Below are 115,343 nucleotides of genomic sequence, written 5' to 3'. Positions count from 1 at the left end.
TACAACCGGTAGCCACGGGTGTCCGGTGATTCCGGACAGTCCCCTTCGAGGGAGGGCCCTTAGAAGATGGCTTTCCCATGCGGTGTGTCGTGTTCGTGACGATTTTCGCTACGTGCATGCTATCAGTACCAACGAACAATCCGATAGAGAGTGCTTGAGACCGATACAACGGTAATCAGTCCAATCCAAGCAGTGTTCGAAACGAACGCCCGGTCAGCCACCGTCGATCCGTATCCGACAGTGTCTCCACATGGTCGAGCCACGTCAGCGTCCGTTCGTACGTCGTTTCGTCGCTGACGTTTGGATAATCCGACCCCCAGACCACCCGTTCACGACCAAACGCATCGAGCAGCCAGCCGACGTGGGGATGCATATCACTGTATGGATAGGAATCTGCGGACTGATGTACTACCTCAGAGATTTTCACACCCACCGAATCGAACGCGGCCAGCTCTCCAAACTGCTGGAATGGACCATCGGTGAGCGATGTCTCGGGATCAGCGTAACCAAAGTGATCGAACAGATACGTGAGTTCTGGATGGCGTTCGACGAGTTCGAGCGCCTGATCGAGCTGGTCGACATGAACCAGCAGCTGAACGAGGGCGTCGGTGTCCGCGACAGCCTCCCAGAACGCAGTCTCGGCGATCGCGGCTCTCAGCCACTCGACACCAGTGTCGAAGGTCTCCCACATGCGGTCATACGGACAGAGCCCACCGAGTCGAACGCCAAGCACGCCGTCAGTTTCCATTGCGGCCCTGAGCTGTTCGGCTGCGCTTTCGGCAAACGGGTCGATCAGTACCACGCCGTAAAGGCGATCATGGGTACGCGCCGCCGATATCGTATACCAGTTGTCACGCCAGTCACAGATCGGATAGCCCACGATGACTGCCTCATCAACGCCGATGGCGTCCATCGCCGCAAGCAAGGCATCGTTTTCGAAAATCGGGCCGACGCTGTACTCGCCAACATCGCGGACGATCGACTCGTTCACCCAGGGATGCGATGGGCTGGGTGGCCCCCACGTGTGTGTATGTGAATCAATGATCACGTTCCAGCGTGTGGCTTGTGTCCTCGTAAATGTTTCTCGTCGTCTGGCATTTGAATCGCGTTACTACGCTCGGTCAGGGCAGTCAACGTTGATCGATCGGTAATTGTTATGATCCCCAGGGTACAATCGATTGGTATGCACGAGCTAGGAGTCCGCGACTCGCGAGATGATCGGCCAGAACTGCATATTGGATACGTCGGTGGGGGGAGCCAGGGCTGGGCACACACGCTCATCAACGATCTCGCACAAACGACCGATCTCAGTGGAACCGTGGCGCTTTACGACGTTGATAGTGAGGCAGCACAGCAGAATGCATCGCTTGCAAACGGCGTGATGGACCGCGAGGATGTCGATGGTGACTGGACGTTCACGGCTCACGAGCAGATGGACGCGGCGCTCGCGGATGCGGATTTCGTCATCTGCTCGATTCAGGACCCACCGGCAGAAACGTTCAAACACGATCTAGATGTACCACAGGAGTATGGCATCTACCAGACCGTCGGTGACACCGTCGGCCCGGGTGGGACGATGCGTGCGTTGCGTGCGATTCCGCAGTATCGAGCCATTGCTGACACCGTCCGCTCGGTCTGTCCCAACGCGTGGGTGATCAACTACACGAATCCGATGACAGTCTGTACGCGAGCGTTGTACGCGGAGTATCCGTCGATAAACGCCATTGGTCTCTGTCACGAGGTGTTCCCATTCCAGGAGCTGTTCGCAGACATTGCACAGCGCTACGTTGGGGTAGATGGGTATATCAGCCGCTCAGAAATAGACATAACCGTCAAAGGAATAAATCACTGTACGTGGATCGACGAGGCCAGCTGGCACGGCCACGATCTCTTCGGATATCTCGATGCCGAACTCGCCGAACGTGCACCGCTTCCGGCTAACGAACCGGGCTCGCTTGAGGGCGAGTCCTACTGGGTTAATGACTTTCAGATTGCGTTCGATTTGTATGACCGTTTTGGCGTGCTCGGAGCGGCCGGTGATCGGCATCTCGCGGAGTTCGTCCCGTGGTATCTGGACATCGACGAGCCGTCTGCGATCGAACGTTGGGGGATTCGACTGACGCCAAGTTCTGCGCGCGTGGGTGACGATGATGGCCCGGACAAACTGGACACGTTTCTCGCCGACCCAACGGCTTTCGAGCTCACTGATTCGGGAGAAGAGGTTGTCGACATCATGCGGGCACTGTGCGGACTTGAACCAATCAAGACACATCTCAACCATCCCAACGTCGGACAGATCAGCAACCTGCCCGACGATGTCGTGGTGGAGACGAACGCTTTGATAACGGGGAGCGGCGTTACTCCATTGTGTGCTGGATCACTTCCGTCTACTGTTCGTTCTATTGTCTCAACACACGTAACAAACCAGGAAACGCTCATTGAGGCCGGCTTCGATGGCGACCTCGATCTCGCATTTCAGGCGTTTCTCAACGATCCGCTCGTGACGATTCGACGGGAACGCGCACAAGAACTGTTTACGAGGCTCGTCGATATAGAAACAGAGTATCTCTCGGCGTACGATCACTCGAGTGCAACAGTTCTAGGAGAATAAACAACTTGGCCCAGTGTCTGTGGCAGTGGATAATGCGTCACTGCCACGGTACGCCGGCCTGTCAGCACAACCTGTGGGTGCTGATCGTCCCTGTACAGTACAGCGTCTGGGACGTCGAGTACCACAGATTCATCTATTGGTTGTATTCGCACAAGGGCAGTATAGGTTTTTATGCCATTTGATCCAAGTTATTTAGAAAATTCCCGACTCGGTGATGTTGCAGATTTAGATTCAACGTGGGCAACATCTAGTAACGGAACAGTGTCTCAGTATCGGATATCTCCTACAGCAACCAGACCGATCACGGGGCTTTGATGTATCTGAACCCCACGTTAGTCAGGCGAGCGAGCTCTCCAGATCCGGACATGCTACGTGGGAGGCTGGTTCTTGGCGTGGTCGAGAGGTTACTGCTGCCATCGTTCAAACGACGACCGATGGGATACACCTATCCGACTCACCGACGAAGGCTTCCAGTAAATGCCTTGTATTGGAGGAGCATCCACTGTGATCGCCGATCGAATGGAGTTGATATAACGTGGACGGACCACACCAGGGACAGACACTGGCCACCGCGGGGAGCCCGCTCTCAGCGGCTACGGGTGCGTGCGTGTTCGTCCATGGACGTGGCGCGACGGCGCAGGGCATCCTCGGGATGCGCTCGGAGTTTACAGTCAGCGATATCGCGTTTCTTGCGCCACAGGCGGCCAACAACACGTGGTATCCGAACGCGTTTACAGCGCCGGTCGAGATGAACGAACCCGGTCGCTCCTCCGGGCTCGAAGCCATCGATACTGTCATCGATGAGATCACCGCGAATGACATCCCCCGAAAGCGTGTGCTGGTGCTCGGATTCTCACAGGGTGCGTGTCTGGCGAGCGAATATGTCGCTCGCAATCCAACTCGGTATGGCGGACTGGCCGTCCTGAGTGGCGGACTCATCGGCGAGCGTGTGTCTCCTGACGAGTATCCGGGGTCGCTCGAACGGACGCCAGTGTTTCTGGGCTGCAGCGACGCCGATCCGCATATCCCACGCCAGCGCGTGGAACAATCGGCGATGATCTTCGAACACCTTGACGCTGACGTGACCAAACGCCTCTATCAGGGGATGGGCCACGGAATCAATCGGGACGAACTCGAGTTCGTCTCCGAAATGATCGACAGTCTCGCTTCAACCTGATTTTCCAGTGATAGCCTCCGGAACGAACAACTGTGATCGCACACAACCCACGTAAAAGGTGACAGACGCAACCATTCCGGAAGATGGTGGGTCCACAATCGAACAGGACGTAACGCCACTTGAGCTCTTTTTCGACCTCGTATTCGTGTTCGCATTCACGCAGGTCACGGGGTTTCTTATTACTCATCTGACGTGGGTGGGGATGCTCCGCGGCGTCGAGGGATTTCATGTTACTGTTTCACACTTTGTTGAGCGCCATCGACTGGTCGTCATCATCGCGCTTGGCGAATCGCTCGTCGCCATCGGGGTTGGGGCCAGTGGCATTTCACTCACGCCCACCATCGTACTTGGAGCACTTCTCGGGATCATTCTCGTCAGTGCGTTATGGTGGCTCTACTTCGAGTACGTTGTGCTCGCAGCCGAACAACGACTGGCCAGCGCTCGCGGTCGTGAACGGTCGGCGCTCGCACGCGATTCGTACAGCTACATTCATCTGCTGATTGTTGGCAGTATTATCTACATTGTACTCGGCATCGAGCAGACGCTCGCCCACATCGGCACGCCTCTGCCGGCGGTCGCCGCCGTTGCCCTCTACAGTGGTGGTGCACTCTATCTCATCGGACACAACGCGTTTCGATATCTGGATCACGGGACCGTCGACCGACGCCGACTTTTCGTTACAGCCCTCACCATTGTGCTGCTTCCGGTAGCACTCCACATTCCATCTATCGTGGCACTCACTATGCTGACGGTATTATTTATCGGACTTGTGGTCGCCGAGACGGTTCACTCACCGGTGCGTCCCAAACACCGTTCACAGTAACCCCTGCTTGCTATCACCGATGGCTGTGTTATGAGCAACTGGATGGCACACGTGGCAGCTCCAGTATCGCTCGCATCTTTATCAGTCAGGCCAACGAATTGGACACCAATGTCCTTCGAGCAGGTAGCCGATCTCGAATTTCGGGTCGACGATACTGAGCTAACCCAACGCAAACGAGCCACTTCGAGTGGCTTTCCTCGAACAACGACCGTCGTTTCGTTGCACGGCGACGACGAAATCGGTAAGGGTGAGGATGTCACCTACGAAACGGTCGATCACGAGCATTTTCTCGCCGCTGGCCCGCCAGAATCGTTGACTGGAGAGTGGACGATCGAAACGTTCTCAGAGCACGTCTCGTCGATCGAGCTGTTCGAGGAATCGACGCCATCGCAGTCGGTCTTCCGAAACTATCGCCAGTGGGCGTTCGAGAGTGCAGCGCTCGATCTCGCGCTGAAACAGGCCGGGACGGATCTTGGGACCCAGCTCGGGCGTTCGTACGAACCGGTCCGCTTTGTGGTGAGCACACGGCTTCAGGACCCGCCAACTGGAGACCGGGTTACCGAGTGGCTCGATCGAGATCCCACGCTCGAGTTCAAACTCGATCCCACCTCTGCGTGGACCGACACGGTGGTTGAACGACTGCGTGCAACCGGCGCGGTTCGAACGGTCGATCTCAAGGGCCAATACCACGGCACTGAGGTGGATCAACCGGCCGACCCCGAGCTGTACGAACGCGTCATCGAGGGGTTTCCGTCGGCGGTCATCGAGGACCCGGCGCTGACTGAGTCGACGCGAGCGCTGTTCGACGGCCACGAATCGCGGGTCAGCTGGGACTATCCGATTCGAGGTATCGAAACGATCGAAGCCCTGCCGTGGGAGCCGGCCGTGCTGAACATCAAACCCTCCAGATTCGGCTCGGTGCGATCGCTGCTCGAGACGCTAGCCTACTGTGAGGAACGCTCGATACAGCTGTACGGCGGTGGGCAATTCGAACTCGACGTTGGCCGCGAGCAGCTCCACGCCATTGCCTCGCTGTTCTATCCGGATTCACCCAACGACGTGGCCCCAAAAGGATACAACCTTCCCGAACCCAGCGGTGAGCTTCCCTCGAGTCCGCTCGATCCACCGTCGCGCCCCCGCGGATTCGAGTGGCGTGACAGTGCATAGACGAACTGCGGTCGCTACTCGATAACGCTCACGTCGTATTTCCCGCGCCAGCGGTATCGTCGCCCACCCCAGACGAACGTCCGTTGTGTGAGCCCGTAGAGCAGGATGGGAACGAACACGAACAGGGACGGATACGCAAGGATCGCTGTCCACTGTCGGACACCGAGATACTCGTTGACAAGCAGATGAGAACCCGTCATAAACAGAGCCACGGGGAGCGGAAACAGCACCCCCGCAACGAGCACGAACACGGCGAGCACCGCCGTGGCGACGATCGCTCCTGGAAAATGCCATCGGAGAATCTGTGTCCAGCGGATCGGCCGATTGAGTGCGTCTCGGATGGACCCACCGATCGGAACCATCCGCGTTCGATCCATTGAAGTCACCGACAGATACTCCATGAGCAGGCCGTCGTCGCTGACAGTTTTGCCGAGTTCGTCGAGAAAGGCAGCCATCTCGATGTCGTCGCGCTCGAACACCACTGCCCCACCCCAGATCTGGTTGCCAAGATGCAGCGGAAGGGAGGCAGCCGACGCGTACAACGGCTCTAGCAGCTTCGACAGCGGATCCCGTCCGAGGAAGTACGGCACCTCAGACACCGGTCCGTGTGTGTCGTAATCTGTTACCATGGTTTCCAGCCAGTCCGGCGGATGATGGTAATCATCATCGGTCCAGACGAGGCGATCGTGGCGTGCCGTTTTGATCCCGACGCGAATGGCGTTTGCCTTCCCAGAACAGCCACTGGGCTCACCGGCTTCGAGCCGCTGGACTCCCGGCGTCTGGATTTCGGTGTCGGTGATGGGATCTGCAGGCGTGTCGTGGATGAGCAACAGTTCGTCGCGCGCTCCGAGCTGGGCTGCCAGCTCCGCACATGAATCCGTCCACTGTCTCGTCGGCAGGAGCACACTCACCGGCGGTCGATCGGTCATATGAATCTCACTCCGGGTTCGAGTGTTGTGAGTCAACTGCCGGCGATCACCGACTCCATACAATGCGGTTAGAACTGGCCCCACCTCGACAGTCAAAATAATTTCAGGAAACGGATTTACTACTGGCAGTAGTACCCGATTTGTATGGCCCAACAGACGCTCTTTCATCTTCATTTCAACACTCCAGCCCTCGAGACAGCGACCGCACGACTCAATGAATACGGTGTTCCATTGCAACAGCGATTCGGAACCGTTCGTGGGGAGCGTGTTTCAGTTGGTCCTGAAACGCAACCACCTGACGAATTCCGATTGAAGCTACAGGTCCACCGAATCGGTGCGGTGAACATCTCGCTTGCGCCGGGCCAACAGCCACATTTTGACCATCTTGGGGTGTTCGTTGCGGACATCGACGACGTCCTCACTCGTGCCCGGTCTCGGGAGTGGTCGGTCCGCTCGAACGAACGGCGCACCTTCGTGATGACACCCTGGGGATTCCGGGTTGAGCTCCACCCCAAATCGGGAGCGCGTGGTGTCGAATTCGGACGATCGAGCACTCCGCGACTCGAGGACGTCATTCTCCACGCTTCGAATCCACAGGTCGTTCGGGAACCACTGCAGACGGTGTTCGGAACGATTCCCAATCTTCACCTCGAAGCTGGGGAGAAACCGTGGGTTAGCTCGTTCACTGTCGCCGGCGAACGTACTACCGAGACGATACCTGTGACGACACTCCTGACCGAGTAGCGTTCGGGGTGGGACCACCGTGAGCGAACGGTACTGAGACCGCGGATCGACTTGCTCGCTCAAGCTATCGAGTGCCACACCACGATGGCGGATCTCAGTACCGATTCCGATACGTTTCTCGCTTCCATGTATCGGCGTGTGCGAGAAATGCGTCCCACTCGCTTCGTTTGATCTCCAGATACGACTGCAGAAGGGGTTCGCCGAGAGCCCCCCTGAGCACGGCGTCGGTTTCGAGTTCGCGGATGGCTGTACCGAGTGATCGTGGGAGTTGCTCAATCTCCCGATCACGGCGCGTCGCCAGATCGAGATTCCCTGGATCCTGCTCGAGTGACGGCCCACAGTCCAGTTGGCGCTCAATACCGTCGATTCCGGCCGCTAGAACGCCACACACAGCGAGATACGGATTCGCCGCGTTATCAGCTGGTCTGAACTCGATCCGCGTTCGAGAGTTATGGTTCGATGGCCGCACCTCGGGAATGCGAATCGCGGCCTCCCGGTTTCCGACACCCCAGCAGTTGAACGCACAGACGCTTTTTGCGGGCTGGAGCCGTGCGTAGGAGTTGACCGTCGGTGCTGTGAGTGCGAGCAGTGCCGGCATGTGATCGATGAGCCCGCCGACAAACCATCGGCCTCGTTGGCTCAACGCGTCGTCCGACGACGATGGAGCGAACACGTTCTCGTCGCCATCCCAGAGCGAGCAGTGAATGTGACACCCGTTTGTCGCGCCGTCGAAGGGATACGGTGAAAACGTCGCGTTTGCCCCCGCATTCTCGGCGACACCGGCCACCGTCTCACGACAGAAAATGGCGTTGTCGATTGGAGTGAGTCCCCGTCCGTGGCCGACGACGATCTCGTTTTTCCCCGCTGTGTACTCTGGATGGTGCTTTTGTACGTCGATTCCCTGCTTGATGAGTGCATCGACGATGTCGAGGATTATTCCACTGCTCGCGCGCATGCTGGCCGAGGCGTACGCACCCCGAGGGTCAAGTGGGGTAGGAGTGCCATCAGCAGATTCAGCATAGAGGTGAAACTCCTGCTCGATCGCGAGCGCCGGTGTCAGGCCCTCTATGTCGCAACTGGTGAGCTGTCGTTGTACAGCAGCGCGTGGGTCCCCAGCCCACGGCGTCTTCGTATCGTGGGTGAGGAGATCACAGAGCACTGTCGCGGTTCGCTCCTCGTGCGGTAGCACGCGGAACGTGGACGGATCTGGCTGCAGCCGAACCTCACCAACCGCATCGAAGGTAGCATCTTTCACCCGGTGTCCGATCGCGTTGAACGACTGTGTCATCTTCGCAAACGGGATGCCCTCCGCGAGTGCCTCCTCTAGGTGGTCCGTGTGAACTGCCTGCCCACGGATCAGCCCGTCGCTGGTGACACAGAGACACCGGACGAACTCAACGTTTGCTGAGTCACACTGCTCGCGTATAGCGGTGCTCATCGCTCGAAGTCACCATCGTGGGCCATCGGTGTTGACCAGTCGTTACACATTGGTCGATCCATTCGTCCCTGTCGCGGTCGACCCAGAGCGCAGTGCCGATTCGAACGACTCCTGGTCACAGACCATCAACAGGGCGTCCTTGTCGGCTTCCTCGAAGTAGAACTCCGTACGGGCCTCAAAGCCACACTGTTCTAGAACGTGGATGACGACATCGTTTTCGACATCGGGTTCGACCACGGCGCGCTTGGTATCTGGATTGGAAAAGATCATCCGACCCATTGCCCGAAGCAAGGCACGAGAGTAGCCCTTGTGGACGTACTCCGGTGGCCCAACGAGAAGATGTGCTGCCCGATCCGTCGGTCTGGCGTCGTAGTAGGCCGAAAGTTCGAACTCGCTTGGCCAGTACACCTCCCAGTAACTCATCGGCACGTGATCGATATACCCGATATACGGCGTCAGATGAGCAGCAGAAAGCTTATCCGCAAGATGGTCATAGACCGCCGGCAACGACCGATCGAGATCCCAGAACGCCACAACGTGCTCGTAGTTGAGCCACGTGTGAACTCGCCCTAGATCGCGATCGATCGATGCAGGCCGAAACGAGATCGTTCGGTCGAATGATTCGTCGTGGCGCTGGAAGACATAGTTCGATCTGACAGTAGCGTCGGGATCGAGCGTTCGGCTGTCAGTTCTCGCGTCGTGGAAACTGTCAGAATCTGTCATGCGTTGTGTGTTACGGTGACTGGGCTGAACGTAGGCTGTGTGTTCTCAGAGGTCTCTGACGTGTCACTATCAGGATTAATTCGTTGGGGCCTTCCGTTGCTTCCGACGCGGCTCTCATTCGAATACCACGTTCGTGCTATCATTATGATTTAGGTGAGCCTAAATCATCATAAACACATCGATCGTTCGCGAGGCTGAACGGAATGTAGCCCCACAGGCAGTACATGGATGTTGGTGGTGGCTACATGCGAACGATAGAGCTACACGACTCGCTGAATGAGAACTGTCAATGGAGTCTTCCGTTCAGTCTGCCACAGAAATCGCGACGCAGGTTCGTCGTGGGACGCTCAATCCCACCGACTTCATCGATACGGTGCTTGATCGAATAACCAGACGAAACGATCGAACCAATGCGTTCGTGGAGATTACGGCAGACGACGCCCGATCGCGTGCTATGTCCATCGAGCACGAGCTTTCTGCGGGCCGGTCCGTTGGTCCACTGGCGGGCGTTCCTGTTGCCCTGAAGGAATCGGCTAGCGCAAAGAGTGGCGTGAAACGCACCATGGGTTCGGTTCCATTCCGTGGATCAGTTTCAGAGACCGATTCGACGTTCGTCACCCGATTGGAATCAGCGGGTGCGGTGGTCGTCGGCACGACCAATACCCCAGAGATGGACCACAAGGGAACGACCGACAACCCACTCGTTGGCCCGACACTGAATCCGTTCGATCTATCTCGAAACGCTGGGGGCTCTTCTGGAGGCAGTGCAGCCGCTGTTGCCGGTGGGCTCGTTCCGATTGCCCACGGAAAAGATGCTGGTGGATCGCTTCGCATTCCTGCGGCCTGGTCGGGCGTCTACGCGTTCAAACCCACGTTTCGGCGGGTGCCGAACGTCACCCGTCCGGATGGGTTTGCTGATGAACTCGGCATTCGATCCAGTCACGGCCCAATCACCCGTTCTGTCGAAGACGCGGCGCTCGTTCTCGACGTGATCGGCGGCCACCACCCTCGCGACCCGGCGAGTCTGCCAGTTGAGTCAGAATCGTTCCGTGAGGCGGTTGATCAGCCGATCGATGGGTACTCGATCGCGTACACGCCGGATTTCGGGACGTTTCCGGTTGAGCCGGCCGTCCGAACCACCGTCGACAATGCGCTCGAAACATTCTCACGAGCGGGAGCCACGGTTGAGCGCGTTACAATGGAGATTGGCTACACTCATTCGGAGCTGACCGAAACGTGGCTAGCGCTGGTGGGCGCGAATCTCGGGGCGTTCGCGGAATGGCTCGCCGAACACGACGGAATCGACCTCCTTGGTGAGCATCGAAATGATTGTTCCGACGGGCTCGTTTCGCTCATCGAGTCCGGGATGGAAATGACGGCGACGGAGTATCTCCACCATCATGTCGTTCGAACCGCCGTTCACGACGCATTCGAAGACGTGTTCGAAACATACGATCTCCTGGTTTCACCAACGGTCTGTTGTTCGCCCATCGAGAATGCAACGGACGAATCCACGAGCGGTCCGACAGCGGTTGATGGCGTTGCAGTTGATCCCAGAATTGGGTGGTGCCAGACGTTCCTGTGTAATTTCACGGGTCATCCGGCCGCATCGATTCCGGCGGGGACGGATCCTGATGGTCTCCCGGTCGGACTGCAGCTCATCGGCCAACGATTTGACGACGCTGGGGTTTTTTCGGCCAGTGGAGCCATCGAACGCCGGATTCCGTGGCCGACACCGTGAGTGGGCTCTGCAACGCCGGTGACGGTGATGGGAACGTGGGGATCGAACCGTCCTCTGGATTTCAAAGTTCGTGTTCGAGTCGTTTTCCCTTCGAGTAGATGGATTTGCGCTCGAAGTAGAGCAGTTCGACGATGATTACTGCAAGAGCGAGCGTGAACACGAGGATGAAGGTTTCAAATTCACTCGTAAAGAGGTGGTACAATAGTGCTACAGCCGCTGCTAGCGCGCCGACAACGCCGATGGCTGGAACGATCGTGTTCACGACCGAGTCGCGTTGTGTGACTGCTAGCGCACTGATCGATCCAAAGATAACGATGAACGAGAGTGATGCAAACGAGCTAATGGCGTTTAAACTCCCCAGGACTGCTAGAGCAGCCGTCAGCACACCGATGACGATGAGTGCTCGCACCGGCTCAGTTCGAGTTTCCGAGCTGAGTTCGTCCGGTAGATACTCCTCACGAACCATTGTCTCTGTGAGGCGTGCGCCACTGAAGAGCGTCGCATTGAGTGCGCTTCCCGTCGAAAACAGCGCTGCAACCGAGATCAGCACGAATCCCGCGGGCCCGAGAAATGGCTGTGCAGCGATTGCAAGCGCCGTATCCGGCTGTTGCTGAATTGTCATCGGGGAGACGAGATTCGTCGTTACCACGGCAACGAGCACGTACAGGAGCGTCGCGCCGACGATAGCGACGTAAATCGCTTTTTTGACCGTTTCATGTGGATTTTCGATGCTTCCCTGATCGAACAGCAGCAGTTCCCACCCCTCGAATGCAACGAACGCCACGCCGGCAGCGATCACCGGGCCACCGCCAACGTTCGAAAGACCACTCGTGAGCTGCCCGGTTTGGAATCCGAAATAGATCCCACCAACGCCGAACACGAGTAGAATAGCAATTTTGAGCCCGACGAGCACGTCCTCCGAACTACCCGACGCGTGTGCGCCCGCGGTGTTTAATCCAACAAACACGAGCACCGCGATCGCCGTTATCACCGGACGAAGAGGAACGCCCCCAACCGACTGAACGCCAATAAGATCCGTGAAATAGCCGCCAAACGCATAGGAGTACAGTGCCATCGTTCCGATATAGCCGATAATGAACGTCCAGCCGAGCATCCCCGCGAGCGTCGTGTTTCCGGTGAACCGATCGACGTAGGTGATCGGTCCGGCGTGGCCATCGATGCAGTCGTTGAGCCGAATGAACGAGTATCCAGCACAGAGGGCGATCACTCCAGCAACGATGAACGCGAGCCAGGCGAGCGTGCGTGCCGTTACGGCAACGATACCGAGCGCGGCGAATATTCCACCACCAACCATCCCACCGATTGCCATCGAAATCGATTCCCAGAGGCCTATTTTTTCATTTCCCATACTCATGGAATCGAAGGCGGCGATGGTAAACCTGTGGGGCTAATCGCTGTGCTGGATGTATTTGAGTGATTAATTCGTACGCACACCAATTGAGCGTCGATGCTTGGTCTCACTGCTGTGTCGGTGTGGGTACGATGAAATTATCAGTTTGATACTTCATTGATGGGATACGGATGAGTACAGAGCACTGGTATCAGCGCCAAATCTCTCGGCTACTTGAGACCACGGCGCGCGAGTATGGCTATGCAGGACAGACAGGCGATGCGTTCGCAGACTGGCAGTCAACGATGCGAGCACAGTTGGCCGAACGGCTCGGGTTTCCAGAGATTCGAGCGGATGATTCATCGTCGCTAGAGCCGACACAGCTCGAACGCGTTCAGATGGATGGCTACGAGCGTCAGTTGTGGCACATTCAGACGGAGGCAGATTTTTTCGTCCCGTTCTATCTTCTTCTTCCGACCGATGGATCGCCGCCATTTTCAACTGTTCTCACGGTTCATGGACACAGTACTGCTGGAAAGGAACTGACAGTCGGTGCGATTAACGACCGACGGGCGGAGATTGCGGACGAACGGCGTGATATCGCCCGACAGGCAGTCAAACGAGGATACGCCGCAGTTGCGCCAGACATGCGGGCGTTCGGTGCACTCACAGGACCAGCTCGCGATACCGATGCGGGGCGGGCGTGTACTGGGCTGCAAAAGACGACCCAGCTGTTCGGCCGGACACTCGCTGGTGACCGGTGTTGGGATCTGCTTCGTCTGGTCGACTGGATCGACGACCAGTCGGTTCTCGATTCCGATGCGATCGCGATTACTGGACACTCCGGTGGCGCTGCAGTGGCGATGTTTGGAGCCGCGCTCGACGACCGGTTGTCACCCGTTGTGCTCAACGCATATTTCTGTACGTTCGAAGATTCGATTGTTGCCATCGATCATTGTCCCTGTAACTACGTTCCGGGCGTGCTCCGACTGGGAGAGATGTGGGACATTGCCGGGGCGATTGCCCCGCGTCCACTCACCATCGTTACGGGTGATGAAGATCGGATTTTCCCCGTTAGTGGAACCAGGCGGGCGTTCGAGAGGATACAGACCCTGTATCAGAACGTGGGTGCTGAACAGGCATGTGTGCTCCGTGTTGGCTCAGGTGGTCACCGATTCTACCCGAAGAAGGTCTGGCCCGAGATAGCATTATTTCTATGATCTATCTACTGTAGCATATAGATAGGTTATTTATGAATTTGAATTTTCCATCAGAAATGATTGGTTCCCCCGTAGCCTTCCCAGACAGTTCGAACAGAGGGATACGGATATACATCTAGCTCCAGTATAGGTGTGGGAAGTGTTGTATGTTGTTCTTTTTAGAACATACTGAAGCAAGTACTACCAACTAATTTTGAGATACTATCCATGTAGATATGTTTCTATTTTTCTACCATTCCGTATAAATAACATACTAATGATATTTCATATAATTACCATTACAACGCTCCCGTGTTTCCGGATACACCGGACGAGCACGGGGGCACTACCGAGTGGGTCCGTTTGACGGCCATGACGGCTGTACGCCTGTAATGCCATCACGCAGGCAGACGATGGCTGAGCCGGTATTTCCGGATACGCCAGATAGGAGTCGTTTATTCAATGGACTGGTGATCGGCGATTCAACCGTTCAACTCCTCCGACAATACCGGACAAACACATCACTGACGCGGTTCGTCACCCCCACGCTGGTTCGTAGCTACGGCGAACGGGATCAATGCATTCGCATCCGATATTGTCGGACGACATTCGGCCCCTCCGTTGGAGGGAACTTGAACGGTGACGTGGATCGGAAATGGTCACAACCTGTGATCGTGGTGGTACGGTATTCGGGCTCCACGTGGCTGGGATCTAGTCGTCTAGAGCGTCGGTTGAGGTCCACAACCATCACAACCGTCTCACACCTGGCAGTATTTATATAACTCTTCGGGACCGACTGCCTGTCGTGACAGTTCACCACCAACAGGGTCCACGCGCTGGGACCATCTGGCAAACCGAGTCCAACAGTTTTACCGATCCGAACACTGGGGCCCCCGTCCGACAGCTCACCACACATCCAGCTGTCGTTGACCGACATCTCTACTTCACGACCGATGGCTGGTACGACGACGGAAACCGGCTGCTGTGTCGATCAGACCGTACCGGCGAGCACGAACTGTTCTCGATCGATCTCCGTACAGACCAGCTCACACAGCTCACGGATCTTCCGGTCCCCGTGTACAATCTGACGCGGGTCAACGAAACCACAAACGAGGTGTATTTCACACAGGAGAATACGGTGGTTGCCCTTGAGTTGTCGACTCTGTCTGTGCGAACCGTCGCAACTCGACCGGAACGTTGTCCTGACACCTACCACCTCGTTGTCGATGACGTACTAGCAGACGACGAACGACTGCTACTCAAAGCCAGCGAACCCATGGACGTAACAGGGTTCGATGCGCGACGCGCGTTCGAGCCCCACACCGAACTGTTCACCGTACCGATCGATGGCGACGAGGAACCGACGCTGGTTCACGAGGAAAATTGCTGGATCAGTCATGTGAACGCCTCGCCCACACAGCCGTCGGTGTTCACCTTCTGTCACGAGGGGCCGTGGGATCACGTGGACAACCGGATCCACGTCCGCAATCTCGCGGCAGACACCACCTATCGATTGCGCGAGACGGCCGATGACGAGGCAGTCGGTCACGAATTCTGGCTTCGTGACGGCGAGCACGTCGGCTATCATGGCTGGCGAGGGAGTCGAACCGATGGCGAACGGTTCTTCGGAACGGTCCGGTACGACGACACTGACCGACGAGAGACTCCCATCCCAGTGAGAGAAACACACTGTCACGCTATCACCAGAGATCGGTTCGTCTGCGATGGGAGCACGGAAATTCAGGGGTTGCTGGTGTACGAATACGACGAGAAAAATGACCGCTATCGTGGCCCACGGCGACTGGCGACACATTCCTGGGATCCGTCCGGTCCGCATCCACACGCACGAATGAGTCCTGACGGCTCGGCCGTGGCGTTCGACGGTGATCCCACATCCGGCTGTGACATCTATCTGGTTGAATGTCCATCGTTCGACTCTCTCGCTCCGCTAGAAGGTTCTGTCGGCGAGTAGTGCACCCGTGAGCGCCGATCGCCAGTCGCTTCTCACCAGTAATTTGATATCAAATGCAAACATACCCGGTACTGATGACCGTTAACTTGGCATTCATCGGTGCCGGTGGCATCGCCTCGACACATCTCGAGCACCTCCGTTCACACGAGGGTGCGGCTGTCGTCGCCGTCTGTGATATCAACGAGACCGTTGCACAGACCGCAGCTCAACCGCACGATGCGGCGGTGTTCACCGACCACCGAGCGATGTACGAACAGTGTTCGTTCGACGCGGTCGTGATTGCGGTCCCGCCGTTCGCACACACGGACCAGGAACGACTCGCTGGAGAAGCTGGCGTGGACTGTTTTGTCGAAAAGCCCCTTGGCCTTGACGCGACAACAGTGCGCGAGCGGGCTCGAACGCTCGCGGAGGTGAACGTGATCACCCAGGTCGGTCACATGACGCGGTATGCTGATTCCCTAGAGCGGGCAAGAGCACTGATCGGCGAACGAACGGTGTCGCTGGTTGATGCACACTGGTGGTGTGGCGTGCCAGGCGACGAGGACCACTGGTGGCGATCGAAAGACCACTCGGGTGGGCAGGTGATCGAGCAAGCCACGCACACGTACGATGTAGTCAGACAGTTCGCTGGCGACGTCACGTCGGTGTCAGCCGTTGGTGGGAATGCGGTCAACACAGAAGCGTTGGATTTCGAAGACAGCACTGCTGCAGTGTTAGAACACGAGACTGGAACGATCAGCCAGGTGTCTGCCACCTCTACCGCGTCTGAGTTTAGCCATACCGTTCGACTGGCCGGCGATGGATTCGCACTCACGCTCGATCTGGGTGACGATAGGCTCACCGGAACGATCGGTGGCGAATCGATCGCGTTTCAGGGCAACGGAGAGATGTACGCAAAGGAGCTGGATGCGTTCGTTGAAGCCGTCGAAACCCGCGATCAGTCGCTCTGTCGGTCACCGTACGATGACGCGCTGGCAACGTTCGAGACCACGATTGCCGTCGATCAAGCGCTTCGGACGGGCGAACCACAGGAGGTCGCCAAGTGAGTTTCACGCTCAGTGCGAATGCGAATCTGCTGTTCGGACTCGACGATCCCGTGGCAGCCGTTACCCGTGCGGCAAATCTCGAACTGGAGGCAATTGAGTACTGGGGACTCGATGTGGGGGATCCAGCCGAACTCAGGGCAGCCTGTGAATCGACCGGCGTTTCCGTCTCGGCTTCGACCTGCGTCGGCGTCGCAGCGAACACCCAGGACAGCGGCCCGGGACTCACGGATCCTGCCTGTTATGCGTCTGCACGCGACGATATCGAACGCTCGGTCGCGCTCGCCACCGAGCGCAACATCGATACGCTCGTCGTCACGGTTGGTCCCGACCTGCCGGACACATCCCCCGGGACCGAACACCGAGCGATCGTTGACGCTTTGCGGGCGGGGGCACCGATCGCAGAGGATCACGACATCAATCTCGTGATTGAACCGCTGAATCGTCGTGTCGACCACCAGGGCTACTATCTGAATCGCTCGTACGAAGCATACGAGATCGTTGATGCCGTGAATAGCCCGGCCGTCTCCGTGCTCTTCGACGTGTATCACCAGCAGATCACGGAGGGCAACGTGATTCAGAATCTCACGAATCATCTGGAGTATGTGGGCTACGTCCACATCGCGGACGTTCCTGGGAGACACCAGCCTGGCACCGGCGAGCTTGCCTACGACCGCATTCTTGATGCACTGGCTACAGCGGGTTACGATGGCTACGTCGGTCTCGAGTACGCGCCAACAACAGATCCGGCATCGTCGATCGAGGCCGTCCGCGAGTTGCTCGGATAGGTCCATGACCCAGTGTTGCCGCCGGCCACTGTTGTGATGGCCGCCTGGTTTTATTATGATAGTCGAATTACTGGCGTTCGTGTACGACGATCGGATTCAGTTTCACAACGTTGCACAACTGCACGACGACGGCGACGACGGTCGACTGCTCCAGCGCGTTCCCGAGCACGTCCGAACGGAGCTAAACACGGGCGCACAGCGACGAATGCGCCACCCCGCCGGCACAGAGCTTAGATTCGTTCCCAAAGAGCCGGTCGAGGTGACGCTGTCGGTCGACCCACAGGAACCCGCACGAACGAGTCTGGTGCGGGTGTTCTGGGGCCCGATTCAGGGGTATACGACGGTCGAAATCGGTCCGGAGCCAACCACGATTGCGGTCTCACCGCCACAGAAGATTCAGCAACTCGACGACGATGCGATCCAGGCCCTCGATTACCATCCACGTGTCTGTCGGCTGTTGTTGCCGGGCGAACACAGAGGGGGGCACGTTCGGTATCACGGCAGCCGCGGCGACCGTCGACCACCGACCGACAACGAACTTCCCGAGATTCGGTATCTCGCGTACGGAACCTCGATCACCGAGGGCGAGGCGCCGGCCGCAGAAATGCTCACGTACGTGAACCAGACCGCTCGCCGGATCGGTGCGGATCCGATCAACCTCGGCTCCTGTGGCACCGCTTACTGCGATCGAGCCATGGCCGAGCACATCGCCGCCAGGGATGACTGGGATGTGGCAACGCTCTCACTGTCGATAAACATGGTTGGAACGTTTACTGTTGATGAGTTTCGTGAGCGGGCCGCTGCCATGATCGAGACGATTGGGAGTGCGAATCCAGACTGTCAGATCGCGCCGATCACCATTTTCCCAAACGCCAGGGACGTCTGTGTCGACCACGAAGAAGCCGAGCTCTGTGAACAGTTTCGTGAAGCCTTGCGGTCGGTCGTCGATGCGAGTAACCACGAAAACGTCACGCTCATCGAAGGTCCTGATCTCCTCGATGATATTGGAGGGCTTACCACCGATCTCGTCCACCCCGGCGATGACGCCATGATTCGGATTGGCGAATCGCTCGCTGACGAACTCGACACACTGCTCTGAAACACACTGCAATCTGTAGGGCGGAACCATTTGTTGTTCAATAATTGTATTTGTACACAACACTTTTGTACTAAGTGATACCTACACCAGGTCGAATGACACGTGATAACAGAGTGATCAGTCGTCGACAGCTGCTGGGCGCTGGCGGCACGGCAGTACTGGCGGGGATCGCGGGCTGTATGGGGGGAGGTCAGGACGGGACCCAAACTGGAGATGGTGACTCGACAGCACCGCTTACCATCATGGATGCCCGACAGCTGACGAAAATCCAGTTCAACCCATTTAAAGCCGCAGAGTTTGCGAATTCGTGGAACGTGATGATCCGAGATATCGTTGCTGCAGGCCACTCCGACGGTGTCACGCGACCGGATCTCGCAGAGGAACTCAGCGTGGAGGGAAAAACGATGACCATCACGTTCCCGGAGGATCGAACCTGGTGGAACGGCCGTGATCTGACCGCAGAGGACTTTTACACCGGAATCGAGATCACCCGGCTCCAGGATCCAGAGGCTTCGGCGTATGAAAGCCACGAGCTGCTCGACAGCTACACTGTCCAACGGACGTTCAAACAGCAACCGACCGACGAGTTGATGCGTGCGAGCGTCGCCGGATTCGTCGTCGAAACGCCACGCTGGATATTCGGCGAATATCTCGAACGGTATCAGGACGCCACCACACAATCCGAACGCGATGCAATTTCTGAAGAACTTACACAGGAGTCGATCGACACCCAGCAACTCGTCGATGAAGGTCTAGGAAACGCATTGTTCGAACTCACGGAATTCAACGCCTCCGAAGGCCTCCTCGAGCGGTTCGACGATCACCCATACGCTGATCGAACTGCTGTCGAACGGTGTCGCATCTTGCCATGGGACGCTGCAGATCCGGAATCGTTCATCATCAACAACGAAATCGACCTCACGTACAGCGATTACATCACCGAGTCCAAACGACAGCAGTATCCTGACAATCTGCAAAACCAGTACGAGCTCAAATGGTTCAGAACACAGAAATTCACATTCAACTATAAAAATGATCATCTCGCAAAGCGCAACGTCCGTCGTGCGATCGCGTGTGCGGCAGATCTGACCGCACTGGTGTCGTCGGCGAACGAGGCCGGGATCATTGGGCGGCCAACACAGGTCCAGACGGGGCTCCGGTCGTCGATTCATGACCGGTATCTTGGTGATGGCTGGACGGACAACCTGATCCAGTATCCGATTGAGACGGATCTCGATCGTGCCACCGAATATATGGAGGCGGCTGGTTACTCCCGTTCGGACGACGCCTGGGTTGATGAGGGTGGCTCACAGCTGAATTTCAAGATCATCACCGACGCAAAGCCCGCACAGACCAGCGTGACCAAGGTGTTTTCCGATCAGCTCAACGCCTTTGGTATCGGAACAGATGTCACGTCCATAGGCCAGGACTACTACACGAAGCTCCAGGAGTACGAGTTCGACATCGCCTGGATCTGGCACGTTGCCCGGGCGCTGTGGCATCCAACGGCGTACTACTCGAACGACTTCTACGGCGTCGAGGTTGGTCCGACGGACAGTGACAACGATACCGGTCCAACGGGAATTCCGTTCGAAACTACGATTCCAGAGACCGTCGGAGACGAAACCATCGCCGGTGCTGGCCGGACGATCCAGCCAGCGGCGCTGATGGAGGCACTGCCGGTGGCCAGTTCCACGGAGGAAGTAACGGAGCTCACGCGAACGCTGGTTCAGTGGTTCAACTTTGATCTACCGGGACTGGTCTACGTCCAGGAGAACAGCGGCTTCTGGTTGGACGCCGACCAGTATTCGTTTTCAATGCCCGACCCGGAGACGAAGATCGCCCGAACGAAACCGGGGCGCGTGGCCTGGCTCCACGGCTGGCTCAAATCCGCGTAACTCAGTCGACCGAGACAGTGTACGTCCCGGCACAGAGCTTGAACTCGACTCGGCCGTCGGTGTGTCGACTCTCAACGACACCATCGACCGTCGTGATGCTATCGTCCGCTTCGAACCGTTGATTATCGATCGTTAGCGGGGCATCGACAGCGGCTGGAATTGTCAGGGTGACAGTGGTGTTCCATGGGACCGTCACCGTGACGGTGACCCCTCCAGAGTGGCGTTCGTAGGCACAGGTGAGGGGACCACAGCCGGTTGGCACCCGACCGCTTGCTCGTTCGAGGCCACCAGCCGGCACCTCGATTGTCAGTGCCCTGGGAGCGGTGATTCGAATGCCGAGCAACTGCTGTTGAATCGCAGTGTAGACGGTTGCCCCCATGGCATGGGATTCGCTGCGATTGGTACGCTCGTTTGCGGGTAGCTCTTCGTTATAGCAGTGCCAGCTCTCCCAGGTGAACGTTCCGCCCTCCTCGATGATGGCCGCCCAGCCATCGTTCGATCGATCGGTGAGCAGATCGACGAGCGTATCGGGTCGATTTCCGAGCGCATCGAGCAGCCAGTGGACCATCATTGGCCCCATCCGAATGTCCTGTGTCTCGACGTAGTCGGCAACTACGTCGGTATCCTCTGCCGGAACGAGCCCAACTGCGAGCGCAAGCGCATTTGCGTGTTGTGAGCGGTGCGCACTGATTTGCTCGCCGTCACAACCATCGACGAACAGTTCGCCATCGAACAGTCGATCGACGATCGCCGTCTCGAGTTGTCGTCGCCGGGTACGAACTGACCGTCGTTCGTGGGCTGGCCGATCCAGCGCGGCTGCGATCGATTCGATCCGCCGGAGTGAATTCACACAGAGGATGTTCACCGTCGTCCGGACCGGCCAGTCGCGGTCGTAGCCATAGCGCATCTCTGGTGGCCAGTCGACGATGCCGTTCTCGTAGGGGCCACCCGCACCTCCGGACAGTTCCGTGATGAGTCCCGTTTCGGGATCGATGTGTCTGGCGATATAGCTGCCGATCGCTCGAACCACAGGATAGGCTAGCTTGAGTAGGTCCCTGTCGTCGCTCACGCGATAGAACGCCCAGAGCCACGCCGGAAATCCAACAGTGAACTCTGGAATGTCTCGCTTGCCGTCGCCGTTCGGATAGATCGCGTTCACGCGTCCCTCTGGCTCCCAGTATCGATAGTGTGAGCGGACGAACTCCTCGATTGCGCGGCGAGTCAGCTGGCGTTCGTTGAACGCACGCGTCGTCACCGAGGAGATGTTGGCCCCATCCTGGAGGAACTGGCCTTTCTCCCTGGTTGGAGTGTCGATGAATCCTTCCTGGCTCGCATACAGCGCCGAGTGTCTGGCTAATTCGACGATCTCGTTGATGGTCTCGTTTGACGTTTCGATCCGACCGGCTCGCTCATCAGGAATGTGGGTGTGTCGCGCACGGAGCCAGAGCTGCTCACGGACCAGGTGTTCTCCAGGCACGTCGATCTGAAGATAGCGAAATCCAAGGTAGTTGAACGGTTGGAATCGCTGGTCGCCGTCGCGCTGGATGTAGCCGTAGCCCATGTCGGTCCATTGCGTTCCCTCGGTGGTTGCGACCGAGCCGTCGGCTTCAAGGCGGTTGCCGGCATGCATCTCCACACGATGGCCGGCCGTTCCGTCTTCGAACAACACCACCGGAACGCCGGCGTAGAGTTTCCCGAAGTCGACGACGAGCGTTTCGTCATCGAGCCATCGCAATTCGGTCGGCTCTACGTTGTTGTGCTCGATTTCGGTCAGCTGTGGATGGAGGCTCGTCCACGGCGACTGCGGGTGGCGGCCGATCGGTTCTGCTCGAGGCCACGCTGTGGCGTCGAATCCCGGCTCGTTCCAGCCCACCGGTTCATCACGACCGTCGATCACTTCGACCGGCTCTGCGATCTCGCCGTTCCGGTCTGGTGTCCCGCGCCAGGGTGCCACAAGAGTTGCCCAATCGCTGTCGGTCACGACCTGGTGTTCGCTGTCGTCGACACACCGAACTTCGAGCTGACAGAGGACGCCCGGTTTGCCTTCCGGTCTACCCTGCCCGGCACCGTTCCAGGTGTGGCGGATGCCGATGACGTTTTCGCCGGGTGTGAGTGATTCCGTGATATCGACGGTTCGGTAGTACTGATGGTCGGGATAGGAATAGGCCGGCCCGCGATCGATTTCCGTTCCGTTGATCGATAGCTCGTACTGGTGGCAGGCGGTGATGTACGCACGTGCCCGTTCGACAGGCTCCTCAATGGTGATCGATCGACGAAAATACGAAAACTGTCCTTCGCTGTTTTCCTCCGCGAATGGTCGGTGAATCCAGGTGGCCTCCCAGTCAGCCGGCGACGACGGACCCGGCTCGAGAAACCCTGGCTCGCTCCATGCGCTTTCGGTTCCCGTTTCATCCCAGATGCGAACTGTCCAGTGATATCGCTCGCCCGGATCCAGCGTGGGGCCGTCGTAGGACACCGCCGGTCGATCGGTCGATAGTTTTCCAGTGTCCCAGAGGACTGTCTCGTCGTCGGTCAGCTTGCCGACCGACCGGCCGAGGCGCACGCGGGCAGCCACCTGTTTCGCACCGCGTCTGTCGGTGTCCATTCGCCACCGAAATGTGAGCTGTTGGGTGTCGACGCCGATCGGATTTCGGGAAAAATCTGTGGTGAGTCCAGTGGGTGCGGTCATCGATATCGTGGATTCGAGCGTAGTTCCTTAAATGTGACTCATACAGGAAGCCCTGAATCTGCTCGTAGAGTGGCCACATCCCAGAAACTGATCGGACACAAATACGACCGTTCGGCTGGATCAAAAGGGCACAAACGAAATATATTTCTCTGGGTACGATCAGACGGTGGTATGGCAGATTCTGACAGCCATACTGAGAACGAGCGTTCGGGCCTCACGCGTCGGACGGCACTGGAACTGTTCGCACTCGCTGGTGGCACACCACTGCTTGCGAGTCGAACGACAGCTGGTGAGAGCACGTCGCAGAAATCTGGAGGTGTGCGTCCGTGGAATCAGGATGTGGACGCACAGCATCACAGACTGGCGAATCTCGGCTCGATCGATGTCGAGCACGTTCATACGCCGGCTCGTGCAACCGATGTCGTGGTCTGGAAGGACGCAGATGGTGTCTTTCACGCCGATGGTCGAGACGAACACGTCACGAGCGGCTCGGACGTTCTTTCGGTCACGCAGGCCGCAGTCGACAGTCTCACGCCTGATCGGACGTGGATGGAGACCGTTTCGATCGTTTCACCAGGAAGGGTTCCGTACACGGATGGACCGTTCCGAAGCATTGAGCTGCCGAGTTACACTCGACTCGACGGTGCAGCACCGATCTCCTGTGAGTTCGAAGACGGCGACCATTCGAATGTGATCGTGGCAACTGCAACGGACGCCGAACACGTCGAGATCCCACGTCTCACCGTTACTGGTGGGCCGTGGATGGCACTCCGAATCCAGCGGTGTTCGAACGTTCGACTCGGTGAGCTGACCGTGCTGTACGATCCCGGAGCCGACACCAACGACGGGATTCGCATCGACAATGGTTACGATATTGGCACGCCACGGCGCTGTACTGACGTCCAGCTTTCGTCGGTGTATCTCGAACACGGTGGCCACCACGCTGTCGAGACGTATGGCGTCGATCGGCTCCAGATTGGAGACGTCCTCGCAAAAGAGATCGGTGGCTGTGCCGTCCTGTTGAACCAGACAACTGATGCGACCGTCAACAGCGTGATCGGGCGGAATCCTGGTGGACCAGCAGGTTATCCAACGTTCCGGCTGGCAAATTTTTGTAACAACGTCTCCGTTAGACAGATAGTGAGTCGTGGCGGCATGAAAGGGGTGATGTTGCTTACCGCGAGAAACACGTCGATCGGCGATGTCAACATTGTCGGTGCCGAAGACTCCGGAATATTCGTCTCGACATCGTTCAACGTCGTCATCAATGGTGGCGTGATCAAAAACTGCAACGGAGAGGCCATTAGGATACACGGCTATCCCACTGATCAGTTCGAATATACGCTCCCAACTGCCAACATCACTGTCGCCAACGTCCGTCTGCTTGACGACCGATCGGGGAGCGATCGAACACAGACGTACGCGATTCGGGAGACGGGCCCGACCGCGTTTTCGAACCAGTACGTGCACAACGACGTTCGCGCTGGTGGCACTGTCACACCGATCGCTGTTGGCTCGCCGAGCTCGGTTATCACTGACAACGTCGGTGATGGTGAGGCCCGTGGAACTGTAACGCTCACGCCGAACACCGACTTACCGGCACGGGTGCCCGGTGTCTCCCCACACAGGGGTGTCACGCTCAAGCTTCGTGAGGCGGTGACCGAGGGACCGAACGCGGCCTTCGCCTGGGATGCGTATTTCGAGTGGGACCCAACGGCCGAACGGTGGGATCTCGTCTTCGAGTGGCGAACAGATCCCGGTGAGCCACTCACAGTTGCGTACATCGTTGACCGACCACAGGCAACGCTGGACACTCGAGAATTCGAAGACAACTGGGACGAGTTCGCCAGAATGGAGGGCTGAAAGACGCGCTGTGGTCGAACGGTTGATGAGGATGGGATCGATACGTCGTACCATGACAGATGAAGGCTTTCTTGATGTGGTGTGCACCTACCGAACGCAGTTTCGGATACTGGCGATGGTTGCCGTGCTCTCGATTATACTGTTGGGCGTTTCGTTGCGTTACGTGTCGCCGACCAGTGGAACGTACGTCGTTGCCGTGGTCCAGCTCGTCACGTTCGGTGGCGTGTTCTGTGTGACAAGCTGGCTGATGGTCCGGTGTGCGCGACTTGAAAACCAGTAAACGATGACGACTCGCACCATTTCGAGACCGATACCATCATTCGTGATGAATAGTAGCTGGCTAGAACTGAACAATAGATATATATACAGTCAGTGATACCATATGCCATAGCGGTATGAACAACGACAGTACACTCTGGGATCGGCGTGCGTTCTTGGGTACGAGTGCCGGGTTAGTTGTCACTGGCTTTGCAGGATGTCTGAACAACCAGCAAAACCAGGGCACATCCTCCGGTGGAAGTGGTGACGGTGAAACCCAGCTGGATTTCGTCGGGGGACGGGCTCCTACGGAGATACAGTTCAATCGATGGAATCAGTCGAACTTCGGCCACACCTACAGTACGCTCTTCTGGACGGGGCTTGCGACGGCGTACTCGGATGGCACGATCAAATCGGATTTTCTCGAGGATATTTCGGTTGACGGCAACCAGCTCACGGTGACGTTCCCACAGGACTGGACCTACTGGAACGGCAAGGACCTCACGGCAAAGGACTACTATATCGGGGTGGAAATCGACCGCCTCCAGGACCCGGAGGCCTCGAACTACGAGAATCACGAGCTGGTCGACGAGTATACGGTCACACACACCTTCAAAGAGGCTGTTACTCCCACGCTGATGCGTGCGAGTCTCATCGATATGGGCGTCAACACGCCGCGGTGGATCTTTGAGGAGTATCTCACCCGGTATCAGGACGCCTCGGGGGAGGACGAACGCGAATCGATCACCGAAGAGCTGTTGAAGAAGACGATTTCGATGGAAACGTTCGTTGAGGAGGGACTCGGCAACGGACTCTACGAGGTCGAATCATTCAGCGCCTCCGAAACGATCGTTTCGAAGTTTGAGGACCATCCCTATGCCGATCGAACTGACGTGGACAAATGTCGAATCGTTCCTGTTGGCGACACCACCGATCAGCTCGCCACCAGCGACAAACTCGACATGACGCTGTTTGGCTACATTAAAGACTCTGCCCAGTATCCAGGCAACATCGAGAATCTGATGGAGCTACAGTGGTTTCGCACACAGAAGTTCATTCTCAACTGGACCAACGAGCATCTTGGAAAGCGGCCGGTTCGCCGCGCTCTGGTCAGCGCACTCGACCTCGAGGCAATCACGCAGTCTGCCGTGGACGCAGCCTACACCGCCGAACCGACACAGGTCCAGACCGGACTGCGATCGTCGATTCACGACAAATATCTCGGCGAGGAGTTCGTCGATTCGCTCATCTCCTATCCGGTGGCTGGCGATTCAAAAACTGCCACGGAGTACATGGAGCAGGCTGACTACGCCAAAGAGAACGGGACGTGGACGAGCCCCGACGGGACGACGATGAGTCTCACCATTCTCACACGGGACAACGCCGGACAGGCAGAGCCCTCGAAGGTGTTGCGTGATCAGCTCCAGCAGTTCGGCATCGAAACCGAGGTCAACGCCGTTGGCGACAACTACTACACGAAACTCCAGGAGTACGAGTTCGATCTGGGCTGGGTGTGGCACGTCGCCAAGGCGCTGTGGCATCCGACGGCGTACTTCTCGAACGACTTCTACGGTGTGCTGGCTGGGGACCCTGACAGTGGGAACGAAACTGGCCCAACCGGTGTGCCCTTCGAAACCACCATTCCGAACACGGTCGGCGACAAGCAAGTTTCTGGAGGCGGGACCACGATCAAGCCGGCCGAACTCATGAACCAGCTTCCGGTTTCGACTTCGAAAGAACAGGTGACAGAGCGGACGAAAACGCTCGTCCAGTGGTTCAACTACGATCTGCCCGCGATCGTCTACATGCAGGAAAACAGCGGCTACTGGGGCGACGTGGCGAACTTCAGCTTCCCGGACGGATCGGGCGAGAAGAAGATGGACGCCAACAACCCCGGTCAACACGCGTGGATGCGAGGATGGATCACACAGTAGCACGCGAGCGTTCGCCTCGGTGGCCGGTCTGTACCCGAACGGAGATCATTGCACACCCATGAACTGGAACTACTTCATCAAACGATTCGGCCAGGCCGTGCTAACCCTGGCGGCGACGATTACCCTCTCGTTCGTGCTCTATCATGCAATGCCGGGCAGCCCTGCAGAATCGCTCAAGAACGTGATTCTCTCACAGCAGGCAGCTTCCGGCAGTGGGACGGTCGATCTGGAGCGGTTGAATCGGATGGTGTCGATGTACACGAACATCCAGCCAGATGAACCGCTGCACGTCCAGTACTATCAGTATATTCATCAGATCGTCATTGAGGGAAGTCTGGGAACGTCGATATACGAGAACAAGCCGGTGACAGAGCTCATCTTCGAACGGGTGCCATGGTCGATGTTCATCAGCGTGTACGCACTCACGATCGGCTATTCGCTGAGCATTCTGATCGGATCGGTGATGGCGTATACGGAAAAATCACGGTTCGACTCTGTCAGTTCGAGTATCATTATCGGCCTGAACTCGGTGCCGTACTACATCGTTGGGCTGTTGTTGATCTACGTTCTCGCGATTCAAAACGAGTTTTTCCCATACGGTGGGCGGGTCGGTTCCAACGTTGCGGCGGGCTTTAACGTCACGTTCATGCAGAGCATCATCTGGCATGCGGTTTTACCCGTGGTCTCGATGAGCATGCTGGGTCTGGGCGGTGCGCTGACGATGCGTGGCAACGCGGTTCGCGTACTTGGCGAAGATTATCTCCGTGTGGCCACACTTCGCGGACTGCGACGCTCTCGAATTGCGACGCAGTACGTGGGTCGAAATGCCATCCTGCCGATGTACACGCAGTTCATGATTGGCATTGCGGGCGTGTTCAGCAGTGCGGTAATCGTCGAGCAGATCTTCACATATCCCGGTGTGGGACTGCTGATGTACAATGCGATACAGACACAGGATTATCCGCTGTTGATGGGCTCGCTCATCATCTTCACGACGGTCACCGTGATCGGCATCTTCATCGCCGATGTGACCTATGGATTCGTCGATCCACGAATCTCTGCTGGAGGTAGCGATGAGTAGCCGAGACGATGCGGTCGATCTTGAGGAACTGTTCGAATCGTCGGATGAGTACGACCCCGTTCCACGAGCTGAGCGGCTGCGTCGGTGGCTCGATCTCTCAGTACTTGCGCCAGCGCGCGTAGCGATCAACGACTGGCGAGCGCTTATCGGGACCATCATACTGGGTTGCTATCTCGTGGTTGGAACGGTGGGCGTCGTAGTCGTCGAACGACCGTACAGCGACGTTGCACCACGGAACGCGCCGCCGTTTCAGAACCTCGAATACATTCTGGGAACGGATACGGTCGGCCAGCCGATCGGCGCACTGCTCGTCCACGCGACGCCGGCCATGCTGAAGATGATCTTTGCTGGAGCGATGGTGAGCGTCGGACTTGCGGCGCTCGTAGGGTTGCTCTCGGGTTTCATGCGGGACACGCTAGTGGATACGGTGTTGATGTCGATCACCGATGTCATCATCACGATTCCGGGATTGCCGCTCGTGATCGTGTTGCTCGCGATCTTTGAGCCGGAAAACCCGTATATGGTTGGCGTGTTGCTCGGCCTCGACAACTGGCCGGGGCTTGCACGGACCGTCAGATCCCAGGTGCTGAGCATTCGTGAGGAAGCATACGTGGAGGCCTCGAAGATCATGGGGTTGTCCACGCTGACGATCCTTCGTCGCGATCTGCTCGGGCAGCTGATGCCATACATTACGATCAATTCGGCGCTCTCCTCGCGTCGAATCATCTTCGAGTCGGTGGGGTTGTATTTCATCGGTGTGCTCCCGTTTACGACGTTCAACTGGGGTGTGATGATGAATATGGCGTATCAAAACCACGCGCTCACGCGACCCGACCGGCTTCACTATCTTTTGTTTCCGATGGCGACGATCTTTTTGATGTCGTTCGGGCTCGTGTTATTCTCACAGGGAATGGACAGCGTGTTCAACGTCCGGTTGCAGGCACGTCACGCCAGCACAACTGATGGGGAGGTGACATCCGATGAGTGATCCAATCTTTGAAGTTCGAAACCTCGACGTATCGTTTGCAGGCAGCCGTGGCACGTCTCGTGTCGTTCGCGACGTCGATCTCGACGTGTACCGCGAGGAGACGCTGGGAATCGTCGGCGAGTCCGGCAGCGGGAAGTCGATGCTGGCATCCGCGCTGTTGAATGCAGTTGTCGAGCCGGGAACGACGACCGGGTCGGTCACGTATCGACCGCCGGACGGACCAGCCGTCTCCGTCCTCGAACTCTCCGAACAGGAGCTCCGCCGGTTTCGATGGGAAGAAATAGCGATGGTGTTTCAGGGAGCAATGAGCTCGTTCAATCCCGTGATGCGGATTCGACGACATTTCAGGGAGACGTTGCAGGACCATAATCGAAACATCGAGGCTGGCCTCGAACGCGCCGAATCCTTACTTGAGAGCGTCTATCTTGATCCCGACCGAGTGCTCGATGCGTATCCACACGAGCTTTCGGGCGGAATGAAACAGCGGGCGCTTATCGCTCTGAGTCTGTTGCTCGAACCACAGGTGATCGTAATGGACGAACCGACGGCCGCGCTGGATCTGTTGATGCAGCGATCGATCGTTTCGTTGCTCGAAGAACTCCAGGCTACACACGACCTGACGATCGTGTTCATCACGCACGATCTGCCACTGTTGACGAAGCTCGCCGATCGGCTCACGGTGATGTATGCGTTTCAGCTAATCGAAACGGCCACTGTCGATACAATTCTCTACGACGCAGCACATCCGTATACGCGCGCGTTGTTGAGCGCAACGCCTGATCTCGACGTGGCCGTCGATGAAATGCATGCGATCGATGGGACGAAACCCGACCCGGTCGAGGCAATTGCTGGCTGTTCGTATCACCCCCGGTGTCCGCTGGCGGACGAACAGTGTGTGCGTACCGAGCCGCCATCGACGAACCATTCGGAGCATCACACGGCCTCGTGTTTCCATCACGAACGGGCCCCAGCGGCGGTTCCGATCCGTGGTGACGATCTCGAGGAGGCAGACCGATGAACAACGAACCTGTCGTCTCGCTCGAGAACGCGACCGTCGAGTTCGAAACGGAGGGCAGTCTCCTGAATCCGTTCGGCGAGCCTGACGTGGTTCGGGCAGTCAATGACGTCTCGCTCGAAATTGGAGACCGAGAGATCGTCACTCTCATCGGCGAGAGCGGCTGTGGAAAGTCAACGCTTGGAAGAACGGCGATTGGCGTGCAAAAACCCACCGCGGGGAGCGTCTCCTACCGTGGTCAGGACATCTGGGAGGCAAGAACGGGTGGCGATACGGAGATTTCCTACTCCGAGATTCGGCCGGCGCTCCAGATGATCCATCAGGACCCTGGCAGTGCGTTAAATCCCAACCAGCGAATTGTGACCTCGCTTTCGCTCCCGTTGCGTCGATGGCAACCGGAGCTGGGCCGTCCTGAGCGGATGGAACGGATCCACGCCCTGTTCGAACGCGTCGGCATGCAACCCGCGGAGGATTTTTTGAACCGGTACCCACATCAGCTCTCAGGCGGCGAAAAACAACGCGCCGTGCTGGTTCGATCACTGTTGTTGAACCCGGATCTCATCCTGGCCGATGAGGCGATCAGCGCGCTTGATGTCTCCTTGCGCGTCGAGATGATGGATCTCATGCTCGAACTCCAGGAGCTGTTTGACACGTCGTATCTGTTCATCAGCCACGACCTCTCGAATGCCAGATATATTGCGGAGAAATCTGACGGTCGGATTGCGGTGATGTATCTCGGGCGGATCGTTGAGGTGGGAACGGTCGATGAGATCATTGACAACCCACAACATCCGTACACGAAGGCACTCCGATGGGCGACACCCAATCTCTACGGAGATGACGACGGACAACCACCGATCAGAACGATCGATGTACCGGATCCGACAGCACTCCCTGTGGGATGTAATTTCCACCCACGCTGTCCGAACGCACGCGAACTCTGCGAGGAGCGCTCCCCACCAGAGATCGCAGCCAGCGACGATGGCCATCCGTGTCGGTGTTTCAGGGCGGACGAGGAGCATGAGTACTGGGACAGCTCCCCGGTGAGCAAAGACAGCGATGACGCCGTCGCAGTAGGAGGCGACCAACAGTGACGTCGATTGCCCTGGTGCGTACGATCGGCGAACGGCTTCCGAACAGTCGGCTCTTCTGGGGCTGTCTGCTTCTTGGTGGGCTGCTGTGGGCACTCGGATGGGTCCTCTGGGTCGGCCCGCTTGCTGGAATTCTCGGCGTTCTGGGTATCTCTTGTGTAGTGACGGCCATCGTTGGCTACGGCGGGTACTGGCTCTGGTATACAGTCGAATCCTAATCACGTGACCGCCACCGGCTATCAAATACATTGGATTGAGGTAGCTACGGGGTCCCGTTTGGCAGACGCGAACGTCGTGATCGGGTTTTCTGTCATACGCGTTGTGCCGGTTGTCCGTCGAACCTATCACTGGTAACGAAACAGTTTCAATCATGGCCGCTAGAGAAGTATACGGATATGCTGAAAGACGCCTATCGGCCGCTAAAAGAACAGATAGCCGGTGGTATCATGCCGGCAACCGCAGTGCCGTGGACGCCAGAGCCCGAATATAACCTCATCGAATCGGATCTTGAGTCGCTCGTGGAGTTGCTCTCGAGCGTCGACGGTATTGCAGGGCTCGTCGCCAACGCCCACACCGGTGAGTGTAAAATGCTCTCTCGGGAGATAAAACAACGAATCATCCGCGTTCACAAACGGGCGGCTGGTGACACGCCGGTGTTCTCGGGCGTATACGGGGAAAGCTCTCACCAGGCGGTCGAAATGGCACAGGAGGCACAGGCGGCTGGTGCCGACGGAATCATGCTGTTACCGCTCGACATCTACGCCAACCAGGATCCAAGAGAGCCCGTCGAACATTTCCGGCGAGTGGGTGAGGCAGTCGACATCCCGCTGATCAACTTCCAGTTTCCGACCTGGGGCAGTGCCGGCCTTCCGATCAGTGCCCACGTCGAAATCTGCCAGCTCCCGGAAGTGATCGGGTTCAAGGAGGCATCGTTCGATCCGGTCCGGTATGAAGAGACCGTCCGCGCGCTGGATCACTGTCGCGACGATTTCACGATGCTGACGGGCAACGACACGTTTCTCATGCACGCCTACCAGCTGGGTGCCGAAACTGGGTTGATCGGCTATGCGAATCTGGTCCCCGAACTCCACGTTGAGAAGATTCGTGCGGTTCACGACGGCGACATGGAGCGGGCAAAGGAGATCCGTGAGCGCTTGCTCGCGTTGACCAACCACGTGTTCGGTGCGCCAGAAGGACGCTATCGCGCGCGAGTGAAAGCCGCGCTCAAGATGCAGGGCATCTTTGAGCACGACACGCTGCTCCCACCCCAACAGCAGATCGACATGGAAGAACGACAGGCGCTTCGAGAAATTCTGGACGAGCTCGACGAACTCTGAGGCTGCGTTCGGAACGACCGAACGACCTACTCGAACGCGGGAATGACCTGCTCGCCAAACAGCTCGATTTGCTCGGCAACGAGTTCGTCAGGCATGCCCGAATGATGGAACCTGAGCGTCAGCTGATCCAGCGGGAAGCGCGCTTTGATCGATTCGATCTGTTCGATGATCTGCTCGGGCGTACCGTAGATGAATCGGTCCGCAGCCAGCACGTCAAACTCCTCAACGGAGTCTGCGGTCATCAACGGATGTGAGAACTCACCGCCATACTCATCGAGATACGTTCTGTGGAGATACTCCCGGCGGGATTCGAGCTCGGCTTCGGTTTCTGCGATGACACACTCGCGCATCAGCGGATGATCGATCTCGTCGAACGACTGGTCGCTCTGCTGGATGTGCTCGCGCTGGAGTTCCTTGCGGTCTTCTACAATGGAAAGATCGGCGACCACACCCGGAACCCACGCGTCGCTGAATTTCACCGAGCGAGCGATCTGCTTATCGCCCCAGCCACCCACCCAGAGCGGTGGGCGTGGTTGTTGTACCGTGTCGGGGAGGGGCTCCCAGTCCTCAACGGAGAAGAAAGGACAGTCGAAGGTAATCGGTTCGTCGGCCGAGAGAAACAGATCGAGAAATCGGAGTCCCTCAATGAATCGGCCGGCCCGTTCGTCCATCGGCACGTCGAATGCCTCGAACTCCTTTTCGACGTAGCCCAGTCCGACGCCGAGCGTCAGTCGTCCATCGGAGATATTATCGAGCATCGCCGCCCGCTGTGCAACGTGCAACGGGTGATACAGCGGCAAAATGAGCACGCTCGTGACGAGCTCTAACGACTCTGTTCCCGTCGCGATGCTGGTCAGCCGTGTCAACGGCGATGGCCAGTAGTTGTCGCCTTCGGTTGCCTGGTGGTCGTTGACCCAGCAAGTCTCAAAGCCGACGTTCTCTGCCAACTGACACTGCTCGACGACGCCGCTCCAGCGGTCTCCTCCCTCGATGGGGAAAATTCCAAACTTCATGTAGTACGTCAGTAGGTTCGGACCATCGTATACTTAGCTGTTGTGCTCGCTGTCACCGAATGGCTCCCAGCGAGCAGCCGATGGCTGTTCCGTTCTGTGATTCACGCCCGGGAGATCGTTCCCAATTCGGGAACGCGGAGTGGCTGCGCCCGGTTCCAGCAGCGTCGGTCAGGAGTAGGTCATGTTCACCTCGATGACGTTCGCCGTGCTGAGTACACAGTCGGGGATCTCCTCGTTCAACCGATCACCCTGCATTCGGCTGGTGGGTCCGGAGACGCTGATCGCTCCCAGAACGTCACCGTTGCGCAGAAGTGGTGCGGCCACACAGCGCATTCCACGAACCCGTTCTTCGTGATCGATCGCATAGCCCTGCTCGCGAATCTGGGCCAACTCCGCAAAGAGCTCGTTTTCCCCAACGATCGTCGAATCGGTCACCTGAGGCATTCCGTGTCGGTCGATGATATCACGAACACGGGCTTTGGGAATGTGGGCCAGAATTGCCTTGCCAAGCGCGGTCGTCTGGAGCGGAACTCGGTAGCCGTTGTACGTATCCAGACGCACCGCGTTCGACCCCTCGGCCTTGTAGAGAAACACGCCACGACCGTGTTCTTCGATCATGAGATTCGAGTGTTCACCGGTCCGTTCGGCCAGAGATCTGATTTCAGGGCGGGCAACCGAGTAGATCTTCATCTGCTGGCGAGCGTGGCCACCGAACTCCAGAAATCGAGTCCCAATTCGGTACTGCCCGTTCTCGTTGATCACCAACTCGAGCGCTTCGAGCGTCTTGAGGTGGTCGTGGACCGTGCTTTTCGGAATATCGAGGTGATTGGAGAGCTCTGCGGCACCGGTTTCGCCGAGCTCTTGCAGGGCCGATACGACCGTAAAACTCATCTGAGTTGCGTTCACCGGAACGTCTACCGTCTCTGTCATTGTGCTATGCCAACAAGAATCGACTCCGAACACTTAAAAGTATCCGATATCGCCGGATTGATCACTCACAGCGACATCGCTGTCGTGGCTCACGGGGGCACCAAGCTGTTCATCTGCGGTGAGTACCCATCGGTGTGGGTTCTGGCTCAATGATCCAATCGCTGAAAATAGTTGCCACGGTTGGCGTTCGAACCGTTTGTGAGACTACTCGAACGGATGGTTGGGTGCGGTTGTGTCTGGGATCCAGGCATGTTGCATCTGACCGTCCGTCGATACCGGATTACAGACAGGGCTCAAGGACAAATCTCTGCGCTCCATTCGGCGTGGCTGGCGATGGAGCAGATTTTCGGAGATGAGTGGCCAAATCATTACAGGCGTACTATTGTAATAGAACTCGTGATAGCCTCGACTCAGATGGTCTACAGTGGGTGCTGTGGTAGAAGCAATCGACAATCTCTTCGAATTGATCCGGTGATATCGGACGATTCGATTTCGGTTTGAAAATCGTGCTAGTACGCAGGCGATTGGGAAACGGTACAGGCGAATTTTGACGACGTTTCGCCGTGTGGGACGACGAATCGGACGCTACCTTTAAGGTACGGTGACGGATACCATTGTGTAATGACACGCCAAGCTGTCAGTAGTGTCACTACAACGGTAGACGGTCCACACGACACCATCCATGTGAGGCCACTACACACGGACAGCTGGACGGCCAGCAACGAATTTGTAGTTGTGGTTGTGGCGTGAACGAAACCAGATGACGGAATACGACAAATCATGAAAGCAATTGTTCAGACGGGCCCCCAGGAGATAGCGATAGCCGAGCGCGAAACACCGTCGATTGGAGACCACGAAGTGCTCGTTGCGGTCGACACGGCGGGTATCTGTGGAAGCGACGCGCACGCGTATAAATACGACGGCGGATACGAATGGATTCAGCTTCCGAGAATCATGGGCCATGAATACTCTGGCGAAGTGGTGGCGGTTGGTGACGACGTTACCAGCATTGTCGAGGGTGATGCAGTCGTCGAAGAGCCGATTCACGACTGTGGAGACTGTTTTCAGTGTAAGAACGGACAGTCGAACGTGTGTCAGAACTTCTCGATCACCGGGATGCACCGCGACGGCGCGTATGCAGAGTACGTCGCCGTCGATCCTGCACATCTTCATGCCGTACCGGACGCGGTTTCGCTCGATCACGCCGCAATAACTGAACCGACGAGCATCGCCACGAGGGCGGTACTCGATCAATCGAACACCACGCCTGGTGATACGGTCCTGATCCAGGGCCCCGGTCCGATCGGCGTCCTGGTGGCGGCCGTGGCGGATTCACTTGGTGCAACTGTGGTCGTATCGGGGCTCGACCAGGACAAAAGCTATCGGCTCCCACTACTCGAAGCGATGGACATTACGACAGCTCGCGCACCCAATCTCGACGAAATAACAGCATCGGCTACTGATGGGCTGGGCTTCGACGTGGTCTTCGATACGACCGGCCACCACTCGGGTATTGAGAGTGCACTCCAGGCCGTCCGCAAGGGTGGACAGGTCGTCGTGGTTGGCATTCCAAACGAGAACAGCGAACTGGCGTTTACGGACACCGTCCGAGGTGAAGTCGAACTCAATACGTCGTATGGCTCGACGTGGACGAACTTTGAACAGGCACTCAGACTCATGGAGCGTGGTGAGATCGCCGTTGATACCATCCTGGATCGGTCGTACGACACATCGGATCCAGAGCAGGCGTTCGAAGCGTTTCTCGCCTCAGAAACCTGCAAACCGGTGTTCGAATTCGGTAACTAACGATCGCTCACAGATCGCATCCGTGAACTGCAGGCGGAGCTGGTGACCTAACAGTAACGCTTTTGGTCTCTGGATGAAACGTTTGGATACCGAACGATGGAAATTACCGACATCTCTGCGACAAATGTGAGTACGGAATCCTGGGGCGAATTCGTTGAGTTCCCGCTCGTAACGGTGATGAGTGGCTATGAAGAGTACAACAACGCCGAGGGGAACAACCCACAGGCGAGACGCAAATGGATGGGGCCGGTCGGCGATGTCGTCGTTGAAATCGAGACGGACGCCGGGATCACGGGTGTCGGTCACGGCAACTGGGCAACGGGTGCCATCAAAACGATCGTGGATGAGACGCTCTCGAAACTCATCGTTGGGTGCGATCCAACCAGGCGAGAACGGCTGTGGGATATTATGTACCGAGCGACGATCCCGTTTGGCCGCAAAGGGGCGGCGATCGAGGCAATCAGTGCCGTAGATCTCGCACTCTGGGACATAGCGGGGAAAGCAGCTGACAAGCCGGTGTACGAACTGCTTGGTGGACCGGTCACCGACGAAATCCCGTGTTATGCGAGCAATTTACATCCAGTTGATCTCGAGACACTCGAGCGAGAGGCAATCGAGTACGTCGAAGCGGGATTCGACGCCGTAAAGCTCAGGTTTCAGTACGGTCCAGAGGCCGGCCGCGAGGGAATGCGAAAGAACGAGGCGATCGTCGAGACAGTCAGGGATGCGGTCGGCCACGATATTGCGATCGCCGGCGACGCCTATATGGGCTGGTCGGTCCGGTATGCCAAAAAGATGTGCAAGAGGATTGAGAAATACGATCTCGCGTGGGTCGAAGAGCCGGTCATTCCCGACAACATTGATGGGTACGCCGAAATTCGGGATGCAACCGAGGTACCGATCTCCGGTGGTGAACACGAGTTCACCCGCTGGGGGCACGAGGAACTCCTCGAACGGGGCGCGGTGGACATTCTCCAGCCCGACGTGCACCGCTGTGGTGGACTCACGGAACTGCTCCGAATCGATGCGCTGGCTAGCGCACACGACGTGCCGGTGATCCCTCACTCGGGAACGAATCCACATCTCCATTTCATCGCCGCATCGACGAACGCGCCGATGGCAGAGTATTTCCCGATTCCGCAGTGGTATCAAGACCAGCAGTCCGAGAAAGACTCGACGTACGCCGATGCGATCTACGCTAGTCCTCCAGATGCCACTGACGGTGTGCTCGAACTTCCCGAAGGCGTTGGCCTGAGCTCACAGCTCAACCACAGTGCGCTCGAATCGTACGCCGTTGACGACCAATGAGCGATATCAGCTTTGAGTTCAACGTGCCGGTGTTCGCGGGAGCGCCCGAGACGGGAAGCAAGGAGCCGACACATCGGGATACGCCATCCTATGAGGTACTCGACTGGTCGACGACACGAGACACGATCGAAACCGCAGCAACGCTGGGATTCGATGCGGCATGGGCCCCGGACCACCTGATGCTCGGACGCGATCGCGCAGAGTTTGAATGCTGGACGCTGCTGTCGGCGATGGCTGGATTTACCGACGAGATCGACATCGGCTCGCTCGTGCTCTGCAACGATTACCGGAATCCGGCGCTGGTTGCGAAAATGGCAGCCACACTAGATGTGATCTCTGGGGGGCGGTTACAGCTCGGACTCGGTGCCGGTTGGCACGAACACGAGTACAACGCCTATGACTGGGAGTATCGAGACGGCTTCGACCGACTGATGCGACTCGATGAGTCGATTCGACTCATCAAACGGATGTGGGGGGCTGGCGATACGGGCGCGAGCTTTGGCGGTGAGTACTATCAGATCGAGGACGCACCGTGTGCGCCTCCACCGGTACAAGATCCACATCCACCGATTCTCGTCGGTGGACAGGGCGAGCAAGTGACGCTGAAGCTCGTCGCAAAACACGCGGACATCTGGAACACCGACGTGTTTAATGGCGACGTTCCAACGCTCGTACGGAAGATTGACGTCATTGAATCGCACTGTGAGACGGTTGGTCGCGATCCAGATACGATCGAGTACTCCTGGGATGGCCACGTCATCTGCACACGGGACGAAACGACGCTCGATCGTCTGCTCGAACTGATGACACCCATTCAGTTCGAGGAGAGCTACCAGGATCGGGCACCGATCGAAACCGAGGCGGACGCCCGTGAGTATTTCATCATGGGAACGCCCGAGGAGTGTGTCGAGGCGATCGAACGCCGCATCGACGTCGGGGTGACGAAGTTCCAGTGCTGGTTTCTGGACATTCCTGACACGAGCGGGATGGAACTGTTTGCAGACGAGGTAATGTGCGAGTTCACATAATGTGGCTCACACTGGCCCGAGAGATTTCGATCGCGGATCCGGCGTACGAATCGTTCAACAACGCGCCGTACGATCAGTCAAAAGTCCTCTCGGTTGGTGACCATCAGTATACCGTCTACTGGGACGACGGCGGACGGCTCACGCTTTGTCGGCGCAATCTAGGCGATGAGACACTCGATAAGCTCGCGTTTCCGGCCACACTCACCGCGGATGACTCCCACCGAAACGTCGTTCTCGGCGTGAGCAACCCAGACGGCCGGCTCCATCTCTTTTTCGACCATCACGATGACGACTGTCAGTGGTATCGGTCGGTGCCCGGATTCACGAGCGCGCCACCAACATCGCTGACAACTGCGCAGTTCTACTCGAGTACAAATCATCCCGATGCTGCGATTGACAATCCGTCAGTGACCTATCCTCGACTGTTCAACGACTGTTCTGGGACGCTCTACTGTGTGTATCGGAGTGGATCGTCGGGCAATGGAGATTCACTCCTGTTCGAATTCGATTCGGGTGCAGACCGCTGGCAGCGAATTGGTAGAACGCACACCAGTGAGGGCTACTATGACGACTGGGCGGATGGCTCGAGCAGGCGGAGCGCTTACTTTCACGACTGGACGTTCGATTCTCGTGATCGGCTTCACGTCACCTGGACCTGGCGCGAAACGTGGCAAACGTGGGCGAGCAATCACGACCTCTGCTATGCCTACAGCGACAATTACGGTCGTACATTCTATGACACCACCGGCAACCGGCTCGCAGATCTCACGGCTGACGATCCGATTTCGATCGATGACGATGGGCATGTCGTCGTCGAGATTCCGACGAACGCATGGCTCATCAATCAGGGGGCCCAGACGATCGATTCGAAGGATCGACCACACGTGTTCACCATCCGGTCTACGGTTCGAACTGAAGATCAAGACCACCGGTCGCTCCACTACGTGCACTACTGGCGCGAGGAGTCTGGGACGTTCCACGAATCCATCATTGATGTCCCCTCGATCCGACTTGAGAAGACCGAGATCGAACCGACCAAACGTGATTCATTCTCCCAGCCCATACTCAATCGAGATCACCTGGTCATTGGACCGAGCAATGACTGTCTTTGTTATATGGTTGTCGATGGTCGGCTCTACTGTGCACACGCTACGGCGGACGGACGATACGACGACTGGACGATCTACGCGCTCGACACCGATCCCATCATCGGATTCGACGGTCGAAAATGCGATGGTCCCCGGTGGCGATCGGACGGCGTGCTTTCGGTACCGCTCGAACGGCCCGGTGAGAACGGGAGCCGGAAATTCGTACTGCGTGAGTATGAATCCACAGAGTGTGGAGTCCCAGAGCGGCCTTCGCTTTTGGTCCGATCGATCTCCTCTGGGGCAATCGAACTCGAATGGACGGTGGCCAAACGTGCGACGGGATATACGCTCGTTCGTACGGTAGACGACGAGAGACGGTCAGTAACGCGCAATCTGGGGGTGCGAACATTTTCCACCCGGTATACTGACACCCCACCGCAGTCAGGCTGTTCGATCACGTATCGCCTTGCTGCGGTCAACGATGCCGGCAGTTCTGTCTCAGACCCTGTGCGGATCGATGTTCCCGGCTGAGGCGATCCGATACAGCCGGATGAATCAGATTACGTGCTCCCGGTCATAATTTCTACCGTGGTTACCACTGAGCAGTGATTACGTGACCGATTATCGGCAATTCCGCCATTGGATCGTCCCAGATCGCCTGATCTCGTCCGACACTATCGGATCGTCACTGTCGGTTATTCCACAGAACATACTCAGATCACCTCCGAATCAATCAAGATACCATCCAAATAACCCAAACATATATAGTATCTGGATCGAAAAGAGCGACCGCAACGAAAAATGTTGGAAGATAGCACTGCACACGAGTCGATCATTTCGTCGCCCCGGCGGAGGGTGCTCAGGGGGCTTGCATTCGGAACGGGGATGCTCATCACGGGGGGTGTTGGACAGATTAGTGCGTCACCGCCGGCCGAACGGCGTGAATCACACACACCAAAACGAATGGAGGCGCTCGATCGTGGGGTTGTGGCGATTCCGGTCGAAGACGGCGTGCTGGTTCGCTGGCGGCTGCTTGGAACCGAACCGGCTGCTCTCGGATTTCACGTGTATCGGGATGGGACAAAAGTAACCGACGCACCGATCACTGACAGCACGAACTATCTGGACACCGACGGCACAACCGAGTCGACATACTCGGTAATACCAATCGGAAACGGGTCAGGTCGACGGCCCGACAACGACAATCGTGGCCAATCGAACGGTGCGCGGTGGGGACAGTCGGAGCCAGTCGAGGTGTGGGATCAGCAGTATCTGGAGATCCCCCTCGAGAAACCCGATCCGGTGGAGGGTGAGGATGGCGAGACCGTCACCTATCACGCCAACGATGGGGCTGTTGCCGATCTCACAGGCGACGGCTCGCTCGATATCGTGTTGAAGTGGTCGCCATCGAACGCAAAAGACAACTCACAGACTGGACACACCAGTGACGTGCTGCTTGATGGCTACACGCTCGATGGCGAGCAGCTCTGGCGAATCAATCTGGGGCAGAACATCCGGGCTGGTGCACATTACACCCCGTTTCAGGCGTACGATTACGATGGCGACGGTGTGGCAGAAGTTGCGGTCCGAACGGCCGACGGGACAACCGATTCGGCAGGGAACGTGGTCGGCGATCCCAACGCCGATCACTCGAACGACGCTGGCTACGTCCTTGAGGGACCAGAATATCTCACCGTGTTCGACGGATCGACCGGCGAAGCACTCGCAACCGAGTCGTTTGAACCGGCTCGCGGTGATGTCTGCTCGTGGGGTGACTGTTATGGCAACCGCGTGGATCGGTTCCTTGCGGGAACGGCGTATCTGGACGGCGAGCATCCCAGCATCGTGATGACGCGTGGCTACTACGAAAAGACGGTGCTCGCCGCCTGGGACTTCCGTGACGGTTCGCTATCGGTTCGGTGGGTGTTCGACTCAACTGATGGCCACTCGGAATACGAGGGCAAGGGTGCGCACACGCTCGAGACGGCTGATGTTGACGGTGATGGCCACGACGAGATCGTTTTCGGTGGTGCAGTAATCGACCACGATGGGAGTCCGCTCCACACCACATCAATGGTGAATCCCGACGCACTCCACTGTGGTAACTTCATCCCGGATCGAGAAGGACTGGAGATCTTCGTTCCGTCGGAGTATCCACCGGCCGGCGCACCGAGTGCTTCGATGCGAGACGCCCACAGTGGGGAGTACATCTGGGCTGCTGATGGTGATGACGTTGGGCGTGCGATGGTGGCCGACATCGATCCAACCCATCGCGGTGCTGAGGCGTGGGCAACCGGTGGCGTTGGGACCTGGAGTGCGATGGGTACAAAGCTCTCTGACGAACCGATCGACTCGGTGAACTCCGCGCTCTGGTGGAGTGGCAATCTACACCGGGAGTTGCTGGATCACGATTGGCACGGTGATGGTGGCTACGGCGTTGGACGACTCAGAAAGTACGACCCGGAAACAGAATCGCTAGAGCTGTTGCGCTCGTTCGAAGGCACGCGATCGAACAACTGGACGAAGGGCAATCCGTGTATTTCCGGCGATATTCTCGGTGACTGGCGCGAAGAAGTGATCTGGCGGCGCGCCGACAGCGAGGCATTGCGGATTTATGCGACGCCCCACGAGACGGACCATCGGCTTCGGACGCTGTTACACGATCCACACTACCGGACGGGGCTTGCACGACAGAACGCCGGGTACAATCAGCCACCCTGGCCGAGCTTTTTCCTCGGCCACGGGATGACAACTCCAGAACCCCCCTTGATCGAACTCGTTCCAAATGATAGCGGGTGAATCACTCATAGACCACACTGTCACTGCCATCGGAAATCAGGCGTCCTAACGGTAGCTGAGGGCTATTACAGTCATTTTTGCTCTCAAATTCCAACGTTCACGCTAAAGTACCGGCTCCGTGCTACCGTGATCGATGGCCTACCCCATTGATGACTTCGTGCCCGTGAGAGTAGGTCCATAACTACGAATAAATAATGGAAATTTTATATAAAATATAGGTAATTAATACAAAGTAGAAACCAATTGAATATTTTCCAAGATTGAAATCATCATAATTCTTTTTAAATAAATTTACTAGTTCTGTTACGGCCAATCTCGACCGATACTGCGTGAACGCAACTTGAGAATCCTGTCTGAGCACTCGATTACGTGGTCAGCATCCACTTTGATCACTGCTCACCATAAACTGACACGACCAATTTATATTGCTTATCTTGTATTATAATTTCTGGCATGGCTATACACGCAGTTTTATCACACTACTGACTGCGTTTTCGCCTGCTGCTCGAGACACTGTACGTCCGCACGATCCGGTCGGCCAACAGCGGTGATCATACTGTTCTATGGTGCGCCACAGAGAATAGATCTCTGACACTAACGGCCCCCCACGATAACGGGATCTAGAACCGGGTTACAGTCGCTGAGGCGATCTCAATGGTTACCAGCGATTCGGGTGGGTCATCGCTGAGCGCCTGCTGTATATACTCGGGCCAGGTGTCCTCGTCCGGACCCAGATATTTCGGGAAGATTTCGCGTGCTGCTTCGTTGATACGCGAAGGGTCATCACCGAATACCGATGCGGTCCCCAGCAAAGAGATCATCCACTCTGCGTTACCATCCGTGTGTTGTTCGATCGAGACCGCAACTCTCGGATTCTTTCGGATATTCTCGAGTTTCTTTCCAGTGGTAAGAATAGAAAGAACGCCATCGTCGTAGCCATACCAAACGGGAGCAACGTGTGGCCGACTGTCCACAGCAGTTGCAATGTGAGCCATGAGCTTTGCATCCGTGATGAGTTGTTCAACGTCAGGTGGAACGTCCATATGCAGTTGTTAATCGACAGTTGCTATAATTCGATGGGTGATAAATGAAAGCACCGGCTATGTGCATCACTCTGGTTCGGACCCAACATAGACACCCACTCGAACTGATTTTATCTGATGAGGCGTACCGCACACTGTTTGTAGTTCGGCTCGTTCGAGTCAGGATCAGTCGCTGCGATTGTGAGGTGGTTCGTTACCGGGTGATGGATCGGTAGCCAGACCATGGCTTTGGGTATCGCTTCATCCGGTTCTACCCGGGCGGTGATCGACGCTCGACGGGATTCTATGGTTATAAGCGGACGCTCGTTCTCGGTCGGAGCCTTCCGTCCGTTAGCAGTGAACGTTGCCGGGTTGATTCGGGCCACCGGATGGGTTGTCCGGTCAGCATTGACGCGTGTTCGGACGCCAGTGTTGTAGCGATCGTGACGGCGTGCGGTGGTAAGCGTCAACGGATACGACTCGTCAGTTGGTTCGGGGACGCCATCGTGGCAACCGGTCGAAAAACTGGCTCGCCCGGTTGATGTTGGAAAACACCAGGTATCACTGTCAGCATCGCGGTTGTAATATCGATAGCCACCTGCTGTTTGCTCGTCCGGTGCGGGCCAGCGAACCGCGAGCTCGCGCTCTAGGCGCTCGTATGTAATACCGGAGCAGTCGGCAGTGGTGTCTGCCGTCAGGCCAGCAAACTCATCGAATATGCGTCTGGGATCGGACACATCGAACAGTCCGGGAACGATCCGGTTTCCCAGCGTGGTGATTATCTCGAGGTCGCTCCGATGGCCAGCAGGAGGCACAGACGCTGGACGGACTCGTGAGACGGTCCGGTCCATGTTCATGGCCGTTCCGCTGGATTCTCCCCAGGTTGCTGTGGGAAAAACGACATCAGCTAGCTCTGCTGTCTCGCTACGAAATGCGTCCTGGACCACGAGAAACGTGGCATCGAGCCGCTCACGAACCGCTGTTGTGTCCGGGAGTCCAGCGACTGGATTCGTTCCAACGGTCCAGAGGGCCTCGATCGGCCCGGCAGCGATCGACTCAACGATCCCGACCGGCCCCGGTCCCGGATCATCGGGCAGTCGTTCGACCGGAATTGCCCACGTGTCGGCAACAGTGCGCCGTTCGTCTGCGTCCGTAAACTCCCGGTAACCTGGCCAGGAGCCCTTTGAGGAACAGACCCGCGCGCCCATCGAGTTTGCCTGCCCGGTCAGCGAAAACGGACCGCTGGCTGGCCCGACGTTTCCGGTCGCCAAACAGCAGTCGATGAGCGCCCTGGCCGTTGCGGTGCCCTGTGTGCTCTGGTTGACGCCCATCCCCCAGTATACGAGCGTGGGATCGGCGAATGCGTCTACGAGGTCATCGACTTCAGCGATCGAGACACCGGCTGTGGCCGCCACACGGTTCGGCGGCGAAAGACTGTCGCGAGCAGCGCCAAATCCAATGGTAGCAGACGCAATAAATTCTCGATCGATCACGTTTCGTTCGATGGCTCTCGCGAGAACGGCCCGCGCGAGAGCGAGGTCACAGCCTGGATCCGGCCGGCAATGAACGGCGGCCTGCTCGGCTGTCTTCGTGACCACTGGATCGACGACGACGAGTTTGCTGTCTGATTGCTGTACACTCTGATGAATCCAGCGAAACAATACCGGATGTGCGACGGCTGGGTTGGCTCCCCACACGAGATGAGTCTGTGCGGCGGGGATGTCGTCGTAGGTACAGGGCGGACCATCGCTCCCGAACGCACCGTCGTAGGCGGCGACCGCACTTGACATACACAGTGTCGTGTTTGCGTCGTAGTATCGCGTACCCAATCCTCCGCGAGCGAGTTTTCCGAGCGCGTAGGCAGCCTCGTTGGTCTGTTGGCCACTGGCGAGCACTGCGATCCCGTCTCGATTGTGCTCTTGGATTGCTTCGAATGTTCTGATGACGTGGTCGAGAGCCTCCGCCCACGTGGTAGGACACAACGTTCCATCCCGTCTGACAAGCGGTTGTGTTAGCTCTGGCCGCTCGGGCGGGCGACTCTCACGGAGCCCCCTTGAACACGCCAGCCCCTCGCTGACGGGATGGTCCGTGTCTCCGCGGACCGAAAGTGTGTCGTGGCCGTCTTCGGCGGGGCGTTGAACGTGTCCGCATCCAACCGCACAGCGCATACACGTGGTCCGAACGAACTCATTCATCGGTCAGTTCACCGCCCACAACCGTTGGGTCGCATTCGTTGATCGGCTAGGTCACTCATATGGATGTCTCGTCAGTTTCACCGAAAGGAAATCGAGAGTCTACCGGCAGTGCATGACGTGAGTATAGTAATCAGCATGTTTCGAGATTAAAATTCTTTTGATTCCATATGATGAATGCAATCTGAATATGTGAATAGTATTACCACTACATGAGTAGATATTATTAGCAACAAAGTAGAACATTTCCCTGGTTTGAAATCCTGGTCGGAACCGATAGCAGCCGTTTTCTGAGCCAGCTCCCTATGTGGATGTTAGAACCACCGAACCGGGGCCGTCCCCCGAACTGCAGTCTCGGAGCAGAACTCGAATTGCCTCCGCACAGTTGCTCGTGTCCGTCCACAGCGGATGGGAATTTCCCACGATTCAATCTTGAGTGTAATCTGAATGGCTAAAAACCCATTACACTGGTACGCGAGTAACGGACAGAGACTACGCGCAAGGCATCCACCGTCGGCCAGCGAGAGACATACAGCAAACGGCCCGTGCTTTCTTTTGGGAATGAATGTACCGCTCGCGTTCATCCGGAAATACCGGACTGGCAGAATGTGAAAATCTGCCGACACCGGTGTGCATATATAGTTTGTCACGCACGGGTGTGCATGGACATCGGCGTCTGTTACTTTCCCGAACACTGGCCGCGCGAACGCTGGGCGACCGACATCGAGCAGATGGCGGCCGCTGGCATCGAGTACGTTCGAATTGGCGAGTTTGCCTGGAGTCAGATCGAACCAGAACCGGGGACACGCAATTTCAGCTGGATCGAGGCCGTGCTGGAACTGCTCGATGAATACGATCTCCAGGCCGTGCTCTGTACGCCGACCGCCGCTCCACCGAAGTGGCTCGTCGATCGACATCCTGAGATTCACCAGCAAGAGCCAGATGGTACTGTCAACGGGTTTGGGAGCCGGCGGCACTACTGCTACAACAGTCCGGTCTACCGTGAGCACACCGAACGGATTGTTAGCGCGCTCGCCAACCGATTTGTAGATGCTAACCCCGTTATCGGCTGGCAGATCGACAACGAGTATGGCTGTCACGGGACGTTGTTCTGTTACTGTTCGGACTGTGGGAGGGCGTTTCGTGACTGGCTCCGGGAACGATACGAAACGATTGCTGAGCTGAACACGGCGTGGGGAACCGCGTTCTGGAGCCAGCGATACCGGTCGTTCGACGAGATCGACCCACCCCGATCGACGCCGGCCGACCACCATCCGAGTCGTTTGCTTGACTACCACAGATTCACCAACGAAGGAGTTGTGGCGTACAATCGACTGCAGGCACGCATTCTGCGAGCAGCTAATGACGACTGGTTCGTGACCCACAACTTCATGTGTTCACACACGGATCTGGACCCGTTCGCGTTCCGCGATGATCTCGATTTTGCCTCCTGGGACGTCTATCCGACCGGGGCACCACAGACGGTGCCCGGTGTGAAGCCAAGCCGCCAGGAACTTCGAATCGGAAACCCGGATCAGTTGGGTCTGAACCACGACTGGTATCGTGGTGTCGCTTCCGATCGGGTCTGGGTGCTTGAACAACAGCCTGGCACGATCAACTGGCCACCATATTCGCCGACACCCGCAGACGGCGCAATGGCGTTCTGGGCACACCACGCTGTAGCCCACGGAGCAGACGTTGTTGCGTACTTCCGTTGGCGGCGATGTCGCTCGGGACAGGAACAGTACCACGCCGGCCTGCGACGACAGGATGGCACGCCCGATCGTGGGTATCACGACGCTACCCGTGTCGCATCCGAACTGGATCAACTAGAGGACGGCGAGATCAATGGCTCCGTCGCGCTCGTTGTCGATCCACCAAGTCTCTGGGCGCTATCCACCCAGTCGATGGCTCCGTCGTTCGATCCGTGGGAACACATCAAAACGTACTACACCGCGCTTCGGGGGCGGGGCGTCACCGTGGCTGTGGTCTCGCCGACTGATCCCCTTGAATCGTACTCGCTCGTCATCGCACCGGCACTGTATCTGCTGGAAGATGTACGCGCAGAAAATCTCACTGCGTACGTCGAATCGGGTGGCACACTGCTCACGACACTTCGGACCGGTGAAAAAACACGAGCGAATCGTCTCGTTGAGGGACTGGCACCCGGACCACTCACGGACACCGTTGGCGCAACCGTAGCACAACACGAGTCGGTCGACGACCGGTTCGAAACGCGCGTAACGATCGATGGGTCAACGTTCGATTATCACACCTGGGCCGAAGCGCTCGCTCTCGAGACTGCAACGTGTATCGGGACACATGCTACTGGCGTCCATCAGAACCGTCCAGCAATCACGCGTAACGACGTCGGTGAGGGCTCGTGCTACTATGTCGGCGTCTGGCCGACGCCTGCACTTGCCGATACGATCATCAGTAGGGTGCTGTCGGAGGCTGGCGTCGATCGGCTGGACGAACGACTTCCAGATACCGTTCGTATCGCAGAGCGTGGTCCCTACGCCTGGGTGTTCAACTTTGGCACTGATTCCGTCTCGATCGATGGCGAGATCACAATTGGATCCTCCACGCTTGGAGCGTATGACTGTGCTGTGACCACCGAATCGATCGAATCGATCGAAATCCACTGACGATGGTGGCGGCCTGATGCTCCAGCGAATTTCCGGAGCAGTTTTTCGAAGACTGAAGCGTTCGCCCTCACCGTAACACCAAAGCGTGCGGAGTCATCTTCAACTAGATACGATCCATGCCAACACCACTCGAGACGTTTGAATCGTCGCTCCAGGACGTCGAATCGTCGGTAAAGCATACTACACCACAATCGCTAGAAGCCACACTGAAAACGGTAATCGAACGGCCAGCCGTCGGCGTGCAGTTGCCGTTTGAAGAGTGTTCGCTGGCCGATCTGGATGTGGCTCTCGATCCAACACCGCGGGCACTCCAGACGGCGGTGTGTGGAATTACCACTGCAGTGCTCGGTATTGCCACGTACGGCACGCTGGTGCTTGAGGCCACGCCGACCGGCTCGGAGCTGTCAAGTCTCTTTCCCGATCATCATATCGCTGTCCTTCGGGCGACGGACATTGTTCCAGACATGGAGACCGCCTTCGATCGTCTCTCGGAGCTCGTGGCTGCCGGTCGAGGCGATCATGTCCTCGCGACAGGGCCGAGTGCAACGGCGGATATGGGATCGCTAGTGTACGGTGCCCACGGCCCACGCACAGTGACCGTCGTTCTTGTGGAGGAATAATGGACGGATCCAGGGCCGAAACGGCAGCACAGATCGAACGGCTGCTCGAAACCGAGGGCGAAACGGTTTCTGAAAATCTCACTGACCTTAACCAGGGCAGATACGAATCTGTTGACCGACTCGATGAGTACGATGCGTACAAAACTCGGGCCCGATCGATCAAAGCGGACGCGATCGAACGGCTCCCCGAACTGATCGAGACCGTCAGTACGGCGGTCGAGGCCAACGGGGGCTCCGTGTATCTCGCAGACGACGCCGACGATGCGAACCGATACATTCGCGAGGTTGTCCAGGAGGAAAACGCAGAAACCGTCGTCAAGAGCAAGTCAATGACGACGGAGGAAATCGAATGCAACGAAGCGTTGTCTGCGGATGGGGTCTCCGTCTGGGAGACGGATCTGGGTGAGTTCGTCCTTCAGGTTGCAGATGAATCTCCATCACATATTGTTGTGCCTGCCATCCACAAATCCCGGGCGGCAATCGCCGAGTTGTTTAACGAGACCTTCGAACTTGACGAACCACTCGAAACGCCAGCAGAGCTCACCAACTTTGCGCGAGAACATCTCGGGGCCAAAATTCGTGCGGCAGACGTTGGAATCACGGGTGCGAACTTCATTGCGGCAGACACCGGAACGATCGCGCTCGTCACGAGCGAAGGCAACGCAAGAAAGACTGTGGCAGTTCCAGACACACAGATCACTGTTGCGGGCGTCGAAAAGCTGCTCCCGACGCTTTCAGATCTCCAGCCGTTCGTCGAGCTCATCGGCCGGTCGGGAACTGGCCAGGACATCACGTCTTACGTGTCGCTGTTCACGCCACCAGTGGAGACGCCCCCGGTCCCGTTCGACGACCCCGACACGCCGATCGCAGACGGCAATCGAGATCGCACGTTCCATCTCGTCCTCATCGACAATGGACGACTTGCGGTTCGCGACGATCCACAACTGCGCGAAACGCTCTATTGCATCCGGTGTTCGGCATGTCTCAACTCGTGTGCAAACTTCCAGCACGTCGGTGGCCATGCATTTGGCGGAGAAACGTACTCCGGGGGGATCGCCACCGGCTGGGAGGCGACCGTCGAGGGAATTGATAGCGCCGCAACGTTCAACGATCTCTGTACCGGCTGCACACGGTGTGTGAACCAGTGTCCGGTGAACATCGATATTCCGTGGATCAACACGGTCGTCCGCGACCGGATCAATCGCTCTGGTGATGCCGATGCGTTCTCGTTTCTCGTCGATCCGCTCGTCCCCGACACACAGCCCGACGGCCTTGATCCACAAAAACGGTTTTTTGGGTCGTTCGAGCGGGTAGCGACGCTGGCGAGCAAAACCGCGCCCGTCTCGAACTGGCTCCCCAAACTGCCGGGGGTCAGGAGCGTTCTCGAACGAACGCTGGGGATCGATCATCGCCGTGAGCTTCCACAGTTCAAACGAGAAACCCTGCGATCGTGGTTTCACTCTCGTGATGGTCCAGCCCTCGATACTGTCCGTCGGATGGCGGTGCTCTATCCGGATTGTTACACCAATACAGTCCACGTCGAACGTGGCAAGGCGGCGGTGCGTGTACTCGAAGCACTCGGCGTTGCCGTCGAAATGCCGGCGATTCGGTCGTCTGGTCGCGCACCACTCTCACAGGGAATGATCGACACTGCCCGTAGTCATGCGAGTGCAGTGGCTGCAGATCTCATCCCCTTGATTGACGATGGGCGTGACGTGGTCGTCATCGAACCCGGCGAACTGGCCATGTTTCGCTCGGAGTATGAGAAATTACTCGACGGAGAGCGTGCTGAACCGATCGCTACGGCCAGTTACGATCTGTTCGAGTATATCTATGGACTGCTCGAGAACGGTGGTGATCTGACGACACTCGAGGGGGCTGCTGAGCCAGTGGCGTATCACGCTCACTGTCAACAGCGAACGCTTGGGCTCGAATCGTACACGACTGCCGTTCTCGAACGGCTCGGCTTCGACGTAATTGAGAGCGATGTCGAGTGCTGTGGCATGGCCGGCTCGTTCGGCTATAAGAGTGAGTATTATGATCTCAGCGTCGATGTTGGTACGGCGCTTACCGAGCAGTTCCAAACCCCAGCGACGAGCGATCGAACGGTCGTCGCCAGTGGTACTTCCTGTTCCGACCAACTCGACGATCTGCTCGAACGAACCCCCCGTCATCCGATCGAACTGCTCGATTCACACACCCAAAACAGCTAAGCGGATTCGTTCGCACCCTTATCAGTATGGAGCGAATTGCATTCCAGTTACGGATAGAGGAGGGAAAGCGAGACGACTATCGAACCGCGCACGAAGAGGTTCCGGAATGGTTAGAAACCGCGTATCTCGATTCGGATGCAGGAATCGAACGTTACAGCGTGTTTGAGGCCGATGGTACTGTGTTCGGCGTGCTTGAACTCGAGAATCCGGAGGCATTCAGGGAAGTTATGGCCGAGAGTGAGGCTCAATCACGCTGGGATGAGCATATGTCGCCGATACTGACCGGAGATGAACCAGTCTGGCTCGATGAGGTGTATCGCCTCTGTTAAGATTTCTACAAGAGGCGCTCTCAGTGCGCGCTGTCTGAAATCACCTGTCTGGTGCGTTCCTGTACGGTGGGAACCACCAGAATATTCTATTGATTTAGATTTCTACATGAAGGTCAAAGTGTGTCTATATAAATATGTGTCATACTAATTAACAATAGTATGGAACTAAACTGTTTTTAAATGTCATTAAAGTAATAACCGTCTAAGACCGATCAATCGCCTATTCATAGTGGTATTAGATGATTGAATAACAGCCAATCCGTTCTAGCTACAGTAAATACTTCACCTCTTATGCAAATCATACCAATTATAGTTTATTACATTCGAACCGTACACCGGATCAGATCTCTCATATGAAGCTGAATTCGTCCGTAATAAATCTGTGGTTGCTTTGTGCGAGAAAGCCCCGAATTTGATTTATTTATGTGGTGCTTTTTGTGACGTGATGGCAAAAGAAACGACAGAAGGATTGTCTCCAACGGAAGCGATAGAGACGCTGACGGAGATCGAAGGGTACGACAAAACTTTGACAGTTCGGACGTTTGGGCTGACACTAATGGTGTTCGCGCTCGCGATTGGAGCAATTCCAATATCATATGCCTCAGCGGAGTCATGGCTCAGCGGCCACGCGTATGCTGGTGTGATCGAATCCCTGCTCTGGGCTCCATGGATCGGCGGAGCAGTGACAATTACCTCTGTGCTCTGGAAGACACACTCGATTTCTCTCGGTGAATCGGACGCGCCAGTGTACAACTGGCTCGGTGTTGCGTTTACGATTGTGTTCTTTCTCATGGCGTTTGGCGTACAGATCATTGTCGGCTCCACTATGAACGTCTACATCACCTGGGGAATTACTGCTGGACTTTTTACAGTTCTTCTTGGCGGCTGGTACTACTATCTGTACCGAAAACGCTGGGCTCTCATCCCGCTCATCGTAGCCGGTGTGGTGATTCTGCTCGGGAATCTGCTGTTGAGCACGGTTGAACTGCATGCCGTTCAAGCGGGCTTTGCCACTGGCTTTTTGCAGGGTTGTGTGTACTTTCTCACAGGGCTTGCAATCTCCATGCGAGGGTAAGGGATGGATCTCGACTCAGAACTCGAACTCATTCACCAACCCACCCGGCTTCGAATAATGCGCATCCTGTATCGCCACCGGGACGTGTCGTATTCGCGGCTCCGTGACGTGTTGGATCTCACCGATGGGAATCTCGCTGCACACACCGAAACGCTCGAAACAGCCGACTGTCTTGAATCACGCAAAGCATGGGCACAGAATGGCTTCGAAACCCGCTATCGAATCACCAAGCACGGGGTCTCAACGTTCAAAGCGTATCTTGCCGAACTGCGACAGCTACTGGAAGAAGTGCCTGATGAGAAATAAAGCGTGCAAAATCATCCCTCCGATCGAGAGCGGATCTACCACCACGCAACACTCGGACCCCTACCCGGACGGAACCCAAACGGACGCCATATCACGGCAACCCAGATAACTGTCATACGGGACAGGCCCAAATTGACAGTAGTTACTACTGATGGTTCGAAAGCGTGGTACATTTTATTGTGGAATGGTAGTTTTGCTGTAGCGTGAGCTATTTTCGACTTCCGAGTGCGATATTCTATCAGTAGTAATTGGAACTGAATCCGGTGATGATATTCCCTGTGTCATACAGCACCATCCCCTAAATTGCCTGAACAATACATTTGGGCCTCTTTTGGTTCTCCTATCCTTGAAAATTGTGGACGATTGCTGCTACTAGTTGTTGTGTCTTTAATTATATCCATTACTCTGTTCGCAGAACAATCCTCCCGACTATGGCATATGGATAGTACAAATCACAGCCATATCCGTGAACAAGAGCAGATCTGGCGAACGCTTATTGGGTTGTGGAACGTTAGTAGTGATCATAATGGGTCTATTTAAAAAGCTCGGACGGCAGGCCGAACAGTTCAAACAGGATATGCAGTCTGCTGCCAAAGAAACGACTGATCAGGACGGAAAAACCTACTATTGCAAACGGTGTGAAGAAACCTTTGCAGGCCCCTCCGAGCAATGCCCAGAATGTAACAGTACGGATATCGAGATTGTAACGTGACACAGTTAATCAGCCACAGATCTGTTGCTCCTCTCCCGTAATTCGTGTCATACACAAACAACTTTGATCCCACCCGAAGGAGTTGTTCTAATTTCCGTTCCAGTTATGCTAACCCACCAAAGCATATAGGGTCCTATAGTCGGAAAGAAGGTCGTATAGATGCAAAAATCCGACGAGATCGATGACCACGGACGAAACACACCGGGCTGGCTCCGTGCAGAGCGGAGCTACGAGGACGAAGTGATTGGCGAGGACACGCTGGGCGAGATGTTCGTCGCGAGTGCCCGACGAAACAGTGACCGTGATGCCCAGAGGTATAAAGGCGGCATCTATGATCGCACACTGGCTGGCGTTGCCTACCCCAAAGCGCCGAACAACGAGTTCGCATCGCTAACGTACGACGATATGCTGACGGTCGTCCAGAGGTTGGGTGCTGGATTCATCGATCTCGGTGTCGAACGCGGTGATCGCGTCGGACTGTTCGCGAACACGCGAATGGAGTGGGCCCAGTGTGACTTTGCGCTCCTCTCGGTGGGGGCTATCGTTACGACCGTCTATACCGAGTCGAACGCGCGTCAGGTGCAATACTTGCTGGACGACTCGGGCGCGTCAGGGGTTATCTGCGAGAACGAGGAACTTCTTGACCGTGTCCTCTCGATTGAAGACGAACTGGATATATCGTTCGCCGTCGTGATGGACTCATTCGAGACTACAGACGCCACGATTGATGTCTACTCGCTGGCGGATATCTATGAACGCGGGAAATCGGCCTTCGAGGAGGATGTATCTACGGAACGTCTCGAAGGGTGTGATCCAAGTGATCTCGCATCGCTCGTTTACACCTCCGGAACGACAGGTGATCCAAAGGGTGTAATGCTGACCCACAGGAATTTCCGTGCGAACGTCAATCAGGTCCGGAAACGGTTCGGTCCTCGACCGGATAAGGACGCCGACGTGCCCGTCATCGACGAGAATTCTCAAACCCTGTCGTTCCTGCCGCTGGCACACGTCTTCGAGCGCCTGGCCGGACACTTTTCGATGTTCGCTACGGGTGGGACTGTCGCTTACGCCGAGTCTCCGGACACCGTGAGCGAGGATCTGGAGATCGTCAAGCCCTCTGGTGCAACGAGCGTTCCTCGAGTGTACGAACGCATCTTCGAACAAATGCGCTCACAGGCGTCTGGATCGGACGTATCCGAACGGATCTTCCACTGGTCGCTCGACGTGGCTCGGGAGTACAGCACTATCAAGCGAGATCCAGACGAGAAACCGAATCTAGTCTTGCAGATCAAACACGCTATCGCAGACAAACTCGTCTACAGCAGTGTCCGTGAAGGCGTCGGTGGCAACATCGACTCGTTCATATCTGGTGGGGGGTCGTTGTCGAAAGAACTCGCCCAGCTGTTCGACGGGATGGGGATTCCAATCAACGAAGGATACGGGCTGACTGAAACGGCACCCGTTGTCTCCACCAATCCACCCGAGGCACCAAAGCACGGCACGCTGGGGCCACCGGTCGTGGACTGTGACGTGATGGTTGATGAGTCCGTTGTGAGCAAGAAGCGACGCGAGAACGCCGACGGAACGATCGGAGAACTACTCGTCCGTGGGCCAAATGTCACTCGGGGCTACTGGAATGACCCCATAGCGACCGAGGACGCGTTCACTGAGGCTTCGGACGGTGGCGATTCGTGGTTCCGCACGGGTGATATCGTCACCATTGACGAGGATGGCTATCTCATCTACACGGATCGGCTGAAGACCCTGATTGTGCTTGACACCGGGAAAAATGTCGCCCCCCAGCCCATCGAAGATGCCTTTTCCACCTCCGAGCGCATCGAGCAGATCCAGGTCGTCGGCGACGACGAGAAGTTCATCGGTGCGCTTATCGTACCAAATTTCGATCAAGTTCGGCACTGGGCCGAAAAGCAGGAGATCGACCTTCCTGATTCTCTCGAAGCCATCTGTGCTGACGACCGCGTTGAGGAGTACATCGCCGAAGAGGTCGACCGTGTTAGCGCTGATTTCCCGAAACACGAACGGATCAAACAGTTCGAACTCGTTCCGGTTGAGTGGACTGCCGAGAACGACTATCTTACGCCCTCGATGAAGAAAAAGCGCCGCTCCATTCACGACGGCTTCGAAGCGTATATCGACCGGATCTACGAGGACTGAGTGACGCCCGGTTCGTCGTGAACAGTGCCCATTCTACCTTTCGTTGGATGAAGCGCAATCGAAGGGGTAATTCACTATCTTCGGACGATTTCTTCGAATATTTTCCGTTCAATTCGCTGGAGTTGTTCGCCAATCGTCCCAGCCGTGCGGTTGCGTTGCTGAGCGATCGCAGCATGGGTTGATCGTCGCGGTACATCGTAGTACCCCTGTTCCATGGCGATTTTGAGCGTTTCTTGTTGGTTTTCTGTTAACATCGAAAACGGGGTCTCACGTTTTGGCTCGTACTCGCCGGTTCGTTCTACGGCCATCCTGATTGAATCAGGGAGTGCCGCCACTGCTGTTTGAACCGTTCGCTTCTCGCCGAAAATTGTGAGGCGGAGTCCGCCATTGGGTGTGAAATCAAGTGGTGTATCAATTATAATTTCGTGTGATTCTAGCACTGTGAGCATCTCTACAGTGAGCTTCCCTGGTCGATAGTGAAGATAGATGAGAAACCCACATTCAGTCTTCGAGATCTGATAGGAAAGCGTCGCGGAACTGTGCTCGAGTGTTTGTTCGATTGTTCTACTATCACCTCCAACTTCACAGAGCAGTACAGCAGTTTCATCGTCCAGCAGCTGTATTTGATTGAGCGTCTGTCGATGAATTTTCGGATCATCACTTGCCAACCGATCGGTCGGACCGAAACAACCGTCCACCGGTGTGAGTCTGACGACCGTATATCGCATTATCCAGCAGAGAATATCTGCAGAGAGAAAACAATTCTGCGGATACAGCTGTACCACTCGTTACGGGGGCGTCCCGTATTCGAGCAGCGTCGACTCTTAAACCCTCCTGGGATACACGGAGGTAGCGTTAGGATGTACTCTCACTAACAACTGGGCGTCTCATGACACAGGTAGAAGACACGAGCCGCGACATGCGCATTACTCCCGACTCGTTTGCTGGTGGCTACTTCCGAAATGCCGTCTACCGCCACTGGGATCCGTATGAAGACGTCCCACAGGAGCTACTCGAATCCGACCGACAGAAATTGATTGAGAGTGAAATGACTGAAGCGGAGTTCGACGGCCTTCGGGGCACTATTGCGCTGTTTGGTGCTGGAGAAGAGGCAGTGACCGAGGATCTTGCCCCGCTAGCAATCGTTCTTGATGACATTGACGATCAGATGTTCATCACATCTCAGCTCTATGAAGAGGCCAAACACACCCAGTTCTTCGATCGTTACTGGCGAGCAGTCATTGATCCAGTCGCACGATCGCGCGACTTCGAGTTGACCCAACCAACCGACCAGCGATACTTTAACGAGGAGTACATTGCCCTGTTCGAGAAAAACGAAGCTGCGATGAAGCGATTGTTGACCGAGGACAGTGCAGAAACCCGCGCAAAGGCGTACTGCCACTACCATCTCACTGTCGAGAGCGTGCTTGCCCAGACTGGATACTACGGCCTCCAATCTGCTTTCAGCCCAGATGGACCAGAAATGTTCGAAGGAGACGAAACCATCCATCTCGAAGGGCTTATTGAGGGCATTACGTACGTCCGAAGCGACGAGGGTCGTCATGTCGGCTTCGGGATGCAAAAAGTCCGCGAACTGATCCAAGAGGACGAGGTCTCATCGAATGTCGTCCAGCAAACGCTTCAGGAGTTGATGGGTCACGTTGCGGGCGCTGTCCAGGGTGACAACATGACGATCGATACGGCCCCGCTTGTGGAGTACGCACAGGAAAAAATCACCCGACGTATCGAAATTCTCACCGAGGAAGAAGCCGAACTCCCTCCGGTTGAGGAGCTCGTAAAAATTGAGGACGCAACAGCCGGCTGAGTCGGTGGTTACGGCTGTCTCACTGACACGAGCCACAGCGATTCCAAAAAATCAGCCAATCTATCGCCATATCAAACCACCAGTGATATGGCAACTGGATCCAGTTATCGAAGAAGTTCCCTTCGTTAACATCTTCAAAACGGAATAACCTCGGGGATCCTCGTCACGGTAACCGTGCTTGTAAACCGTCAAACCGCTCCAACAGGGTACATCCCACAGCAACTTCACTGCCAGCCTCAAAGGCGTGGTTAACTGATTGAGCAATACCTGATCATATTGTGGAAAACAACGTGTCAAAAGCCAACTTTCACCCGTACACACACTATTGCTAACAATGATTATGAATTATAGAATATATCTTAAATACCCATACATGTCCTGAGATATGAATAAGTTATTGTGGCAGTATCGTCTTCTGTGCTTCGCGATAGCCCAAATACGGAATCGGAAGAAACGCCACGACGAACGGTCAATCGTCGAACCGTCCTCCAGGGGATGGCTGGTGGGGCAGCTATCATGTCTGGACTGCCTCTCATGAGCGAACGTGCGACTGCGACAGTCGCCGAGGCGCAGTGTCTCACCGCCATGTCCGCTCCCAGTGACTATCCAGTCGTCGAGAAACAAGAGGACCTCCTCGGGGGTTCAGAGTTCGTAGAGCACGGAACCTTCCCGCAGGGTGCCGATGAAGTGCTCATCTACGTGCATGGTTGGCTCGAGCTGTTTACTGGTGGAGCAGGTGATCAGGGGTATACACTCCAGACAGCCCTTGAGCAGAACGGCTACACCCATCCGACGATCACTTTCAAATACCCATCGAACAACCCGAACTGGTGGGGAGTGCAAGACGCCGCCGAAGAAGATGGGCGTGCCTTTGCGTCGTGGTTAGAAGACTACCGAGAGCAAAACCCGAACACCACCGTTCGAATGATCGGACACTCTCTCGGTGCACGGACGGGTCTTGGTTGTCTCGACGAACTGGTAAACGAGAACGGTCACGCACCCGTGCGCTCGTTCGGCATGATCGGGGGTGCAATTAACCAGAGTGCAGTCACGACTGACGGCGAGTTTGGTGCGACCATCGCCAGCGGCGCCGAGGAGGTCAACAACTATTACAGCAAACACGACAACATTCTCAACGAAATCTTCCAGCTCGGCCAGTTCGGTCCGGAAGCAGTCGGTGCTTACGGTGCACCGTTGTTTGGAGACACCCCCTCGAACTACTACGACCACGACGTCGCAGAGAGCGTTAAGGGTCACTGTCTCTATTACAAACCTGATAAGGGCTGTGTTCCACGGATTGTTGCGAACTTTCCTCCAGGAAACCAGGAAGGCGATGATGACTGGTGGCCATTCTAATCGGTTGAACTGACCGGCATTTCTGTCTTTACCAACGACCGGAAAATAATATGGGATACCATCCGACCAGTTCTGATAACATTCGATGTGTTTACAAATGTATCATTTTTGAATAGATATAGTGGCCCAAAACTACTATCTGTAGAGACATATCTATGGCTTATTATTCATTTAGAATTTATATCTGACATACGTAATACCGCGTAGTTAGGAGATAAATAGTAGAGATACTCCATATATACTGTGATTTCATAATTCTAATAATTAGATACCAAATAAGGATTATATGTTATATCGCAAATTTTGTCAGAATTAGTGCTATTATTATCCACTTATTTAAGATGGCAAATACCCGGCAACATGTATTCGTGACTCTGTTGCTGTTGTAGAAATGAAATTGGGAAATAATAATGAATGATCAGGTAATATTCGTTGGGGGACTACACGGTAGTGGTGCAGATATTGTTCCTCAATTATTAGGGCAACATCCAGAAATCGAGACAGAACATGGTAACGAATACTCGACCAAAGCAGATGAGCACCTCCAATCATCCTTCGAGCCAATCGAGTACTTCGGTGGAGCAGGCGCATTCTCATTCCATCCAGACACACAAATCGATCCAACAGATGAGTACTGGTCGGATACTGTTCTTGCGGAGTTCCGATCGGCTTTCGATGGGCTGTACCAATCTGACGCAGCTGTAGGTGTCCAGTACTCACCAACAAACATCATTCGGGCTCGGTTGCTAGCTGCGACGTTTTCGAACAGCGTTCAGTTGTACATCCACCGCCACCCAGTGCTCGATGGAATCACGACCAAAGAGCGGACCAAAGACAGAACACAGCCACTTGATTCGATCGTTCGGCACTGGTTGTATTCTCACGAACGACTACTACAGGAGGTTCATGATCTCGAAAATTGCTATGTCGTATCGTTTCATGACCTCCGACGACAACCGACCGAAGTCCTCGCTCCGGTGTTCGAGGCAGCGGGGCTCTCTCCAGTCGACATCGACGCACAGGCGCTTCGATCGATCGGAAGAGATGGATGGGCTGGCTGGCTGCACAGCACGGACACAAAGCGTGCGCCCATCGAGCAGTTCGAGCCTGAAATTCGCCGGTTTGGGTATCGCCTCGATGAACCCGCACCGGTAGAATCTCCAGCAACGGAAGATATCGTGGAGGACCCAACGTCCAAACAGTGTCTATGCCCCAACCAGTATGTGATCCCACCCTCTCGAGCAACGATTGAGGACGTAGAGACTCCAACCGATCGAATTCTGTTCGTTTCATTCGGGACACGCGGTGACGTGCAGCCGTGTATCGCGCTTGCTCGCGGATTCCAACAGCGTGGCTATGATGTTCGGATCTGTTCTAATGAACCCCACCGAGAACTGGTTGAACACCATGGCGTTCCGTTCGTCAGCCCGCATCAAGAGGCAAACATCGACGTTCCAATCGATCCGACTGCCACGGAAAAAGAACAGATGGACGCGTTCTTCGACGAACTGTCCACGTTCTATGACCACTATGGGACCGATATCGTCGAGACAATCGCTGAGAGTTCGGACTGGGCCGATTGCGTGGTAATGGGAACGGCCGTATTCTGCTGGGGACTCCTCTACAACTATTTCGACATTCCAGTCGTGGATATCAGGTTTGCACCGCTGTATGTCGATGGTGACAACGTTGGCGAGCATCCAGGAATCCACAACTTTTTCGGAAATCTAACAAAAATAACCTACGCTGCAACCGGCTTTGGGATCGATCGGGCGCTGAATGAAGCCTATGAGGAGCTTGGAATCTCGTATCGCTACGACGATGAAGATGCGATGCAGACATTCTCACGAGTTAACAACACGCTCACTTTGCGCGGATACAGTCCTCGGGTGAGTGATCGCGGGGTTCCAGGGCTCCCCGATAAAACGACAGGATTCTGGCAAATTCAAGACACGGTAGGAGAGGATCAACCGCTCGATCGAGCAACTCGTGATTTTCTGACCGATGGCCCAGCTCCGATTTGTCTCAATTTCGGGAGTGCCGCCATTTTCGGTGACGATGGGGCACCGTGGGCTGACGACCTTCTCGGATCAATTCAACGAACTGGACGCCGGTGTATCGCAATTGGATCGAACGTTCCAGCTTCAGTACGGTCGTGGGCCTACCACATCGATGAAGTGCCACACGAGGCACTCTTCGAACACTGTCGCGCAGTCATCCACCACGGTGGAGCTGGCACGACTGCTGCGTGTCTGCGTGCCGGAACTCCCGCGATCATTGTTCCCTCCGTCACCTGGGCAGACATGCCACAGTGGGCAGAGTGGATCGAACGAGAGGGTGCCGGGATTCACGTTCGAAATCCAGCGGATGGATTTGACCGCCATCTCGAACGGATCATGGAACCGTCATTTCAGCAACGCGCACGAGCAGTTGGAGCGGCACTTGCTGTGGAAAACGGAGTCGAAACCGCCATCGACGCCTTTGAAGACCATTTCGAATCTCAGCAAATCAATCGACAGCGAGACCACCTGGCAATACGGTATATCGATTCGCTACCGATCGCTGACTGGCACAAACGCAAGCTGGCAGGGGTTGCGCTTTTCAACGAGCCAGAGACGATCGCCGGTAGAACGATCGAGCGACGGGATACATTTCTCGAGACGATCAAAGCCACGTCGCGAGAGTTTCCGGCGTTCGACACCGACTGGCCATCCAAGAATAGACCACTTGCTGTGGAAAAACACGACTGTCCACACGAGGCTGCAAGCATCGAACGGTGGAACTTTCAAGCGTACCTCGAAACCGAGGCTGGTGAAAGACTTTCAGTATTCTCGTTGCTTTCCGAGCGAGAAGTTGATGATGAAAAACTGGCCCATGCCAATCTTGGTGCCCAAATCGGATCCAACGGCGAGAAATACGAACGGTCGATCGGCGATCCACGGACACCAGGCCATCTCGTTCCTGAACTGTCTAGAGCCCCCACAACTGACTACTTCAGCCGCGCTCTCAGAGAGGTCTATGAAAAGAATGCGTTCCCGGACCCAGATGCGATGGCCACCACCGAACCAGAGATTCCACGTGAGGAGTTTGACTACTCGATGGGCGATCTCTCAATTGAAAAAGGTGATGAGGACTACCACGTTGAACTCGAGGGCGAAACCAGTACCGACGGATTTGGGTTCTCGTTGCGATTCGATTCACAAAAAGAGCCCGTGTTACCGCTCGAAGACGGAATTATGCGAGGCGTTACTGCCGGGTCGTCACTGTTTTGCTACTCGTTTACGCGTATGGACGTTACGGGGCACGTCGTTATCGACGGTGAACGCAAGTCGGTTGCTGGGTCTGGGTGGTACAACCATCAGTTCGGTGGGGATTCGGATGCTGGAGTGGCCCTCGACAACCTCCTCTCCAGGACGCACTTCAGGATCCATCTCGACAATGACGCAGAGCTATATGCTGCGATAGTGACTGATCTCGCGAACGACGAGCGACTCCATGATACCGACATCATGTACGTCAGTCCAGACGGGGATCGTAGCCGACACACGGGAACTCTCGAACGACAGCGTTGTTGGTCCAGTATGCGGACGTACACCGAGTATGGTGTCGAGTGGAAGCTGTCGGTGCCGGAGTTAGATATCGACATCGAGATCGCGGCGCTGGACGACGATCAGGAATACCGAACGATCATCGCACAGCCAGGGTTCTGGAACGGACCGATTGTGATCAGTGGTGACCACAATGGGCGAGAAATTGCAGGGATCGGGATGTGTGCACAGTACGGAAACGGCGGTGACCGATCACACTACCGAACGTTCCTTGACGACGTGAGCCGTGAAGTCCAGCGATCTGTGCGAGAACAGCTGCCGCTCGAAGATATGTCCGACGATCGGTTACAAGATCTCATCGCCCGCAATGGGTACGATACGTTGATGCGAGGTGTTGATACGGAGGCATTCGTCGATGCAATTGTACAGCCGCTTCGAACAATCATCGACCGGGGTGGGAAGGGCTGGCGCTCGATGTGCCTCCTTCTCTGTGCTGATGCCGTTGGCGGTGATCCACAGGAGCTACGGCCAACGCTTGCATTGTTCGAACTCATTCATACGGGGAGTTTGATCGTCGATGACGTAGAGGACAATTCGGACGTGCGACGTGGTGGACCGGCAGCCCACAAAATCTACGGTGATGCAACTGCGATCAATTCCGGAACGGCAGGATATTTCGTGTGCGAACCCATGCTTGAAGCCGTCGGTCCAACCGATGAACAGTGGCTCCGGTTTTACCGCTTGCACAACCTTTCGATGCGGGCAACCCACGCTGGACAGGGATTGGATATTCACGGCTGGGAACATGTGGTGCCGGACTGTCTCGAGACGGGAGAGTTCGAACCGTTGTGGGAGAATCTCTGTGCAACGCACCGGCTCAAGAGCGCAGTGCCAGCGATGTTTGCTGCCAGACTGGGTGTTGTTCTCGGGGAGGGTGGCCGTGAGACAGAAACAATCATCGGTGAATACTTCTTTGCATTGGGACTCGCATTCCAGATTGTCGATGACGCAATCAATCTTCGTGGGTACGAGCACGACCTGAAAGAACACGCCGAAGACCTCGTGGAAGGGAAAGTTACGGCACCCATCGTGCGGGCCTTTCAGGTGCTCGATGAACCAGAGCGAACCACGTTGTATCAGGAACTGCAGGCAGACGAAGCAGAAATGGATATCCACCAGATCATCGATCTCGTAGAGGGCTGTGGCGCTGTCGATTGGTGCTACGACTACGCCCGTGAGCTTGTTGATGACGCCTGGAGGCCAGTGGATGCCGTCCTCGAGGAGTCACAAGCGAAGATGATGTTGCGTGCCTTTAGCTGGTTCGTCGTCGACGTTCGAGATTATTAGGTATCGGGGCAACGACAGCGTGGCACGGCCAGTCGCTCGTCGATCTACCAGTTGTGGATTCTCGATCCTTCCGAACCGACGGGTATCGCTACCTGTGCAGTTCTGGGTACCAGCTAGACCTCTGAGGGGGATATCAGTTCGTACCCTCTCGCTCTTTACGGAGAAGGTGTTTTATAAAGTCCACCCACCCTTTGTGGTCGAATTCATTATCAGGAATACATTTAATCTGTAGTCGGGTGCGATTCCCCTGAAACTCCGTATCCAATCGTACGCGCTCTCGATCATCGACGAGGGCTGTGGCTGTTGTCAGTAGATCATCTTCGTCTTCGACAGGGAAATCACGGACATCAACCTGGACTGAATTTGCCCGGGTCCGCAAAAGCACTCGGTTTGTCCCGTCCACACGAAACGCAATGTAGATTTTCTGTGTCCAGCTTGGGCCGTCTAGGACGGGGATATCAGTCATCGCATCGACAAGCTGCTGGACGAGTGCAGGTGTGTTCTCGTTCGTCCGCTCTTCGAGATGCCACCGCTTTCCGTTCACCTTCCATGGATTGTCGGATGGAGAGTCCCCTGTTTCGAACTTCTCTAGATCAGAGGTTGGCACAAGCGTCTTCGAATCGAGATAGAGATTATCTGACCGATCCTTGAAGATTGAGAACTGTACAATGCTAGTATCAATTCCTTGTTCTCGCAACCAGAGAACGACGCTCCCGATTCGTTCCCGGACTTTGCTGCCAACCAAGAAGATACGCTGTGTTCCATTGAGTTCATAATCATCATCACAAAACGCCTCGAGGGTCTCGGCAAACGACGCATCTTCACCGTGGAGAGTCGCTCCCCATTCGGACTGTAAAAACATCTCAAACTGTTGTTTGATGTCGTCGTACGACCAGCGAGAAACGTATGAAACGTATTTCAGCGCCTGAAAATCCACGGATCGTCGGAGGGCCCCCCGTTTGAGTTCCACAACGACGACGTTCCCCGCACTATCAATCGCCAAAATATCGATCCCATCACCGAGATTTGCCACACCAACCTCTCGACCGATAATAAGGAGCTCGTCGCCGAGTATCTCGGCTGGATTGTCAATTACCCACTCACGCAGATCGTCTTCGTTGAGCTGTTCTGTGCTTAATTCAGTTGCAATAAGTTCAGTTGTTTCCTGTCCTTCGATTCTGAGCATAACATGCCAATTAGCTAAATCATATTAAGTGTTCTTTTGGGATTTGATTGCCTGTGATATTCTTCGCGCGGTAAACGGAGAGTGATCGCCGGCATCTAGTTATCAGTAATTGCCGATGGATGTTGGCTCACAAAACAGGACGCGAGCAGTTCGATTTGAATGGTCGAATGAACTCTCTTACCGTGCTCTCCGGAGGAATGAGATAATTACCGGTCTCGGCTGAACAGGTGAGTTAGTCGAGTGCTGACCGAGAGGACTCACACGGGATCTCGAACACTCGGACGCAATCCAATGATGGAACTGAAACCGATCTCGCTAGCGAAAGCGCTGTGGTCAACGTTGGGGACACGCAATTGGCCCGTTAGTGATGAAGAACGGACTAATCTTGAACTCCAGCGATATATAGATTACAATGAAATTCCGACTCCAATATGAGTTTGATAGTAAATAGAAACAATTTTTGCCTGGTCAGTGGGTAACCGATAATATAAACGCATCATTTCGCGTGTAAACCGCGTTCACGACGGATGCGTTATGCTTTCCACATGAGTTTCAAATCTAGTAGCATCCTTGATACGTCTGCCATCGTCGTCGTCGGTGACACGGAGTGGACTGCGTCGTACGCTGCTGTTCTTCGAGCGCAATCGGAGGCGACTGTCCACAGTGTTTCGACGGTATCAGCGGCACACCAGACGCTTCGACGGTCTGGGGTTGACTGTATCATAACCGACTTTTCCCTCCCAGAAACAACCGGCCTTGATCTCGTTCGTGAAATTCGTAACACGACCACAACACTGCCAATAATTCTGGGAACAGCGGATGGAAGCGAGGAGATCGCCAGTGCGGCCATCGAAGTCGGTGTTACCGACTACGTCGCAGTGACAGAGGTGTCCAAAGAAACCCTCAAGGCTGTCAAACGTCGAACCGAGCAGGCACTTCGAGACGCACAGCGGTTGACGACACAGAGAGAGCGTGCACGGCAGTTTGATGCTATTTTCCACGACACTAGATCGGCAACGTGGGTGCTCGACCCCGACGGTATGCTCACGCGCGTCAATCGGGCAGCCCGTGAGGCGGTCGATTCAAACGTCGAGGCTGTGATCGGCGATCCATTTTGGACACTCCCCTGGTGGCACGGAGACAGTCAGGCGAGAGCTGATATCCGCAGTCTCGTCGATACGGCGAGAGATGGTGGCTTCGGGAACGCGGTCCTCATCCAAGACGCCGTGACAGGTGAACGTGTTCTAGAACTTTCTGTTCAGCCTGTAACCGACGAATACGGCGACCTGGTTTCGATTATCGTAGATAGCGTCGACAGTACCGACCGTGTTGGCCTCGAACGTGAACTTCGACAGTCCGAGGAGCTCCATCGTGTCACGCTCAACAATATGACAGACACCGTTCTCATCACCGACGAGAATGGCGAGTACACCTACGTCTGTCCAAACGTTCACTTCATCTTCGGATACACTGCCGAAGAGATCCGGGAACTGGGCACGATTGAAACCCTGCTCGGCGCGAATCTCTTCGATCGCGAGGATCTTGCCACCGAAGGCGCTCTGAAGAATATCGAGACGACGGCCACGGACAAAGCCGGAAACGAACACACGTTGCTCGTGAATGTTCGGGAAGTTGCAATACAGGATGGGACGCTATTGTACAGCTGTCGAGATATTACGAAGCGAAAGCAGCGCGAACAGGCACTGGCAACCCTCCAGGAGACCGCTCGGGACTTTCTGTACGCCCAAACGCACCAGGAGATTGCCCAGCACGTCGTTGATGACACCCCCGATGTCCTGGGACTCGATGCCAGCGCAGTGTATCGCTTCGACACCGATGAGAACCAACTCCGGGCCGCGGTGCACTCACCGGAAATGCGTGATGCCCATGGGCCACTTGTGCCCGTTCACGCGGATGGTCGTGATCTCACCAGCCACAGCTTCGTCGAGAATGAGGCTTGTTTTTTTGAAAACGTCCACGATGCAGATCGGCTCACGGACCCCGCGACTGACCTGCGGAGTGTGGCGTACATTCCGCTCGGTAGTCACGGCGTGTTTATCGCTGGGTCAACCGACATTGGCGTCTTTGACGATGTCACGCGCGAACTCGCAGATCTGCTTGCCGCGACTGCCGAAGCAGCACTCGACCGTGTCAACCGAGAATCTCGACTTCGGGAACAGGACCGCGAGCTCCAGCGTCAGAACGACCAGCTTACCACGCTCAATCAGATCAACAAAACCATTCGCGAGATCGATCAGGCTCTCGTGCAATCCGAAACTCGCGAAGAAATCGTCCACACGGTCTGTGATCAACTCACGGACGATGGACGCTTCCGATTCGCCTGGATCGGACGCCTCGATGGCGCGAAAAATGAAGTGACCCCAGAAGCGTGGGAGGGAGCCGACCTTGGATATCTCGATGCGCAATCGTTTCCTGTGGCCCCTGAGGGCGTTGAACCTGCTGGGCGAACTGCCACAACAGGAGCGGTGACTCTCGTCTCAAACGTTGGGGCAAACCTTCGTGCGGCTCCGTGGCGCAAGGACGCGATCTCATGTGACCTGCTCTCTGTATTGAGCGTCCCACTCGTGTACAACGATCTTTCCTACGGTGTGCTAACAGTGTATGCGGACACGCCGGACGCCTTCGATGAAACGGTACAGACTGTACTCGCAGAACTTGGTGAGACGATCGCTGCAGCAATCAGTGCCTGCGAGCGAAAGCGGGCGCTCCTCACGACATCAATAACACGGGTTGAGTATGCGGTCACCGACCGTTCATTCGTACTCGCACAACTTGCCAACGCTGCTGGCTGTACGATCACCTACGAGGGAGGTGTCCAGCAGACCGCCACCGGCGATTACGTGTTTGTCAGTATCGAGGATGCACCGCTTGCGGCCGTCGTCGATGCAATTGGAAGTCGCAAGGTGGTCACGGAGATACAGCGGATCCACGGCAGTGATTCCAGGGGTTTGCTACGACTCCAACTGTCCGCACCGTTTCTCGCAACAGAGCTTGCAGACCACGGTGCCGTCCTCCAGAGTGCAACGACGTCGCAGTCAAGCACTGAACTGGTCATCGACATTCCCGGGAGTGTCGATGTCAGAACCGTCACACAGTTCATTAGAGAACGCTTTGGCGACGTTGAACTGGTATCGAAGCAGACGCGTGAGCAGGCATCCGAACACGGGTTCTATACATCAGTCCTTGACCGATTGACTGACAGGCAACTCGAAGTATTGGAGACGGCATATTACAGCGGATATTTTGAATCACCACGGAAGGCAACGGGTGAAGCTGTTTCGGACTCATTGGATATCTCTCCACAGGCCTTCTACCAACATATTCGAACCGCACAACGGAAGCTATTCGTAGCGCTAATCGACGACCACACGTCCGTGGCCACACGGCCAGCAGAGTGACCTAGCCCAGTTTTCCCTGGTTGTACATCAGACGGAAGCGCTCTGGAGGATCCTCCTCAGTATACGTGCAGACTTGAATAGTAAACCATACGAATCCCACTGTGGTTTAATACTCAACTACTGAATATACCCTTATATCCTCATTATTGTATTCATAGAGTATCCCGCACACCACTGTGGGGCTCTCGATCATCTATGAGGGATGTAGACAAGAATCCAGCCGAGGAATCGCCCTATGAGTGCTTCGAGTGTGGAAACGTTGTGATCGCGGAGAATAGCCCTGGCCAGTGCCCAGACTGTGCTGGTGAAATGCGGAATCGCCGTACACCGATCGAATAACATGGCTGCAACATCGACGTCGGCCGACGACGAGCGTGATGAACCAGAGTCAGCATTGGAGACGGCACGCCGACAGCTCCAGCATGCTTTTGACCATCTTGACATCGATCAGAACATCGTTGAGCGGCTCAAACACCCCAAGAAGGTACATGAGGTCACCGTTCCGATCGAGCGTGAGAACGGCGACGTGGAGGTCTACACCGGGTATCGCGCCCAGCACGACAGCGTCCGCGGTCCGTTCAAAGGTGGAATCCGGTATCACCCCGACGTGACACGCGAGGAATGCGTTGGTCTTGGAATGTTGATGACCTGGAAGTGTGCCGTCATGGACCTTCCGTTCGGCGGCGCGAAAGGCGGCATCGCGGTGAATCCCAAGGATCTCAGTACCGAGGAAAAAGAACAGCTGACGCGTCGATTCACTGATGAGATCCGATCGGTGATTGGACCGACCAAAGACATTCCTGCACCGGATATGGGAACGGATCCACAAACGATGGCGTGGCTGATGGACGCTTACTCAATGCAGGAAGGGGAAACGATCCCAGGGGTTGTGACGGGGAAACCCCCAATCGTCGGCGGCAGCAAGGGTCGTGACTCTGCACCAGGGCGGAGCGTCGCAATCATCACCCGGGAGGCTATCGAGTACTACGATAAGCATAGCCATGAAACATCGGTCGCCGTGCAGGGCTTCGGGAGTGTTGGCTCTAACGCAGCAAAACTGCTCGACGACTGGGGAATGAACGTCGTCGCGGTGAGTGACGTGAATGGTGGCATCTACGATGCGACCGGATTGGACACACATTCGATTCCTGCCCACCACGAAGAACCTGAGGCAGTGATGACCCACGGAGCGCCGGAAACGGTGACCAACGACGAGTTACTCGAACTCAACGTAGACGTTGTGATTCCTGCGGCAATCGGGAACGTTCTGACGGTTGACAACGCCGATGATATCGCTGCGGACATCGTCATCGAGGGTGCAAACGGTCCGACGACGAGCGCGGCGAGTGCGATTTTTGCCGAGCGAGAGATTCCGGTGATTCCGGATATTCTGGCCAACGCCGGTGGCGTGACCGTGAGCTACTTCGAGTGGCTGCAGGACATCAATCGTCGTGCGTGGTCTCTGGATCGCGTCCATGATGAACTAGAAGCGGAGATGTTGGCGGCCTGGCGTGATGTTCGCAAAGAATTCGATGTGCGGGACGGAACCTGGCGAGACGCAGCGTACATCGTGGCCCTCTCCCGAATTGCGAAGGCCCACGAAATGCGTGGTCTTTGGCCGTGAGTATTCGTGGTCTCTATGACAACACAATCGCCGCTCTCTCCGGGGTCTCGGTGAACAGGACAACCATGACAGCGATCACGGAGACAATCGAAGTATCGTTCAACGCAAACGGCTATTGGGCGTGGTGGCACGGTGCTCGTCATTCACTTCATCGTACTCGCCCGATCGCATTCTCGAGCATGGTATGGCTGTTTTGCTTCGAGCTCATCGAACAATGCCATAACGCGCTTCTCGATCGTGATCAATCGTCATCAGTTGTCGATGGAGCGATGGATTCCGGTTCGGAACTGTTCCAGTCGATCGCTTGCCGAAAGTACAGTGCAACGTTTACCAGCGCAAGAAGCACTGGCACCTCGATCAGCGGACCGATGACAGTCGCAAAGGCGACGCCAGAGCCGACACCAAACACCGCAACAGCAACGGCAATCGCCAGCTCGAAGTTGTTTGAGGCGGCTGTGAACCCGATGGCAGTCGTCGTCGAGTAATCGGCCCCGATTTCCCGTCCCATCCCGAAGCTGACGAAAAACATAACGACGAAGTAGATCGTTAACGGCACTGCAATTAACAGGACATCACCCGGAGACGCAACAATGTTGCCGCCCTGAGTGGCGAACATCACGATAACGGTGAACAGCAATGCAACCAGCGTCAAGGGATCGATGGTCGGAATGAACTGTTCGTCGTACCACTGCTGGCCCTTCGTCCGCGTTCCGACATAGCGAGTGAGAAAGCCCCCCGCGAAGGGAATTCCGAGGAAGATAATAATCGCCTCAAACACCTGCAATGGCGTGATATCGAAGGTAGCAATTCCAGCAACGAGCGAATCCATACCTAATAGTGGCGGTAGAACGAGCCCGAAGAACCAGACGTACACTCCATATGTGAGGATCTGAAAGAGGCTGTTGAACGCGACCAGCCCGGTCACGTATTCAGTTGAACCTTCTGCAAGTTCGTTCCAGACCAGTACCATCGCAATACATCGAGCCATTCCAATGAATACCAGTCCGAGGAAGTATTCAGGACGTGCTGGGAGCCCGGGAATGAACCCACTGAAGAAGATCACTGCGAGCCCGAACATCAGCGACGGTCCAATCAGCCAGTTCTGGATCAGGCTCAATCCGAGTACCCTCCAGTTGCTAACAACGGCTCGAAGCTGTGAGTAGTCTGCCTTCGCCAGTGGAGGATACATCATCAGAACGAGCCCGATTTCCACGAGGTGGAACTGCTGGATGGGGTGGGTTACCGAGGGAACGATATACCCAAGGCCGACGCCGATCGTCATCGCGCCGAGGATCCAGACGGTGAGATACTTATCGAGAAAATCCATCGTGCGCGGATCGCCACAGTTCAGGCAGTCACAATTTGGTCCGTGAGTATGTTCGATGCTACGCATCGCCCACGCTCCCTTCAAGGACTGTGAGAAGGGTGATCGCTCGGTTGGTCGCACGATATTTCTTCCACCGACCGTCCTTTCGGCCGGTGAGTAGCCCTGCATCGACGAGTTGCGAAAGTGCATGGCTCAGTCCACTTTCGGTCACGTCGACAACAGCGTTCAGTTCACAGACGCACAGTTCCTCACCAGCAGCCACGAGGATACGGACGAGCGTGTAGCGGGTCTCGTTGGCGAGTGCTGAAAGAACATTGAGCTCGGCAGACAACGTTGTATCAGCAAGTGCTGTTTCGAGGGTGCTGAGTTCATCAAGACGGCGTTCGACGTCTTCAGTCCGGCACTCCCCGAGTTCGTCTGTGAGGTATCGTTGTAGTCGATCTGTCGCTTGCGCCATCAAGATTAGTTTGAATAGAATATCAAGTAATTGTTTTGGTTCCTCCTAAGTCCTGTCTCTATTCCCTTTGATAGCATCCATAGATGAATATACGAATAGCCACCCACTGCAATGGTTGAATAGATACTGAATTCATTGTGCTCCCGTCGGTACACTTATATGATAGTACCATCATATGCTAGAATATTCATATGAGTGGCGAAAGCGATACCCAGCCATCGTCTTCACAAACCCAATCGAAAGCGTGCTGTACGACCGTTCCAGAGATCTCGGTCGATGAACTTGATGACGAGGTCGAACGCTTTGCAGCGCTTGCAAATCCGACACGGTATGGAGCCGTCCGGCTTCTCGTAGCAGCCGACGACGAGGTTTGTGCCTGTAATCTGGCCCCACCACTGGACGTAACACAGAGTGCGATCAGCCATGCGCTCTCACAGCTCCACACCGTTGGACTGGTCAAGCGCCGAAAGGATGGTCGCTGGCGTTATTACCAGGCAACCTCAATCGCTGAGGAGTTGATCGACCGAATCGACGCTCATCAGGAGGGTGACCGGTGATGATTGACGATAACTCCCAGGATCAGTCTCCCTCGAAAGGGGGACTCTCCGAACGTGAACAGCGCGATGCAGTTCGAAATCGATACGCATCGATCGCCCAAACGGAACCCCAGAGTGGCTGTTGTGAATCATCATCTGCATCAGCTACTACCTGCAGTGACGACAGCGACACGCTCGGAGTCGACTCCCAGCGACTTGGCTACACGGCAGACGATATTACTGCCGTGGGTGAAGGCGCAGATCTTGGACTTGGCTGTGGAAATCCCACCGCTATTGCGAGTCTCGAAGCCGGTCACACCGTGCTCGATCTCGGGGCTGGTGGTGGGTTTGACTGCTTTCTAGCGGCACAAGAAGTCGGGAAAACGGGCCACGTTATCGGTGTCGATATGACTCCGGAAATGGTCGAACTGGCAAGAGAGAATGTTGAGAAAAACGACGCCAGAAATGTCGAATTCAGACTTGGAGAGATCGAACATCTCCCGGTCGCCGACGAAACGATCGACGTGATCATCTCCAACTGCGTTATCAATCTCTCGCCGGACAAATCACAGGTGTTCAGAGAAGCGCATCGAGTGCTCCATCCTGGCGGCCGACTCGCAATTTCTGATGTAGTCATGACAGCAGAAATCCCCGAAGACCTTCGTACAGATCCAGAAAGTGTCTCGGGCTGTGTCGCTGGAGCGGCGACGATCAACGAGCTCGAATCACTGCTTGACGACGCCGGGTTTGAGGCAGTGACGGTCGAACCGAAAGACGATAGCCACGAATTCATTCGGGAGTGGTCGGACGAGCACGATCTTGCGGACTACATTGTCTCGGCAACGATCGAAGGACGAAAGCCCGTATAAGCTAGACCGTCCTTTTGAATGGGACAACATGTGTACAGATTCGATCACGGTCGTTGCGCTATTAGCAGCTCACGTGGTTACAATCAGACGACAACAAGAGGTTCGAACTGGTGTAATAATATCCCGGCATAAAAATAATGTGTCGTATGATAGCCAGATATTCATGGATTGGTCACTCCCAAACCGCCTAAACGTGGGTAGGCCAGATCGACAGGGGTGAGCAACTAATGACTATCACAACCGGTGTCAGTGTCATCTTCTTGCTAGTCGGCCGTATTCTCTTCGGTGGCCTGCTCGCAGTTACTGATTTCAGGAGCCACACAGACATGAGTGAATTGGTCCAAGTGGCGCAGACAAAGGGCGTTCCAGCACCGACCCCCTCCGTTACTGTGTCGAATAGTCTCCTCGTTGGTGGTAGCGCCATTCTCGTGACTCCAATGATACACAACTTCTGGACAGTCCAGGCAGATCAACGCGAAAGAGAAAAGCAGGCCTTTGAGAAGGGAATCATGCTACTGGGGGCTGCCCTGGTATCCCTTGTGGTCAGTGGCGAACCATGGGCGTATTCTCTCACTATTGGAGTGTAGCACATGCACAGCACAATCATAGGGCTAGCCGTTATTAGCCAGCAGTTCCTCTTTCACTAATGGAAACGAAAACATATTTTCACCGGCTAGATGCCAGTGGCGAGACGTTTGAATCGCCAGATATCGACGCACTCTCTCGACTACAGCGTCTTCACATCCAGACCGTCCCATTTACGAATTTCTACGTGCGTAGGTTCAACGGTGCCAGTCTCGATCCAGCCGAAGTCGTTCCTCGGATTATCGCGTCTGGTGGTGGGCTTTGCTACGACCTGAACAGTGGATTCGCGTGGCTTCTTACGGAACTCGGATACGACGTTACACTCATATCTGGTCGAGTAAAACGAGATGACGGCTCGTTTGGTCCGGAGTACGATCACTTGGCACTTCTCGTGGACGATCACCTGGTCGATGTCGGATTTGGTGATTTCGCTCGTCAACCACTTCCTCTCAACGGTGATCCACATACCGACGTTTCTGGCACCTATCGCGTCGTAACACGTGATGATCACCATGCGGCTCAAAAACAAACGGATGACTGCTGGAAGGACGAGTATCGATTCACTTTGAGCGCACGAACGCTTGATGAGTTCGTGGAGATGGCAGACTATCACTCTACGTCACCGGATTCACCGTTTACCGGTCCGCTTCTTGCGACACGCGCTACCGAGAATGGACGCGTAACGCTCTCCGGTTCCACCCTCACCACAAAAAAGCACGGAGAACAAACAAAGCAGCATGTTCCTCCCGAGCGGGTGGATGATCTACTCAGGGGTGAATTCGGACTCTCCTAGCATTGGAGATTCGAGTCCATGCATCTTCAGTGGGATCAAATCAGGTCCGACTTGCTGATCCGATAGAGACCTACCGACGGTCGCAGACCGTGTCTCATCAAAGTAGCATCTGTTCATCTTTCAGCTGGTGCAATCTCTGTGATGAATTCTTTGATGATTCTGTTTTCAGCCCTGCGAAGCAGTCTACTCGACGACGATTTATTGATTTCAAATGATTCTGATAACTCCTCAAGCGTACACTCCCTGGGCATGTTGTAATACCCACGTTCGACTGCCGCAGTAATGAATTGTGACTGATGGTCCGTGAGTAACTCATTGGAATCACGGGACTGAGATAGTGACAAAATATGATATGGAATGTCGCTTGTGGCTAATTCCTCCGTGTATGTGGACAGTTGTTCGTGTGATGCGGTGACCGTGAACGAAAACCATCCGTCCTGGAGATGGACGGGGTATTCTGGAAGATTCCCCGATGACCGGAGCGTTCTATACGCCTCCGACATTGGGATGGTACATTTAATCACCACTGTATCATCGTTATCATGTACTATCTCATAGGAGCGTACTTCGGATGCGTCCTCGAACTGATGTTTCAGCCTGGTCTTGTTCGGTGTCTTCGCTTCGACAATCCCAAGCAAGCCGTCGGTCGTAGACTGATCAGTCAGTACGTTGAATTCAGTGTCCGGAAATTCTGCTGAGATATCAGCCAGCCAGTCCGTCACTGCAGTAGCGTCGAGCTTCAATCGAATGCTGGGCATATCAGTCGAGGATTGTCCGTCGAGACACTTGAATAGAACTACATGTTTGTGCGTACAGTAATCCTCGTTTATAACTAATATTTTCGTATGCAATAAGCCATAACAAGACGACCTTCAGAACGACACTGTGGGGTTGACCGATGGATCCAACCAACAATCACCGAACTCGCAGCTCGTGTCCACTGGTTGCTTCGAACGGAGATAGTCAGACAAACGAGAGTAGTGCTGAGTTTAACAGGGGAAAGACCACATTTCGAAGGCGGATAGAAAGTGACCAGAGCGCTATCTTCCCTGTTGAGCCTGGCCGCTATCATCTATACATTGCACGATCGTGTTCATGGGCACACGGTACGCACTCGTGCGACGGATAACCGGTCTCACAGACGTACTCTGGTACAGTTGGATAACGAATGTGACACCATCGTTACTAACGAATCAATCGAGAGCATGCGAATGCTAGCTGTGGCGTTTCGTGACCTCGGAAACGGCGTGGACCTTTATCCCGACGATCATCGTGATGTGATTGATCGAGTTATCGACGACATCGATGCCCTATCGAAGAGTTTGTCATCGGATTCACGATTGGTATGAATCAGACAGGACCACAGTGAAATCAAAAGGGTCGCATCATATTCTGCGTGTGAAACAGAGGTCATCCACCGGAGGATATCGAATGAAATCACAGCACCGGGCGAGAATACCGGCTTTAGTCGCGGGAACGTCTCAACGACGCTTCATTCCGTCCCAATTACTCTGTCCTGGTCCTCCCAGTAATCCTGTCGGAGCTGGTATTTTTGTATCTTCCCTGTTGCAGTTTCAGGAAGATCAGCAACGAAATCGACACTGGTAGGAGCCTTGTAGGTGGCCACCCTGTCCCGAACAAATTCGAGTATCTCCGCTTCAGAGGGATCTGCATCCTGCTTTGGGACGACGACGGCAGTCGGTGTCTCTCCCCATTTTTCGCTTGGGGTCGGAATAACTGCTGCTTTTTTGATCTCTGGATAGTCGTACAGTACATCCTCAATTTCGATACTCGAGATGTTCTCGCCGCCGGAGATGATGATGTCTTTCTTTCGGTCCTGAATCGCTATCATCCCGTCTCTGTCTATCGTGGCGAGATCACCGGTGTGGAAATACCCCGACAGACGCTCGTTGAACGCCGTCTCAGTTTCTTCAGGCTTGTTGAGATACCGATCCATCACTTGATTGCCCCTCACGACGATCTCGCCAATGGTTTCTCCGTCATTCAGCACGTCGTTCCCATCCTCGTCGACGACTCGTATATCAGTACACAGTGTCGCAGATCCCTGCTTGACTTTGAGGTCCCGTCCACGAATGGCGAGGCGTCGTGGAGAATTGCTGGTAGTAATGATAGGCGCCGTCTCGGTCAGCCCGTAAATCTGGATAATCCGCCAGCCAAACTCGTCTTCGACAGTTTCGATAGTGGCACTCGCCGGAGCACTTCCGGCGGTTGCGATGCGTACTGCGCGATCGCCGGTCGTCTCCACGTCCTTTTTTTCGTGATAAGAGATGAGTCGATTGAGCACCGTGGGCGCACCGCACATGAACGTGACGTTGTACTCACGGATACGACGGAACGTCCCTGCTGGTTCGAACGTCCGCTGACAGACGTGCGTCCCTCCTGTCCCAGTAATGGCATAGGTATGTCCCCAGCCATTGCAGTGAAACATCGGCAGCGTCCAGAGATATGTATCGTCGTCCCTGATCTCCATGTGCTGGTTTAACACGAGCGCATGCCAGCTCTCCGTGCGGTGGGTTCGGACGACACCCTTCGGATCGCCCGTCGTACCGGAGGTGTAGTTAATACTCGCGTCATCGTCTTCCGATATAGCAGGCCGTTCCGGATCAGCCGAAGACTCTCCAGAAAGCAACTCCTCGTAGTCTATCCACTCACCGTCGATCTGGTCGGCCCTGTAGCCAATGTACTCCCCTGCGAGAACTGAATCTCGAACCCGCTCAATTCCATCAGCAAACTCGTAATCTGCGATAACGACCCTGGCTTTACAATCGTTCAAGATGTACTCGAAATCCTCAGGTGTGAGCCGGTAGTTCATCGGGACGAACACGCCACCAATCTGGTTGACAGCATACAACGTCTCGATGAAGTAATGCGTGTTCGGAGAAAGCAACGCAACACGATCGCCCTTTTTCACGCCCATATCCGAGAGTGCGTGCGAGAGTTGATTGACACGCGCAGCGATCTCCCCATACGTGTACTCTGTCCCATCGTGCGCTACGACTCCGACCACGTCGCCGTATAGATCTACTGCCCGGTCAAGGAAATCCGATGTGAGCATTTCAACTTTCATGAATTTTCGACCCGTTTGTTCTAACCGAACTGTCTAAATTGTTTCGGCCAGGACGGCGGTTGATTTTGGGACGATCGGTTTGAGAGGCGACACAGCAGTCACTAAACCATAAAACTGTAAGCGATTCACGGACACGCGCTTCGCGCTATGGAGTGTACAGAATACCATCTGCACACTCAAACTCACTTGCGTCTATATCTTCACCGTATCGCCAGAAACACTTAAGGAAGTAGTGTACTCGACTACTCTCAGTCACAGTTCGCGGCAGTGTTGCATGGTAAGGACTGTATTCGTGCGTTACGTCAAGGGCTTTTCATGGGTAACAACTGGTGGTGTCACCCCAAATGTGAGACACAGAATGTGTCCGATCCCCGGTCTGCAGTCCAACGACTCTTGTGAGTATTGTGAGTTCACCGTGTTTATTTCTGATGAAATGCGGTCAGTCTCGATCCGACGGACGGGGCACTTTTCGACAGTACGACCGTTCATTACAGACGTATGCCTGTAATTGACGATATAATTTAGTAAATTAAGATATATGTATGTGGGTAATAAAAATAAACCATCTGCCGAGGCGTCCAATTATTTTGGATATCTAAAGATACCACGATATTGTTATCCATATATTTTTTATCAGACAATACTTCCAAATTCCTATTAAGTTAGTGATCATGGTATTCATCGATGAATCGTAGCGTGGTAAGAGTAGACGTCTACCCACTGTTGTTCATTATATATGAACAGATTCGTGGAATACAGTACACCGCCCACTGACTCGTCTGCGAATCATATCAGATAATAGATGGTAAGCCCATACACCGGCCAGACTCCAGCGAGGCAAATTCCAGCAACGAACTGACTATCGACGAGATATGGATTTATACAGAAGAGTTGATGGCCGTCGTCGTACCCATCTCATAGTGGATAGACAGGATTACAACATGTGAGAACCCGTTTTCTGCTGGAACCTCGATCTCGTGGGAGCAGAACTACTCGTGGGGGCCGGGACAAACACGTGCGTACGAAATTGCTGTGCCAGCTACATTTCCAACGAGTTCGTCAGTTGCCCAATCGGTTTTTCAGTTCGATTGCGTCAACGAGGTCATTGTTCAGATCCATATTCGTTTCCAGTTCGACGTGGGCAGTGTCGACCATCAGATCGAGAAGCTTCTGTCGCTCGGTGGCTCCCTGATGTCTTCCGTTGAGATCGTCACCTGTACTCACCTCAAGTGACCACCACTGATTCGGATAGGCCGTACGCATGTTGTATGGTGAATCGTGGAAGGCGAGTCGGATCGCGAATGCCGAGAGATCTGTGTCTGTGTCCGCATACTCGTCCGGCATGTGTTCCTCATCAAGCATGACTTCGATGATATCGCGTTGGGGATGCCCATGGCCGCCGGGTGGTCGTTGCTCATTGTTGTAATGTCCAGCACCCATCGACTTGCCGTAATTCGACGGTCCGACCCACCAGATCACGGCCCCATCGAGATGGTAGGCTACTGTTGACGTATTTTTGAACAGCAGTACCTGATAGCCGTACCAGCCATCCGAGTGTATCTCAGCGCTGGCTGCCATCGGGGCGCTAGCAGTAAAGCTGTCTCCCCCCAGCGGGGTACCAGTCACGGGATGAACGCCGTTCTGAATCGAATCCAGAAGCTGGTTGTCATAGTTTTTTAAGATTGTATCGGGAAGATTGTGTTTCGAGGTCCATTCGGCGTTCTCCTGGCCCTGGAAGTACACACGATCGCGTTCTCGTACCTCCTCAGTTTTCTCGCCACGGGCGTCGGTGGGCCACACATCCTGATAGAACAAATCAGGATTGTTGCTCGCGGGAACTGGTCCTGCCGTTTGCTCCCATGCTGTGGATCGTCCCGACCCCTGGAACGTCGGGGATTCAGCCACGTCAGGGAGCAACATTAGTCTGGGCAGCAGTTGTGCGGTTGCGTGAGCGGGGACCCCCACATCTGCGAACTGATTTGCCCACTTTAGTGCCTGGGTTCCGAGCGATCCCAGCCGAAGTGATCCGTCGGTAACGTTGTTCCGGATCGCATCGAGATCGACATCGTATCTCACTGCCTTGTCGACATCCGTGAGGTTTCCAACTGGCTCGTCCGGCCGTGGGGACCCATCATCCCCCACCATGAAATCAATAAAGATATCCGGGATATAACGCGCTTCGTAGTTCGACAAGAACTCCGCTATAGTGGTGTCTGGCGAGATGGTGCCATCCTGAGAGCTGACGATGACTGTCGATGTCGCAGTGTCGGTTGCGCCCGCATCGTCTGTCACTGTGAGTGATACTGTGTACGATCTCGCCTGGTCATACGTGTGGCTCACCGACTGTCCGGTGGCAGTGGTACCATCATCAAACTCCCACTCATAATTGCTGATCGTTCCGTCGACGTCTGACGATCCCGATCCGTCGAACGTGACCGAATCACCCGGTTCCGGATACGCTGGAGAAGTACCGAACGAGGCCGTTGGCGACTGGTTGTCACTGTCGCCACCCCCATCACAGTCGCCGATCTTCTGCCAGACCTGGTCCGTGGTGTCTGGTTTGTTTGCCTGAGTCCACCACTGGGACTCCCAGAGGGCGTTGTTGTATTGTACGCGATCGCCACTTGAGTACGCTGTAGCAGCGTCCCACTGGGGAGTATCACTACAGTCCGCAGCCGTGGCGATCTCGCTTACGGCAACCGTCAAGACTGGTAGTGTCGATGCCTTTCGGAGAACAGAACGTCGTGTGAACTTCATGTGTTGTGTATGTCTGTCATCGCGCGCTGATCTGAGTCGTTACTGTCTGTATCCGATCTGCTCCGACACCGTTACGGTGTACGATCGGATTCACCCGCGAGTGACCAGAGTCGACGCCACTCCATCAGAATCGACTGTGTCGTGCTGTCGCACTATATCCAGTGATCGTGTGCTGTATCTCCAGTTCTCGCTGGGTTCTATCTAGTATGTATAACACCATTAAATAATATTTTCTAAATATATTATACATATTTTCACCATTTGTTCTCATGGACAACACCTAACAGAGAATTCGTCTCCATTTGAAGAACTGACACAGAGGGTTGTAAGTCACTTTGTTGGTTTCGTGGGCAGATCGTACTGATACCACCACATGTTCGCCGACTCGGATGGAGTTAACCCGCACTGATGTGAAGACGTGTTCGATCCATTCACGTGCGATTGGAGTGTCCGTATCCACGAACTGTGCACTCTGACTATTCACCGTATCAACCGATTCCGATAGATCACACCCAAAAGTGGAATGATCCGGTGAGCGGTTCAAATGTTCGCTACGAATCGGGGTTCTCATCAATGACTATCTCACCGCCTTTGTCAGTTACAACCGGCTATTCACTTTTTCGACAAGGTCGTGCTCGTCGGATCATTGGATGAATAAATTCCGGTCTGGCGTACTGCGGCCCAGTCGTTGTTGGTCTGGCAACTCGGGGTGAGATCACGAATATCGGCATTGAGAAGTGCGTTCGTGAGTTGATATGTGCCATCTTTCTGGACGTTGAGGAAAACTGAGAGCCACAAGGAGATACCGATGCGATCATCGAATGATATTCAGATGCACAGTTTGAGTGAAATGATTGTTCCGCTCTGGATAAATCGGTATAGATATCCCAATATATAATTCTAATTTATTTTAAATTAAATAGAAAGCGAGTATAAATAGCTATCACACAACAGATAAAGCTCCACAATAACGATATTGAACTGGAAATTGATTTCAGTCAAAAATACGAACAACCCAAAATATCCTTTATCATTCTCCATACCAATAGAATATCGGTTTTATAGACATTTATGTTGAATGAATATCCATATTTTTGATCAAATGATCACGCAGGGACGGACTCCATTTTAATTGCAGGTTGTGACCGTTTGAATATCTAATCATTTCTCATAATTTATCCAGGTGATAATATCCCGCAGTATGAACTGTTGCTGGAAACTATTTTTCTTTATATTCTCCTCCACAAGGAATCAATAATGTCGATAACGAACCACACCATACGGAAACTCAAACAGGGAGAGACAGTCGTCGGATCGTGGCTCCTTTCTGGAAGTGAGCGTGTAGCCGAAGTCCTCTCGCAGACAGCAATCGACTGGATCGGTATCGATACCGAACATGCCCCCCACTCACCCGAGCGTGTTGAGTCACTCATTCGAGCAGTAACACCAGACGCGACACCACTGGTGCGGCTCCCCTCCGTCGAAGCTGCTATCTCAGGCAGTGCGAAACACGCTCTGGACGCCGGTGCACAGGGGATTATCGTACCCAATGTCGAAACACCAACAGACGCGGCATCTATCGTCCAGGTATCTTCTTTCCCACCAACAGGCAAGCGTGGTGTTGCCGGTACCGTTCGGGCAAACGCATACGGAGAACGGTTCGATGACTACGTAACCACCGCAAACGAGGAGACGCTCATTACTATTCAGCTAGAAACACCATCAGCAATCAACCGTGCCGACGAGATCCTTGCTGTCGATGGGATCGATGTTGCGTTTATCGGAGAAAATGATCTTTCGGCTGCCCTTGGTCATCCAGGTGAAAAGGATCACCCAGAGGTAACGGCAGCTGTCCAGCGAGCGTTCGACGCTGCACAGAACAACGACGTATATCCTGGCATTGCTGGTCGAACGCCAGCAGTTCAAACCGAACGGGTTGATTTCGGGTTTCGGTTTTTCCTCCTGGGTGCCGATCTAACCTTCATGCGTACTGGCCTAGCGCCTTTCCTGACCGAGTAGGTGCAGAACGTGGGTCCCCATCGAGAGAGTCACACGCTGTGGTAATCATTACATCCGTACATTTGTCATAGGTTTCTGATTCACACTAGTGGTGAGGATTTTATCAATTTGACCTCCAAGCAATCACTCTCATGCGCAATTCTGTAACTGCTGGTGTGGTGTAGTGCGGTAGTACTACTGGAGTAATGGAGTATACCTCCTTGCCACCCATGAGGGAGCCTTCGAAGGAGAAAGCAGACCACAAAGAAATTCGGTACTGATTGACGCTACTGCCTCGCTCGATGACTAGTTTCCCATTATTTATAATATTACTATATACTTAGTTCTTTGATCAGGTCTGATAAACAGCAGCGTTCACTGGCTGACCTGCTCCGTTTCACCGTAGCCACTGGATAGACTACACTCTATAGATAGCCCCAACCAAGAGGTAGTAGCAGTTTTCTTGATGAGACTGTCTCCATGATAGTATGTCTTTCTACGATTGGGATGAACAGCAGTAGTCCGGCGTCTCTCACGTTCCAGGATTGCCAATAAGTTTACGTACGTACCAGTACGAGAGACAAATGTGGTGTTTCATTGGCAATTGGTACCTCATAGCAATAATAGTGTCTGTAATTGGTAAACGGTTACGATTACAGAAAGACAAACGGGAGGGAACGACCGGTTCCTGGGGAGAACTACAGCTCCGATAGCGTACTGATTGTCTCGCTTCGATCACTTGAGTTTCGCTTCAAGATCCAAAACAACGGGAGAGAGCAGTTTAGTTGCGCTTCGTTGCGGGGTCGATACGATGGATCCGTGTATCCAGCGATCCACACACGCCAAGAGAAATTTTTGATCGGTCGCTATGGTGGCTCATCATTACTATCCGTAGCTGGGGCATCGATTCCATTGCTGTTGGATGTAACTGTTCAATCTGGACGATCTTTTCCCGTCTCTACACGGTATCGCTCTCGGATTACGTCTGCGTTGAGGATTCGAAAAACACACGGGATGAACAGGAGTGGGATGATACGAACGATACAACCGGTGTGAAAGCAAGCCCTGCGCTGCCCAGTGTTATTCAGCCGCTAAAAAATAGAAAGCAGCCTGGCGGTATTAGCTGGACTCGGTGATCGTCAGGTCGAAACTTCCCGATCCACTGTAGGAATCGACCGTGACCTGGAGTGCAGTTGAGGTGTCTGGTGTAGAGATCGTGATCGCCTCCTGGCTGTTTGGACTCCTTGAGGAGTAATCGGAACTGGATGGAGACGGAGCCGTGGTAGTTCCTTCGTTGACATAGAGGTCGAAGTCGGCGCTCGAAGGACCGTCCAGTTCGATCGAGAGTTCGCTCGGAGAGCTGTATTGCCAGTCCCAGGAGTATGAAGCAGAATCATACCAGCTCGAGAGCGAACCACTGACCGTCTCGCTAGTGGATCCGCCGTCACCACCGTCGTCATCGTCGCCACCACCGCCGCCACCATCAGCAGCGTCGACGATATTTTTCGCATCGACACGGCCTGAGCCCTGTTTTTCACTGGGTTCGCCGATGTCGACGGCTGTGGTTTTCAGGCGATTTCGGAGTTCGGAGACGGTGAGATCCGGATCCGCAGCGACTCCGAGCGCAGCGACTCCCGATGCAGCCGGACACGCCATCGAGGTTCCCGAATACGATGCATAATCGTTACCAGGAACTGATGAAAGGACCCGTTCACCTGGTGCGATGACGTCGGTTTTTGGGCCGTAGTTCGAGCCTCCTGTTGTATCTCTCCAGGAATCGACGAATTCATCTCCCTCTCGACTCGCAGCGACAGCAACGCATTCGCTGTACGCTGCAGGATAGTCTACACTGCTGCTACCAGCGTTGCCATTCGCACAGATCGGGAGTGCGCCGTTATTGACAGCGTATGAAACGGCGTTTTTCATGGTAGAATTGGAGCTCCCCCCACCGAGAGACATGTTGATGATGTCCGCACCCTGGTCGGTAGCCCATTTGATACCATCGGCGATGTCTGCGGTTGACCCATATCCATCAGCCCCCAGGACGCGTCCAGAGATGATTCTTGAGTTGGAGATGCCAGCTATGCCCGTGCCGTTATCGGTCGTACCGGAAGCGATACCCGCGACGTGAGTTCCGTGGGATTCATTCGATCCCACTGGCATCGGGTCGCTATCATCGTCGGCAAAATCCCTCCCTTTGTTCGAAGCGAATTGCGATTCGAGGTCTGTGTGGGTGTAATCGACGCCGGTATCGATGACCGCGATGGTCACGTCCGTAGAGCCGAGTGTGGTGTCCCATGCAGCCGGTGCATTCACCTGCTGGGGCGCGTACTGTTCGTTGAACCGACCGTCACTCGGGGTAAGCGACACGGAATGGGTCGAATTCTTTTCGGCATATTTGATTCCGTCCCGTTTCGTGATGGCGTCGATGAAGTTTTCACGAGCTTTCTCGTTGCCCGGGAATTTCACGGCGACATACCGGAGGTCCTCGTTTTTGTGAACGACCTCTGCCTTGCCGGGAACGTGCTGATCAACGTGGGATTCCATGCTGCCTGCGTCTGCAGTACCCGCTGAGACACCCACTAGAATCTCATCCTCTTTTGGACCCGGGGCACGTCCCGGAGTTGCCGAAGTTACCCCAGAGAGGCCTACGAGTCCGCTGATTCCGAGTAGTTGTAAGAACGATCGTCGTGTCTGAGAGTTGCTATCTCGCATACCCATTTCGCCAAATATGTGGGCAGATTATAAAGTTATCTAATGACATGTGATAATATTCATAATCATATATTTGGTAATGATAGTACTATGGAGCAATAGGGACTGTGGTCACAGTACACCTTTTCGATGATTTGCTTCCTATACTTCCGATTAGCTGGGTGTAAGCGGAAAGCCTGCTTCAACAATCACCGAAGGTCCAGGCAGAGGGAACTTCGATCGTCAGAGCCTTCAGCTCTGATTAGTAGTCAGAAGATGTTTATAAGTTCTAGTACATCAAGTGACTCGAGTGAGAACTGAACGATAACGTAGACAAAATGATGCGCTGACCATTGGTAAACGAACATTGAACAAGTTCAAGAAACTGCTGTCCGAGGATGGTCAGTACGGACACAGCCCAAAACGTAGGGCACCGTCCAACGCGAGGATGACCCTGCGAATCTCCATATTTCGTAGACCTAATCTCCATCGGAAGACCACATGACCCTGTCGTGAGAATCTCAGATCCTTCACTGACGTACAGCTCACGTTTCACAGTTTGGAGTCAGCAAATCCGCATTGGCTGGGACCATCACGAATTTGTTGGCATATTTTGATCTGAGTGACATATGAGTGGATTTTCGATGAATTATTAACGATAAATAACTACTTATTTGACTTTGTATATTGGGTGTATAGTTAGTAAAAAATTTTTATATCAAAAATTGATCTGAATAGGATAACGAATATGTTAGCCATATTTTTCTGGAGTATCGCGAGTATCAGCCAGAAATTTTAAAGGTGCAGCTTGACTTTGAATATATGTATTCATATTTCTTCTATGGGGGAAGAGCAGTCCAAATGGATGTCTCACTATGTAAGGCTCGGTAAACTACGCTCGACGACGGGTGCTTACTCAGGCGTTTTGAAGTACATCCAGAAAAATTTCTCAGTTTCCGTGATCGGATACATATGTGTCCAATGAATAACTAGAAAGATTCTGAATCATGATGCATCTGGGATAGTGACCTAAAATCGAGAGGGAGGTGGGTATGCGAGAGTTTCGCCCTCCCTCAATACCATCTACATCAGTAAATGTGAAAAGTCTGGTGGTTGGTATTAAATATTACATATGATATGATGACAAGTCATAACTAAAGTGGATAGTTATAACCGCATTGAATTGCACATATATCATCGGTTCTTTGAATAATCCATATAATATCTAATGATACTATCCACTATAATTAGTATTAGAAAACTCATTATTATAAATATATTATATGTTTTGGAGTTTCATAACTAGAGCTCAATAACGTTCCTTTTTCATCAGCTGCCACAAATGACTGGAAAGATTCCAGAGCACGTGCCAACGTGACCGGGCGCCCACACGGAAACCTTCGACGAACAGATTGAGGTATTCGAACGTGGAATCTCGTGACGGTCGGTCACATCGAAGACAACGAAAAGTATTACCGACTGAGCAAGGAGAATAGCAAGATCGGTTAGACGATCTTGCTCCAGTGTTTCGTAAACACGATCCAGAATGGAGGGTCCGGCTCGACAACTAGTGACCAAGAATTTGTAGGAAGCACTACTCCATTTCCTACTATGATATCTTCGACGAGAGAGATTGCAATGGGACGTACTATTAGTTTATTTTCAAATGGAGAAAGCATGCTTCCGTGCCTACTGTTCGTCCGCAGTGAGTCCCACTCAAATTGGCACAACCTATCCTGGATCCCTAGAATAATTTATGAAAATACCCCCCACATAGGGCACATAGCTATCAATAAAGAAGTAATAGTGAATGTATGGCTGCTAGATGGACGTTGAACGAAAAACAACATGCTGGCGAAGAACATTTCGAGACCGAAGCAGTTGCTCAATTCGACGAGAAAATGCCATTCGATCCTGCTTCGGAGATTGAGATCTTAGAGGAGATGGGCCTCTCAAAAGAGGACACTGTCGTTGACCTGGGCACAGGAACAGGAGTTCTTCCCATCGCCATTGCAGATCACTGTGATCGGGTGGTAGCAGTCGACATCTCGGAAACGATGATAAAGATGGTTGATAAAAGTATCGAAAAGTACGGCATACAAAACATAGAGACCGTCCATGATGGATTCTTGAGCTACAATCACCAGGGAGATCCAGTACCATTCGTCTTCTCGAAGGATGCACTCCATCACCTCCCCGACTTCTGGAAAATTGAGGCACTCAAAAATATTGGCGAAACGCTCACAATGGGTGGGATATTCCGATTACGTGATTTCGTTTTTTCGTTCGATCCACGGGACAGTCATGAAACCATCGAACAATGGCTCGACGAGAAAAAAGAATTTACTGACTTTTCTGATGAAGAATTGTACGGCCATTTTCGAGAAGAATACAGCACATACGGGTTTCTACTCGAATCAATGATCGAACAGGCCGGCTTCGAGATTCTCGAATCAACCTACGAACAGAGTTTCTACGCGGAGTACATCTGTCAATGGAACGGCCACTCCAACTAGTGGAATCATACGGTTATCGTTCTCGCATACTAATATCATTGGACCTATTTGACAGTCGGTAGTCACTAGTACGACCGGTAAAAGCGATTCCATCGCCTTTCCTACGCATGCCTCAATCGTTCAATCGAAGCGTAATCCGTTCTGCTTCGTACTCCTCAATAAACGAGCCAGGACCACCAATTCTGACTTCATTGTTATCAATCTGCAGGGAGAGGTTGTTTTCGACGGTGAAATCGTTCGTCGCCGGTTCAACGAATGCCTGGCAAATTTCCGTTACTGGGCCCGATAGCTCCGTCCCATCGGTGGTTTCAACAACGGCGCAAAGGTCAGATCCAAGCGAATCATACAGCGCCGCGTGGAGAGTTGCGCTTCGAAACCACTCGAAGGTTTTCGGGAGTGAATATGGATCAGTGACGAACACCTCTGTTGAGACGGGCCAGTATACTCCGAAGAAGGTAGCAACAACCAGACCAGTGATGTTGGTCTCTGTTTCAGTGACTGAAACAACACTTTCGTCGGTGTGGACGCCACTAAAGATATCGGTGCTGCCCATCATCGTCGAATGGAAGTCGATGGCGTACATGAACTGCAGCGACCCGGTTCTACAGCGTACCACATCCGCAAGACCAACATATCGTTCGGTCCGTTCATCCACGGAGTCCATTTCTCCGACGAGTAAAACGACGAATACGTCTCGATCGACGGCTGCTTTCAGTTCCGATTCGATGTCGGAAACAACACGCTCAGGAACTGCAACCAGTGCTTCCTGCTGTGCGCGTGCAATAGCTCGCCGAAGCCCCTTCACCGCGGTCTCTCTGGATTTGATCATCCTGATATCGGGTGCCTGGGGTTCCGTTCGAGTGTAAAGCGCATCAAGTGACGGTTGTATCGACTCCAGTTGGTCCGTGAGGTTGGCAATCGCCTCTTTCGGTGGGAGGGCACGGGTCGTTGTGGGAGAAGCATGATCGTTTACCCGAACCAATCCACGATGTTCGAGTCGCTCAACGATTTTGTAGACCGCCTGTTGTGTGACGTCGGCATCTTCCGATATAACACGTGTTGTCGCTTCTCCGCGCGACAGCAAGGCAAAATACGCGTCGATCTCACCGTCTGTAAGACCGAATACACCGAGTTTCTCTCGAAGATCGTCATGGGGACGGCCATTCGAAGTCATCGTCTGTTGCTATACTCTCTGATCGGTTTGTGAGTATTCATCTCGTTCGTATTCACACCGAAGAAGGTCTCCAGCTGACCCCGAACGGCCTCGAGGAAATGCTGTTTTTCCCCGTTTTATCGAGTTGTTCGGCGATCGGTATCACTGCTGAATTTTGCATCAGGTCGTTACCGGCCCAGTAGGCCTGGTTCGGAACACCCTGGGCCTCGTAGGGGCCAAAGTCGTTGTACAATCGATCGACGTACTGTTCGAGCAGTGTCGTCGAGAGCGAATCCGTTGTGGCAAACTTTGGTCCCGTTCGGTGATACGAGCGCTACCTGATCATCGACTCTTCGACCACCTTCTTCACAGAGCCAATATCAATCAGACAAATCGAGCCGCCCGCCAGTCACATCACCTACTCTGGGGCTGAATCACGAGAGCAAATCTAACACCAGTGTGCCTACGGCCAACAGCAGGTAGACGTGCTGTCCACTGACAGCATAATCGCCAGCGCGTATGTGAACGATTGAGGCACCAACAAAGTACACGACGAGGCCGAAAGCTGCTGCCGTCGCCATCTGTCCCACCGGTGTGACCATCCCAATCAGCAATCCGAAAGCTCCCGCTGCTTTCACGGTTCCAAGAATGGGCAACCACGATTCTGCTACGTCTATCTCAGCCATGGATTCGAGGATAGGTGTAGGGGGGCGAAAGAATCCTACCGCCGAAATGCCGACAGCGACGATTGTCAGACTACTACTAACAGTGTACGCAGTTGATACTGTGAGAGTCATAATTTATTCGTGAGTGGCTCGTGCTGTTGTTCGTTCATCGTAGGACTCGTCCGCAGCGATTGCACACAGACCGTCTGACTCGATTTCGAGCGGTATATTGATGAGATTGGTGTAGGTATGAAACGCAGTCAGCCACGTGAGTTCGACAATTTCTCGATCGGAAAAATGGATGCGAAGCTCTTCGAACGTGTCCTCTGAGACGTTCTTATGGCGTGTGGTTTCTTCAGCATATGCCAGGGCTGCGCGTTCTGCCCCAGTGAAATGAGGATTCGTCTGATACGTCGAAACCGCATTGAACTTCTCCATCCCGAGGTTCTCTCGGATTGCTTCTGACTGCACGAAATCTACACAATAGCCACATCCATTGCACTCTGAGACGAGCGTTCCAACCATGAGCGTGAGTTCTGCGTCGAGTTGAATCCCATTCTCGTGAAATTTCTGTAACTTCCGATTACATCCCACCAACCCAGGCACGCGTGCAAACACGACTTTCAACGGAGTCATCACACGCCCAAGCTTCCGGCGCATCATCCAGTAGACGAGTCGCATTTTGAGTCCTTTGGGCTTCTCAATCGGCTCTAGTCTCGCACACATAGACGTACGTAGGAGAGCACGGAAGATGGACATTCAGTGCAACATGTTCCAGCCAATACTGCTGGAATCCCCGAGCGACGATTTCAGGGATTCAAGTCAGGAGGCCGTCGTTGGCCGCTGTCTCTACTCAATTGGCTGGGCAAAGAACTCCTTGATGATCGTCTCCTCGGCGCTGTGGAGCACCCTACTCGCCGTCGATTTTCCAACGGCTAGCTCGGCGGCAAGCTCGGTGAGCGAACACTCACGCGGGGTGTCGTAGTAGCCGTGCTTGAGGGCTGCGAGCATGAATTCCCGTTGGCGATCGGTTACTAGGTCGGTTGGCTGTGTCGATTGTGTGACCGAAATAACCTCATATGTGAAGCCAGCCTTCTCAAACTCGGCTTTGAGCCTCGATAGTCGGTCGTGTGAACTCGTCAGTGCAAACGTTAGCCACCCATCACGGAGGGAAACTGGAAACTGCAGAAGGGTCCCGGAGGCCAAGATTGCACGAACTGGTGGCGGAATGGTCCCCATCGCATACTGGATTACAATGGACTGTTCGTCCGTGTGGAGCACGTCGTAGGATAGTGGCGTTGCATCGAAATACCGGAGGACGTCCTGACGAGTTTCTGTAGGTGCCTCGAGTGCGACGAAGAGAGCATCATCCATTGGGAAGGCAGCGAGTATCCGGAACTCCACATCGGAATGATCAGTTGAAAATTCGAATGCATCCCCCGGGAGTTCGAATGTTATTCGGGTGTGGGCCATTCACACCGGACTTCGTTCCACGGTCACTTCTACTTTGACACAAACGTGTCCATTCAGCTGTTCCGCTCGGCATGTCGATTTGGTCTGCTACACTGGATTTGAGTGTCCACAGGACGAGCAGGCGGAGCTGGAGATATCGCTGGCATTTTTATCAAATCATAAATTATTAGTAGAAAACCACACGCTGAATCGCAGTGTTGGCGGTAGACAGAACACATATTATCCATATGACCCTCTAGATATCAATGCGCGAGTTTATTTTTACGATCACATACGCGCGTAGTGCCGATCCCATTATGGACGTATTTATCCAGTATCCGAGCCTCCGGGCACAGACCATCGCCTGTCACGTCTCGGCAAATGGACAGTGGCGGCTTGATCGAATTGTTGGCCCCGCCCAGGCCCTCGAACAAGTAGAAGCGATCTATACGGATGGGAACCACTGTAACGAATGTATTGGCCCCCACGACTGTCTTACAGAGTGGGACCACGAACGACTCCTTCAAACGCCAACGTGCAGGCTGATCTACACCTACTCCGCAGCAGCCAACAATTGTTGGTCAATCCCAGAACTTGCCCACTGTTATCTCGGTGACGGACTGGTATGCGATGCAGCACGGCACAAAAACCAGTACGAATGGCGATTGCTCATGCCAGACGGTGCTCGCGTGAGTGAACTCTACAACGGACTCAAATCGGAGCTCAAATCGGACCTTTCGCTCGACTTTCGACAGGTTGGCGAACCAACGTACTGGACCGAAGAAGGAGCCACGGTTGCCGACCTACCGTATGAGCAGCGGACAGCGGTGCAGGCTGCAATCGATAGGGGATATTACCGAACGCCGCGTGAAATCTCACTCACCGATCTCGCAGCAGCGATGGATATTCCCATGTCTACACTCCAGTATCGGCTCCAGCGGGCCGAATCCTGGATCATCCAGCAGTTTGTGAATCAACCGATCGCTCGCCACGTGAAAATGTAATTGTCACTGACGCACCTCCAGATTGAAACTCGCTCGTAGTTCGGTGAGGACCGAACTACGATCTATTGTCCACTGGATCAAACCGTTGGCTGTGAAAATACCGACCTCATCACCGTCATGGACCGACCTCTATGCGGGAATCATGGCGATCTTACCAATTTCACTCGGTGTCGTCCCGTTCGGCGTGATTGCAGGAGCCGCTATGGTCGAATCTGGCATTCCCCCACATCACGCTATCGCAATGACGATCGTCAGTTTCACCGGTGCAGCACAACTCGCAGCGATCGATCTCATCGATCAGACCGCACCAGTCGCAGTCATAGTCCTGACGGCGGTGATAATCAATCTCCGATTTATGATGTACAGTGCTTCGATGGCACCATACTTTCGACGATTTGACGCACTCACGAAGTGGCTCGGTGCGTACGTTCTCACTGACGAAGCGTATGCAATCTCGATTAGCCGGTTTCGCAACGGCGATCTGAGTATTCACAGCCAGAAGTGGTTTTATTTCGGTGCTGCCATACCGTTCTGGGCGACGTGGCACCTCAGTGCAGCCCTGGGTGTTGTATTGGGTACGAGTGTCCTCTCTGGAGTCTCGTTAGCCTTTGCTGTCCCACTCACATTTATTGCGCTGTTGATCCCTGATCTGAATGACCGTCCAACGATACTGGCTGCACTCGTCTCCGGTGGAACGAGCATTCTTCTCGGATTTTTCCCGTTTAACCTCGGACTCGTGACGGCCGTCCTCATCGGTATCGCTGCTGGGAGCGCCTTCGAACAGCGATCTACCACGCAATCAGATCGAACGGCAGCCACAGACACGGGGTGTGAGACGGCATGATGACAGAGTACGGACTACGAACCATCTGGATGATATTCATCGCCATTGGGATCGGAACATATGGACTCCGTCTCTCATTCATCCTGATTTTGGGACGAATGGGTGATCCCCCACCATACCTCAGTGGATTGCTTCGATTCATCCCTGCGACGGTGCTTGCTGCACTGATTGCACCGACACTCGCCGTGCTGAGCGTTGATCCAGGTGTTGGCTTCGAAGTTGACTACGCTAAGGTTGCAGCTTGCCTGGTGGCTGTTGGTATCGCCTGGCGAACTGAGAACGTACTCGCCACGATCTGTGGCGGACTGGGCGTCCTCTGGGCGGTGCAGGCTGTCGTGTGAACGACCCGGCTACACATCTTCGGAGTGGAATTCACCGTGCGTTCGTCTGGGCGTATCACAGCAAATTTCTGTCGGGTGGGTTGCCATCAGTGTAGACATCGATACCCGATCACTTTCACTCTACAAGGGTCAATTATACAATCGAAGATGGAATACCCATGGTATATGAACAAACTACTGCGTGTGAAGGCGTTGAATGACGCAGTTCGTCGTATATCTTGACAATAAACAGCCCGGAGTACTGGACGATGGGCTGCTTCAGGACCACTTGACTATTTACGCCATCTTGATGAAGAGGGGTTCTTGGCGTTTTGTGGACCATGCAAGGATGGGACAGGATCATGATACTCAACTGTGAATCCCGCGATCATGCGCATTCAATTGCGAACGCAGATCCATTTGCAGAGAAGGGCTACTACCAAGACCGGAGCATCTTGGAGGTAGAGCCAGCGAACGCTGACAACAACTATCTTCTGTGATATTTCGATACCGTTGGATGGATTTTATGTCCTAACAGATTGCAATGTCGATAGACAGCCAGTAGAACCGCATCTGACCGGTGGATTACACCGAGAAATAAGAGTAGTTCCCATTATATCTTTACGCGGGAGACGATCCAGAGGCACGCTCTAAGTTGTTTGTGAGTCTCGATGGAGCGACACTTCATACCTGAGTCAGACAACGCTTTTCCAGCCGCTCCGACGACCCTTTCCGTCGAGCTACGCTATTGACTCACACACGATCGATAACCAAAGGCTATGAAATGAATTCAGTTGCCGATCAGCAGAGCGGTGAATTCATGCTGGGCCGTATGCGTATCGGTCCATCCACTTTGTCGGTGTCGCCACCATAGCGACGGAGATTCAGTGACACGGCCACCTAGTGGCTGTCCATGCCTCAAGACACTGCCAAAGTATGGAGGGCGGTGACTGCAGAGCGTGTTATCCTCCCCCAACTGCTACCATACAGTGCACCAGCAAAGGTATTGGGAAGACAACGCGATTCGAACTGGCCTATCGATCCGAACCTTTGGGTCAAATGACAGCCACGATCGACTGGAGCCCCGAGGTCAATGACAATACTGTCGTTCAATCGGATTGTGAGCCGTCACTCCTCAAGGATGGCAGAGATGCGTTCGGCCCGTTCTTCGGCCTCGATGTGTGAGTATGCGTCCTTGGTCGTCTGGAGCGATCGGTGCCGGAGCAGATCCTGTGCTTCACCACGATCGACACGGAAAATGGTATCCCCGAGCCCGCGCCTGGCACCGTGAAGTTTGAGATACTCGCCGTCGATTGTGATTTCAGCCCGTTCACAGAGCCGTTTGACATGGGTTCGCATGCCATTGACGGTGACCGCAGGGGGCACAATCTCGTGCTCTCGGAGCACCTGATCGATCGGTTGCTCGTCAAGGAGGGTCTCAATTTCACCCTGGGACAGTCCCTTCGCAGCAAGCTGTTCGCGAGCAACTCGGTATTTCGATGGGGCGTGTTGCGTTGGGAAGACCGGCCAATCGTCAGGGGGCTCTCCAAGCAAGCGAAAGTACTGCTGGAGCGGAAACACCGCCTGTCGTGGAAGCGGCGTCGTCTCCCACTCCTGAGCCTTGCCAAACACACGCAGGGTTCCGCTCTCGGTCTCGGCATCAGTCTCGGGAAGCGAAACGTTGTGCCAGCGGAGCCCCTGGCGACCCTCCCTGTCGTCTGCGCTTGTTCGAAGGATTTCTGCTCCACGAACGCCCGAATAGGCTAAGACGTAGCCAAACGCCCGGTCGCGCACTTCGAGGCGAGCATCCGTTCCCGAAGCCTCGATCGCATCATAGGCTCGATCGTCGAGCCAGCTGAGAAAACGATCGCGGGTGTCCGGATCCCAGAACTGTTGACGATCGTCGCTGTCGTCAGTCGGGAGTTCCTCGCGTGCGCGTTCTCGTTGGGCGGGATTCGAGGGGAGGACACCATCACGAACACAGTACGAGCAAAATCCCGAAATGATGTTGTAGTACGTGTGGGCACTCGAGGCCGCGAGTTCATCGTCTCCAACCTTCGTGGTGAGATGCTGGGCATAGCGACGCAAAATTTGTGCGCCAGCGTCCGGATCGGTGAGCGCAGCGATTTCATCAATCGACAGCCACGCCTGCCACCTGTCGAGCGCACTTTTTGCCGTTCGGTAGTACGTGCCCGACTGGGCCCCACCTTTGCTTTTCGAGCGGAGATACCGTTCAATCGCTGCATTGAGGTCAGCTTCAGTGAGCTCGCTCATGGCGTTTCGTTCCCTCGCGGCCCACAGCCCTGGCTGATGACCCATTCGTAGTGGGTGCAATCAGAAATTCGGGGAAGAGTGGGGATCTCGGTCGAGAACATCGTTCGTACTTGTTCGAGGACGGTGTGATGCTTAAACCCAATGCCTGGTAGAAACCGTATGGCGTCGAAATAATGGAAATAAATCCCAATTATTTGCACTAAACGTTTCAGGGAGGATAAATCAGCTGTTGGATTCGAGAGCAGGTGTGTAGATATGGACTATCTGGAACCCTCTTGTCACAACAGCATCCCACGCCAGCGTCGACAATGCCGACGGTGGCGGGCCAAACAGCGAGGGTCAACGCACCCACAACGCAAACCCCTGACACAGAGGGATTGGATATTCACACAACGTCGATATTCGATTTCTCCTTCGAATATACTCACCCGAGATACGAGGTGTACGTCTCAAATACTTCCGTGTCGAAAGAGAGCTGAATGTGTCCTTTGTATGGTATGAAGACGTTCTGGGCAGTCGAAACTGAATTAGACTCGGCATCTGGAAGCGTCGCAAATTCGTCGGGGGTGATTAATGCATCAAAATTTGACCAAATAGCCGTGTATTCGACATCTTCTGCGAGTTGACCGTCGTTAAGCTCCTGTAAAAATTCGCTGTTAGGTACCATAGTTCGACCGCCCGGCGTGATATACGCAAGATAGGCGATGTATGTCCCCTGGTGTGGCGTCCCGAGTGTGATAAGCGAATCAACGTACTCATGGGCTCCCATCTTTTCGATCGCCCACCGTGAATCGAGTCCCCCCATCGAATGTGCGATGATGTCGACCGCACTGTCATGGCTCGCACTGATAGATTCGAGAGTTGTTGTTACCTCCTCGGCGTATACCTCCGGTGAATCGAAGGTCGTGGCGAGAGCACCAAGGCTCAACACGTACAACTGCTCCTGGTCATAGCCAATTTCTTTCAATCGATGTGTGGTAAGATCCCACCACGGTGTTTCTCCACTGTCGAGAAAGCCATGGACCATCAGTATCGGATTACGATCGCCCTCTGTCGTTGCTCCTCCAACACTGCCCACTCCGACCGCCGAGACTCCAGCGGTCGCCAGTCCTGTGAGAAACGTTCTCCGAGTCGTTTCCCGATCAAATGTTCTGTCGTGAGCCATAGGATTGCTACACAGTATATCTGCAGAAATATATAATGATCGTTATGCTGGATATTCATTGTGGTTTATATGCTAACGAGTTTAAGCCAGTATTCTAAAGATTGGAAGCGATCGCAGTCGTAGAGTACCAAGATAGTTATGGAACGGTGATTATTTCAAGATATTTATATCTCTATTCTATATTTTCAATGGTTCCTGCCGTCATTCTTCGCCAGAGGGACGGAAAGCGCCGGGTGAGAAACAGGCCAATTTTGGTGGTCCAATCGGGGGTGATCACCGGTCGAGTAGAGTGAATTTTGCGTGCTAGCTTACGACCAACTGTTTCGGGGGAAACCGTCATCCACTCAGGGTAGTCGAGATCGGCGGTCATCTGTGTGTTCGTCGATGGGGGAATCAGAACCGTACAGAAGACGTCCGTCTGCTGGAGTTCTAACTGGAGTGAGCGGACGAATGCGTTGATGGCTCCTTTCGTTGCGGAATACCCGGACATACCGGGATGTCCGGTGTCCGCAGTCCCCGATCCCATACAGTGGATAATACCGTCACCACGCTCAAGCATGTGGGGGAGAACTGCGCGGACCAACCGTTGATAGCCAAAGAAATTGACCTCAAACTCACGTCGTGTATCGGCAATTGATTGGTCTTCGAACGGAGCGATCCTGGCCACACCGGCGTTGTTGATGAGGATGTCGATTCGATCCCATTGGTCGATAATATCGTTCACTGCGGTGTTTACCTCGTCGGTCTCCGTCACATCGCATTCGTAATATTGAATCTGAGCAACAACATCATCCTGGAGCCCACGAATATTGTCACCGCTCGTATCGAGCACCCCAATCCGACGAGTATCCTCGGCAAGCGCTCGTAACAAGTGAAAGCCGATTCCCTCGTTCGCTCCAGTGATGACGATAACCTCCGTATCGCTTGGCGAACTCATATTCCAGGTGATAGCTGATTCGCTATGAGACACAACAATCGGCTGACCCTGCTATCTGGAATCATATATCCATGATTCGTATTCCACCGTTTCGTGAAGCGAGAAATCACTTTTCCCCTAACAGTGTTGGCATCAATGCCTACTGTCTGTGCTATTACTGGTATCTGAATCATCTGCGTGCTCCTCCACATTCGTGAGCGAAGAGCGTGCTGCCGGCGATTGCCGGACGCTTTTTGAGATAGCCATAGGGACCGTACCCAACGTGTGTGCATCGGTTAGCTCACCATCGTGACAGAGCACTCATGAGCGAACAAACCAAAGTATTTCACCGCCCCTTTGAGGGAACAACATTTGATGGACGATGACTGGCGCTCACAAAACTGAGAGATAGGTAACAATTCCCGCCATCGGAATCAATCGGGTTGAGAATGGAACGTTGATCGAGTCACACAATCCAATACGCTATCCATCAAAAAACAGCTCGAACGCTGAATCGGATAACGAAAAAGGCAATTCATATTACTAATTAGACAAGAATGTGTTGAAGCTTGGTTGTCGTTACGCTGGACAGGAGCCAAAGCAGGCTTTCAGAATTCCAAACAGTTGTTGGTCCTCGTCGTTCGTATATCCGTTCGCCACGTGGACTACTGAGGCTCGTATTTCTCAAAGCGACTGATTGCGTGTTGATAACAGACGCCTGCCACGAAAAGACCACCAGCAATTATTCCACCACCGAGGCCATAACGCAATGTTTCGATATCAGTTGCCTGGATATCAGCCATTAACTGTTCGAACCAACCGACCCCACCCACATCAAGGACTCCGAGCACAAGCGCTGGGATGCCACCGAAGATGAACGACAGCGCGGTCCTGGTCAGTTCAGGATCGAGGAGCAGGCCACCGAGTACTGCGCCGGGAACGACCACACTCAAGCTGTGGAGGACAACCGTGCTCATCCGAGGGGGGAGTACGTCGTCGCTCCGTCCGATTGAAATCGCATCGAAACGTGGCATCGCCATGCCCAGTGCGGGAGCTATTATCACTGCTACGAAGGTCAGATACAGCGCTATCCCGACCAATCCAGCAATTTCAACTGACGAGTAGGGTGAGATCATCCCAGCGAGTCCGGTGAGTATTCCGGCGAGTGGAAGCCCAACAAGGAGCCCTGGGACCAGCAGGCCATGGATATACTGCCGTGCAGAGATGGATGCTACCAGCAGTGGCAACATCGAACCCTCATCACCGAGTGGATTCATCCCGGCAACCTCACTGAAAATCCATGGGAGACCAATGGCAAACACCGGTGCGAGCGTTACGTCAAGCGCACCATCGTTGTAGGCGATAAATACGGCATCGAAGACGACAATCGCCGGAACTGTGAGATACGAGAGTCGGCTTGGATCACGGATCGAACGCATAATCACCCACTCAGACACCCGACGAGTCGGCTGGGAGATAAACTTCGGAAATGGGAGCGGTCCCAGCTGATATGAACGCTCGCTGTGATCAGTCGGGTCATCGTCATCGTCGATGCTGACTGGTGCACTGTACCAGTATCCATTCGTAATTCGATCAGTGGCGACCATTCCACCGATGAGAAGCAGTGCGCTCGATAGCATCGATCCGGCAGCCTTCACGGTCGATCCCTCAATCGCTTCTCCTATCCCCAATACGCCAACATCAAGAAGCCATCCAGGTGGGAGCCAGTCCAAAAATGACATATTCAATCCCTCCATCGGGCCCATTACTGCCATCAGATAGCCACCCATTACGACCGCTACCAGGGATCCACCAATGATGGTCTTATACCGTCTAATGAATTTCACGTGCGTGAGTAACCAGGCGATCAAATACCCAACTGCAGTTCCGGTGAGTATCGCAGTCATCACGAACGTCACTGTCGCGATCGGAATGGTGAGAAATACCCCGGGCGAACCAAAGATGATGAATCCAGCAGCCGTGAGCACGATTGTTGGCGCTGCAAAATACGCCAGTCCTCGTAGCGTTTCGGCGATAATGTGGCCCATAGCCGCCGTCCGTGCAGACACTGTTGTCAACACGAACGCCTCGGCTTCGAGTCGACTCCGTTGTGTGACTAATCGGTTGGTGAGGATATAGACACCGAACACCCAGAACATTGCTACCTGCCCCCGAGCACCATCAGGGAGTGTCACCCCCGAAAGTCCTTGCAACTCATCAGCAAACGCAACGAGCAATGCGAGGCCAACGATGCCGACGAACACCATTGGTCCAACCGTCATCGCCAATCGCGATTTGTCGTCCCACACCCCAGTGAGCGTTCGCTTAAAATCGAACCAGCCCATTTGCCAGGCGTGGGTAAGCCAGCCCGACTCAGCCATTTGGCTGCACCTCAGCAGCTTGCTCAGAGTCAGTCAGCTCCAAGAAGACGTCTTCGAGAGACTGTTTTTGTCCACTTTCGGCGCGCTGTGTCATGCTAGTGGGCGTGTCTTCGGCGATGAGCGCTCCATCGGAGAGAATTCCAACAGTGTCTGCAACGTCTTCGACGACCGGAAGGATGTGCGTAGAGAGAAACACCGTCGTCCCATCGTCTGCTAACCCGCGGATCCGCTGGCGAATCGTCTTTGCAGCCCGGGGATCAAGGCCTGAGGTTGGCTCATCGAGAAACACCACTGGCGGTTCATGTAAGACGGCCTGTATATAGGCAACTTTCTGTCGCATTCCTTTCGAATAGCCGTCGATCCGATCGTCAGCATCGTCGAGGAGATCAAAATCGTCCAGAAGCGTTTCGATACGCTCCTGTGTTGGATCTTCAGGAAGATCACGCAACCCAGCTGCGTAGGTCAACTGCTCGAATGCGGTCGCTTCGTCGTATAACGGTGGCGTTTCTGGAAGATAGCCGATCTGTGACCGCAGGGCGTCTCGATCGGTAACCGAGACGCCACCCACGTGCGCACTCCCGCTACTCGGTGTGAGCAATCCGGTCAACATCCGCATGGTCGTCGTCTTTCCAGCACCGTTTGGACCGAGAAATCCATACACGACGCCGGATGGAATCTGGAGGGCCAACGAATCAACTGCGAGGGTATCACCATACCGCTTGGTGAGGGTGGTGGTTTCAATTGCTGTCATCGCAATTGGTGTGAATTATCACGCCCGACTATTAGAGCTTCTCCTTTTTTAATATATCCCGCATACAATAGATGTCGTCCAGCAGGATTCATTATGCATTGATATTGGTAATATTGAGTATTATATGGGTTTTAAAACCGACAATACATAGAAAGCCGAAATGAGCACTCTAAATATACGTTAGCCGATCCTATCCACCGCTCCTCAATACCGAAAAGGCGTGCCAAATCCAGGTGGGCACGCCCTTATAAAGGAACAGTGAGAGAATACTGAGACCGAGACTATTGATGAAGCGATTGGAGTTGATTGTAGAAATTCGGTGATGACGCCCATTACCGATACGGCCAATCCGGCCAGCAAGATTTAGCGATGAACCAATCCAAGCAGCCGCTGTCGAACATCCATGGGGGAGTCATACTGCTGGTTATCGGTCCCAGCAAGCACTTTATTGAGGGATTTTGTCCCTCCTTGCGTTTCGATTTCATAGCCGCCATAGGCTTCGACCAATTCATCAGTTGTTGTCGGATAGTTGTGGGTTTCGAGTGCTCCATCAAGGTCACCGAGCTGCTCACCAGAGTCAACGCGCACCGGTTCTTCTTCATCGGCGCGGGTACGTGCCTCTTCTTGCATACGCTCTCGCTGGCGACGTTTTTCGTTATCCGCTTTTTCGTCTCGGCCCTGTTTGTCATCTGCCATCCCTAAGGTTTGACTCTCTAGTCGGATAGTCCTGTGGTGAGCGATGGATGGTTCCAAAGACAATCTCGGTGGAAGTGAGCACAATTCACGCACGAATACCCCAGAAGAACGCGATTCCGACGACCGTGACGACTGACAACAGCAACTGTAACGGCGCGCCAACGCGGAGGAAGTCTGAGAACGTGTAGCCACCAGGTCCGTAGACGAAGAGATTCGTCTGATACCCAATCGGAGTCATGAATGCCGTTGAGGCCGCAAACGTAACGGCCAAGACGAACGCAAACGCGTTCGCTCCGATCGACTGAGCGGCGCTGGCAGCCACAGGAATCATCAACACGATGCTCGCGTTGTTGCTGATGACGCTCGTCAACAGACCGGTCACGAGATAAAACATCCACAGAACGCCGATCGTGGGTAAGAATGTTGCCGTTGAGGCGACGGCATTCCCGAGAAGCGCAGCAGCCCCAGTCTGCTGCAGAGCGATTCCCAGCGGGATAACACCTGCCAGGAGGAAGATCACGTTCCACTCGACTGACGAATAGAGTTCGGTCGGTTTGAGGACGCCGGTGAAAATCATCGCCACCACCCCCGCTAACGCTGAGACGACAATCGGGAGGATGTTCAGCGCTGGAAGCGCGACCACGCCAGCGATGATACAGACCGCGAACGGGATCTTCTCGCTCCGATAGGTCACCTCGTCGAATTCGTGGGCGACGATGAAGTCTTCGTTCTCAACGAGTCGGGTGAGGCTATCGGGTGGTGCCTGTACCAGGAGCGTGTCACCGACCCGAATACTGATGTCTTCGAACCGATCCCGGACGACGTCACCACGAGTACGAAAGGCAAGGACGTTCGCGTCGTAGCGCTGTCGGAAAGTCGAACTCGCAAGGGTCTCGTTGACGAGGAACGATCCTGATGGAATGACAATCTCGACGAGAACTGGTTCATCCTCATCCGAATTGAGGTCCTCTTCGGTTGGAGGGCCTCCCGTTAGTGCGAGTCCTTGCGCATCCATGATGTGTTCGAGCGTCTCTCGATTCGTTCTGAGTCGGAGCGTGTCATTCTCGCGAATCTCCTTGCGCGCCAATGGGTCGGAGAAACGCTCCCCGTCTCGAATCAACTGTAACACGTCGATGTCGAGGTCATCTTTGCCGAACGCTTTTTCAACTGGCTGCCCGATCAACGACGAATTCGCGGGAGCGACAACGTCTGCGAGGTACTCCTGAAGGGCATACTCTTCAACGAGGTCCTCGTCAGCTGGAATCCGCTTGGGAAGTAACCGAACACCGACCGTCATGAGATAGATCGCGCCGACCACGAAAACGACAATGCCGAGTTTGGTGAACTCGAACATCCCAAACGCGTGCAATCCGAGTTCTGGAGACTCTGCGCCGAGTTGAGCGGCGATATTGCTGGCGAGAATGTTCGTCGACGTTCCAATGAGCGTCAACGTTCCACCAAGCATTGAGGCGAACGACAGCGGGATGAGAAGCTTTGATGGTGATGTCTTACCGTTGTGTGCGAGATCAGCGATGACCGGAACCAGAATAGCAACGACGGGTGTATTGTTGATGAGCCCCGAGATCGGCCCGGTAACACCGATCGTTGCCCCAAGTTGCTTGCGCTGGTCGGTACCGGCGAATGCGGCCATCTTCCGACTGATCAGCTGGACAATACCGGTTCGATTGATCCCCGTGCTCAGGATGAGCATGGCCAGTACAGTAATCGTGGCAGGGTTGGCAAACCCCGAAAGCCCCTCCTGCGGAGAGATTTGTGTCCACGGTTCGAGAATCATCAACAGAACCATCACCAGGATGGCAGTAACGTCGATCGGGTACCATTCGGTCGCAAACAGCACGAGTGCGAGGAAGATGAGTGCGAAAACGACGAGCATCTCGACCGTCACCGGGGTTGAGGCCACACCTTGGACTGCCAGAGATGCTGATGAGAAAAACATACTGCAAAGAGAGGGTAACGAGGGAAAAGACTGGTGTCCGGTCCACCAGATTGGCCGTGCGTTTCAACTCGTTGAAAGTGCTTGATAGCGTGAGCGAGCAGGTCGAGAAATCAGCATTACATCACTTGAGACGCGTCGTTGGCCAGACATCAACCTGAGCGGACTCGTCCTCTCGGGTCGAGCGATGCGCTGTCAGGGCAGTCATTATGATATCGCCGATCTCCCTCATCGTATCTTTCGATGTCCGATGTCGTGTTGCATCCGCAGTTCGATATGCCAGCAGCCTTCTCAAACGGCTACTCAGCGGCTAGTATTGCATTCATCACTCTTCATGGGTGAAGTGGCGTCCACGAATGGCATTCCGATCTTCAGAAAATTTCGTTTCGTATCCCGCAAGCACAACGAAGAGCACCACGAGGGCAGTGAGGACGGTGAATGAGGGAACCTGCACCGCTACGGGAATCAGCACGAGCGCGACGGCTGTCACGACGAGTCGAGCAACGCTCACTGTGCCGTGATCGTGGTATCGCCACGCGTTGTGCCCGAGTAAATACAGCGCGCATCCACCACATAATCCTACAGCAGCGATGATACCGAGCGGATCATGAAGGTGGGCAAGCGTCTGTTCGATGCCGAGCGCGATGAAGATAATGCTGCCTACGATCGGCAGGTGTAACACACTGTAGGAATCGCGCGCCAGCAGTGTGCGATCGTGGCCGCTCACTTCAGCAAGTCGCTGTCCAGCAGCGAGAATGATGTAATCGAAGTAGAGCCACCACAGCGTGACGATGAGTGTAAAACCCAGCAGAACGGCAAGCAGTACCAGTGGCCCGCTGATAAGTTGTTCTGTGCCGACACCGACGCCGATCGCAACAATCGACTCGCCCAGTGCGATGATCATAATCAGTTGGTGGCGTTCGATGAAGTGTCCAACTTCACAGTAGAATCCTTCAACGCCACGAACGAAGACGATGCCATAGTCGATCACTAGCGCCGTGGCCCATAGGACGCCAACGAGCGGACCAGTAACGATTCCGGCGACGACGAGCAGTGCTGGCCCACCGAGAAATCCTGGTGCAACCCGGCGGACCGCAGTCCGGGTTTCTGGAGGTGCACTGAGAGTGTACAGCAGAACGTGAAACGAGCGGACGACGAAATACGCGACACCGAACACCAGCCCTGTGTCACCGAATGCATCCGGAACTGATAGTGCAACGACGACCATCGCCCCCATCGCTCCCAATAACACCAATCGTTCTGATACAGCCTCCTCTGCGGATGCGGTGGCCGTCAGCCACGAGTAGACGACCCACGCCCACCAGACCGCTGCGAGAATTGCTGTGCCTTGTGCGAGCCCACTCCAGGTGGGTTGCTCAACGAGGAAGCTGGTAACCTGCGTGAATGCGAAGACAAACACCAGATCGAAAAACAATTCAAGCGTCGAGGCGGCTTTGCCTTGATCGCTCACGTCGGTTGCGTCGGGCTCAAAGGAGCCTGTTGAATCGGTCGTGCTCATTGGTAACCTGTATAAATGATGCGTATCATTCCTAAAAATACCCGTTGTAACCCAATTGATTGCTCATCTTAGTCAGCCAATCCACCGTTAACACGGATGGTCTGACCGGTAACCCAGCGGGCCTGTTCAGTACAAAGAAACGCCAGCACTGGTACAATATCGCTCACTTTTCCCAGACGATTCGCAATGCTCAGGGATTTGTAGAACTCGGTGGACTCCTCAGTTTCACTCGGATGGTAGAACGACGTATCGACCGGACCGGGAGCGACCGTATTGACAGTAATCCCTCGATCCCCAATTTCTTTTGCAAGCATCTTCGTGAACTGCTCGGTCGCCGCCTTTGCACCGGCATACACCGAATACTGTCCCGTCATTACGCCCGTTAGCGTCGTTGAAAGATTGAGAATCCGTCCGTTGTCGTTCATATGTCGGGCGGCTTCACGGAGACAAAAGAACGTCCCTTTCGTGTGTACGTTGAACATTCGATCGAACTCCCCCTCATTCACCTCCGACAGTGGCTTTTTCACCATGACCCCTGGCGTGTTGATGAGAATGTCCAGTCGACCGAACTCGTCGATGGCCTGTTGGTATATCGCTTCAATATCGTCTATATCTGTCACGTCAGCCTGAATGGTGATTGCTGTACTATCGTACTCTTCGACTGCATCGACAACGGCAGCGGCCTCCTGTTCGTCACTGTGGTAGTGAACAGCGAGATCAGCACCAAGCGCACCAAGTGCCTTTGCGGTCTCTCGACCCATACTGCCAGAACCACCGGTTACCAGCGCAGCCGTCTCTTCGAGCGGCTGATTATTCATAAGTTCTTGTACATCTCCACAGATATCGGACGGAATCTCTGTCTGCTGACCGGATTGGTTTTGGACCATACCTAACGAAGAGGTGGTTGGAAAATAGTGATTTGCCCTGCAATTAGTAGACGATATTGCAGCCCCTGCAATCTCCAGCCACTATTGCAGTGAAACACACGCAACTATGGAACTTCACACAATGGGGAAGGACAAATCGCTCACTCTCTATGGGAAGTAAATGTTTCTCTGCCGACCGGCGTCGCTTCGTCTCGGTATCCGTTGAATAGATCGGTCGCCCACGAGCGAACGTCTTCATCGTCGCTTTCGATGAGTGCCAGCACGAGCCCATTATCGTCAGTTAGGCTGAATAGGACTGTTTCGTCGACGATTTTTAGATTGATCGGTATGGTATCATCGCACCGGTAGACACCCACATCATTTGCGATCATATCCTGATACCGTTGTCGGCTGTCAGGATACTCACAGACGGTAGTAATCGCGTCGTGGGTGAGTATGATCTCTGTCTGTAAGGTGCCGTCAATAACCGCCCCGTACTGCGATCGTGATGCGTTTGGATCGATCACGTGTTTGAGAATTCGTGTCCGTTCGGCTGAATCAAGCACCTGTCCGACGCGTCGGGCAGGTGCCACAGGATCTGCGCTGGTCGCCTCTGTTATCCGTGCGTCGTTGAGTTGGTGAATCTCGATGCCAAGGTCATCGAACGGTAAATACTGCACAATTCCTCGCAATTGGCGGATCGTCGTCGCGGTTTCTAAGAGCTGGGTGATATCAGTTGCCATAGCTGTCCCGAACCGAGTCGTCGTATACCGCTCTTTATCACGTCTGATCCAGTCCCGATCTTCAAGCTGGCGGAGCAAACGACTCAACGTCGCCCGTGAAATATCGAGCTCGTCGACAAGTTCGTCCCGATTTCGAGGGGTTGCCGCTAATAATTTCACTGCACGAATGCGTGTCGGAGACCGAGCGAGAAACTGAAGATCCTCAAATGCCTCATTCATACTTGCGCTTCGGCGATAGAGGCTCTTAGGGGTGTTGTCTGCTTTGGTTCACTCGTTGGTCTGGAAGGCTCTGATCCGGAGGAGTCATATTGCCAACTTGAGAAGATTGAGGAGAGGACTGCCTCGATACGTCGATCTGGATCATCTTCCAGATACAGACCGACCGTCGGGAATGTATCCAGGAACACGAACGCAGTAGCCGTGTACTCCAGCGCGCGCTTCTAGTAACCATAAAGCTGGTTTCAGACGGTCAGGGGATGTATAGACGAACAATAGCCGTCGCCGTCGAATCGGACTCCACTCTCCAGAGCGTTGAGTACGTACTGGACCATAAATACACGTTGCATTCACTTCGTCGACCGCAACAATAGACTGCCAAGTATTCATTCTCAGGAACACCTGGTGGAGATTCTCTTCTCAAGTCAGTTCGAAGGAATGGAGGGCTTTGACTGCAGAGCGTGTATCCTCCCCCAAGGCTACCACGCAGCGCACCACCAAAGTCATTGGGGACAAACTCGAATCGACAAGAGCCGAGTTCGACATCTTCTCACGACTTCAGCGTGGATTCGTGAATAGCGTTGTTGTCTATCGACGGGTCGAAGAATGGCCTGTACGTGTTCGGAGGGAAGCTATCTCTCGTACTTATAGGAATTCTCCTTGAATTCGTATAACAATACAAAAGCCATATTGAAACAGATCCAAGCGGGGGGTGGTTGTGATGACCGTTCCGAATATATGCTGAGACAAAACGAATTGGATGGACGGAATATTTAGATTGTTAGTTGGGCGCAATAACCCGTTTTTCTGCACTTTAAGCTCCACAACATCGATCCCATGTACAAACATCTCCGTGTCTATTCAGGCTGTTAGACGGATCATTTTCGCTTCGTACTCTTCAAGGAAGGCTCCCGGTCCACCGACCGAGTAAACATCACCATCGATCGCAATGAAGAGGGTGTTCTCAATGGGAAGTGTCCCCGACGACGGGTCAATAATTGCTTGACGCGTTTCGACGACCCGACCAGCGACGGTCTCGAAGCCGGTGGCAGCAGAAACTGACCGAACCTTTATTTCTGCGTGGAGAGTTGCCTCCTGTTTCAAGAGACATGTAGCATCGAACACCGCGTGTCGCCACGCAGTGTATTCGTGGGGAAGTTCCATTGATCGAGTAAGATAGACTTCTGAGCCACATCGCCAGTAATTGCCCAGAAATGCACTGATAAGAATCGGTGTGAGCTGATATTCTCTGAGACGGATACCGTGTTTGTGAGAGTTGATCCTCCGAAACATATCTGGGGGTGAGATGATCCCCTTCCAACTATCAACGGCCATCAGCACGGGGGCGTCTTCATCCCACGTACGGACGATGGACGCAATCGTGTCGATCTCTGAGACCATTGTTTCAGATCCGGTCACCAACAGAACGATAAAGACCCCACGATCAAGTGCGCCGCGCAGATCATCAGCGAAATCGGACACTGATCGGGCTGGAATCGAAAGTATGATTTCTTTGTCCGCCGTTCGGATGTTCTCACGAATTCGCTTAAAGAGTGTCGACTGGGTTTTGAGAACCTCGACCTGGTGTTCGAACCGATTCTCCTCAAAGCGTGAGTCAAGTTCCGACTCAATCGTGGAGAGTTCGTCTTTCAGTTGTGAAATCGAGTCGGATGGGGACACTGCCCGTATCATTGTTGGCGTGACATAATCGTTAACCATCACGAGACCCCGGCGTTCGAGCCGCTCGGCGACATTGTACGCGTATCGCACCGAGATGTCTGCTTTTTTTGCGAGGGCGCTTACTTTGATTTGACCGTGGTTGATGATAACGAGGTACGTCGCTACTTCCTTTTCCGAAAATCCAAATCTCTCGAGTGCCATCTCGAGATCAATATCATTCATGCTATCACACTGATTGTCGAAGAGAAATATAAGTGGTTGATAACGACAGATAGAGATGGACAACGTATTTGCATATTTTGATATACAGTGAGGAACAATATCCAAAGTCAATCGTCACACACGAGTCAATAACGCCGATGTATCGAGGGGGGCCCGCGCTGGCGGCACCCCCTTTTTGAAACTCACAGAGATCCGTGTTCGTGGGTGAACGCTCAGGCAGGCCACAACCGGATCGCCGTGCCACCACTTGCTGGCAACGACAATGTCAAGGTATCACCGTTCTGGACGGTGGTTCGAGTGATCGCTACCTCCGTCGGATTGGAGGTGACGTCGGTTCCATCGGCATCCTCATACATCTCGGCGTTCCAGCCGTTGCTCTTAGAGGCGATGAAATCAAGAGTCACGTCCACCGCACGCGAGTCGCCGTTCGTCATCGCACCGATATACCACTCGTTGTCTTTGCGCTTGGCAGAGACGGTGTAGTCGCCGATCTGGCCGTTGACGTGAACGGTCTCATCCCAGCTTGCGGGCACATCTTTCAGGAACGTGAACTCTGGCTCTGGCTCGAAGTTTTCGGCGGCGGCGTTGGTTCCATCGTAATCGGTGAACTCAGCCGGAAACGGCGCAGCGGTGTCCTGTTTTGTAACACCGATAGTGTTGACGTTGAATCCCCCGACGTCACCGCTCCAACTGTTTCCGTTCGAGTCGTAGTGAAGTTCGATGGCGATTTCGTTGTCGCCCGCATTGAGAGAGACGGTTTCTGTGTGGATGGCCCACACATCCCAGTAGCTCGTCCAGACAGGAGTAAGCTTCGAGGTGGAACTGTTGACACGGAGGGTCGCTTCAGGACTGCCGTTGTTCTGGACTCGATCACTGTTGTTCTCCTGGTCGGCAGCGTACCGGATGTGGAGGTCGTAGTCACCGGCCTGCGGTACGTTTACCGTAACGGAGACGGTAGCACCCGAGGGCTCGCGGTTAGGATCGATCGGCACATAGTGACCACCAAAACAGTTGCGCCACTTGTCTGCCGTGATCATCTCGTTGAGTTGTCCCGATTGCGCTTGAACGAACTCCCCGACACCAAACTCGTGATTGACGTATGCCTCGATACGATCGGCGATCATCTGGTTGCCAGCGAGATATGACGGGTACATTGCGAGTTGTTTGGCGCGGGTCGTCTGGATCCGATCCACGGAGTTGTCGTTGAACGTGATATCGAAGATACCTGGCTGGAAACTGGTCGGTCCGGCGAGCATCCGGGTATATGGAAGCGTGACGTGGTGATCGCGCCCGACATCAGAACCGAGTTCGTCGAAACCATCAAATTCCTGGGCTTTCACGACTTCTCGAGCAACGACGTTGGGATACGTCCGAATTTCTCCAGTTGGCGGGAGTGCCTCGTGACATTCTAGCATCTGCTTGTTCGATGCGGCCACCTGGTAGACGAATCGATTGTGGTTAACTGCTTGCTGACAGAAGTTGTTGTGATCCGCTGTCGAGCCGTCGCCGTCGATACCGAGCCCCTGGTCGCAGACATATCCGTTTTTGATCGTATGGATGTCGTTATCGTTGTACTCCACAAACACGTCGTTGTGTATCTGGCCTTCGTAGTTGGGAAGATTCCCGGAGGTTTCGTTGTGCATCATCATCTCGACCGGATTCGAGAGGCTTTGCCCGTAGTCGGTAACGGTTTTCACGTCGAAGTCCGGGTACGATTCTGCGACGCCAAACTCGAATCCAGTTCCATCACAGGGAAAATCAGACCAGCCCGTATTCCAGCCTTCAGCGAGCACGGAGTCGATTCCATTCTCGCTTGCGAACCGCATGTATCGCATCATCCGTTGGGTACGTGCGCCGTGGATGTACTGTGCTGGATCGTTGCCATTGTCCTCGATTTCGGCGTCAGATTTGTACTCCCAGTTGGCGCTTCCGGCGATCATCGTCCACCAGATGCCAGCGTACTTTCGGCCAGAGATCCAACTGGTGTCATCGTTGAACGCCGATGAATCGAGGGGGGCTGCCAGAAGCGAGATGAGCTGAGACTCGATAAGATCGCCTGGTGAGTCACCGATCTGAAACGTTCGCCATGGCGTGAGATGCGGGGCCGTTGCTGTTACCTTCGTGCCATCCGAGTCCGGGGCCAGTTCAGCGAAGAAATTCGTGCTTGTACTTGCATGACCCAACGTCATCTTGGCGTAGTCAGCGAGGTTGGATTCGTGAATGCTCAGATAGGTCCCGTCGCCAGCATCCATTGTCAGTGGCGTGTGGGTCCCCCGTTGGATCGTATTTCCATGGCCACTGGTCCGCTCACCGGCAGGAGCGTTAGAGATCTTCGTCTTCGTGTACTCCTGCTCATAGCGCGGATTGGTGAGCTGATTCTCGATATACCAACACGTGTAGTTCGAACTGAATCGAAACTCCGTGTTTTCAGAGGTAATCGTGAAGTCACCGAAGTCATCGTCAAAGATGATCCGCAATCCGAGTCCATCGTCGAACACCTTCACTTCGAGCGTCGCTGAGCGCACAGGGGTAGCGGTCTCTTCAATCCCGAGTCGCAGGAGGGTGTAGTCTTCCGAAACATGGTCGAAGTCGCCCCAGACTGGTTCCCACACTTCGGTGCTGGAGACGCTCTCGCTGCCTGTGACGGTGATTTCTGGACCCGAACCACTGACCCCCGTTCCAAAAGTCTCCTGGCTTGCGAAGTTGAATCCCAGTGGTGACGGTTCCACGTACGTTGTACCGTTGTATTCGATGCTGTACGTGGGCACGCCACTAGAGACGTCGACCGTAACCGTGATCGAGCCATCCGGCGAACTCACACTCTGTACGTTGGAGTCATCGCCGGATGTGATCTGCGCCCCAACAGTCTCTGACACTTCGAGAGAGTACGCAGTCGCCCCAAGCAGACCTGCCATTCCAGTGAGAACGCTCCGTCGGTCAACTGCTCTGCCATCCCACGTCCGTGAATTGCAATCTCCATTGCCACGCTCTGACATGACAACCACAATGTTCGCAACACCAATAATAAAGATATCTAATTAGAAAATACAATATCTTTATGAAATAAATTTTTACTAGAGTGATACTGTTTCGGGCAGTCGTATAGCTATACTGGGCGAACAGGAGCAACTATGAGTTTGAGCGGTTACATGGTGGATTCAGTTGCCTCGGATTCATCACGCAAACGGTTGTGTACTGCTAGTCCGGTTTCTCCATCGAAGAGATGGATCTCCGATTCGGGTATATGTGCGACGACCGTCTGTCCTGGGGTTAGCTCCCGTTCACCGTCGATCGTAGCGACAAACGTGGCGTCGTCTGCCCCGCTGAACGAGAGGTGGATGGTATTCTCGTTGCCCATCGGTTCGACAACATCAACGATCGTCTCGAAGCTATGCTCATCCGAGACTTCTGCGATGAACTCGACGGATTCGTGATCGATAGCAGCAGTCGCTTGGGTTAGCTCAATCGACTCTGGCCGAACGCCGAACGTCACCTGCGACACGTCGTCCACTGCATCTCGAAGCTTCCGTGTGAGCGGGTATGTAAACTGCTCGGTTACTAACCGGTCATCCTGGACAGTCATCTCGAAGAAATTCATCGATGGGTCCCCAATAAATCCTGCGACAAACCGGTTTGCGGGCCGGTGGTACGCCTCTAGGGGCGTTGCAACTTGCTGGAGCACTCCATCATTGAGAATCGCAATCCGGTCGCCCATCGTCATTGCTTCGGTCTGGTCGTGAGTGACATACACTGTGGTGGTGCCAAGCTCTCCTTGCAGTTGCTGTAGCTCCGTCCGCATGTCCGACCGGAGCTTTGCGTCCAGATTCGACAGTGGCTCGTCCATCAAGAACACCTCCGGGTCGCGGACAATCGCACGGCCGAGCGCAACGCGCTGTTGTTGGCCGCCCGACAGCTCATCGGGGGTTCGATCGAGCAACTCATCGATGCCAAGCATTTCTGCCGTTTCGGTAACGAGTGGTCGAATCTCCTCATCGGAGAGTGTAGTCGATTCTTCGAGTCCAAAGTTCATGTTCTCACGGACAGTCATGTGCGGATAGAGCGCGTAGGACTGGAACACCATCGCAACGTCCCGGTCTTTTGGCTTTACGTCGTTTATTACCCGATCACCGAGGTGGATCTCACCGGCCGTGATTGTTTCTAAACCTGCTAGCATCCGGAGTGTGGTCGATTTGCCACAGCCAGATGGTCCAACGAGAACGAGAAACTCGCCATCGTCGATGGTCATCGAGAGATCGTCAACGGCAATGATGTCCTCACTGCCGTCATCGAACGCTTTCGTCACGTGATCAAGTTTGAGGGTACTCATGGTTCTATGAAGTGATAATCGATCGATTCACGTTGCAACACCTTTCGCGAACTGTTCTCCAAACATGATGTAGACGACGATAGTCGGTAATGCAGCAATGAACGCTCCCGCCATCCGAACGCCAAACCCAATTTCCGAGAGGCTGGCACCGAGCTGTGAGAGGGGAACGGTCACCGGTGCGCCCTCACCGGGCCCCACCACAACCAGTGCGAATAGCAAGTCGTTCCACACCTGCGTGAACTGATAGATGAGCGTGACCGCGAACATCGGTACGGACAGTGGCAGGATGATCCGCCAGTAAATTCGGATCGGCGTCGCACCGTCGAGCCGTGCGGCCTCGATCATCTCCACAGAGAAGTTCCGGTAATACGTCCGAAACAGCAGCGTCGTGATGGGAATCCCATAGGCGACGTGTGAGATGATGAGCGCAAGAAGGTCGCCATGGTACGGTTCGAGCATCGGGAGCCCCCACACCGTCTGGAGCAACTCATCAAGCGGTAAGTACACTGCCCAGAACTTCGATAGCGGGATGAGCACTGCCTGATAGGGAATGAAAATCCCTGCAATGAACAACACGAGGATTGGCATCTGTCCCCGCCAGTTCAGCGTCGTCAGGCCGTAGGCTGCGGTGCTACCGAGTAGCGCGGAGAGGATCGTCGCCGGGATGGCAAGAACAAGGCTGTTGAACAGCCCGTTTGCAAGCTGTGAGAACGCTTGTCTCCACTTTTCGAGTGTGAATCCGTCGAGCCCCGGTGGTAAAAACGGTGCTGTTGACAATGGATTCATCTTGAGTGAGGTCATCAATCCGATCTCGATCGGCAATAGATAGAAGCCGATGAGTGCCACAAGCACACCGTACAACAGGAGCTGCCGTCCGTCGCTCGCTCGCTCGTGAATCGACATCAGAGTTCACCCCGCCGATGCTGGTAGGTGAGATACGGCGTGATAATGGCGAGCGCGAGCGCGAATAGCATGATTCCAATCGCGGCTGCGTACGCCTGATTGTTGATACGAAATGCCTGTCGGACCATCATCGTTGCGAGGATGTCAGATCCTTTCGGTGGGATGTAACTTCCAGTGAGCGAGTAGAGGAAGTCAAAGGCCTTGAGTGCGAACACCATCAACACGACTGAGGCGCTGATCGTTGCACCTTTCAACTGTGGAATGATGACGCGTTGATACAGTCGGAGCGTGTTTGCCCCGTCTGTTCGGGCTGCCTCATACTGCTCTTGGGGAATCGCACGCAGTCCGGCGAGGTAGACGACCATCGCGTACCCACTGAACTGCCAGACGAGAGCGAAGATAACTGCTGATAACACGAGATCCGGGTTGCTGATCCACTGATATTTGCTGAATCCCAGCGAACTTATAATGATGTTAATGAGACCGTTGTCGTAGTTGTACATCCAGAGCCAGAACTGTGCGGTCACGACAAACGAAAGGCTCATCGGCAACAGATAGATCGTTCGAAAGCCGTTGTCAAAGCGCAGCTTCCGATCCATCATGATCGCCAACAGGAGTCCAATAGCCAAACAGACGGCAGTGAACGTGATGAGGAGAACAAACGTATTCGTCGTCGCATTGATGAACGTCGGATCCCCAAACGCTCGTGTGTACTGCTCAATATCAAGTTGGCTGTAATCGACCCCACCGAAACCGGATGTTTCGGTCAGTGAGATAACGAAGTTCCAGCCGATAGCGCCGTAGACAAAAAATCCCATCAACAAGAACGGAGGAAGCCAAAACAGAAGCGACCCGAGAAACTCGTCGCTAACGTTCGAGAGCAGCGTCGGTTCGTCTGTCGACACCGCGGATCCACCGTCTGTCATGGGCTCTTGGACCGCCGAGTGATTGTATTCGTTATCGGGGTGAGTTTGCCAATCATAGTACGAAGAATCACGGCTTCATTAGAACGCATCCATGAACGCCTGGGCGGTTTTGTCAACAGACGCATCTGTAAACGAAAAATCTCTCACGGCCTGTTTCAATTTCGTGAGAATTTCTGGTTTGACTGCGAGTCCATGTGCGATAGAAGGCGGTTGCACAG

General features: G+C 54.5%; 88 protein-coding genes (1 of these 88 cut by a window edge). 50 read left to right on the top strand and 38 right to left on the bottom strand.

Annotated elements, in window-relative coordinates; translation table 11 throughout:
- Window positions 1–175 precede the first annotated feature (175 nt).
- Window positions 176–1,045, bottom strand: a complete 870-nt coding sequence (locus JXQ78_RS15460) for an amidohydrolase family protein (RefSeq protein WP_407934083.1) — start codon at window positions 1,043–1,045, stop codon at window positions 176–178.
- A gap of 138 nt (window positions 1,046–1,183) precedes the next feature.
- Here JXQ78_RS15460 and JXQ78_RS15455 point away from each other — a divergent pair, with 138 nt between their 5' ends.
- The 4 genes from JXQ78_RS15455 to JXQ78_RS15440 all read left to right on the top strand — a co-directional run bounded on the left by JXQ78_RS15455 (window position 1,184) and on the right by JXQ78_RS15440 (window position 5,778).
- Window positions 1,184–2,611 carry a family 4 glycosyl hydrolase gene (locus JXQ78_RS15455; RefSeq protein ID WP_330633418.1) on the top strand — a complete coding sequence of 476 codons (1,428 nt, stop codon included), beginning with the start codon at window positions 1,184–1,186 and terminating at the stop codon, window positions 2,609–2,611.
- A gap of 535 nt (window positions 2,612–3,146) precedes the next feature.
- Complete coding sequence (locus tag JXQ78_RS15450; RefSeq protein WP_330633417.1) at window positions 3,147–3,788, top strand: alpha/beta hydrolase; 642 nt, start codon at window positions 3,147–3,149, stop codon at window positions 3,786–3,788.
- A gap of 58 nt (window positions 3,789–3,846) precedes the next feature.
- The gene (locus JXQ78_RS15445) at window positions 3,847–4,611 is read left to right on the top strand and encodes a low temperature requirement protein A (protein ID WP_330633416.1); all 765 of its coding nucleotides are present in this window, start codon (window positions 3,847–3,849) and stop codon (window positions 4,609–4,611) included.
- 108 nt (window positions 4,612–4,719) lie between these two features.
- Complete coding sequence (locus JXQ78_RS15440) at window positions 4,720–5,778, top strand: enolase-like domain-containing protein (protein WP_330633415.1); 1,059 nt, start codon at window positions 4,720–4,722, stop codon at window positions 5,776–5,778.
- Window positions 5,779–5,792: 14 nt separating this feature from the next.
- Here the strand turns inward: JXQ78_RS15440 and JXQ78_RS15435 are convergent, their stop codons facing one another.
- On the bottom strand, window positions 5,793–6,707 hold the full coding sequence (locus tag JXQ78_RS15435) for a glycosyltransferase (protein WP_330633414.1): 915 nt from the start codon (window positions 6,705–6,707) through the stop codon (window positions 5,793–5,795).
- A gap of 144 nt (window positions 6,708–6,851) precedes the next feature.
- On the opposite strand from JXQ78_RS15435, the gene JXQ78_RS15430 reads away from it, so the two are divergent.
- Window positions 6,852–7,451, top strand: coding sequence for a hypothetical protein (locus tag JXQ78_RS15430; protein WP_330633413.1), 600 nt, complete (start codon window positions 6,852–6,854; stop codon window positions 7,449–7,451).
- Window positions 7,452–7,545: 94 nt separating this feature from the next.
- On the opposite strand, the gene JXQ78_RS15425 is transcribed toward JXQ78_RS15430, so the two are convergent.
- Together JXQ78_RS15425 and JXQ78_RS15420 are read right to left on the bottom strand one after the other, a co-directional pair.
- Window positions 7,546–8,889: a glutamine synthetase family protein gene (locus JXQ78_RS15425; RefSeq protein WP_330633412.1), complete on the bottom strand. Its 1,344-nt coding sequence runs from the start codon at window positions 8,887–8,889 to the stop codon at window positions 7,546–7,548.
- A 42-nt stretch (window positions 8,890–8,931) separates the two neighbouring features.
- Window positions 8,932–9,612, bottom strand: coding sequence for a GNAT family N-acetyltransferase (locus JXQ78_RS15420; RefSeq protein ID WP_330633411.1), 681 nt, complete (start codon window positions 9,610–9,612; stop codon window positions 8,932–8,934).
- A 289-nt stretch (window positions 9,613–9,901) separates the two neighbouring features.
- On the opposite strand from JXQ78_RS15420, the gene JXQ78_RS15415 reads away from it, so the two are divergent.
- Window positions 9,902–11,353 (top strand): amidase, encoded by a 1,452-nt coding sequence (locus JXQ78_RS15415; RefSeq protein WP_330633410.1) that lies wholly within the window; start codon window positions 9,902–9,904, stop codon window positions 11,351–11,353.
- 61 nt (window positions 11,354–11,414) lie between these two features.
- On the opposite strand, the gene JXQ78_RS15410 is transcribed toward JXQ78_RS15415, so the two are convergent.
- Window positions 11,415–12,722, bottom strand: a complete 1,308-nt coding sequence (locus JXQ78_RS15410; RefSeq protein ID WP_330633409.1) for an APC family permease — start codon at window positions 12,720–12,722, stop codon at window positions 11,415–11,417.
- Between the two features lie 173 nt (window positions 12,723–12,895).
- On the opposite strand from JXQ78_RS15410, the gene JXQ78_RS15405 reads away from it, so the two are divergent.
- From JXQ78_RS15405 to JXQ78_RS15380, 6 genes are all read left to right on the top strand, one after another.
- Complete coding sequence (locus JXQ78_RS15405; RefSeq protein WP_330633408.1) at window positions 12,896–13,924, top strand: alpha/beta hydrolase family protein; 1,029 nt, start codon at window positions 12,896–12,898, stop codon at window positions 13,922–13,924.
- 784 nt (window positions 13,925–14,708) lie between these two features.
- Window positions 14,709–15,875 (top strand): oligogalacturonate lyase family protein, encoded by a 1,167-nt coding sequence (locus JXQ78_RS15400; protein WP_330633407.1) that lies wholly within the window; start codon window positions 14,709–14,711, stop codon window positions 15,873–15,875.
- Window positions 15,876–15,949: 74 nt separating this feature from the next.
- Window positions 15,950–16,921 (top strand): Gfo/Idh/MocA family protein, encoded by a 972-nt coding sequence (locus tag JXQ78_RS15395; RefSeq protein WP_330633406.1) that lies wholly within the window; start codon window positions 15,950–15,952, stop codon window positions 16,919–16,921.
- A complete protein-coding gene (locus tag JXQ78_RS15390; RefSeq protein ID WP_330633405.1) occupies window positions 16,918–17,706 on the top strand; it encodes a hydroxypyruvate isomerase family protein in 789 nt (262 codons plus the stop codon). Before JXQ78_RS15395 ends, JXQ78_RS15390 begins: the two co-directional genes overlap by 4 nt.
- A gap of 55 nt (window positions 17,707–17,761) precedes the next feature.
- Window positions 17,762–18,805: an SGNH/GDSL hydrolase family protein gene (locus JXQ78_RS15385; protein WP_330633404.1), complete on the top strand. Its 1,044-nt coding sequence runs from the start codon at window positions 17,762–17,764 to the stop codon at window positions 18,803–18,805.
- A 95-nt stretch (window positions 18,806–18,900) separates the two neighbouring features.
- A complete protein-coding gene (locus JXQ78_RS15380; RefSeq protein WP_330633403.1) occupies window positions 18,901–20,703 on the top strand; it encodes an ABC transporter substrate-binding protein in 1,803 nt (600 codons plus the stop codon).
- Between the two features lies 1 nt (window position 20,704).
- Here the strand turns inward: JXQ78_RS15380 and JXQ78_RS15375 are convergent, their stop codons facing one another.
- Complete coding sequence (locus JXQ78_RS15375; protein ID WP_330633402.1) at window positions 20,705–23,392, bottom strand: family 78 glycoside hydrolase catalytic domain; 2,688 nt, start codon at window positions 23,390–23,392, stop codon at window positions 20,705–20,707.
- 171 nt (window positions 23,393–23,563) lie between these two features.
- On the opposite strand from JXQ78_RS15375, the gene JXQ78_RS15370 reads away from it, so the two are divergent.
- From JXQ78_RS15370 to JXQ78_RS15330, 9 genes are all read left to right on the top strand, one after another.
- Window positions 23,564–25,255 (top strand): right-handed parallel beta-helix repeat-containing protein, encoded by a 1,692-nt coding sequence (locus JXQ78_RS15370; protein ID WP_330633401.1) that lies wholly within the window; start codon window positions 23,564–23,566, stop codon window positions 25,253–25,255.
- A gap of 52 nt (window positions 25,256–25,307) precedes the next feature.
- Complete coding sequence (locus tag JXQ78_RS15365; protein WP_330633400.1) at window positions 25,308–25,535, top strand: hypothetical protein; 228 nt, start codon at window positions 25,308–25,310, stop codon at window positions 25,533–25,535.
- A gap of 115 nt (window positions 25,536–25,650) precedes the next feature.
- Window positions 25,651–27,447 (top strand): ABC transporter substrate-binding protein, encoded by a 1,797-nt coding sequence (locus JXQ78_RS15360; RefSeq protein WP_330633399.1) that lies wholly within the window; start codon window positions 25,651–25,653, stop codon window positions 27,445–27,447.
- A 118-nt stretch (window positions 27,448–27,565) separates the two neighbouring features.
- A complete protein-coding gene (locus tag JXQ78_RS15355) occupies window positions 27,566–28,528 on the top strand; it encodes an ABC transporter permease (RefSeq protein WP_407934082.1) in 963 nt (320 codons plus the stop codon).
- Complete coding sequence (locus JXQ78_RS15350) at window positions 28,521–29,516, top strand: ABC transporter permease (RefSeq protein ID WP_330633397.1); 996 nt, start codon at window positions 28,521–28,523, stop codon at window positions 29,514–29,516. Before JXQ78_RS15355 ends, JXQ78_RS15350 begins: the two co-directional genes overlap by 8 nt.
- Window positions 29,509–30,534, top strand: coding sequence for an ABC transporter ATP-binding protein (locus tag JXQ78_RS15345; RefSeq protein ID WP_330633396.1), 1,026 nt, complete (start codon window positions 29,509–29,511; stop codon window positions 30,532–30,534). Before JXQ78_RS15350 ends, JXQ78_RS15345 begins: the two co-directional genes overlap by 8 nt.
- Window positions 30,531–31,625 carry an ABC transporter ATP-binding protein gene (locus tag JXQ78_RS15340; RefSeq protein WP_330633395.1) on the top strand — a complete coding sequence of 365 codons (1,095 nt, stop codon included), beginning with the start codon at window positions 30,531–30,533 and terminating at the stop codon, window positions 31,623–31,625. The genes JXQ78_RS15345 and JXQ78_RS15340 overlap by 4 nt, the downstream gene beginning before the upstream one ends.
- Window positions 31,622–31,840 (top strand): hypothetical protein, encoded by a 219-nt coding sequence (locus JXQ78_RS15335; protein ID WP_330633394.1) that lies wholly within the window; start codon window positions 31,622–31,624, stop codon window positions 31,838–31,840. Before JXQ78_RS15340 ends, JXQ78_RS15335 begins: the two co-directional genes overlap by 4 nt.
- Window positions 31,841–32,017: 177 nt before the next feature.
- Entirely contained in the window at window positions 32,018–32,959 is a 942-nt protein-coding gene (locus tag JXQ78_RS15330) for a dihydrodipicolinate synthase family protein (protein ID WP_330633393.1), read from the top strand.
- Between the two features lie 26 nt (window positions 32,960–32,985).
- On the opposite strand, the gene JXQ78_RS15325 is transcribed toward JXQ78_RS15330, so the two are convergent.
- Both JXQ78_RS15325 and JXQ78_RS15320 read right to left on the bottom strand, forming a co-directional pair.
- A complete protein-coding gene (locus JXQ78_RS15325; RefSeq protein ID WP_330633392.1) occupies window positions 32,986–33,972 on the bottom strand; it encodes an LLM class flavin-dependent oxidoreductase in 987 nt (328 codons plus the stop codon).
- Between the two features lie 168 nt (window positions 33,973–34,140).
- Window positions 34,141–34,902 (bottom strand): IclR family transcriptional regulator, encoded by a 762-nt coding sequence (locus tag JXQ78_RS15320; protein WP_330633391.1) that lies wholly within the window; start codon window positions 34,900–34,902, stop codon window positions 34,141–34,143.
- Window positions 34,903–35,682: 780 nt separating this feature from the next.
- Between JXQ78_RS15320 and JXQ78_RS15315 the strand changes: the two genes are divergently transcribed.
- The 5 genes from JXQ78_RS15315 (at window position 35,683) to JXQ78_RS15295 (ending at window position 42,931) form a co-directional block, all read left to right on the top strand.
- A complete protein-coding gene (locus tag JXQ78_RS15315) occupies window positions 35,683–36,708 on the top strand; it encodes a zinc-dependent alcohol dehydrogenase (RefSeq protein WP_330633390.1) in 1,026 nt (341 codons plus the stop codon).
- 96 nt (window positions 36,709–36,804) lie between these two features.
- The gene (locus tag JXQ78_RS15310) at window positions 36,805–38,016 is read left to right on the top strand and encodes an enolase C-terminal domain-like protein (RefSeq protein ID WP_330633389.1); all 1,212 of its coding nucleotides are present in this window, start codon (window positions 36,805–36,807) and stop codon (window positions 38,014–38,016) included.
- Window positions 38,013–39,044 carry an LLM class flavin-dependent oxidoreductase gene (locus tag JXQ78_RS15305; protein WP_330633388.1) on the top strand — a complete coding sequence of 344 codons (1,032 nt, stop codon included), beginning with the start codon at window positions 38,013–38,015 and terminating at the stop codon, window positions 39,042–39,044. Before JXQ78_RS15310 ends, JXQ78_RS15305 begins: the two co-directional genes overlap by 4 nt.
- Window positions 39,044–40,663 carry a BNR repeat-containing protein gene (locus JXQ78_RS15300; RefSeq protein ID WP_330633387.1) on the top strand — a complete coding sequence of 540 codons (1,620 nt, stop codon included), beginning with the start codon at window positions 39,044–39,046 and terminating at the stop codon, window positions 40,661–40,663. Before JXQ78_RS15305 ends, JXQ78_RS15300 begins: the two co-directional genes overlap by 1 nt.
- A gap of 432 nt (window positions 40,664–41,095) precedes the next feature.
- Window positions 41,096–42,931, top strand: coding sequence for a rhamnogalacturonan lyase (locus JXQ78_RS15295; RefSeq protein WP_407934081.1), 1,836 nt, complete (start codon window positions 41,096–41,098; stop codon window positions 42,929–42,931).
- A 620-nt stretch (window positions 42,932–43,551) separates the two neighbouring features.
- On the opposite strand, the gene JXQ78_RS15290 is transcribed toward JXQ78_RS15295, so the two are convergent.
- Both JXQ78_RS15290 and nasA read right to left on the bottom strand, forming a co-directional pair.
- Window positions 43,552–43,974 carry a pyridoxamine 5'-phosphate oxidase family protein gene (locus tag JXQ78_RS15290; RefSeq protein ID WP_330633385.1) on the bottom strand — a complete coding sequence of 141 codons (423 nt, stop codon included), beginning with the start codon at window positions 43,972–43,974 and terminating at the stop codon, window positions 43,552–43,554.
- Between the two features lie 110 nt (window positions 43,975–44,084).
- Window positions 44,085–46,148 carry an assimilatory nitrate reductase NasA gene (gene nasA / locus JXQ78_RS15285; protein ID WP_330633384.1) on the bottom strand — a complete coding sequence of 688 codons (2,064 nt, stop codon included), beginning with the start codon at window positions 46,146–46,148 and terminating at the stop codon, window positions 44,085–44,087.
- A gap of 659 nt (window positions 46,149–46,807) precedes the next feature.
- On the opposite strand from nasA, the gene JXQ78_RS15280 reads away from it, so the two are divergent.
- From JXQ78_RS15280 to JXQ78_RS15245, 8 genes are all read left to right on the top strand, one after another.
- On the top strand, window positions 46,808–48,793 hold the full coding sequence (locus JXQ78_RS15280) for a beta-galactosidase (RefSeq protein ID WP_330633383.1): 1,986 nt from the start codon (window positions 46,808–46,810) through the stop codon (window positions 48,791–48,793).
- 116 nt (window positions 48,794–48,909) lie between these two features.
- Window positions 48,910–49,413: a LutC/YkgG family protein gene (locus JXQ78_RS15275; RefSeq protein WP_330633382.1), complete on the top strand. Its 504-nt coding sequence runs from the start codon at window positions 48,910–48,912 to the stop codon at window positions 49,411–49,413.
- On the top strand, window positions 49,413–51,626 hold the full coding sequence (locus tag JXQ78_RS15270; protein WP_330633381.1) for an LUD domain-containing protein: 2,214 nt from the start codon (window positions 49,413–49,415) through the stop codon (window positions 51,624–51,626). Before JXQ78_RS15275 ends, JXQ78_RS15270 begins: the two co-directional genes overlap by 1 nt.
- A 26-nt stretch (window positions 51,627–51,652) precedes the next feature.
- The gene (locus JXQ78_RS15265) at window positions 51,653–51,955 is read left to right on the top strand and encodes an L-rhamnose mutarotase (RefSeq protein ID WP_330633380.1); all 303 of its coding nucleotides are present in this window, start codon (window positions 51,653–51,655) and stop codon (window positions 51,953–51,955) included.
- A 445-nt stretch (window positions 51,956–52,400) separates the two neighbouring features.
- Window positions 52,401–53,030 carry a hypothetical protein gene (locus JXQ78_RS15260; RefSeq protein WP_330633379.1) on the top strand — a complete coding sequence of 210 codons (630 nt, stop codon included), beginning with the start codon at window positions 52,401–52,403 and terminating at the stop codon, window positions 53,028–53,030.
- A gap of 3 nt (window positions 53,031–53,033) precedes the next feature.
- Window positions 53,034–53,336 (top strand): transcriptional regulator, encoded by a 303-nt coding sequence (locus tag JXQ78_RS15255; protein WP_330633378.1) that lies wholly within the window; start codon window positions 53,034–53,036, stop codon window positions 53,334–53,336.
- Window positions 53,337–53,862: 526 nt separating this feature from the next.
- Window positions 53,863–54,048, top strand: a complete 186-nt coding sequence (locus JXQ78_RS15250; protein WP_330633377.1) for a hypothetical protein — start codon at window positions 53,863–53,865, stop codon at window positions 54,046–54,048.
- Window positions 54,049–54,207: 159 nt separating this feature from the next.
- A complete protein-coding gene (locus tag JXQ78_RS15245; RefSeq protein WP_330633376.1) occupies window positions 54,208–56,223 on the top strand; it encodes an AMP-dependent synthetase/ligase in 2,016 nt (671 codons plus the stop codon).
- A 74-nt stretch (window positions 56,224–56,297) separates the two neighbouring features.
- Here JXQ78_RS15245 and JXQ78_RS15240 read toward each other — a convergent pair whose 3' ends face one another.
- Entirely contained in the window at window positions 56,298–56,951 is a 654-nt protein-coding gene (locus JXQ78_RS15240) for a helix-turn-helix domain-containing protein (RefSeq protein WP_330633375.1), read from the bottom strand.
- A gap of 161 nt (window positions 56,952–57,112) precedes the next feature.
- Between JXQ78_RS15240 and JXQ78_RS15235 the strand changes: the two genes are divergently transcribed.
- The 3 genes from JXQ78_RS15235 to JXQ78_RS15225 all read left to right on the top strand — a co-directional run bounded on the left by JXQ78_RS15235 (window position 57,113) and on the right by JXQ78_RS15225 (window position 64,299).
- Window positions 57,113–58,048, top strand: coding sequence for a ferritin family protein (locus JXQ78_RS15235; RefSeq protein ID WP_330633374.1), 936 nt, complete (start codon window positions 57,113–57,115; stop codon window positions 58,046–58,048).
- A gap of 417 nt (window positions 58,049–58,465) precedes the next feature.
- Window positions 58,466–59,404, top strand: coding sequence for an esterase/lipase family protein (locus JXQ78_RS15230; protein WP_330633373.1), 939 nt, complete (start codon window positions 58,466–58,468; stop codon window positions 59,402–59,404).
- 410 nt (window positions 59,405–59,814) lie between these two features.
- Window positions 59,815–64,299 carry a polyprenyl synthetase family protein gene (locus JXQ78_RS15225; RefSeq protein ID WP_330633372.1) on the top strand — a complete coding sequence of 1,495 codons (4,485 nt, stop codon included), beginning with the start codon at window positions 59,815–59,817 and terminating at the stop codon, window positions 64,297–64,299.
- Between the two features lie 133 nt (window positions 64,300–64,432).
- Here JXQ78_RS15225 and JXQ78_RS15220 read toward each other — a convergent pair whose 3' ends face one another.
- A complete protein-coding gene (locus JXQ78_RS15220; protein ID WP_330633371.1) occupies window positions 64,433–65,485 on the bottom strand; it encodes a hypothetical protein in 1,053 nt (350 codons plus the stop codon).
- A 545-nt stretch (window positions 65,486–66,030) separates the two neighbouring features.
- On the opposite strand from JXQ78_RS15220, the gene JXQ78_RS15215 reads away from it, so the two are divergent.
- The 3 genes from JXQ78_RS15215 to gdhB all read left to right on the top strand — a co-directional run bounded on the left by JXQ78_RS15215 (window position 66,031) and on the right by gdhB (window position 70,528).
- Window positions 66,031–68,904, top strand: coding sequence for a bacterio-opsin activator domain-containing protein (locus JXQ78_RS15215; protein ID WP_330633370.1), 2,874 nt, complete (start codon window positions 66,031–66,033; stop codon window positions 68,902–68,904).
- Between the two features lie 195 nt (window positions 68,905–69,099).
- On the top strand, window positions 69,100–69,243 hold the full coding sequence (locus JXQ78_RS15210; protein ID WP_330633369.1) for a rubrerythrin-like domain-containing protein: 144 nt from the start codon (window positions 69,100–69,102) through the stop codon (window positions 69,241–69,243).
- 1 nt (window position 69,244) lies between these two features.
- Window positions 69,245–70,528, top strand: a complete 1,284-nt coding sequence (gene gdhB, locus JXQ78_RS15205) for a glutamate dehydrogenase GdhB (protein WP_330633368.1) — start codon at window positions 69,245–69,247, stop codon at window positions 70,526–70,528.
- Between the two features lie 241 nt (window positions 70,529–70,769).
- Here gdhB and arsB read toward each other — a convergent pair whose 3' ends face one another.
- Together arsB and JXQ78_RS15195 are read right to left on the bottom strand one after the other, a co-directional pair.
- Window positions 70,770–71,921: an ACR3 family arsenite efflux transporter gene (arsB, locus tag JXQ78_RS15200; RefSeq protein WP_330633367.1), complete on the bottom strand. Its 1,152-nt coding sequence runs from the start codon at window positions 71,919–71,921 to the stop codon at window positions 70,770–70,772.
- Complete coding sequence (locus tag JXQ78_RS15195) at window positions 71,914–72,312, bottom strand: ArsR/SmtB family transcription factor (RefSeq protein WP_330633366.1); 399 nt, start codon at window positions 72,310–72,312, stop codon at window positions 71,914–71,916. Before JXQ78_RS15195 ends, arsB begins: the two co-directional genes overlap by 8 nt.
- 191 nt (window positions 72,313–72,503) lie before the next feature.
- Here JXQ78_RS15195 and JXQ78_RS15190 point away from each other — a divergent pair, with 191 nt between their 5' ends.
- The 4 genes from JXQ78_RS15190 to JXQ78_RS15175 all read left to right on the top strand — a co-directional run bounded on the left by JXQ78_RS15190 (window position 72,504) and on the right by JXQ78_RS15175 (window position 75,095).
- On the top strand, window positions 72,504–72,869 hold the full coding sequence (locus JXQ78_RS15190) for an ArsR/SmtB family transcription factor (RefSeq protein WP_330633365.1): 366 nt from the start codon (window positions 72,504–72,506) through the stop codon (window positions 72,867–72,869).
- Window positions 72,869–73,717 carry an arsenite methyltransferase gene (locus JXQ78_RS15185; protein ID WP_330633364.1) on the top strand — a complete coding sequence of 283 codons (849 nt, stop codon included), beginning with the start codon at window positions 72,869–72,871 and terminating at the stop codon, window positions 73,715–73,717. Before JXQ78_RS15190 ends, JXQ78_RS15185 begins: the two co-directional genes overlap by 1 nt.
- A 227-nt stretch (window positions 73,718–73,944) precedes the next feature.
- Window positions 73,945–74,304 (top strand): hypothetical protein, encoded by a 360-nt coding sequence (locus JXQ78_RS15180; protein WP_330633363.1) that lies wholly within the window; start codon window positions 73,945–73,947, stop codon window positions 74,302–74,304.
- Between the two features lie 59 nt (window positions 74,305–74,363).
- A complete protein-coding gene (locus JXQ78_RS15175; RefSeq protein WP_330633362.1) occupies window positions 74,364–75,095 on the top strand; it encodes an arylamine N-acetyltransferase family protein in 732 nt (243 codons plus the stop codon).
- A gap of 113 nt (window positions 75,096–75,208) precedes the next feature.
- Here JXQ78_RS15175 and JXQ78_RS15170 read toward each other — a convergent pair whose 3' ends face one another.
- From JXQ78_RS15170 to JXQ78_RS15160, 3 genes are all read right to left on the bottom strand, one after another.
- Window positions 75,209–75,853 carry a helix-turn-helix domain-containing protein gene (locus JXQ78_RS15170; protein ID WP_330633361.1) on the bottom strand — a complete coding sequence of 215 codons (645 nt, stop codon included), beginning with the start codon at window positions 75,851–75,853 and terminating at the stop codon, window positions 75,209–75,211.
- 734 nt (window positions 75,854–76,587) lie between these two features.
- A complete protein-coding gene (locus tag JXQ78_RS15165) occupies window positions 76,588–78,183 on the bottom strand; it encodes a long-chain-fatty-acid--CoA ligase (RefSeq protein ID WP_330633360.1) in 1,596 nt (531 codons plus the stop codon).
- 1,059 nt (window positions 78,184–79,242) lie between these two features.
- Window positions 79,243–80,940 carry a PKD domain-containing protein gene (locus JXQ78_RS15160; RefSeq protein WP_330633359.1) on the bottom strand — a complete coding sequence of 566 codons (1,698 nt, stop codon included), beginning with the start codon at window positions 80,938–80,940 and terminating at the stop codon, window positions 79,243–79,245.
- A 1,257-nt stretch (window positions 80,941–82,197) separates the two neighbouring features.
- Between JXQ78_RS15160 and JXQ78_RS15155 the strand changes: the two genes are divergently transcribed.
- Complete coding sequence (locus tag JXQ78_RS15155) at window positions 82,198–82,959, top strand: HpcH/HpaI aldolase family protein (protein WP_330633358.1); 762 nt, start codon at window positions 82,198–82,200, stop codon at window positions 82,957–82,959.
- Between the two features lie 1,098 nt (window positions 82,960–84,057).
- On the opposite strand, the gene JXQ78_RS15150 is transcribed toward JXQ78_RS15155, so the two are convergent.
- The gene (locus JXQ78_RS15150) at window positions 84,058–85,653 is read right to left on the bottom strand and encodes a S8 family peptidase (RefSeq protein WP_330633357.1); all 1,596 of its coding nucleotides are present in this window, start codon (window positions 85,651–85,653) and stop codon (window positions 84,058–84,060) included.
- A 1,793-nt stretch (window positions 85,654–87,446) separates the two neighbouring features.
- On the opposite strand from JXQ78_RS15150, the gene JXQ78_RS15145 reads away from it, so the two are divergent.
- The gene (locus JXQ78_RS15145) at window positions 87,447–88,148 is read left to right on the top strand and encodes a class I SAM-dependent methyltransferase (protein WP_330633356.1); all 702 of its coding nucleotides are present in this window, start codon (window positions 87,447–87,449) and stop codon (window positions 88,146–88,148) included.
- Between the two features lie 112 nt (window positions 88,149–88,260).
- On the opposite strand, the gene JXQ78_RS15140 is transcribed toward JXQ78_RS15145, so the two are convergent.
- The 4 genes from JXQ78_RS15140 to JXQ78_RS15125 form a co-directional block, all read right to left on the bottom strand.
- Window positions 88,261–89,322: a TrmB family transcriptional regulator gene (locus JXQ78_RS15140; RefSeq protein WP_330633355.1), complete on the bottom strand. Its 1,062-nt coding sequence runs from the start codon at window positions 89,320–89,322 to the stop codon at window positions 88,261–88,263.
- Window positions 89,323–89,735: 413 nt separating this feature from the next.
- A complete protein-coding gene (locus JXQ78_RS15135) occupies window positions 89,736–90,098 on the bottom strand; it encodes a DoxX family protein (RefSeq protein WP_330633354.1) in 363 nt (120 codons plus the stop codon).
- 3 nt (window positions 90,099–90,101) lie between these two features.
- On the bottom strand, window positions 90,102–90,692 hold the full coding sequence (locus JXQ78_RS15130) for a carboxymuconolactone decarboxylase family protein (protein ID WP_330633353.1): 591 nt from the start codon (window positions 90,690–90,692) through the stop codon (window positions 90,102–90,104).
- A gap of 123 nt (window positions 90,693–90,815) precedes the next feature.
- Complete coding sequence (locus JXQ78_RS15125) at window positions 90,816–91,340, bottom strand: helix-turn-helix domain-containing protein (protein ID WP_330633352.1); 525 nt, start codon at window positions 91,338–91,340, stop codon at window positions 90,816–90,818.
- A gap of 344 nt (window positions 91,341–91,684) precedes the next feature.
- Between JXQ78_RS15125 and JXQ78_RS15120 the strand changes: the two genes are divergently transcribed.
- From JXQ78_RS15120 to JXQ78_RS15105, 4 genes are all read left to right on the top strand, one after another.
- On the top strand, window positions 91,685–92,422 hold the full coding sequence (locus tag JXQ78_RS15120) for a helix-turn-helix domain-containing protein (protein WP_330633351.1): 738 nt from the start codon (window positions 91,685–91,687) through the stop codon (window positions 92,420–92,422).
- Window positions 92,423–92,513: 91 nt separating this feature from the next.
- Window positions 92,514–93,266, top strand: a complete 753-nt coding sequence (locus JXQ78_RS15115) for an AzlC family ABC transporter permease (RefSeq protein WP_330633350.1) — start codon at window positions 92,514–92,516, stop codon at window positions 93,264–93,266.
- Window positions 93,263–93,607, top strand: a complete 345-nt coding sequence (locus tag JXQ78_RS15110) for an AzlD domain-containing protein (RefSeq protein WP_330633349.1) — start codon at window positions 93,263–93,265, stop codon at window positions 93,605–93,607. The genes JXQ78_RS15115 and JXQ78_RS15110 overlap by 4 nt, the downstream gene beginning before the upstream one ends.
- A gap of 341 nt (window positions 93,608–93,948) precedes the next feature.
- Complete coding sequence (locus JXQ78_RS15105) at window positions 93,949–94,086, top strand: YciI family protein (protein ID WP_330633348.1); 138 nt, start codon at window positions 93,949–93,951, stop codon at window positions 94,084–94,086.
- A 628-nt stretch (window positions 94,087–94,714) separates the two neighbouring features.
- On the opposite strand, the gene JXQ78_RS15100 is transcribed toward JXQ78_RS15105, so the two are convergent.
- The 16 genes from JXQ78_RS15100 to JXQ78_RS15025 all read right to left on the bottom strand — a co-directional run.
- Window positions 94,715–95,860 (bottom strand): tyrosine-type recombinase/integrase, encoded by a 1,146-nt coding sequence (locus tag JXQ78_RS15100; protein WP_330633347.1) that lies wholly within the window; start codon window positions 95,858–95,860, stop codon window positions 94,715–94,717.
- A gap of 424 nt (window positions 95,861–96,284) precedes the next feature.
- On the bottom strand, window positions 96,285–97,025 hold the full coding sequence (locus tag JXQ78_RS15095) for a DUF7379 domain-containing protein (protein WP_330633346.1): 741 nt from the start codon (window positions 97,023–97,025) through the stop codon (window positions 96,285–96,287).
- A 172-nt stretch (window positions 97,026–97,197) separates the two neighbouring features.
- Window positions 97,198–97,962: an SDR family NAD(P)-dependent oxidoreductase gene (locus tag JXQ78_RS15090; protein WP_330633345.1), complete on the bottom strand. Its 765-nt coding sequence runs from the start codon at window positions 97,960–97,962 to the stop codon at window positions 97,198–97,200.
- A gap of 644 nt (window positions 97,963–98,606) precedes the next feature.
- A complete protein-coding gene (locus JXQ78_RS15085) occupies window positions 98,607–100,322 on the bottom strand; it encodes a hypothetical protein (RefSeq protein ID WP_330633344.1) in 1,716 nt (571 codons plus the stop codon).
- Window positions 100,315–101,073 (bottom strand): ABC transporter ATP-binding protein, encoded by a 759-nt coding sequence (locus JXQ78_RS15080; RefSeq protein ID WP_330633343.1) that lies wholly within the window; start codon window positions 101,071–101,073, stop codon window positions 100,315–100,317. Before JXQ78_RS15080 ends, JXQ78_RS15085 begins: the two co-directional genes overlap by 8 nt.
- A 363-nt stretch (window positions 101,074–101,436) precedes the next feature.
- Window positions 101,437–101,769 carry a DUF5789 family protein gene (locus JXQ78_RS15075; RefSeq protein WP_330633342.1) on the bottom strand — a complete coding sequence of 111 codons (333 nt, stop codon included), beginning with the start codon at window positions 101,767–101,769 and terminating at the stop codon, window positions 101,437–101,439.
- An 85-nt stretch (window positions 101,770–101,854) separates the two neighbouring features.
- A complete protein-coding gene (locus JXQ78_RS15070) occupies window positions 101,855–103,663 on the bottom strand; it encodes an SLC13 family permease (protein WP_330633552.1) in 1,809 nt (602 codons plus the stop codon).
- A gap of 385 nt (window positions 103,664–104,048) precedes the next feature.
- Complete coding sequence (locus JXQ78_RS15065; RefSeq protein WP_330633341.1) at window positions 104,049–105,242, bottom strand: low temperature requirement protein A; 1,194 nt, start codon at window positions 105,240–105,242, stop codon at window positions 104,049–104,051.
- Window positions 105,243–105,310: 68 nt separating this feature from the next.
- Complete coding sequence (locus tag JXQ78_RS15060; protein WP_330633340.1) at window positions 105,311–106,060, bottom strand: SDR family oxidoreductase; 750 nt, start codon at window positions 106,058–106,060, stop codon at window positions 105,311–105,313.
- Window positions 106,061–106,269: 209 nt separating this feature from the next.
- Window positions 106,270–107,070 carry a helix-turn-helix transcriptional regulator gene (locus JXQ78_RS15055; RefSeq protein WP_330633339.1) on the bottom strand — a complete coding sequence of 267 codons (801 nt, stop codon included), beginning with the start codon at window positions 107,068–107,070 and terminating at the stop codon, window positions 106,270–106,272.
- 858 nt (window positions 107,071–107,928) lie between these two features.
- Window positions 107,929–108,969 (bottom strand): TrmB family transcriptional regulator, encoded by a 1,041-nt coding sequence (locus tag JXQ78_RS15050; protein ID WP_330633338.1) that lies wholly within the window; start codon window positions 108,967–108,969, stop codon window positions 107,929–107,931.
- 212 nt (window positions 108,970–109,181) lie between these two features.
- Entirely contained in the window at window positions 109,182–111,965 is a 2,784-nt protein-coding gene (locus JXQ78_RS15045) for a glycoside hydrolase family 97 catalytic domain-containing protein (RefSeq protein WP_330633337.1), read from the bottom strand.
- A gap of 149 nt (window positions 111,966–112,114) precedes the next feature.
- Complete coding sequence (locus JXQ78_RS15040) at window positions 112,115–113,296, bottom strand: ABC transporter ATP-binding protein (RefSeq protein ID WP_330633336.1); 1,182 nt, start codon at window positions 113,294–113,296, stop codon at window positions 112,115–112,117.
- 27 nt (window positions 113,297–113,323) lie between these two features.
- Window positions 113,324–114,199: a carbohydrate ABC transporter permease gene (locus JXQ78_RS15035; protein WP_330633335.1), complete on the bottom strand. Its 876-nt coding sequence runs from the start codon at window positions 114,197–114,199 to the stop codon at window positions 113,324–113,326.
- On the bottom strand, window positions 114,199–115,125 hold the full coding sequence (locus tag JXQ78_RS15030; protein ID WP_330633334.1) for a carbohydrate ABC transporter permease: 927 nt from the start codon (window positions 115,123–115,125) through the stop codon (window positions 114,199–114,201). The genes JXQ78_RS15035 and JXQ78_RS15030 overlap by 1 nt, the downstream gene beginning before the upstream one ends.
- 78 nt (window positions 115,126–115,203) lie before the next feature.
- Window positions 115,204–115,343 carry the 3' end of an ABC transporter substrate-binding protein gene (locus tag JXQ78_RS15025; RefSeq protein ID WP_330633333.1) on the bottom strand. The gene runs 1,147 nt beyond the window's last position, so only the last 140 of its 1,287 coding nucleotides appear in the window; its start codon lies off the right edge, out of view — the gene reads right to left on this strand; the stop codon is at window positions 115,204–115,206.

The organism is Halocatena halophila (genome assembly GCA_027563145.1).
GTDB lineage: Archaea > Halobacteriota > Halobacteria > Halobacteriales > Haloarculaceae > Halocatena > Halocatena halophila.
This window is presented reverse-complemented; position numbering and strand designations above follow the sequence as displayed.

What these genes read in the sequence shown, in the direction of transcription:
- JXQ78_RS15455 (WP_330633418.1), top strand. Translation starts at nt 1,184, where the DNA reads ATGCACGAGCTAGGAGTCCGCGACTCGCGAGATGATCGGCCAGAACTG.
- JXQ78_RS15440 (WP_330633415.1), top strand. Translation starts at nt 4,720, where the DNA reads ATGTCCTTCGAGCAGGTAGCCGATCTCGAATTTCGGGTCGACGATACT.
- JXQ78_RS15435 (WP_330633414.1), bottom strand. Translation starts at nt 6,707, where the DNA reads ATGACCGATCGACCGCCGGTGAGTGTGCTCCTGCCGACGAGACAGTGG.
- JXQ78_RS15430 (WP_330633413.1), top strand. Translation starts at nt 6,852, where the DNA reads ATGGCCCAACAGACGCTCTTTCATCTTCATTTCAACACTCCAGCCCTC.
- JXQ78_RS15425 (WP_330633412.1), bottom strand. Translation starts at nt 8,889, where the DNA reads ATGAGCACCGCTATACGCGAGCAGTGTGACTCAGCAAACGTTGAGTTC.
- JXQ78_RS15420 (WP_330633411.1), bottom strand. Translation starts at nt 9,612, where the DNA reads ATGACAGATTCTGACAGTTTCCACGACGCGAGAACTGACAGCCGAACG.
- JXQ78_RS15415 (WP_330633410.1), top strand. Translation starts at nt 9,902, where the DNA reads ATGGAGTCTTCCGTTCAGTCTGCCACAGAAATCGCGACGCAGGTTCGT.
- JXQ78_RS15410 (WP_330633409.1), bottom strand. Translation starts at nt 12,722, where the DNA reads ATGGGAAATGAAAAAATAGGCCTCTGGGAATCGATTTCGATGGCAATC.
- JXQ78_RS15405 (WP_330633408.1), top strand. Translation starts at nt 12,896, where the DNA reads ATGAGTACAGAGCACTGGTATCAGCGCCAAATCTCTCGGCTACTTGAG.
- JXQ78_RS15395 (WP_330633406.1), top strand. Translation starts at nt 15,950, where the DNA reads ATGACCGTTAACTTGGCATTCATCGGTGCCGGTGGCATCGCCTCGACA.
- JXQ78_RS15385 (WP_330633404.1), top strand. Translation starts at nt 17,762, where the DNA reads ATGATAGTCGAATTACTGGCGTTCGTGTACGACGATCGGATTCAGTTT.
- JXQ78_RS15380 (WP_330633403.1), top strand. Translation starts at nt 18,901, where the DNA reads ATGACACGTGATAACAGAGTGATCAGTCGTCGACAGCTGCTGGGCGCT.
- JXQ78_RS15375 (WP_330633402.1), bottom strand. Translation starts at nt 23,392, where the DNA reads ATGACCGCACCCACTGGACTCACCACAGATTTTTCCCGAAATCCGATC.
- JXQ78_RS15370 (WP_330633401.1), top strand. Translation starts at nt 23,564, where the DNA reads ATGGCAGATTCTGACAGCCATACTGAGAACGAGCGTTCGGGCCTCACG.
- JXQ78_RS15365 (WP_330633400.1), top strand. Translation starts at nt 25,308, where the DNA reads ATGACAGATGAAGGCTTTCTTGATGTGGTGTGCACCTACCGAACGCAG.
- JXQ78_RS15360 (WP_330633399.1), top strand. Translation starts at nt 25,651, where the DNA reads ATGAACAACGACAGTACACTCTGGGATCGGCGTGCGTTCTTGGGTACG.
- JXQ78_RS15350 (WP_330633397.1), top strand. Translation starts at nt 28,521, where the DNA reads ATGAGTAGCCGAGACGATGCGGTCGATCTTGAGGAACTGTTCGAATCG.
- JXQ78_RS15345 (WP_330633396.1), top strand. Translation starts at nt 29,509, where the DNA reads ATGAGTGATCCAATCTTTGAAGTTCGAAACCTCGACGTATCGTTTGCA.
- JXQ78_RS15340 (WP_330633395.1), top strand. Translation starts at nt 30,531, where the DNA reads ATGAACAACGAACCTGTCGTCTCGCTCGAGAACGCGACCGTCGAGTTC.
- JXQ78_RS15330 (WP_330633393.1), top strand. Translation starts at nt 32,018, where the DNA reads ATGCTGAAAGACGCCTATCGGCCGCTAAAAGAACAGATAGCCGGTGGT.
- JXQ78_RS15325 (WP_330633392.1), bottom strand. Translation starts at nt 33,972, where the DNA reads ATGAAGTTTGGAATTTTCCCCATCGAGGGAGGAGACCGCTGGAGCGGC.
- JXQ78_RS15320 (WP_330633391.1), bottom strand. Translation starts at nt 34,902, where the DNA reads ATGACAGAGACGGTAGACGTTCCGGTGAACGCAACTCAGATGAGTTTT.
- JXQ78_RS15315 (WP_330633390.1), top strand. Translation starts at nt 35,683, where the DNA reads ATGAAAGCAATTGTTCAGACGGGCCCCCAGGAGATAGCGATAGCCGAG.
- JXQ78_RS15310 (WP_330633389.1), top strand. Translation starts at nt 36,805, where the DNA reads ATGGAAATTACCGACATCTCTGCGACAAATGTGAGTACGGAATCCTGG.
- JXQ78_RS15305 (WP_330633388.1), top strand. Translation starts at nt 38,013, where the DNA reads ATGAGCGATATCAGCTTTGAGTTCAACGTGCCGGTGTTCGCGGGAGCG.
- JXQ78_RS15300 (WP_330633387.1), top strand. Translation starts at nt 39,044, where the DNA reads ATGTGGCTCACACTGGCCCGAGAGATTTCGATCGCGGATCCGGCGTAC.
- JXQ78_RS15295 (WP_407934081.1), top strand. Translation starts at nt 41,096, where the DNA reads ATGGAGGCGCTCGATCGTGGGGTTGTGGCGATTCCGGTCGAAGACGGC.
- JXQ78_RS15290 (WP_330633385.1), bottom strand. Translation starts at nt 43,974, where the DNA reads ATGGACGTTCCACCTGACGTTGAACAACTCATCACGGATGCAAAGCTC.
- nasA (WP_330633384.1), bottom strand. Translation starts at nt 46,148, where the DNA reads ATGAATGAGTTCGTTCGGACCACGTGTATGCGCTGTGCGGTTGGATGC.
- JXQ78_RS15280 (WP_330633383.1), top strand. Translation starts at nt 46,808, where the DNA reads ATGGACATCGGCGTCTGTTACTTTCCCGAACACTGGCCGCGCGAACGC.
- JXQ78_RS15275 (WP_330633382.1), top strand. Translation starts at nt 48,910, where the DNA reads ATGCCAACACCACTCGAGACGTTTGAATCGTCGCTCCAGGACGTCGAA.
- JXQ78_RS15270 (WP_330633381.1), top strand. Translation starts at nt 49,413, where the DNA reads ATGGACGGATCCAGGGCCGAAACGGCAGCACAGATCGAACGGCTGCTC.
- JXQ78_RS15265 (WP_330633380.1), top strand. Translation starts at nt 51,653, where the DNA reads ATGGAGCGAATTGCATTCCAGTTACGGATAGAGGAGGGAAAGCGAGAC.
- JXQ78_RS15260 (WP_330633379.1), top strand. Translation starts at nt 52,401, where the DNA reads ATGGCAAAAGAAACGACAGAAGGATTGTCTCCAACGGAAGCGATAGAG.
- JXQ78_RS15255 (WP_330633378.1), top strand. Translation starts at nt 53,034, where the DNA reads ATGGATCTCGACTCAGAACTCGAACTCATTCACCAACCCACCCGGCTT.
- JXQ78_RS15250 (WP_330633377.1), top strand. Translation starts at nt 53,863, where the DNA reads ATGGGTCTATTTAAAAAGCTCGGACGGCAGGCCGAACAGTTCAAACAG.
- JXQ78_RS15245 (WP_330633376.1), top strand. Translation starts at nt 54,208, where the DNA reads ATGCAAAAATCCGACGAGATCGATGACCACGGACGAAACACACCGGGC.
- JXQ78_RS15240 (WP_330633375.1), bottom strand. Translation starts at nt 56,951, where the DNA reads ATGCGATATACGGTCGTCAGACTCACACCGGTGGACGGTTGTTTCGGT.
- JXQ78_RS15235 (WP_330633374.1), top strand. Translation starts at nt 57,113, where the DNA reads ATGACACAGGTAGAAGACACGAGCCGCGACATGCGCATTACTCCCGAC.
- JXQ78_RS15225 (WP_330633372.1), top strand. Translation starts at nt 59,815, where the DNA reads ATGAATGATCAGGTAATATTCGTTGGGGGACTACACGGTAGTGGTGCA.
- JXQ78_RS15220 (WP_330633371.1), bottom strand. Translation starts at nt 65,485, where the DNA reads ATGCTCAGAATCGAAGGACAGGAAACAACTGAACTTATTGCAACTGAA.
- JXQ78_RS15215 (WP_330633370.1), top strand. Translation starts at nt 66,031, where the DNA reads ATGAGTTTCAAATCTAGTAGCATCCTTGATACGTCTGCCATCGTCGTC.
- JXQ78_RS15210 (WP_330633369.1), top strand. Translation starts at nt 69,100, where the DNA reads ATGAGGGATGTAGACAAGAATCCAGCCGAGGAATCGCCCTATGAGTGC.
- gdhB (WP_330633368.1), top strand. Translation starts at nt 69,245, where the DNA reads ATGGCTGCAACATCGACGTCGGCCGACGACGAGCGTGATGAACCAGAG.
- arsB (WP_330633367.1), bottom strand. Translation starts at nt 71,921, where the DNA reads ATGCGTAGCATCGAACATACTCACGGACCAAATTGTGACTGCCTGAAC.
- JXQ78_RS15195 (WP_330633366.1), bottom strand. Translation starts at nt 72,312, where the DNA reads ATGGCGCAAGCGACAGATCGACTACAACGATACCTCACAGACGAACTC.
- JXQ78_RS15190 (WP_330633365.1), top strand. Translation starts at nt 72,504, where the DNA reads ATGAGTGGCGAAAGCGATACCCAGCCATCGTCTTCACAAACCCAATCG.
- JXQ78_RS15185 (WP_330633364.1), top strand. Translation starts at nt 72,869, where the DNA reads ATGATTGACGATAACTCCCAGGATCAGTCTCCCTCGAAAGGGGGACTC.
- JXQ78_RS15180 (WP_330633363.1), top strand. Translation starts at nt 73,945, where the DNA reads ATGACTATCACAACCGGTGTCAGTGTCATCTTCTTGCTAGTCGGCCGT.
- JXQ78_RS15175 (WP_330633362.1), top strand. Translation starts at nt 74,364, where the DNA reads ATGGAAACGAAAACATATTTTCACCGGCTAGATGCCAGTGGCGAGACG.
- JXQ78_RS15170 (WP_330633361.1), bottom strand. Translation starts at nt 75,853, where the DNA reads ATGCCCAGCATTCGATTGAAGCTCGACGCTACTGCAGTGACGGACTGG.
- JXQ78_RS15165 (WP_330633360.1), bottom strand. Translation starts at nt 78,183, where the DNA reads ATGAAAGTTGAAATGCTCACATCGGATTTCCTTGACCGGGCAGTAGAT.
- JXQ78_RS15160 (WP_330633359.1), bottom strand. Translation starts at nt 80,940, where the DNA reads ATGAAGTTCACACGACGTTCTGTTCTCCGAAAGGCATCGACACTACCA.
- JXQ78_RS15155 (WP_330633358.1), top strand. Translation starts at nt 82,198, where the DNA reads ATGTCGATAACGAACCACACCATACGGAAACTCAAACAGGGAGAGACA.
- JXQ78_RS15150 (WP_330633357.1), bottom strand. Translation starts at nt 85,653, where the DNA reads ATGCGAGATAGCAACTCTCAGACACGACGATCGTTCTTACAACTACTC.
- JXQ78_RS15145 (WP_330633356.1), top strand. Translation starts at nt 87,447, where the DNA reads ATGGCTGCTAGATGGACGTTGAACGAAAAACAACATGCTGGCGAAGAA.
- JXQ78_RS15140 (WP_330633355.1), bottom strand. Translation starts at nt 89,322, where the DNA reads ATGACTTCGAATGGCCGTCCCCATGACGATCTTCGAGAGAAACTCGGT.
- JXQ78_RS15135 (WP_330633354.1), bottom strand. Translation starts at nt 90,098, where the DNA reads ATGACTCTCACAGTATCAACTGCGTACACTGTTAGTAGTAGTCTGACA.
- JXQ78_RS15130 (WP_330633353.1), bottom strand. Translation starts at nt 90,692, where the DNA reads ATGTGTGCGAGACTAGAGCCGATTGAGAAGCCCAAAGGACTCAAAATG.
- JXQ78_RS15125 (WP_330633352.1), bottom strand. Translation starts at nt 91,340, where the DNA reads ATGGATGATGCTCTCTTCGTCGCACTCGAGGCACCTACAGAAACTCGT.
- JXQ78_RS15120 (WP_330633351.1), top strand. Translation starts at nt 91,685, where the DNA reads ATGCGCGAGTTTATTTTTACGATCACATACGCGCGTAGTGCCGATCCC.
- JXQ78_RS15110 (WP_330633349.1), top strand. Translation starts at nt 93,263, where the DNA reads ATGATGACAGAGTACGGACTACGAACCATCTGGATGATATTCATCGCC.
- JXQ78_RS15105 (WP_330633348.1), top strand. Translation starts at nt 93,949, where the DNA reads ATGATACTCAACTGTGAATCCCGCGATCATGCGCATTCAATTGCGAAC.
- JXQ78_RS15100 (WP_330633347.1), bottom strand. Translation starts at nt 95,860, where the DNA reads ATGAGCGAGCTCACTGAAGCTGACCTCAATGCAGCGATTGAACGGTAT.
- JXQ78_RS15095 (WP_330633346.1), bottom strand. Translation starts at nt 97,025, where the DNA reads ATGGCTCACGACAGAACATTTGATCGGGAAACGACTCGGAGAACGTTT.
- JXQ78_RS15090 (WP_330633345.1), bottom strand. Translation starts at nt 97,962, where the DNA reads ATGAGTTCGCCAAGCGATACGGAGGTTATCGTCATCACTGGAGCGAAC.
- JXQ78_RS15085 (WP_330633344.1), bottom strand. Translation starts at nt 100,322, where the DNA reads ATGGCTGAGTCGGGCTGGCTTACCCACGCCTGGCAAATGGGCTGGTTC.
- JXQ78_RS15080 (WP_330633343.1), bottom strand. Translation starts at nt 101,073, where the DNA reads ATGACAGCAATTGAAACCACCACCCTCACCAAGCGGTATGGTGATACC.
- JXQ78_RS15075 (WP_330633342.1), bottom strand. Translation starts at nt 101,769, where the DNA reads ATGGCAGATGACAAACAGGGCCGAGACGAAAAAGCGGATAACGAAAAA.
- JXQ78_RS15070 (WP_330633552.1), bottom strand. Translation starts at nt 103,663, where the DNA reads ATGCTCGTCGTTTTCGCACTCATCTTCCTCGCACTCGTGCTGTTTGCG.
- JXQ78_RS15065 (WP_330633341.1), bottom strand. Translation starts at nt 105,242, where the DNA reads ATGAGCACGACCGATTCAACAGGCTCCTTTGAGCCCGACGCAACCGAC.
- JXQ78_RS15060 (WP_330633340.1), bottom strand. Translation starts at nt 106,060, where the DNA reads ATGAATAATCAGCCGCTCGAAGAGACGGCTGCGCTGGTAACCGGTGGT.
- JXQ78_RS15055 (WP_330633339.1), bottom strand. Translation starts at nt 107,070, where the DNA reads ATGAATGAGGCATTTGAGGATCTTCAGTTTCTCGCTCGGTCTCCGACA.
- JXQ78_RS15050 (WP_330633338.1), bottom strand. Translation starts at nt 108,969, where the DNA reads ATGAATGATATTGATCTCGAGATGGCACTCGAGAGATTTGGATTTTCG.
- JXQ78_RS15045 (WP_330633337.1), bottom strand. Translation starts at nt 111,965, where the DNA reads ATGTCAGAGCGTGGCAATGGAGATTGCAATTCACGGACGTGGGATGGC.
- JXQ78_RS15040 (WP_330633336.1), bottom strand. Translation starts at nt 113,296, where the DNA reads ATGAGTACCCTCAAACTTGATCACGTGACGAAAGCGTTCGATGACGGC.
- JXQ78_RS15035 (WP_330633335.1), bottom strand. Translation starts at nt 114,199, where the DNA reads ATGTCGATTCACGAGCGAGCGAGCGACGGACGGCAGCTCCTGTTGTAC.
- JXQ78_RS15030 (WP_330633334.1), bottom strand. Translation starts at nt 115,125, where the DNA reads ATGACAGACGGTGGATCCGCGGTGTCGACAGACGAACCGACGCTGCTC.